The following is a 90903-nucleotide window of genomic DNA, read 5'->3' as shown; positions in this document are numbered from 1 at the left end:
CCTTCCATTGAAGCAATCAAGGAAATCAACGTCCAGACGAACAACTACTCGGCAGAGGTAGGGCGTACCGGTGGTGCGGTCATCAATATCATTACCAAATCGGGCACAAATGATTTTCACGGCTCAGCGTATGAGTTCTTTCAAAATGACGCACTGAATGCAACCCCGTTTGAGTTCGGCGCGACGCAGGCGAATGGTCAGCCCTTAGCGAAGCCTGAACAACGTCAAAACCAGTTCGGCGGTTCATTCGGTGGACCAATCGTAAAGAACAAGCTCTTTTTCTTCGGTGACTACGAAGGTCTGCGCCAGGTTTTGGGTGCGAACCCACAAACATTCCAAACGTTGCTTCCATCGCAGTACGCACTTCTTCATAGCGGAAATATGGCGGCAATCAGTGCGCAACTTGCCGACGGGGGCCCGATCGATAGGGCCGGCTTGAACTACGCTCTGCTCTACCCGCTGGCGAACACGCCTGCGAGTCCGAGCAATCCCAACACGCAAGGTTTTACGGCCTCTCCGGTAACCACGCGCAACTCGGATACGTACGATGGACGTGTAGACTGGCAGATTGATCAAAAGGATCTGGTCTATGGCCGTTACACATATAACAAGGTTCCATCGAACTTCCCAGGTCTTTTTCCAACCGTTAGCCTAGCCGGACTGAACATCGCTCCCGGCGGTTCAATCTTTAACTACTATGGCGCAGCAATCGACACAGCACAAAATGCGCAAATAAACTTTGTGCGCACTATCAATTCGAATGTTCTCCTCCAACTCGGCTTTGGGTTCACGCGCGTCAATAATCAATCCTTGCCTCTCAACTATGGAGTAAATGCTAGCGAAGCGCTGGGTTTGCCCGGAATCAACCTCGATGTCACCACGTCGGGTCTCACGCCAGTGTCAACAGCCGGTTACGGTGACATCGGCGACGGTGCCTTTATTCCTATCAAAGATATCGACAACACCTTCCAGGAGAACGGCTCAGTCACGATCAACCATGGCAAACATAGCATCAAAATCGGTGCAGCTTTAATCCGGCGCCAAGCCGAGAATCTGCAAAACAACTATGGCATCGGCGACTATACGTTCAATGCTCTTAACCAGGATGCCACGGGCCTCGCAGCATTGCTCCAAGGCAACTTCGCCAACGTGCAACGTTCCAACGACCTTGTCCCGCCGCACTATCGGAACTGGGAGCCAGACGTTTTTATTCAAGACGACTTTCATGCTGCATCGAATCTAACGCTTAATATTGGCCTACGTTATGAGGTGCTAACTCCCTTTACTGAAGTAAAAAATGCACTGACCAACTTCGATCCGGTGAACGGTATTCTGCTGGTGGCTGGCCAGAATGGCGTAAATAAATACGCAGGGCTCAACCCTACCTACAGCAACCTTGGCCCTCGGTTCGGTTTCGCTTACACGCCAAAGCCAAACTTAGTACTTCGCGGAGGCTTTGGAATGTCCTACTTCCAAGGCAATTACACATCGAACGGCTCAGAAAAGGCCCAGCCTTTCGTCTCTGACTACCAATGCAATAACGGTAGCTGCCTGGTAAATCCCGCAACCGGCGTTGCACCAACCCGGTTCTCGCAAGGTCTGCCCGCACCCGCAGAATCCAGCGCCACGGATCCCTCGGGAAGTGTCAATGGTGTTCTAAATGCCGGATTCCGTACGTCTTATCTTGAACAATTCAACCTGGGCGTAGAACGTAGTTTTGGCGCCAATGTGCTGGAGATTACGTATGTCGGCGAACTCGGCCGGCATCTGGCGCAGATCACCAATGACCAGAACTCACCAACTCTGATCTCTAATACTGCGCTCGCAGCATTGGCGGCCCAGCAGGGGACAACGCCTGCAGCTGCCTTTAACACTCTGCGTCCGTACCACAGCACTTTGCCCAACGCGACACAGATTGCCCAGTTCACCAGTACAGGCGCTTCCAACTACCAGGCGCTTCAGATCTCGTTGACCCGACGTGCTACGGCGGGCTTGACGGTCGGAGCCAACTATACATGGGCGCACAGCCTTGATAATGTTCTGGGATACAGCAACGAGGTCAATGATGGCTATGGAGCCGTTCCTACTCAACTCAGCACGATCGAGTACGGCAACAGCGATCTTGATCTTCGGAATCGTCTGAACTTTACTGCAAACTACGAACTTCCCTTCGGCAAGAACTTAAAAGGCGCTGCGGCATTGGTTGGCAAAGGTTGGCAGGCCAATACCGTGTTGCGCTGGTCAAGCGGTCTCCCCTTTACAGTGCTCCAGAATAACGGTGTCGTAAGTACAACGAACGGCTCTACAGGCAATTCGCGTCCAAACCAAATTCACAGTGCCAACCGTAGTGGATTTAACCTCAACGAATTCTTTGACACGACCGCATTTCAGCCGCAGCTTTCTGGAACGTTGGGATCAGAGGCCAGAAATTCCCTTTATGGCCCACACTTCCGTCAGGTTGACCTTTCGGTCTTCAAGAGCTTCCCTGTCTATAAAGTTTCCACCCTTGAGTTCCGTGTCGAAGCATTCAACATCGTGAACACAACGAACTTCGCCAATCCAAACAACACCTATAATGCTGTGCCGACCGCCGGGAATCCGGACCAGTACACCTACACAGCAAACAATGTAGGCCAGATCACAAGTGCCTCTGCCAACTATGTTCCTCGGCAGCTCCAGTTTGCGCTCAAGTATCAGTTCTAATTCCTACTCAACCTAAGCCGCTCAGCGAGTGCTCGCTGGGCGGCCTGTTTTTGGATTACTATCTGGATCCAAATTTCTCCTTCACCAGTAGTCATTGGCACCTGACTTCCACTTTCAGAGTTATTTGGCGTGTTTTCAGGGATATTTCCTTCGTGAGAAGAGAGAAACTCTATCTGCCGGTAAATGCATAACTCCGATGCAATAGTGTCGCGACAATAAGACTGCAATGCAATATGGGCTGACAAGATAGAAAAAAATCCAGTGGGAATAAGTTCGGATAGGAGGTGTTTTTAAATACAACATCGTGCTGTCAGCAGCACATTCAAAGGAAATCAGTGAACCAGCCAATCTATATCATTCTCATGTCATTTGTTCTCCTCGGCTCTTCTACTGCAAACGCCGCCCCCAGCAGAATTATCCCGCCTCTAGCGCAAATGTTTAAGAGATCTCGCAATGTTAAGTTCGCCATCATTAATAAGACCGCCAGTCCAATCGAAATAATGGTTGGAGACACACCTAAGACTCTCAAGCCTGGCGAACTCGTCAGTTTCGATCTACCTGTGGGCACGCGTATCATTGCCAAGACCGCGTCGAATCACATCGCTGCAGGCGATCTCATTGAAGAGGTGAATAAGGAGCACGAAGGGGCTACCGTCGCAATCCATTGACCCCGAATGTAGAGGATGCGAATCAATTGAGCTTGCGACAGTCGTATCTGGACAACTTTCCGCTATTGAGGAGATCCCGAGATTGATCTCGTCGGTAAGAATAGCGGTGAGCGACGGGGTCCGGACCGACAACCGACACGAAAATGTATCCCGTATGCGGTGCCGTTACTGCCAGATGCTACAGGCCACGTTTCCCCATATTCGGCTTTGCGCGATCCTGGATGTTTTGCTGTGTCAGCAAGAGGTCTGCTACATGGACGAAGGGACTGCCCGACTGCAATCCTGGCTGCGAATGTCATCACGACACTCCGCACCGCTGCAGGCGCCGCCGTGGCAGCAAAGTATGCGGCTCGCCCCGTTGAGTCTGTTGTCACGATTGTCGGCGCCGGTGAGCAAGCTCATGTACAACTGGAAGCACTTCGGCTCGTGTTAAACATCGGCGCCGTCCACGTGTGGGCGAGAAATCCAGACGCTGCCGTTCGGTTTAGCGCAATCTGGAAGGAAAAGGGGGTCAACGTAACCCCATTTATAGAACTCCAATCCGCCGTGGCTGCCGCGGACGTGATCGTAACAACCACGCCGTCAGTCAAGCCTCTGCTCTTCAAGCCTTGGATTCGTCTCGGAACTCACATCAACGCGATCGGTTCGGACGCTGTGGGAAAGCAGGAACTTGCCGCGGACCTCGTCGCGCATTCGCGCGTGATTGCGGACAAGCGTGTGCAGAGCCTGAGTATCGGCGAAATGCAACAACCAATTGCGGAAGGCTTGGTTGAAGCAAACCGTATCGCCGCGGAGCTAGGAGAAGTTTGTGCGGGCTTTGTCCCTGCGAGACTCAGTGACGATGAAGTGACCGTCTTTGATTCCAGTGGCGTGTCATTCCAAGATCTGATTGTCGCCGAACACTTAATTCGCAAGGCGAGTGAGTCCAACGCCGGTATCTCTTTAACCATGTGACCGCCTTCGTAGTTTTCATCTGCGCCTGACAAACAAAATAACTGGGCACATCTATCGCCGCTTCATCAGTCGTCGGGAATTCGAGAGGTTCAAGGCTAAGCGTGTTGAGATGGATCGCGGGCTTGAGTGCCAGTGGGACAAGGATGGGGAACTTAGGTAGGCGGAATGTACAAAATAAGCTCGACGCATCCCTAGAGAGGATGATCTTTTGGGGGATGCTATGGATCGGGCGACAGAGACTTACCTGCCCACCGCCAACTGGAGGAAAGTCCTTGTCGATGAGCGCAAGACGTCAAAGCCCGAAGGCTACAGGTTCGCCCCTAGGATGCCCGGTAGGACGTCGGCGGCCGTACCCAAAATTACGTCGTCGAAGACGCCGGCATTGAGAGGCTCCTCCAGTCCCACATAGACCGACCGAATCCCCCTCCGGTTGGCTACCTGGACAAACCCCGCGGCAGGGTAAACCGAGCCTGACATCCCGACAACCAGGAGTGCAGTCGCCCAGTCGAGCTCCCGATAGATCTTGTCCATGGCCACCGGCACCTCGCCAAAATCAGACAATTTGAGGCCGAACAACCCCGCCGCAGTTGGAGCATTTCGGCATGCTGTCAGGACGTTCATAGAGCCCGCTATCGGCAAATGTCCGACCGCAGAGAACACAGCGAGATTGAAAGAGCGTGCCGTGCATGTGATGAAGGCGTTGTGATCCTGCACGCTCATGAAGATCGTCGACATTTTGAGTACAGAGATAGAAACGGTCCCCCAACCTCTTTTCGAACGCTGCAAGGGTGCGATGCGCGGCATTTGGCTGGACTGCCATGGTCTCCCGTCGGCGCATTGAATAGAACCGCCAGACCAACTCAGGATCGGCGTCCCAAGCTTCGGGCGTCGCTACATCCTCCAGCCTGTAGCCATTCCATAGACCTTCTGCGCCACGGAAGGTCGCAAGCCCACTCTCGACGGAGATGCCTGATCCTGTGAGCCCAAAAAGGCGATCCTGGAAGCCAAGGAGCATCTTGTAATTATGCGTGTAGGGATAGCTGCGTGGCTAAATGATCTCGCTTTTGTCCGACTCGATGGCGATGGCCGAAGCCGACCTGAGTACAATCGGAGTCGGTGACTATCGAACAACAACCTCTCCGCGTCACACCGGTAACAGAGATCCTGGGCCTCGACGTCGACTATCAGACGCGTTGCGAACACTCCAACTCTCCTCTCGATGTATTTGCGATCCGCCACAAGTGCTGTGGGCGGTACTACGCGTGTCAGCGGTGCCACGATGAGATGGCCGGGCATCCAACTATCCACTGGAACACCGATGAGCAGGATTCAATGGGTGCTTTCTGCGGAATCTGCCGAACAGAGGTCAGTATCAGGGCCTACCTCAGCAGCATTGACCGTTGCCCAAACTGCAGTTCGTTGTTCAATACTGAGTTTGGCTCTCAGAACAGTGCCTTCTTTGGCTTGGCTGACGTATCCGACTGATAGTTCGCTATCCTAGTTGCCTCTCGGCTGAGGGACAATCATGACGATGCAGGACAAGGTGCGCTTTTGCGCTGATCAGGAATGGAAGAGCTTACGAAACTCGATGAACTTCTTCAACGCCTCTCGACCATCAAAGAGCAAGGAAATGATGGCACTTATGAAGCATGAGTCTCTATGCATATCCATTAATTTTCGCAAAAAAATGGCCGGGAACCTGAAGATATACTCTCTCCCTCGACTCTCACATGCATTTTCCTCTTCAACCAACTGATTACACAGATGATAAACGTCAACACCTGGGCCGATACTGCCACGCTTGGGGACCTGCCAGATTCTCTCCCCATTGTCCACCGACCCATCTGTTTTGGTGGCCATCGGGAAGTTGTGGTGGATAGTCGCCTAATCTATTAGATCTAGCCCCTCTGCCGCGGGATGATTACGAAATTCAGAATAAGGTGCGCCTCGGGCGAATCACGAACGGAAGAAAACTCATGAAACGAGACGAACTTCTTAGTCGACTCCAGAACTTCAAGGAGCGAGGAAACCACGCCCTCAATATCTTGGAGGCCTCACCGCAGACGCCGGCGACGGAGGCGGAGGTTAGGACAATTACTGGATGGCTCAAGAACGAATTACAGGCTGAGTTTTTGCGCACCTCACCCGAGCGGGTTCAAAAGCAAATGACGATTTTCGAGATGAGTGTTTATGCACCAACAATCGAAGAGGCTTGGAAGCAGAGCGGAATCAGTCGCCTCAAGATCGAAGGGTCCCCCACCAAGAGGTGGGCTGAGGCGATCGAGGCCGTCGTCTACACTTCTTGCAAATATGTGTCATAGCCATTCTGTGGCACTCAGGAGCCTCGTCGAGGCTGATGACCATTGCGTTGACGATCGTGGCGATCGGAAGCCGATCATGGAGAATTGCCTGCATGAGCCGGCAGTTCTAATTTGAGCACGGGAGTTCGACCGGTATAGAAACGGTGCGATTTCGCCCACTGGAATGCTCGGTCACCTTTGTGCCAGTTGATAAGAGACAAACTGGAACAAGAGGAGCTGGCTATGGCCATAAAGAGTCTCAACTTCCGGGATTGATTCTTATCACGAGCATATTCTTGAGAAGCTTAAGCATCGTTTTGAGGCGGACAGTTATCATCCTCCAGTAATCGCGAAGACGATACCGCTTAGGAAGGCACAACGCGCCTATGAACTCGTGGCCAAAAGGGTGCGAGGCTCGTTGTTCATAAGCCGAGTTTGAAATGACCGTAGAATAATCTCGACACACCCTAGGAGAAGACCATGAATGCCGCCCAAGGGGCTTTCGATCCTACCGACGCATATACACGGCAACTTGAGATTTTTCCACGTTTATCGCCGGAAATGGTGGCTCGTATCTCCACCTACGGATCGAGAGAGACACTTCCTAAGGGTTGTTCCGCCTTCGAGCGCGGCAATCGCAATGTCGATTTCTTCGTCGTGCTCGAAGGGGAACTGGAAATACTAAGCGTCGACAGGAGCGGCAAAAGCATCCGAGTAACGACGGTCTCCGAACGCGAATTCACCGGAGAGCTGGATCTTGTCAACGAGCGCGCAAATCTGGTGGATGGGCGCGCCGTAGTGGACAGCGAGGTCCTCCGGATACGGCGCACCGACTTCCGGCGGCTCATCACATGCGAGTCCGACATCGGAGAAATAGTGATGAAGGCCTTTATTCTGCGCCGCCTTGGTTTGATTCAGCAGGGACAAGGCGGCGTCATTATAATTGGCCCAACCCATTTCGCAGATACAGTCCGGATTCAACGGTTCCTTGTACGAAATGGCTACCCGCATCGCCTGATCGACACGGACCGCGATGAGGCTGTTGACGATCTTCTTGTCTACTTTGATTTGAAGAAAAGCGACCTGCCCGTTATCGTCTTGCCCGATCGGGGTATCTTGCGCACTCCGTCCAATTCGGAGATAGCCGATGTTCTGGGCCTAACCGAAAATTTAGACCCTTTCTATATCTACGATGTCGCCGTGATTGGCGCCGGCCCTGGAGGTCTCGCAACGGCGGTCTACTCAGCCTCAGAGGGTTTATCTACGATCGTGGTCGAAGGCGTAGCTCCAGGCGGGCAGGCAGCGAGCAGTTCCAGAATTGAAAACTATCTCGGGTTTCCGACCGGAATCTCAGGACAGGAGCTCGCCAACCGTGCGCAGCTGCAAGCCCAGAAGTTTGGTGCCCGTCTTGCGGTATCTCGTGCTGCTCAAAACCTCAACTGCGCCGAACATCCTTATGAACTCCGGCTCGAAGACGACCAACGGATCAGAGCGAAAGCCGTCGTAATCGCTACGGGGGCTCGATATCGAAAGCTCGATCTCCCGAACTATGATCGCTTTGAAAATCAAGGCATCTACTATGCTGCGACAGCGATGGAAGCGTCGCTGTGCCTCGGCGAAGAGGTAGTCGTGGTCGGAGGAGGCAACTCGGCCGGCCAGGCGGCCGTATTTCTATCTCGAACTGTCTCTCATCTTCACCTCCTTGTTAGAGGTGCCGGGCTCGCTGCAACGATGTCGGATTATCTGGTTCAGAGAATCCTCGCGGCCGCAAAGATCACGGTCCAAGTCAATACCGAGATTACGGAGCTTGAGGGCGACGAGTCTCTTCGCTTCGTTACATGGACTGACAGGAAGACAGACGTCTCTGAACGGCGATCAATCATGAGTGTATTTGTAATGACCGGAGCTAAGCCAAATACCGAATGGCTGCACGGATGCCTTGATATGGACAGCAGGGGCTTCATTCAGACGGGCATCGGGATTGGTGGTTCCAAACCATTATCAGCCTACTCTACGGCACTGCCGGGAATCTTCGCGGTAGGCGACGTACGTTCTGGGTCAGTCAAGCGCATGGCCTCCGCAGTAGGTGAGGGATCTGTTGTAGTGGCTGCAATTCACGAATATCTTGCATCCTACAATTTCGACTGAGGCAGATCGTACTCAACGCTACAACGAGATGTGAATGTACTGGATTGACTCCGACAGTTAATTAGGGCGTGTCCACACTAGCGAAGCGCTTCGATGATGAGGGCGAAGTTGAGGAAGCCGAGGAAGAGGACATCGAGTTTCTCGAAGCGGGAGAAGATTCTGCGGAAGCCTTTGAGTCGCCGGAAGAGCCGCTCGATTTCGTTGCGCTTCTTGTAGAGAGCGCGGTCGTATTCCCAGGGCTCGATGCGGTTGGACTTTGGCGGAACGACCGGGATCATGCCCAAGCTGAGCACCAGTTGTCCGGCTTCGTCACCCTCGTAGGCGCGATCCATCAACAACGGCAAGCCTTCCGGCATCGGGGCCGTTCGAGCATTCGCGGCAACCAGATGAACCTTGGTGTTCCATCCGCCGCGCGACTTGCCGATGGCTTGAGGTCCGTTTTTTTTAGAGCGCCCGTCCCGTCCGAATGCACCTTGATCGAGGTCGAGTCGAGCGCGAACGCCTCGATCTTGATCCGCACGATCTGCTCCGACTGCAACTTCTCGAATACCTGATCGAGAACGCCGTTCTTGGACCAGCGATTCATCCGCGTGTAGATCGTGTGCCAGCGGCCGAAACGCTTCGGCAGACCGCGCCATTTGCAGCCTTGCTCAGCAACATACAGAACCGCGTTCGGCACTTGCAGATTGCTCAAACGCACATTCCCACGCTGCACCGGCAACGCATCCTTGATCCGCTCATACTGCTCTTCTGTGATCTCCATCGTCTTGAGATTAACAAAAGATCCTAACAATAGTGTGAACACGCCCTAGTTGGCGAGCACCGAGAGATGCGAGTATCGAGTAGCAAATTTCGACGCGCCGATGAAGCCGTGGACCCTGCACGCGGGTTCAGAGTCAACCACTTTAGATAGCGCATTCATACTTATGTCGGCAATATTCCGACACCGAGGCAATCAGGCGACGGCGGACTGAAACAGCCGATAGTTACTCTTCTGGGAATGGAGATGGGCTGAACAGAATTCACCGACTCAATCTTTGATTGTTAGGGTCATGCAAATGAAGTTGCGGCGGCGTTCCAAAGCCTCACATTTGTGGAACCAAGTGAACTCGAAAGGCATTTATCGACTTATCAATCGTGTGGAGAACTGAGAAAGGAGTGAGCATGGTCATTGATCGGGGTACAGCTGCAGATGAACTCGCCCTTAAAGAGGTGCCAGTAAATTACGCCACAGAGCGCCATATCGCCTGCGATGAGGTCCTTGTTAGACAAGCGAAGGCCGGGGACATGCTCGCTTTTGAGTCGCTTGTCAAGCAGTACAACAGTAGGATCTTCCGGACGGTCTATCGGATCACTGCGCATCGTCAAGATGCAGAAGATGCGATGCAGGACGCATTGTTCCGGGCATACTATGGTCTGCAACAATTTCAAGGAAATTCGAGCTTCTGCACATGGCTAACCCGCATTGCCATCAATCAGGCCCTCATGTGTCTTCGAAAGAGACGAAGCGGCGGCTCGATGTGGTTGGATCCTTCGATAGAGACTGAAGACGGATCCGTCCTTCTGGAAATACCGGAATGGCGTCCCGACCCGGAACAGGAAACTCTAAAGTCCGAAGTGACGCGGATGCTTCATCATGCAGTCGGCAGATTGCCACAGCCCTCTCAGAGGGCTTTCGTCATGCGTTACATCGAAGAGTTCACAACGGAAGAAGTTGCCAAGGAGTTAGGTATCAGTGTGGCCGCAGTCAAGAGCCGAGTATTGAGGGCGCGCCGCCATCTTCGAGAACGCATCGGAATTCGCCTTGATCTTTCATCCGATTACTAATAACGCCAACTTCCACTGGGGCCGAACGCAAGGCAAGGGGCGGCCTAGTACACGGGAAAAAGTAGTTTCGAATAAGCCGTTCAGGGAGCCACTACCATCGTTACGCCATGGGGCCCGTCCTTCGCATCAAGTTCACGAATTGTCTCCGAAAGGTCGTCTTTGCATGCCACCTGTATCTTGTGAACCTACCCTAGACTTAATAGACAAGATAAGCCGACCTACTGGCGGGTTCCGGTTGTCCTCTAGATACGGCTCGACTGATTACCCAGGGGCTGATGACACCAGCTCCGCGATACATCCGAAACGAGCTTATGCCCTTCCAGGCAGAGAACTCCCGTCACCAGCAACGGGGGTCATGATATCGAAGATCAACCTCTCGACTCCGTTGGAGTTCACAATTCCTCCGGGATCCGACTATCTACTCGTGGCTCGCATGAGCAATCGGAGCGAAGTTCGCTTCGACATTGGCAGCGGCTCCAAGTCGGGCGAGGTGAGGTTTGGACACGTGCTCCTGCACTCCACTTTGGACCGAAGCTGCTGGTGGCTGGGTCGTCCGGAGCAGACGATCATCCTGAGTGTGCCCGTGCAGATGCTCCAGCATGCATGGGAAAACGACACGGGCGAGCCGTGGCCTGGCATGATGCGCATGCACTCCTTTAGGCAAGACCCGCTCGTGATACAACTCCTAGCGGCTCTGGCGGGTGAACTGGACCGGACCGGACCGGTGAACCGCCCCTACACCAACACTCTTGTGTTTCAGCTGAGCACTCATTTGGTAAGACGCTATTCGGACTCGGTCGACCTATCCATCAGACAGAGCGGCATGCAGCCGAGCCGGCTGAAGAAGGTTGTTGAATTCGTCATGGAAAATCTGGAACAAGAGCTTGGGCTCGCGGAGATGGCTCAGGTGGCGGAAATCAGCCCGTATTATTTCTGCCGTGAGTTCAAAAAGACAATGAGTATCACTCCCCATCAGTATGTCGTCAAGCAACGAATCGACAGAGCAAAGGCACTCTTGCAGAACAGCTCTATGTCCATCACCGAAATTGGAGCGCAGTTGCAATTTCCGACCCCCAGCCACTTTACTGCAACCTTTAGAAAAATGGTTGGCGTGACTCCGAGCGCATTTAGGCCACACTGTTAGTCCGGAATCGGTTCGGGTGGTCTTGCCGCCGAAGTTTGCGTAGGACCTGCGGGGGTAGCAGGTGCTTCGCTCTTCTCCTCGTCGCCCACTTCAAAGACCGTCGCATTCTTGGGCAAGCTCATTCGGCCTTCGGCCAGGTAATCTACAACCATGCCCCCGGCAACCTCTGGACTTAACACAGCCAGAGGGACTAGATACTTCTTGCTCTTCACCAGTGATTCTGCCACTCCGTCTACAGGATGACTGTGCGGCAAAGTTCCTGGTACCTGCGCAATGGTAAAGGCAGACATGCGCAATTCAGGGTGCTTCTTTCCATACTTCACCAACGATCGAGCGACCTGCTTCGGAGTGGTCATCCCAAAGTCGGCGATGAGATTTCGGTGGACCGCATGAGGGAAGTAGATATCCAGAACCACGCGTGAGAAATCGGCACAGTTGTGGAAGAACAAATTGAAATGTCCGACGTTGCGCCGGTCGTTGAAGTGGGCGATAAGTCGTTCATCCTGCTCACCTGTAGTTTCCACCTGAAAACCATGAATCTTGCGGTCGTACGACGAACCGACGAGCTGTACCCACTCTCCTTTAGGGGGACTGTCACTGTCGACGGCAGGAGCCAGGGACACGAGGTGCGCCCTCCAGTAGGCATCACGGAGGTGAGTCACTTGCTCGCGGTCCACACCACGGGGCACCTCGTTGATGTCTTCCACCGCATAGAGATAAGGAACCAGCGGCATTGCAATCCAATCGCTTCCATCGATCTTGTGATAACGGCTGATGACCACACCGAATTCGCCGCTGTGGCACGCCCTCAAACGTGTCGGCGTTTCCGCACAGACATGGTTGAGATATATGGCGGCATGACCGGTAGGGTTGAAGGCCCCGAACTCGCCATATGGTTCCTCCATCAGAAGTGCAACGGATCCGCGGCTTTGCCGGGCCGTAGCGATTACTAATATTGTGAGGGTCACGATAAGTCTTTGAAACTCATATTTCCGCATGTTTGGAAGTCGTCTCATCAGTCCTCTAAGTAGCATGTCTTGTACAACTCATCGAAATTTGGTTCTTGATCTTCGGAAGCGGGTTCGCGTCCGGTTATATCAACATCACCAGTAAATTACGAAGATGCTGTTGGCACGCAGAACAGCGTCGATGTGCACGGGCACCCTAAATGCAAAATTGGAATTCAGCTCTGGCTGCACCATTGTCACTAAACGAGTGATGAGCTCTCATCGGAATTCGGTAATGCCAGATGAGCTCATAGAGAATCAAACCTCCAATGTATTACCAACGCGTATACCCTGCTCCAGGGCCCCCGGTTCCCCGCTCAGGATCTCGCTCCCCCGATCGAAACTGGAACAGGTATCCTGTCATACCAATCGCCGCTGCTGGTCACCGAACGAAACCTTGGCTTGACAACCAGCGATGAAAGAGCTCAGGCCACGCTTCCTCTTCGGGAATGCCAGCAGACAGACCGGAGCCATGTACGCCATGCGAGAAAAGATGGACGTCTGCGGAAATGTTCGCTGCGCGGAGAGCCTGCGCAAACATGACGCTGTTTTGTGGGCTGATTCTCTGATCGTCCATGCTCTCGAACAGAAATACAGGCGGAGTATTTCGTGTAATGTTGTCCTGCCCCGACAGGTAGTGTTGCAAATGATCAAGTTCGTGGCCGCGATAGCCGTATAGAAGGTGGGTGAGCGAGCTTGGCGAGGCGAACTGTGCAGGATCCATCGAGATCACTGGATAGCCCAGGCCGAGAAGATCGGGGTGGCCGTTCATCACGTCCACGACATCATGAACCGGAAGCTCGAAGTCGGTTGCGGCGTGGAGCGCAAGAGTGCTAGCGAGATGCCCCCCAGCAGAGAAGCCGAAGACACCGATGCATTTGGGATCGAGACCGTATCGTTCGGCTAGATACCGGATGAGCTTGAGAGCCCGTTGCCCGTCCCACATCGGCACGGGATAACGGTACGTCCCATCGTTCTGCACCAGACGGTAATACAAAACGAAAGTAGTGATGTGGAAATTGCGCGAGAAGTATTCGGCTACGGGAGTCTGCTCTTTCTCATCCGAAAGACGATCGTAGCCTCCCCCGGGGATCACCAGGAGCGCAGACGTGTTTTCTCGTTCCGTTCCGGCAGCGCGAAAGACCTGAACGAATGGGATGTCGCGGCACGGATCATCCCCTACGGCGCCTGGAGCTCTACCGCTCCATAATCTTATTTCGTCAGCGTCAGATGAGTCGTAGCAATGGGCTTCCCTGGGCGCAGAATGGCCCTCCAACTCGTGATGGCTTCTTTGTGCCGTCGCCCGCGGGGGGTGGAAGCAAACAATGACAAGAGCAGTAACGATGGCGGTGGCAATACGCATATCTGAATCTCTCCAAAGCTTCTTGAGTGGCATATCGGCGCAGGTCCTATCTGGCTGCCGCCAGAATGGAACGCGGACTATTTGAGCTCTACACCTGCGAGGAGGATCGATGGATGATGGCAGCGTGCTCTTCTTCCTCGCTTTTCGATCGCCGTCCGATTTCGGCACAGCTTTCCTCTTATATCAGCGGGCAATTTTTCGATACCTGAAGCAACAGCATGACAGCAACCGAAGATTGATTTACCTCGGTCGATGAGAGCTGCACGGGTTCACCACTTCTCTCAGTCAGACGGGAAATTCCGTACTGTATCTTCTCGCAATCCGATCACAATCTCTATGGAGTCCTCGAGCAAGGAGGTACGGACGCCGATCTCGCGGCCTTTATCGAGGCAACAATCCAGAAGAAAGAAGCCAGTCACCATATCAGCGAACCAGGCTTCCTTAAGAGGCCAGTGCGCCGCAGGGTCCACTTTGGCAGCTAAATTTAGAGCCAAGTAAGTCGCAATATTTGGACAGATAAGCAATGTTGCGACGGCGGCGGAGCCTTACGAAAAGTAAGATTCACCAAATATAACCTTCCGTTCGACACCGGCGGACAGATGGCTCGGAACTATTGTTCGGTATTTCTAAGACCCGGATTGCACAAACGAGAACGATGATGGGGTTAAGGAAACAGGCCATGGACTATACCGCCTATAGCGACGTTGAGGAAGGGCGAGCTGTCGTCAGCACCTCGGTGGTGCGTTTTACTGGAGTCCAAGCACGTCCGAAAACGGACCTGCTTGCCGTCGAAGAACCACTCGAGATCCAGCTAGGATACAGCTCATCGGGGCAACGATTGACAAAATCCATCTCGGTCACAATGCGGACTCCGGGGCATGATTGCGAGCTTGCATCAGGATTCTTGCTAACCGAAGGAGTCGTCAATGACGTCATCGACATTGCAGACATGCACTACGTCGGAGATTCCGCACCTCGCGACCGCAATCAGTCAGCCATACTCGAGATCGAATCCGGAGAGGAGAGGAACACCATCCTTCCCTATCAGCCGGGGCGTAATACTCTCCGCGTTGAGCTAAATCCTGAGGTGCGAATCAGCATGGCGAACCTCGAGCGCAATTTCTACACTACATCCAGTTGCGGGATTTGCGGTAAGGCGTCGCTCCTCGCTCTCCGGACCGTCTGCCCTCCGCGGACCGCAAACCGCTTTTCGATTGAAGCAGCACTACTCTACAAATTCCCGGAACTCCTTCGCTCCACTCAAGATGTGTTTCTTCGAACTGGAGGCCTTCATGCAGCCGGTCTATTCGATGCGAAGGGGGCCTTGTATTCTGTGCGGGAAGATGTTGGACGCCACAATGCAGTAGACAAGCTCCTTGGCGCTGCGCTCCTGGCGGACCAAACACCTCTGCGTGATCGTCTTCTTATGTTGTCTGGACGCGCCAGCTTCGAACTGTTGCAAAAAGCAGTGATGAGTGGCGTTGCGATGGTCGTCTCTGTGGGCGCACCCTCCAGCCTCGCCGTCCGGGTTGCCAAAGACTTTGACATCATTTTGGTGGGATTCCTGCGCGAAGATCACTTCAATGTCTATCACGGGATCGAGCACCTTACCGGGTATATAGAACAAGGCGGCGAGATACATCATGAAATTACGAATTAAGGACAACTCGCTCAGGCTTCGCGTCTCTCGTTCTGATCTGGAGAGGCTGCTTCGATCGGGACGGATTGATGCAACAATTCATTTCGCTCCGGCTCAAGAAGCCAAGTGGACCTACGCTCTCGAACATCGATCCGAAGCTGTTGCGGCGTCGCTCGAATACAAGACAACGGAGATCATCATCGTGCTTCCTTCAGTGCAGACACAAGCCTGGGCAGAGAGCGATCAGGTAGGTATCTACGAAACCTGTGCCTTGGGTCAAAGCGATATTTTGAATCTACTTGTCGAGAAGGATTTCGCCTGTCTTGACTTCAGTGATGCGGACAATGAGGACACATTTCCAAATCCAGCCATGGGCAGAGCTTGTTAGCTGCCTGAAAGGTGACATAGGACTTTATGAAAGAATTGAAGGTCAGAAGCTCATCGACCAGTTCCATAAGCAAGCAGGTGGAGATCTCAATTGACGGCACCAGTATCCTCGCCGAAGACGGGGAGATGCTACTTGACGCCGTTCTTCGGAAAGCCCAGATTCCCCATGTCTGCTATCACTCTCCTCTGATGGGAGCGATACAGACGTGCGATACATGCCTGGTTGAAGTGGATGGCAAGCTGGTGCGCTCGTGTGGCACAAAAGTAGCCGCTGGCCAAACTGTCGGTGCGGAGTCGCAACGAGCAAAGGACGCGCGCACGGCCGCTTTTGACGTCATTCTCGGCAATCACATGCTGTACTGCACAGTCTGCGATAACAATAACGAAAATTGCACGGTTCACAATACTGCTCTCGCGCTCGATGTTCAGCACCAAAAGCACCCATACAAGCCGAAGCCCTACGAAGTCGATATGTCGAATCCCTTCTATCGATACGACCCCAGTCAATGCATCTTGTGCGGTCGTTGCGTACAGGCCTGCCAAACCGTTCAGGTGAATGAAACACTTTCGATTGGATGGGAATTGGAGCACCCGAGGGTGCTTTGGGATGGCGGCCACGAGATTGGCGGTTCAAGCTGCGTTTCCTGCGGACACTGCGTCTCGGTGTGCCCGTGCAATGCCCTCATGGAAAAGTCGATGCTCGGCGAGGCAGGTTTTATGAGCGGCCTGCCGCACGAGGCTCTTAACAAGATGATCGATGTCGTCAAAGAGATCGAGCCTGAGATGGGATATGGGCCTATTATGCAGGTCTCGCAAACTGAAGCCAAGATGCGGGAAGAGCGAATCAAACAGACAAAGACGGTATGCACTTACTGTGGAGTCGGCTGCAGTTATGACGTGTGGACCAAAGGCAGGAAAATTCTCAAGATTGAACCTCTGCACGGCGCGACGAACCAAATCTCTACTTGCGTGAAAGGAAAGTTTGGCTGGGATTATGTCAACCATAAGGACCGGCTACAAAAGCCGTTGATTCGCGAGGGAATGAACTTCCGGGAGGCTACCTGGGAAGAGGCGTTGGAGCTTGTTACGCGGAGACTAAGCGAAGTCAAGCAGCAATATGGCCCGGATGCCATCGGTGTTGTGATTTCCTCGAAGACCACGAATGAAGATGGGTACCTGATGCAAAAATTCGCCCGATCCGTGATCGGCACGAACAACGTTGATAACTGCTCGCGATATTGTCAGTCACCTGCCACTATGGGTCTGTTCCGGACGGTAGGGTACGGAGGCGATGCAGGATCACTTGAGGATGTTGGCAAGTCTGCGTTGGTGCTTATTGTCGGCAGCAATACGGCAGAGAGCCATCCAGTGGCGGCTACGCGCATCAAGCGCGCTCATAAGTTGCACGGCCAAAGGCTCATCGTGGCGGATATCCGCGAGCACGAGATGGCACGACGCGCAGATATCTTCTTTCGGCCGAAGCCCGGAAGCGACCTGACATGGCTGTGTGCCATGAGCCGGTACATGCTGGAGCACGGCTACGCAAGGCAAAGCTTTTTGGATAAATGGGTGAACGGGCTGGACGAGTACCGAAAGAGCCTGGAACCCTTCACGATGGAGTTCGCCGCAGAACAATGCGAGGTACCGCTCGATACCCTGATCAGCGTCGCCGAAGAGATCGGCAAAGCTGAGACCATGTGCGTTCTATGGGCAATGGGCATCACCCAGCACGTGATGGGATCGGACTCGTCGACAGCCATCTCGAATCTGTTATTGATCACTGGCAATTATGGAAGACCCGGCTGCGGCGCATATCCCCTGCGCGGCCACAACAATGTTCAGGGGGCCGGTGACATCGGAGCGATGCCAAATAATTTCCCTGGATACCAGAGCGTCGAGGACCCTTCCATCCGCGAACGTTTCGAGAAGGTATGGGGTGGATCTCTTCCTCCTAAGCGCGGGCTGGATAATCACCAGATGATTGACGCGGCCCACGAGGGGAAATTACGGGCCATATACCTGGCAGGAGAAGATATGATCTCGGCCGATGCTAACGCCAATCATGTGGCGGGCGGCTTCGAAAAGCTGGATTTCTTCGTGGTACAGGATATTTTCTTCTCTGAAACCTGTCGCTACGCAGACGTAGTGCTGCCTGGAGCTCCCGCACTTGAAAAAGACGGAACGTTCACCAACACCGAGCGGCGCATACAGCGGCTTTATCAGGCTTTACCTGAACTCGGCGATAGCAAAGCCGATTGGAAGATTACACAAGAAATCGCAAATAAGATGGGAGCAAACTGGGGTTACAGCCATCCTGCAGAGATTATGGCGGAAATGGCATCCCTGACTCCTCTTTATGGCGGTGTCCGTTACGAGCGCCTGGAAGGCTATAAGACTTTGCAATGGCCCGTACACGAGGATGGTACGGACGAGCCGGTCCTATATCTGAATGGCTTTGCATTTCCCGACAAAAAGGCGCGGCTGTACCCACTTACTTTTCGTGAACCAGCTGAAGCTCCTGACACAGAGTTCGATCTCGATTTGAACAATGGCCGGGTGCTCGAGCACTTCCATGAAGGAAATATGACACATCGTGTCGCAGGGATTCATCAAGAGAATCCAGAGCGATACGTGGAAATTTCCGAAGAACTCGCCACGGATCGAAACATCACATCGGGGCGCTGGGTCCGCATTGTCAGCCGCCAAGGTGCGGTTAAGGTGAAGGTTCTCGTCACGAGCCGAGTGTTCGGCAAGCAGATCTTTTTGCCTCTCACCTCACAGGATGGTCCTGTTAACGTGCTGACGGGATCGCATACTGACTCGGCCACGAATACGCCTGCTTACAAGGAAACTTCGGTACGTTTGGAAGTCCTGCCGGATCAAGGAGAGAACCCGCTCCAGGCATTGAACTTCCGTTTCGCCGGCCATCCGACACCGCAAACCGGGGTCGAAGTCGAACGCAAATGGCGGCGGAGCGACTATAAGATGCCCGGCACCGAAACATTGGTTCAAATCCAGACGCACTCATCGTAAGGAGACAGAGTCATGGCACAGCCAGTAGAGTTTCGGAAGTTTACCCCTCAGGACTCCCGCGAGGATCTATTGCGCAGGCTCCAGGATGCGCCTGAGGACCATGCTGAAGCGTTGCTCTCTCTCTACGATCTGTTAGAGAAATTGCATGAAAAGGGCCTGATTGATACCGCCAACGGACTCTTGAGCGCAAGTACTACGGTCGTAAACCGGCTGGTCGACGTGGTCAGTTCGAAGCAGGCGGTGTCAGCGCTTCGCATGGGACTCATGCTGGCTAATCTCCTTGAAACCATCGACACCAATCGGGTTCACTCGTTATTGACCGCCGCAGCAGGAAAGCCGCCCTCCCTACTACGGCTGGGAAGAGATGCTTTGTCGGAGGATGCCCGCCGTGGACTTTCGGCCGGAGTTGGGCTAGTTAGCGTTTTTGGGGCAGCGCTGCGTCCGAAAGGCGTCCAACCGACGACCGAGGTGGAATCCTCTAAACAGCCGGGACCTCAACTCAAAAAAGGTAAGTTCAATGCACTCAAAAAGCTTCCGTTGCTGTCCATTGAGAAGCCCGCGCTGATTGTTGCTCGCACGTTGGTCGCAGTGATTTTCATCATGAATGGGCTTAATGTCATTAGCCAGGCACTTGCCACCCACGAACTGATCGCTCACGGACTTCCGGAAAACATTGTTTCGATATCGATTTGGGGCGCAAGAGCTCTTCAGCTTGTAGCCGGGACCGCATTGATTTTCGGTGTTTTTCCGCGTCTCGCGTCGCTTGCACTTATAGCCTTTCTGATCCCGGCTACCATCATGGCACACCCATTCTGGCAAGCTTTCAGTACGCCGCTCTATCCAGTACAGTTGATCAATTTCTTAAAGAATGTCTGCATGTGCGGTGGGCTGTTATTCATTGCAGCTACGAAAGATCAGCCGACCCTGTTTCCGCGTTCCATCCCATTTTCAAAAGACGCGGTCCGATAAGCATTATGCCTTAGCGGTGTACCTCGTCCGTTCGCTGGTCTGAGCTGGAAATATTCAGACCATTGAACGAACCCCGAGAACGAAAACTTATTCGAATTATCGGCGGACCGCTTGCAGGCGAGCGGAATGGGTATGCTTCGCCAGCCAAACGGTAACTTGTTTTTGGGGAACACAGGACTCACTACACAGAGGTGTCAGAGATTATGCAGATCTTAACGAAGGAAGGAATAGCGTTAGCCTACAAAGACTCTGGCACAAACTATCCAGCGATCGTACTCGTGCACGGGTGGGGTTGTGACCATACTGTGTTCGCAGCGCAGGAGAAATTCTTCGGCAATACTCATCGGGTCATTACCGTCGATCTGCGTGGGCATGGAGAAAGTGATGCACCCGAAGGCTCTTATACCATGGCAGAGTTTGCGGACGACCTTGCATGGCTTTGCCACAAGCTCTCGTTGGTAAAACCTGTTCTAGTCGGCCACAGTATGGGAGGAAACGTGTTGCTGGAGTTGGCGGCCCGCTACCCTGACACTCCCGACGCCTTGATCCTTATCGACTCTGTCCTCTTCCCTTCTCAGACCTTGCTTAATACCTTACGGCCGCTTGCCGAAGCATTGACGGGTCCCGGCTACCTCGAGGCGTATCGGATGGCTATGTCATCCCTCTTCCTCTCCGCGGATGACGAAGAGAAAAAGACGAGTCTGATCTCGTATATACCAAGGGCGCCTCAGCACGTTCTCTTGTCGTCGTTCATCCATCATCTTATGGATTACGATCCGGCATCGGCGGCTTCCGGGTGCCACGTGCCAATCGCGTATCTCGGTGCCACGGTGCCTCTTGCAGACTTGTTCTATTTCAAGGGACTCACCCCTCAGCTTATGGTCGGCCAGACACTGGGCTCCGGGCACTTTTCTCCGGTCTTTGTGCCGGATCAAATCCATGCAATGATCGTCGATTTCATGAAAGTGTATGTGCAGTAATAACTGTAATCACTCCTGTGTATTACCCTCCCGAACGGTACGGCGCTGTGCTTTGGCATCCCAGCGCCGTGAGCTTGAGAGACCCAGGGTAGAAAGCCTACCTGGCGCTGATCTCAACACTCCAGTTGGAGGCTCGGAAATCGTTACAACTTTGCCGGAATCGCAAAGATGGTATTCACTTTATACGTCTTCTCAGCCTGCATCCTGCCTCTTATTCTCAAAATAAGCAAAGATGGACGGTTATCGATGAGAACAATCGCACATAGGGCTAATCCAGCCCGTGGACGCGCTCGTCTCAACGAGGACTTCTTTGGCACTAAAGGCGATCACTCGCGAGTGGGCCGAACTGAATCCAGTGACTTCATTCTTCCAATGCGATGACAAGACAGACCAGCACATAGCAGGTGATGAACACGATCGTGTGCAATCTGCGGGTGCTGGCGGCGTGAGCTCTCAGGCTGCAGCCGAACTGCTCGGAGAGGAACTGCCGCCGCCTGCAACCGGAGTTCGCGTATCGAAGCTGTCTCAGGCGACGCCGCTGGCCTTCACAATTCCAGCGGGCAACGATTATCTGCTCATTGCACGAACGAGCAACCGCTGCGAGGTAACCTTCGATTTTGGCAGCGGTGCCCACCGCGGCGAGATCAGATACGGGCATATGTTGCTCCATGCAGCTTCCACGCACAGTCTCTGGTGGCTCAGTCGCCCAGATCAAACCTTGATCATACGCATCCCTGAGGAGATGTTCCGTCATGCGTGGGACAACGATGCGGTGGATCCCTGGCCCGGCATCATGAGAATGGAGAACTTCAGGCAAGACTCATTGGTAACTCAAATCCTGGCGCGGCTCGCAGCCGAACTCACTCGATCGAGATCCGTCAATCTGGCCTTTACGAGATGCCTTTTGTATCAGCTTTGCACACATCTGGTAAGACGCTATTCGGAGGCGGTCGATGTATCGATTAAGCAAAACGGCATGCCGCCCAGCAGGCTGAAGAAGGTCGTCGAATTCATTACGGATCACATTGAGGACGACCTGAGCCTTGCAAGGATTGCGAAGGTGGCGGGAATAAGCCGCTACTATTTCTGTAGGGAATTCAAGAAGAGCATGGGAGTTACACCGCAGCGATACGTGTTGCAGCAGAGAATCGAAAAAGCAAAGACACTTCTCCAGGGCACCTCGATGACCATCACGGAAATAAGCGCGCGGTTGAGATTTCCCACGCCGAGTCACTTTACGTCCACGTTTCGAAGGATTGTCGGAGTCACACCGACTTCGTTCCGTATGTAGCCTTAGCCGAACAATGCGCGTCTCGGGCCCTCCGTGATGGCTACCAGCCGCGCTTTGCTGATCCCTCTGAATAGTCCGTCTCGCTAAAATAGCCATCCGAGATAAGCCAAGATATATGCGCTACCGAGAGATCTGGATTCTCGGATCGAGGGCAAAGTCGAAAGTGTAACTCGAAGCGAACGTCGTCGCACATCCGACGGAAACTAATCGCGGTTGTCTGTAGCGCTGTCACTGCATTGCTGTTGATATCTGAATACTGCCCAGTGCTATAAGGGAGAAATGGAAGAGGTGTCGCTCCTCGCAACTGCTCTGCCCTTGATGATCAGGACTGACCAAGTATGGAGACATTTGGATGAGACCTAAACTGGCTAAACTTTTTGAGGAACCATCCGGTCCCTTAGAGGCAGGGAAAGTGCTCCTGCCCTGGCTGGTCGGCGTCGCACTCTTCATGGAATCGTTGGATACTACGATTCTAAATACGGCGGTTCCCGCGATCGCAGTCGCCCTCAAAGTGAGCCCACTCAGCATGAAGGCTGTGCTGGCCAGCTACACCTTGAGCCTTGCCATCTTCATACCGATCAGCGGCTGGATGGCCGACCGGTATGGAACGCGAAAGGTATTTGCCTCTGCGATCGGTCTATTTACTCTTGGGTCGTGCCTATGCGGCATATCCAGGAATATCCATCTGCTTGTCGCTTGTCGTGTTTTACAAGGCTGCGGAGGTGCAATGATGGTGCCTGTGGGCAGGCTCACGCTTGTCAGGACCTTTGCCAAATCCGAGCTTATTCGCGCGATGAGCTTCGTCTCCATACCCGCTCTCGTTGCGCCGATGTTAGGACCCATCGCGGGCGGATTGATTGTGGGCTACCTGCACTGGCGCTTCATCTTCTTCCTGAATGTTCCGGTCGGACTATTGGGCTTGTTCCTTGTCTACTTGCATATGCCCAACTACCGCGAGGAGCGAACGAATCCACTCGACTTTGTTGGTCTTATCTTGTTCGGATCGGGAATCGCCCTTCTGTCCTATGTCCTTGAGATATTCGGGGAGCACACCCTTAGCCCAGGTGAAATCTTAGGGCTCCTGATTCTCTCATTGGCACTGCTTTCGGGCTGCGGCCTCAACGCGAAGGAGACTCGGTTTCCATTATTACAACTAAGTCTGCTCAAGATTCGCACGTTCCGAGTGGCCGTGAGCGGGAGTTTTTTTACCCGTATAGGTATAGGAGGGGTGCCATTTCTTCTCCCGCTCCTGTACCAACTCGGTCTCGGTTTCACTCCAATCCAATCCGGACTGCTTATCATGCCTCAGGCAGTTGGCGCCTTGGGCGTCAAGACGGTGATGCGAACTGTACTCAGGGTTTTTGGCTATCGCGGCGTTCTGATTTATAACACAGTAATCATCGGTGGATTATTGCTGGCATTTGCACAGATCGGGGCGCACACGCCGATCTGGTTTATTGTTCTGTTAGCGTTCGGTTATGGGTGGTTCACATCGCTCCAATACACAAGCATGAACACGCTCGTTTATGCAGACACTGCTGAAGAGCAAGCGAGCAGTGCAAGTTCGATTGCGAGCACAATGCAGCAAATGTCCATCAGCTTTGGCGTAGCGGGTGCAGGTCTGACAACTTCGCTCTTCATTTCAAACACTCACGCCCCAAATCAAGTTGAAGCGATTCATGGCCTCCATGGAGCGTTTCTTGTTCTGGGCGCTCTAACAATAGTTTCGGCGCTAGTATTTAACACCCTGCATGCTGATGATGGGAACGATGTGAGTCTACAGAAAGTTGTTCATCATGGTGGGTAGCTTGCTCTTGCGCAACGGGTCAGGGTCATGGCAGCACCGACCCTGAAGTGGGTTAGACGAGGACTTCCCTTTTCGATTGCATCGACGACCTCGATGCCGAACAATACGTTTGTGCGTCCCATCGTCATCGCGCAACGTGGTCAGTAAGCCCCGTATGCTCGCTGCAGCCCCTGTTGGCGTACACTTCGGCAACTCCCACAAACCGGAGATCCGCCAACGCGGTAAAAACGAGTACGTGCAATAACTTCATACGACTCTATGCGAACGGGTGATGCGCCACTAGTCGAGTAGCTGCGCCCCGCCATCGCCGAAAGACCAGTCAGCCGGCCCATTCTCATGTAATACGATCAGGACATCTTCGCGACGGATCTTCGGACTATTGCCTAGTTCAGTCACGATTGTCTGATACAGCGATTTCTTCAGCTCGTTCGAACGCCCGGCCTTTAGCGTGATGACGATCATCACCAGATCCTGTGACCGGGAAATGTTTTTATAACTGGGATCGAAGATGAAGTTATCTTTACCGAATTCCGTAATAAGTTGGAATCGCTCTTCGGCGGGCACACCTAAGGCATCAGTCAGCGCCTTCTGAAGACTCTCGGCGATCGCCAGGCGGTAGCCGGTCGGCTTACCGCCGCGGAGAAATATCTGCGTCAAGGGCATATCGTGACCTTTCGGGGTTGTGCTGGATGTGTCTACTTGAAGAAGAGGCCCATCCAGATTCTGTCCAATGAATATTGCCCCGGTCCCAGCAACAACACAGCTGAGGCCGCCGCTGCGTAGTTGACACAGTTCTCTGCTGTGTTTGTACCCGGTGGCCCGATGAACGGATGCCCTTGGGGAAGATGAACCTTGACCACGGCTCCGATCATCGTCCCCAGCATTCCCAGGCAAGCCAGAGGTGTAAAGAGTCCGAGAAGGAATCCCAGTCCAGAACTGAATTCCGTAAATGCGGCCATCATCTGCACTGCCGGAATACTGGGAGGTGTACCTTCTGCTTCCATCCAGCGGGTGGGATGCTTGAGCTTTGGCCAGCTATGAAGCACAAAGCCGATACCCAGGACAAGCCGAAATAGCAGTAGGCCGATTGCCCCCTGGCCCTGCACAAACTGGGGCAGGAGGATATTAAACATGGGAGGCCTTGGCTGTGACGGGTTTCTCTTCCGTCTCTTCGAGGATCTCCCGAACATATTGAGCCCAGACCTCGGCTACCCTGAGCGTCTGATGCCCGCGCGTTTTTGGACCCATCGGAACGAGAACCGCACGTCCATGAGGCACTCTCTTGATGGATTTCTCGATGATGCCTAATTCGGCTGCGTTGAGTCCATCGTCGGCGAAGTTGACGACAAAAAGGGGAGCCTTGATTGTCTCGAGGTCGACGGAGGGATTGTAATCATGCGAAGCGTCGAACTCATAGATGACGTCGTTCGCATCTTGCCCCTTGAGGCCGGTCTCGAAGGTTTGCATGACGGTCGCGTCAGCAGCGGCGACATCTGCAAACGCCTCCTGCAAGTGCAGAGGGCTATCTACCATCAAGTTGAAGAGGCTCCAGGCGATGCCAAGGTTTGCCGGCTGTTTCCTGTAGTTGCCATCCTGATAACCCGAATCCTCTTCAATGATGTTGATCAGCATCCTTCTCCAGAGGAGATTGCGGCCTTTGACTCTTTCGGGAAAGCACGCGATCGGCATAATGGCTCTCATAAGGTCCGGGTACCGCTCACCCCATACCCAGGTCTGCATGCCACCCATCGATGTACCCAACAAGAGTCGCAGCCTGGTGATCTTCAATCCCTCTGTAACGAGAAGATACTGCGCCTCCACGATATCGTCGTAGGTATATCTCGGAAATTGGGTGCGCAACCCATTGCTCGGCTTGCTCGTTCCCCCGTGGCCAATAGCGTCCGGAAGAATCACAAAAAACTTTGTAGCGTCCAGCGGCTGGCCGGGCTGAAAGAGAAAGTTGGCCGTTTCGGGTTGAGTGAACTGCTCCCCGCTCCCCGTCGTTCCATGCAGCATCAGGACGGCGTTGCTGATCTGCCCGTCCTGATCGTATGCCGGTGAACCGAGAGTACGATAGTGCAGCTTGAGTTCAGGCAGGATCTGGCCCGAGGCAAACTGAAAATCGTGCACGATGAAATCTGCTTGTTGGAATTCCATGTAGGGCACCCGTTACTTGGCTAAGATGAATTCCATGCACTCGACCCCCGTCCCGCATGGGAAGGACTCGACGAATTGCTTAGTTGTCAGATCGATTACAGAGATTGACCCGGAGTCGTGATCGGCGAGATAAACCTGATTGACGTCGAACGGAGGAAAGCCGAATCCCATGGGACCCTTCTTCGTCTGAAGGAGCGTCTGGCTTTCCGGGGCCGCTGCGTCGACAATGACAGCGACGTCCCACTTGTAACCGGAGATGACGACGTATTTGTCATCCAGTGTGGTCCGAACCCGCATCTCGTGGTCTTCCCAAAACGAGATGTCCTTATAGCCACGAAGATCAATAGTCTGCTTAATCTCATCCTTGTGCGTATCGATGACGATGAGTTTTGGATCCTTGTGATCGCTCGTATAGATCCACTTGCCATTACGAGACGAGTCGATTCCTTCGGTCCCGTTCGGTACAGTCACCCGCTTCACCAGCTTGCGGGTGGTCGGATCGATGACGCACAGATTGTCAGTGTCCTTGTTGGAGGTGTAGATTTTCTTTCCACCCTGCGTGGCCACGACCCAATGGCAGCCGTCTGTATCGCAGGCGACGGCATCTTCGATGGTCCGGGTCTCGGGATCGACACACAGCACGTGCCGGCTTTTGTCGACGGTGATCCAGAGTTTGCCATTCGCGTCCCAGGTCAGGCCGTGGGGCGCCTGATAGGGGCTGATGTCGATGAATCCTGTGACTTCCCGCTTCTTGAGATCAATGATCGCGATCTGGTGCCCGCGGTGAACATTGTTGCCGTAGATGCCATCGCCGTAGATAGTCACATAAGCTGTTGCCTCGTCGGGAGCAATCACGATCTCGTGTGGCCGCGAGGGCATGTTGAGGCGCTTTAGTGACTTGCGCGTTTGAACATCCACGAACTCGATCCCGCAGCCCACTTTGTCGACCGCCACAAGAATATAGTCACCTGCTGAAAGCTTGGTCATTGGTCATTCCTCTCTTTCGAATAAAGTTGGATTAACTGAAAATTCCAAAGCGCGGTCCCAAGGAGCGAAAGCGCTCAAGATCGGCTTCCATATCTACCGAAGAACCGTGACGGGTTACGCGGCATGCGGCTCTGTAAAAGTCCTCGATGCCACCAGGGGTAGTCAGTTGCAAGAGCCGCACGGGCTCTGCACCCAGATTCCTGAATTCGTGAGGCAGGCCCCACGGAATATTGAGAAATCCTCCGTCAGAAACTTCTAATTGCTGGCCGGAAATCGTCGCGGTTAGAGTACCGCTTAGAACGTAGATACCTTTCTCATAGGCTGCGTGCCGTAGCAAGGGGATCGTTCCGCCGCTCTCCAGTTCAATCTGAACTAGGGTGTAAGCATTGGCAGTGACTGGGCCGTACGCCTTGATGCTATAGACGACGTGAGCGGAGTATCGTTCGTCCCCCTCATCGGGCATGACAACGGTGGGGCTACGGCCAGCACCCAGCACAAGCGCACCATCGAGTGGATTTGGCGTGCTTTCCAGATAGGTGACTCCAAAGCGCGGCGTCAGAAGATTTATCTCGTCGACGGGCATGGTCTTTCTTGGGCCGGGAGCGCCAGCCCCCGGCTCGCCAAGTGCTAGGAAAAAACCCTCGTTGCCTGCAGGCGCGGTGAATGTGATCAGCTTTGCGTTCTCCTTGGACGTGTTTGCCCAGGTGTGCGGGATGCCAGCCGGTAGCGCAATGAATGCTCCTGGCCCTAACACCGCCGCAACATGTCCCGCCTTGAAGGTGGCTTCACCACTAATGACATAGAAGCCCTCTTCTTCACGGCTATGGACATGTTTTGGTGGACCCACTTGGGGAGGGGGCTCATCGATCCAGAACGAATACGCTCCATCCGTATCCTCACATAGCGTTTGGAATGTGATCTTGTCATCTCCCATCCACCAGATGGAGTACCCTTGCTCCGCCGGAACAAGCTTGGCCGATCGAATGACGGGAGGATCTTGCTGCAGTTGTTCCGTGTGTATATGGTTCATCGAATAGGGCCGCCTTTGCCAGCCAAGAAGACCTCAGAGCGCGGTAACTTCTTGATGACCTCGCTATTCCAGCCGAAGTTATCGGAAAGGACATACTCTGGATTGCCGGCCAACCAATTAGAGAGGTTTACCGTTGCGTATTTCCCAGTGTTGAAACCAATCAGAACACGCGCTGGCTCTGTATCGCTCAAGTTCTCGATAGAGTGCCCGTAACCCATAGGGATGTACCCGACGTCTCCCTTTTTCAGATTCTCGATGCGGTAGCGGCCGTGAGATCCAAACAATGTGTCTTGGACATTGCCGCTCAAAACGTATTGCCATTCATCCGCGGTCGGGTGCCAATGAAGCTCCCGTAACGCTCCAGGTTCTAGTTCGAGCACTACCGCAGTAATCGTGGTCTGGATTGGAAAGAAACTTGAATCAACGAGATATTCGCGCCCTGCGGGTGTCGATAGATGAGGTTCTTGGGCGAGCATTCGGAACTTGTGAGTCTGTGGGCAGTCGAGCAATCCTCCTCGGATCGGCGGAGCTTGGACAGCCGGCGGTACCGGACCTTGCGCGAAATAAACCTCATGGTCTGGGATGTTCTCCAAATCACCTTCCGTGCAACCGAGATTCTTCGCAAGTATGCTTTTGGGAGTGTGGCCGAGCCAGTCTGTGATGCTGAACGTCCCAAATTCGGAAAAGTAACCATTATCGAAGATAAGGATGAAATGGCAGATCCCTGGACCCAACCCCTGGATCGAATGCGGATGTCCCTTTGGGAAGTACCAGACATCGCCCGGTCCAAAGTCGTTAGTCTCCGATCGTCCTTGCGGATCTACCAGTGTTGTACGGCAGTTTCCTTCAACCACGAAGCCCCACTCTGCAGCTGTTGCATGCCAGTGCAGTTCCCGCATGCCTCCCGGCTCTAAGCGCATGGAGACTCCAGCAAGACCTACTGAAATTGGCAGTTCAACGACGGTGGCTTCTCGAGCGGTATTTTTTCCAATCGTTTTAGCTTCCGCCGCTTCGAGGGCATATGTGTAAGCGGGCAACTCGCCCTCATGATTATTTTGACCGGAACTCGCATGTGACGCGGATTCGTTTGACTTTGTTTCAGCGCTCATATCAACAAATCTCCTGTATCGAATCGGCGAAATCGTTTTTCTTGTTACTTCGTGGAAGCGCTCGGATGTCCAGAGCGACGTTCAAGTGCAGATTCGCGCTGAATATCAAACGAAGCCTGAGGTTCTTGCTTCGCGTTGGTGGATGGTCCAGCATCGGGAAATAATTCGGGCACACCGGATTCAAGGCTCTCGGAGAGTACCTTGAAGTCCTTAGGGTTCAGCTCGTGCAGGTTGCGAGACATATTCAACGCAATACGCCGTTCGGCCGGTTGGCCAGAGCGCAGTCCTATCCGCAACGCCTTCGCATAATGCTCAGCCTGGGCGGGACGAATATGTCCGGGCATGACAGGCTCGAATGGGTCTACCACACCCTCGACCACGACCGGCCCTGCCGCATCGAGCGCCTCTTTCACGACGGCGTCGACCTGGTTGGGATCCTCGACGCGAACCCCCACCGCACCACACGCCTCCGCAACCTTTGCAAAGTTGATGTCCTGAAGCTCAATGCCATACTCCGCATGTCCGAGAAACATCATCTGCTCCCACCGGATCAGCCCCAGGGCATTGTTCTTGGAAACGAAGAGTTTTATGGGAAGGTTGTACTTGACACAGGTTGCGATCTCACCCATCAGCATGGTGGTCGCGCCGTCACCTGCATAGGCGATAACTTGCCGATCGGGAAAAGCGACCTGTGCGCCAATCGCATAGGGAAGAGCGTTGGCCATGGAGGCGAGCGTGCCGGAACATGAGAACTTCTGGTCTCCGCGAATATTGATGTGGCGCGAGGACCAATGTGTCACCTGGCCAACGTCAGCACAGATGATCGCGTCATCCTTCAGGTGTTTGCTGATCGAGCCTATGAAAACCTGTGGGCGCATCGGAACGTCCTTGCTCTGCTCCTGCGACTCCATCAGGTCGCGCCACTTTTCCATGGCTTCCTGAGCTCCCTGGAGGTAACTGCGATCTACGTTGCGCTTCAGCAAAGGCAGGAGCGCAAGCAAAGTCTCCCGCGTGTTGCCGGTCAACCCAACCTCGACGGGATATCGCAAGCCGATGCGTGCTGGATCGATGTCAATCTGCACGCCGCGTGCGCTTCCGACCTTCGGGTAGTAGGCGGTATATGGCATCGACGTGCCGATCAGCAGGAGCGTATCGCAAGTCCTCATCATCTGCTGCGATGGGGCTGTGCCAATGATGGCGACACCACCCGTGGTGTACGGGCTGTCATCGGGAAGAACTTCCTTACCAAGAAGCGCCTTTCCCACGGGGGCGCCGAGCGTCTCCGCGAGTTGCTCGATCTCAGCGCGGGCTCCGCGAGCGCCTGCGCCCACCATGATGAAGGTCTTGCTGCCAGCGTTGAGAACTGCCGCCGCCCGTTCCAGATCGATTTGCTGTGGGCTCACGAGAGGTATGGTGTAATCCGCCGAGGTGTGGCGAGGCTGATCTTCCTCAGCGAAGTGGCCGGACGCCGCCGCCGCCTCCTGAACGTCGATAGGGATACCTAGATGCGAAACACCGCGATATGAAAGCGCGGAACGAACGGCGAGGTTCACCATGTTCTCCACGTGCGCCGGTTGCATGATGCGTTCCGAAAAGGGCGCTACTTCACCTATAAGCCGGACGGTGTCGAAGTCCTGCTGAAAGTGGGTCGCAGTCACATCGGAATACTGCAAGCCGGTGATGGCGAGTACGGGAGCCTGGTCCGCTTTCGCATCATAGAGGCCGTTAATCAAATGAATTGCGCCCGGACCGGAGGTGGCTAAACAGACACCAAGTTTGCCGCTGAACTTCGCGTATCCGCATGCGGCAAAGGCGGCGGCTTCTTCATGGCGCACTTGAATGAATTGAATCTCGTCGCGGCGCCGGCGCAACGCTTCAATGACGCCGTTGATGCCATCTCCTGGATAGCCGAAGATGTGACGGACGCCCCAGCGCGAAATGAGTAGGTCTACTAGAAAGTCGGCTGCGGTCAATCCCGGAGCTGCTTCGGACGAAGAGCTGAATGCATTTGGTTCTAGATCGGTATTAGCCGTCATAAGATAGTCACCGCTCCTGATCCGAATAGTAGGAGCATCCTCTCATTGCCCGCAGTCGTAATCTTGCACGGGCTATCGGCTGCTTGCGACCGTAGCAAGCCAATGAAATGCTCCTCGGTTATTCGGAGACTTCGCATCGAGACGCCCACGATGACCCTGCCAAAACCGGGACGAAAAGAATTCAGCCCAGTGCCGCTATCTCTGGGAATCCGCTTCGCGCCTCGAGGCTCGCCGGTAGAGGTCCGCGTGCGAGTTGGCGACCATCAAAGGAGGAATTTTCCCAATGTGAAAAGATGGAGTACGCCCTCTTGTTGTCGATCGGTCACGACAGACAGTCTGCCGAAGTCTTAGCTGACGACACGGTTCGTTGCGGCTGTAACATCCGCCGGGCTGCTTGCCCCGGTGCCAATCCGCTCAGCGCTTTCGATTTGGGATGGTATTCCGCGGAATTGGAGCGCATGGCGAACGCCTCAAGAGCGACGACATGTTACGGACTTTACGTTAAGCGCAGAGCGACAAAGCCACTCGCTGGGCCTAACGCTGCCAGCTATTCCTCATTCAGGCGTAAGAGAAGTTGTCCACGGCGCAGGCAGGCACAGCTCTTCGCCGAGTCAGACGACGTTCCAAAATGAAGCCAGCCTATAGCTTGAGTGATCCGACCCTGCGTGGTTTCCTTGCCTTGGCCGATGGGGACGCTGGCGACGGCAATGATTCCTGAGAGGAACTCCGGCCTTCTCTTCGAACCATCTCCGGAAGTTGGACCGCAATGAAATCAAGAAATACCCGGATGCGCGGGGGCAGGTATCGACGGTTGGCACAGACCGCAAAGAGATCGATCCCATCGCACCAGAAGTCCTTGAGGCATTCAACAATCGTACCGTCGTCGAGATCAGGTTGGACATCCCAGACCGCCTTCAACCCAACTCCTCTTCCAGACCGCACCCAGTTGTGCAAGACTTCACCGCTGGTGGTTGTCAACGTTCCGTTGATGCTCACCTCAAACCGATTACCTGCCTCTTGAAACACCCATCTGTCCATGATTCTTCCGCCCCGAACGAGCCGAATACAATTGTGCTCGTGCAGATCTTCGGGGCGCCGCGGAATCCCGTGGCGCTTCAGGTAGGCGCGGGAAGCACAGACAATACGCCTCGTTGATAAAATTTTCTTAGCGATGACGCTGGTGTCCGCTGGCAGGCCCACGCGTAGTGCGATGTCAAGCCCGTCATCGATGACATCCAGCCCTGAATCCGAAAGATTCAAATGGACCTGAACTCCAGGGTATCTCTCAACAAATCGAGCGATGAGTGGAGCGATCAGTCTTCGACCAATACCCATGACCGCTCCGATGCGAAGCTTCCCCTCGACAATCTTGCCATGTGAGGTAGCCTCCGCCTCGGCCTCGGCTATATCCACAACAATGCGTTCGCATCGCTCGTGGAATAGATGACCTTCTTCGGTTAATTCAAATGTTCGAGACGTGCGGGTGACCAGTCTAACGCCAAGCCGTGACTCGAGCGCACTCAGACTCCTGCTCATCGCTGCCGGTGACGAATTGAGGGCCCTCGCGGCAGCGGAGAGGTTACCGGCCTTCACAATCTTCACAAATAGTTGAATCTCTGCTACCTCGTCTGTCACAATTCGCCCCTCTTCCCTGCCATATACGTAAAGCTGCTGTCCATTCTAACTATCTCTTAAGCCTTAGGGGATACCGTAGCTTGACTACTTCAAGACGGGACTGCAATGGATGGAGGTACGTCGAATCAAATCGGCCAGAAGTAACGAAGACGCTTTGCTATATTTCTGTCCCCGGAGTAGTGCTACATCTGGGGCAATCCTATGAAACCCAGCCCCGCGCAACGAAAGCGAGAAGAGCTGTAGACACTTACATCAGCGTTCAGGATCAGGACATGCGCATAACCCGGAAAAATCGATCTAAAGCGGCTGCGACAGGGATCGTTGCGTGTCCCAACTACAACTTGTCAGGGAATATTCAGATCGATATCGTCGAACGAAAGATGCCGGCGGTACCAACCTTCGATTCATCGCCGACTCGCGGCCTGCCATAGCGCCGCGCTTCATGACGACGTTGATTCCGAGTGCCGATCGAATCGGTTGGTGGGGGTTCAGAAAGCAAACTGCAGCGAAGTCGAAATGGTCCTCGGCGATCCGAGGTGGGCAGTATTGCTGCTTGCATTGGCTCCCGTGATATCGCCAGCTGCGATCGTCGAGTAGTAGTGTGTATCGGTGATGTTGTTGCAGGTGAACCGAAGTATCGCCAATTTTGTGAAGAGCGTTCGGGAATAGCGAAATCCGAAGTCGAAGGTTTTGTATGCCGTCGTCGTATGCAGGTTCTGATCGTCCTGGGGACGCTGCCCGACAAATTGCCAATCGCCCGTGATATTGAGGTTGGCGACGCCGGGCACGCGGTATTCGCTGAGAATATTGGATTTGTAGGCAGGGATACCGACGAAGCGCTTGCCCTCCGTGGACGGAACGTTTGTATCATTGAGTCGAGCATTCAATGCGGTGAAACCTCCATCCACGACGAGGCGATGAAACAAAGTGCCCTGCCCCGAGATCTCTGCTCCGTAGTTCACCTGCTGGCCGACAATCGCGTAGATATTCTCGGTGGCGCTCCCGTTGTACGAGATCGTGTCGGCAAAGGGCCGTTCCAATCGAAATAGCGCAGTTGTGATCGCAAGCAAGTGCGCATCTGTCTTGAATCCCAACTCCCACTCCTTGCTGCGGTATGGGGCGAGCGCCTCGTTGGCATTCACAAGGTTTGAGCCCCCAGGGGCGATATCTCCCTGCTGCAGACTGCTGGCGTAGGTAGCGTAGGCGGTGGTCCAACTCGTCGGCTTGTACATGACGCTGGCAGAGGGACTGATGCCCTGTTTGTTCGAGCCGCTGGTCCGCGCAGTAGCCGAATTGTTATCGACTCCAATCCAGTCCTGGCTGGCCGCGAGCCTCACAAGAAAGTGGTCACCGAAGGACAATAGATCCCCGAGGTTGAAGCCTTGCTGATGCACAACGGCAGACTGATAGAGTCCCTGGTTTTGCGGAAGACCCTCCGCGGGAGGCGCAAAGATCTTCGGATCGGTGACATTAGCTGTTCCAAGCAAAACTGTGTTGGCGGGGGGAGCAGTGTAGGCGTACTGGTTGAAGCGATAACCTTCGCTGGCCAGCACGACGTCCTGCTTGATACGCCACTTATTGATGACGCCTGTGATGTAGCCGAGATCGCTTTCCACGCCGAAACGTGGCGCGAAGCCGGTAGCCAGAGAGCTACTATAGTCACCACTATTATTGGTGATGGTATTGACGGGGGTATCGATGAAGCGATCAAGCCGTTGCGCAAGGCCGCCAGCCATCGCGTGCCAATTCGGAGAAAAATCGTGGAGAAAGCGAACGCTGGTGCTCTGTGTGGTGAGGTTCACACCCGCATAGGCCTGGCCAAGACCTACCCGAGTCGGGTCGGGTGCGGTTGGCAGGAGAAGGGTGTGTTGCAGCACTCCATTGACTGGTTTGGGCGGCCCATACGAGAACCATCCCGGATAGCCCCGCTGAACGATGTCATAAACACTATAGTGAGCATCGATCAAGGTCCTGTCCGTCGGCCTAACGTTAAAGGCGAACTCGGCGAGGCGACGGCGCAACCGGCTGGCTTCGACAAATTGGGTCCCATCCCCGAAGAGCAAATTGGTCCGGTAACCGAAGATCTTGTGTGGTCCCACTCGGCCTCCTGCATCCCCATAGATGGTACCAACGGTACTGCTATCCTGCTCCAAATACAGATTCTCTGTCCGGTCTTCGGTTGGCCGTTTGAGAACAAAATCGAACATCCCAGAAGGATTTGCCGGTCCATACATTGCGGCACCTAGACCATTTTCGACCTGCATCTCCTGATACTGCTCCATCGGATTACCACCGGTAATCGCCATTGCCATTCCATCCATGCGCGTGTTCTGGGCGATGCTGCCTTGTATGCCCCGCGTCGACGGGCGAAGAATCTCCGGACCTTGTTGTTCGGTGAAGGAAACCAGCGGGAGATACTTGATGGCGTCCCGCAGATTCTTTACCTGAGTATTTGAGATTTCGTCGGACGACATAATCGAAATTGTGTACGGCTGGTTTACAAGCGGTGCGCTCCCCATAACACCGCGGTCGACATTGCTGACGTAGTATCCGTCTGCCGGGGTTCCCGCAGAGCCACTGTTGACTGTGACGGATGTACTCGCTCCGGCAACGACGAACAAGATATCTTGAGTGATATTTTGTCCAGCCGCTACGGGCAAAGAAGGCTTAATGACTGGTCCGAAGCCGGCTTTGTGCGCCTCCAGGCGATAGTTTCCCGGATCCACTGACAGAAACGTGTATTCCCCGGACAGGTTCGTTGTTGTCTGTAGGGTGAGTCCACTCTGGACATTGATCAACGTCACGGAGGCATTGCTCACCACGGACCGATCCGAATCTCGGACCGTGCCACTTATCAGCGCCGATTGGGCGTAGGAGTGTATGGATCCAAAGAGCAAGAGCACCACGAAGAACGACAGATAAATGCAAACGCCTGGAAAGGGAAAATGAACTTTCGAGTGGCGAGACATCGGGCTCCTTGAGTTGGGACATCGTTTCTACGAAATGCGTTGCAGCCAAAATAGCGCTATGAGCAGCGGAAGATACAGGACGGAAACCAGTAGCACCTTCCTCGCAACTCGATAGGTTGCCAAGCGCACGAAAGCAAGTATGCTGGCGAGGTAAATACCGTCGAGGACTAAAACCGGAACGAGCCCGGAGTGGTTCACGAGGTGAGCTGCGATCGGCACGAGAGTGGCGACGGCAAGCATAGAAAATGTCCCAAGCATCGCTCTACCTACGGCGAGCTTAGACTGGCCGTTTTTCGGGAGCATTTTTAGGCCTGCGCGGGCGTAGTCTTCCTGATACATCCAGGCGATGGCGTAAAGATGAGGGAACTGCCAATAGAACAAGATCAGGAACAATGCCCAAGCAGAAGGCGATGTGGTTCCGGATAACCCGGCATAGCCGATGACCGGGGGCAACGCGCCAGCTATGGCGCCGGGAACGACAGCGAGGGTCGATAGCGGTTTTACCCGGGTATATGCGATCAAGTAGATGACAGAAGTAAATAGTCCCAGGACGGCAGCAGCCGCGCTTGGAAGGCAGAAGAGCACAGCCAGGCCTGACAGGCTAAAGGCAGCACCGAGGAGTACCGCCTGATACATCTGCACTCTACCGGCAGGCAGGGGACGCGAAGCCGTCCTCTTCATGAGACCATCGGTTCCGACCTCAAGGCACTGATTCAAAGTCGCAGCTCCAGCGGACAACAGGGCTGTACCGGAGAGCGTCAACCAGAGTTTGTGATCCAACCAAAATATCGATCCGCGCTCTGCACTGGCGAAACGAGCACCAAGCAGCGTCGTGATCATGATCATCGAGGTCACGCGAGGTTTCGCCAGAATGAGGGCATCTCGCACGTTCATTCTTGGTGCTGTCGTTCCCCTCTCGCCCGGCAGGACCTCATTACATACGGCTTGTATTGCCATTGATACACTCCTCGGGTTTTCCTCTTCAGCCTCTATTTCAGTGGTAAGCGAGCCATATAGTTAATGGTGGGTGGCCGTGACACATTGAATCGCTGCTCGCATCGAGACACACCGGCCTTCGTTCTGCGCATTACGTGCTCACTCTTCTGGCTTCAACGGGTTTGATTTGTGTCCGGAAGCGGATTGGTAATAGGGCGCTCCCGGACAATCCCTGGATTGTGATCATGACAGCCGGGACCAGATAGACGAACGTCACCCAAACCCACATCGTCACACCCGCACATTCCTGGTCACGAAGAGCTGAGTTATTTGTTAGTTCAGCGCCGGATGCATATGACGAGTAGACAACGCGGCCACAAAAGGTAAGAAATGCCGAAAGCGTGTCGCACGGCAGTGTGGCGAGAAATAGGTACACCGGGACAAACCACCGAGGCCGTTTGCACTCGGACCACTGTTCTATAACTGGCAGACAGAAGAGAAGCCCACATACGAGAAAAGTAACCTGCTCGAAATCATGCCACCATTTCGACCGCATCCCTAATTCGAATAGTGCCGGTACATGCCATAGGATGACGCATCCAGTACCAGCAGACCAACAAAGGACTGGGTGAGCGAAAGGCCCCGTAAACCGATGACTCGGCGCATACCGAATAAGCTGGTCGGAAACTCGAGGACTAAAGCTGCGGAGAAGACTGTATCGCAGTACCACCCCAGGGCGTCCCAGCAGTATCAAGGGAGCGGCGACTGTCATTAACACAAGGTGCTGCACCATATGCCAGATGAGGGATCGATGATCCAGGTACGCGAGTGGAGTGGCCCAAACACCCGCGGTCAGAGTAAGTCCGATGAGGAAAGACGCGAGGCGCCACTCGCTATTGTTGAGAACTTTCCCGATCCGATACCAACCTAGTGAATAGACGAGGGTCAGCAGAATCAGAGCGATTATCAATGGCAGAACAATCGATGATGATTCACAATGCATTTCTTACCTCGCTTGATTCAATGCGCTGCGGTCAGGGTCAGCGTCCGATGACATAGACGACAGTGAATACGATGATCCATATAACGTCCACGAAGTGCCAATAGAGTGACAACACATCAAGACGCTCGCAGTGAGCAGGCTTGATAGCGCCAAACAGCGCGAAAATCATAACTGTCGACAGTAAGATCAACCCCACAATCACATGAAACCCATGCAGCCCAACCAAGGAATAGTAAGTCGTACCGAATACGTTAGTGCTGATGGTCAGACCGTGCACATAGATCAATCGATACCATTCTCTGGCGGTGCCATAGAGAAAGGCTCCGCCGAGCGCTATCGTTGCCAGCCACCAAATCACAAAAGCTTTGGAATTCCCACGACGCAGTTGTTTGATCGCCGCGTGGATCGTGAGACTGCTAGAAAGCAGACAAATTGAAAAGAGGATAGGCGGCTCTAGAACGTCCTTCGGAGTAGGTCCCGTGAGGCTCTTGCCCAGATAAAACAGGTAGGCCACAACAAAAATTGTGAAGATGGTAGACTCGGCTGCGATCAGCCCCAACATCGCCACCCGACCCCGGACGAAAAAATTTACCCTGCCTTCCGGAATCTCTATTGCCACCGCCGCGGTACTCGTCATATTTCCTCCACCTGTTACGGATTCGAAGTCCAAGATCTCTTTACTGGCTTGAGCGTACGTAAAAAGCGCACAAGGTCTGCAGCATCTTGATCGGACATGTCACGATAGACCAGCAAGTACGGCATCATGTGACTCAGTTGGCGGCCATCGGGTGTGACTCCGTTCCGAACCGCTCGAATGATCTGCGCGTCCGACCAGGCGCCGAGCCCGGTTTCAGTGTCGGGGGTGAGATTCTGAGCGATCAGCAGGTGGCCATCCGGCAACGGTACTTGCATTCCGCCCCCTTCAAACAAATGCTCCGGCTCATACGCACCAGAAGGATCTCGCGGCGAGTGGCAATCCGCGCAGGTGAATACCCGCGCCAGATAAGCACCACGTTCGACGGTTCCAACAGCTGGCTCGTGCTCAGGAACGGGTATAGGTGGCGTCGGCGGTGGAAGGGCCAAGCCTGGAGGAATAGAGCTATTTGGCAACGGCCGAAGTATGGGGTGAAGGGTCTTGAGGTACGCGATCAGGTCGCGCATATTATCCGCGGCCATGCCGTTGTATAGTTCTGTGGGCATCTCGAACTTGGACGCGAGGTGTCCGCGGATGTCGCTGTCGAGAAGCTGTTCCGGGTACTGACTGGCAATCGTAACGTTGGCGCTGTAAAGCAGATACCCGTTCGGTCCAGGAAACGGCTTACCACCCGCCAGGAGCAGCTTGTCGTCCAAATGAATACCGTCAACCTGGCGAACAGTGTGGCATTCCACGCACCCGTATACTTTTGCAAGATATTCACCATGCTTGGAGTCGCCTCGTTGAAACCCAACTGCATGGTTATGCTGAGACCGTTCTGTGCACCCTACGAGCGTGGAAATGAATAGAACTAACACAGAGGTCATCAAACCTCGATAGCGGATGGAGGCTGAATTATCGAGCATCGGTGCCTCCGTTTTCATCGAAATCTTCTTCGAGACCAGCTCGCTCTAGGAAAGGAAGGTGCTGCCAAGTGCTGAGGCGCTCGTTTCGAGAGACGATAATTCCTGCGGTGATGCCAAAAGCAATCTGAGAGACGATAAACCATGGCCAATCGATCCTCTCGTTGAAGATAGGATTGACTATTCCGAAGAGTGTGTGCGCAACGGCTGACGCAAAAACGGGCATAATGGCGCCAGTCAGGAGAACAGGATGACGCGGAAGCATGGGCAGAATGGCGCCATATAGAAGCCCGACCAATGTCGTTGCGAGAAAAAAGATCGCCGCGCCAATGATCAGAGCGTCCCAATGAAAGGCGCTGAGCTGAGCTGCTGTCGCCCTCTCTGGGAAAAAACCTGCTGCGAGAAGATTCAGTGGATACCACACGCCGTGGCGAGCTAGAGTAGCCCAGAGTACCGCAATGATAGCCATCACGGAGCCACCAGCGAGTCCACCTTTAATACCTGCGGACATTGGATAGATCTCAATCGGTAGTCTTGCCCGATGCCGCTGGCCTGTTATGTGATGAACCTCAGCTACTTCTGGACGGTTCGTAGAGATAGGATCCGTCGCAGCTACAGTGAGCAATTCGTGCTTCTCCTGAGGCAGGACATCACAAAACCAGCCGACGCAGCCGCAGAGCGCCACGATCGCTCCCAGAATGCTGATAAGCGCTGTCGTAACCAATCCCGCGAAGATCAGTGCGACACCGAACGCGAAAATAAGGGGGAATGGCGTGCTTGCCGGAATCGACAAGCTTCCACTTTCGTTAGCCTGTGGATCTGAGAATGGCTCCGACGGTTCGAAGCCCCAGTCAGGGTCATCTGGATGCTTTAGATCCCAAAGCGGGCGGCGGCTTCTGACAACGGGAAGTGAAGCAAAATTATATACGGGCGCGGGAGAACTGGTAGACCATTCGAGCGTCCAGGCATCCCAAGGATCATTCCCAGCTATTTTGCCTTTGAAATAAGACCAGAACAGATTACCTGCGAAGACCACAATCGCGGCCGCCTGAAACACGACGCCGATGGTCACGATGAGATTCCACACCTCCCAGCCGCGTCCCGGCTCATAGGTGTAGATTCTGCGAGGCATTCCCAGAATACCTGGGACGTGCATGAAATCGAACGTGAGGTGAAATCCGATTAGAAAGAGCCAGAAGTGCAGTTTGCCAAGCGTCTCGTCCAGCATCCGGCCTGACATTTTAGGAAACCAGTAATAGAAGCCACCAAAGATACAAAAAAGAATGCCTCCGACGATCACGTAATGGAAGTGCGCGACAACAAAGTAGGAACCTGTAAGCTGCCAATCGAATGGCGCCGAGGCAAGCATGACGCCGGTCAGCCCGGCGACCAGGAACTGGAACAAGAATGCAACACAGAAGAGCATGGGCGTTTTGAACTGCAGCTTTCCTCCCCACATCGTCGCGAGCCAGTTAAAAATCTTGATTCCTGTAGGCACCGCAATCGCCATCGTTGTGAACACAAAAGCGTTGTTAGCGTTTGCATCCATACCTACGGCGAACATGTGGTGAGCCCATACGCTCATGGCGACAAATCCGATGGCGATGGTTGCACCAACCATCACCGGATAGCCAAATATCACCTTGCGGGAAAAGACAGGAATGATTTCCGATGCTATCGCAAATGCAGGTAGGACGAGCACATAGACTTCCGGATGACCGAAGATCCAGAAGAAGTGCATCCAGAGAAACGCAGAGCCGCCAGCTGTAGTGTCAAAGAATCGGCCGCCCAGGTATCGATCGATGAGCAACATAAACTGTGCTGCCGTGAGCGGACCGAGCGCTAAGATCACCAGGCCTGCCATGACCAGGTTGAGCCAAGCAAACAGCGGCATCTTTCCGAGCGTCATCCCCGCGCATCGCGAGCACAGAATGGTTGCCAGGATATTGATTGCTGTCCCGACGCTGCCGAATCCGGAGATCAGAATTCCAATTGTCCAGAAATCGGTGCTGTGTCCCGGCGAAAACGTCCGGGAAGTCAAGGGTGCATACGCGAACCATCCAACGTCGGGTGCGCTTCCCGCCTCGTGAAATGGTCCCCCAGCAAAGAAACTGGCGTAAAGAATTAAGGCGCCAAACAGCATAATCCAAAAACTAAACGCGTTCAGGCGAGGAAAGGCCATGTCGCGGGCACCGATCATCAGCGGAGTCAAGTAATTTGCGAAGCCGAAAACCAGTGGCATTGCCACAAAGAAGATCATCGTGGTTCCGTGCATCGTAAACATCCGGTTGAACAGCTCCGGCGAGACAAGATCATTATTTGGCCGGATGAGCTGCAACCGCATGATTGACGCTTCGATTCCGGCGATGATCAGAAAGACCAGCGCAACCAGAATGTAGAGAACACCCAGTCGTTTGTGATCGACGGTTGTCAGCCATTCGCGAATATTGACTGAGAGAAAGCTCCACACCCTCTCCGTCCGGGACAATGTCGTTGTTTTGCTTTCCATGCAGTGCTCCCTAGCGAAGAGATTCCAGATACGCGGTTACATCATCGAGTTGTTTGTCGCTTAGCTGCAACGCCGGCATTGTTGCTCCAGATTTGATGGAACTTGGATCTTTGACCCACTTACGGAGATTTTCTGGAGTGTTGGGCGCAACCCCGGAAGCGATTGTCTCTCGACTCATCAAGTGCGTCAGGTCGGGCCCGAAGGTTCCATTTCCGGCAATCCCCTTAATGCTGTGGCAGCTCAAGCATTCGCTAGACTCAAATACGGCGCGCCCTCGTGATGCTGCATCTGTCATCGCCGCCGATTGACTTTGTTCTTTGATCCAGCGATCGAAATCAGCTTGCGTTTGAACGTAAACGCGTAGAAGCATTTTTGCGTGCTGGATTCCGCAATATTGCGCGCATTGTCCCAGGTAAACCCCGGTTTGTTGTGGATCGATCCACATATTATTGGGATGATTGGGTATGAGGTCCGTCTTGCCTGCAAGGCGAGGTACCCAGAAGCTGTGGTCTGTATCGACCGACAGCAACGTGAGGAAAGTTGGCGTTGGATGCGCCGGATCGCTGACCGGCACGTGCAATTCATTCGCGGTGACCACGTTATATTGCGGGTAGCGATACTCCCACCAATATTGATGGCCTACAACGATGACATCAATCGCGTTATGAGGTTCCTTCGCGTTCTGAATGTCGACAACGACTCGAGCTGATGCGAGAAATAAAACCAAGACGATGAGAATCGGGATAATGGTCCAAGCTAGCTCTATTTGAGTACTTCCATAGACCTGAGGGGGCTCACGGTCGTCATCCAGTTCTTTTTGCCTGAATTTGACAACGGCGTAGACAAGTAGACCGAAAACCGCGACAAATACGATCGCAGTAACTGAGAGCACAACAACCGACAATCCAAAAATTGAGCGAGCCGGTGTCGAGTCAGGAGCAAAAATGCTCGTTGGGCTGTTAGACGCATGGGCAGGAACTGCGAGACCCGCAAGCAGGAGTGAACAGCATGCCCATGTCGACAACTTGATTTTCGTGAACAGCATTTGACCTGCTTTCCCTGGTCCAAGGAGATGGACTTGCTTAAAACCAGCACTAACAATTGCCTATATAGTCCGCAAAAAAGAAACGCTCGAATCTATTCCTGTGCTCCTCGCCTACCTAGGAAGTATGTAGCGAAGCTGCACCGCTCGTCCGTCAGGATATTGCCATGCTTATGGAATATTGCTGATCTTGTTAGAACCGGTAGGTGAAACCGGTATTGATATACGTGATGTCATTGGATTTCGCCGTACTGTTCAGGAATGCACCGTTGATGGTTCCCGCGAAATTGAAGGCGATGATGACATGCGCTGCCGGCGACCACCGCACCTCCATATCTCCGAGCTGACCTATGTAGCTATACTTCGTCAGGTTGCCGTGAATGAGCGGATAGCCACCATAGAGACCGTTTCGGATAGGGAAACCGGGAAACGCGTAGAGTCCATCGTTGGTGCTATACCGCCAAAACCAATCCCAGCCCAGTGAGGTCTCAACATGCTTGAAAGGTTGAAACCATGTCATCGGATGTACGTCGATTACGTTGTCCAACGCAAATGGGGGAGCCATTTTAGGGGTGATGTAGGCGCCTCGGGGAAATAGAGAGTTGAACGTACCAAGAGTGTGCCCATTCGGGTCGTTGCTACTATTTCCGCTGGAAACGTCGAAGCGTAGAAAGGGCCGAATGTGTCCGGGAGATTGCTCAAACGTATATCCTGTTTCGGTCTGCACTGTATAGGCGTGAATTGATTTGTCGGTAAACGCACCCCATTGAAATGCACTCTCCCAGTCGAAGTCCAGCCCCTTACCTACTGGCTGTGCAAATCGGCCCCCAAAGGTGTGACGTATCTCTCGCCCCGCGCCCACATCATACGAAGCATTCTTGTTGTCGAATCCTATGTAGTAGATGTCGGCCCTGGGCTTGTTCAAGCCCACAAAGATATTGCTACCGTAGACGCCCCAAAGGCTTTGACCATGGACAGGCGCGTCGTCGAAGAAACCCGGAGAAGGGTTGACCGGCTTTACCGCGAAGAAGTCTACGTTTCCGCCTCGCGTGTCGACGCTGACTTTGAATCCGTCGAAACTCAGTTTGACGTTTGGACCTTCGTTATTGTCCAGAAGCCGCCCACGACCATAAACCAGTTCCTGGCGCCCGGCACGAAGTTGAACTCCGTTGCCGGTGCGCACATCGCTCCCGACATCGAAGAAGAGTTGATGGATGTCTCCCCGATCCTCGTCGAGGCCAGGGCGAGGGCCCCCGTTGCGGAAGTCTGTGTAGTCGAACTGAAATTCGTTGTAGATACGGAAATGGTTCGACAAATGAAGATCGAAGTGAGGCAGCACACGCTGCATCAGGTAGCCGTTCTGATCCTGGGGCCCCACTCCGAAGTTGTTGGCCGTATATCTCTCGTATTCAATCCGATATTCGCTGCCAAGACTTAGATACGAGTTGCCGTCGCCGATCTGAACGTACTTGATAGGGTCAAAGAAGTCGACACGTTTGCTGGGATCCTTGAGAAAGCTCCAGTTTTCGAGTTGCGGCAGGGGAATAAGCGGCGGCCGAGCGGGGTCGGATGGCGGCCCTGGAGGCTTCGGGTCCGGCGTTTGTGCTTTAGCAACGAAAGACGAAGAAATGAGGCATAGGAGAAACGCAAGCATGAACTTACCGCGATTCCTCTCATGCATCTGTCTACCCATTGATCGTGCCGCTATTGTGCTTCTGTCAAGCTCCATGCAGTCCATTCCATCGCCTCGCGCCGATCGAGAGATGCAATTACTGATCAGCTTGCCCGTATGATTTAGTTAGCTTATGGAGTCTGGAAGCAGGCGACATTCGTTTGCTTGCGGTGTCCGTCACTTTCTTGCTAAAAGGTTGTAGGATTTCTGAATTTGTTCAGAGAATTGATCTTAATCTCCCACGAAAATGACTACTTTCTCGCAACATATCGACAGCCTTACGAAACCTTTCTAACGATAATGACCATTCTTAATGGAGGTCTTCACGGAGTTAAGAGAAGTCTGCCTCCTTTCGTTCAGCTTTTCGTCAACCTTTCCGCGAGAAGTCGAACGCACTAAGTAACTTCGGCATGAAAAAGGAGAGCACGGCGATCTTAATCTGCAGCAAGGAATTGAGCGGGTATTGCACGTGCCCTCTTACACACCAGCACAAACAACAACGTTGTCGCCATCAGATTTGACGATGGTGAGAAACCGACAGAGATCAAAAAGCAGGAGATGCGAAGGCCATCGCCGAGATCAACTCTGGATACCAATTGAACACTTTCCCGGGTTGCGGGGCAGCCTGCAGCTGCTGGCAGCGCCACCGAACTTCTCGAAGGACGGAGCATTCAGGCAAATCGTCTTGAACGGTTTTGTGGCCTATGCGGCCTATGCGAGGTTAAGCTCAGCGATCGGCACAATCATGATCTCTCGCTCGGAAGGGCGTGTGGCTGTTTCGGGGCAGGAATAAAGGGCGACATGATGGGTATCAAACACATCGCGACACAACCGGCCGCAGCCATGAAAAGAAAACAGTCCGCATAGCTAAGCACATCCACTTGGTGGACACCGGTACGCGCCAGAAGTCCGATAGAGATCGTATGGGATGCAGCGCTGTCGACACCTGCGTTTGACCTAAGGTACGCGCTGGTCGAATCGAGTAAACCGCCAGTCGTGTTGTTCGCTCTATCAAGATGTTCATAGAGCCGTGAGGAATGAAGTGTCTCTCGCCTCTCGATCATGATCGTCAGAAAGGCAACTCCGAGTGAGGCCCCAAGCTGACGGAACGTCATGTAGAGCGATACGCCGTCAAGGAGTCTTGCCTGATCGAGCTTTGCTACCGTCCCGGAGCCTACCGAAGGCAAGAGCGCGGCAAGGCAGCAAGCGTAGAGAGCAAGGGGTAAAAGGAAATAGCCGTCCGGAGTGGACGTTGTAAGCCACCTGTACAGCAGAAGCATTGCGCAGATCATCAAAGTGAGGGCTGTTGCCATCATCTTTCTCGGCCCAAAGCGGGCGACCAATCCTGTGATCGTCGGACGGACGGAAGCAGCGACCAACGCGTAAAACGAGAGAAGCCGGCCGGTTTGGGTGGCACTATGGGTCTGCGAGTCGACCATCCGCATAAATTCCGGAAGAACAAAGAGACTCCCCGAGAGGATCATGCCCGTGAAGATGCCGAGCAACATGGCTGCCAGAACGTTGCGTTCCTTCAAAAGACTCATGTCGAAAAGCGGATAGAGATTGTCGGAACTCAACTGCCAGCGTACGAATGCTAAGAGAGACACCCCGCTGAGGAGAGCAAGAATACGGATATGTGGCGCGCCGAACCAATCGTCGATGTGGCCCCGGCTCAGCACAATCTGCAGAGAAATAATGCTGATCGCCAGAAGTAGCAAGCCCCAACGATCGGTATGTTGCAGGCGAACCGAATGGGGTGGTGGTAACTCCGGAAAGTTTCTGCTGATCAGCAAGACTGCTCCCGTTGCCAAAAATAGATTGGGCACGCAGATCAACCGCCAATTCAAACGATCGGTGAGGAATCCGCTGAGAAGCAGCCCCGCAGCACTTGCCAAATAGAGTCCTACTGACACACGCATCAAGGAAGGACTCCGCCGCGCCTTCGGCATCAGCACATAGATCGAGGCGCGCCACCAGACAGTGAGCCCCGCACCAGTTAGCCCCTCAAGCGCTCGCCAAAACAACATAATGCCCAGGGTAGGCGAAAGCGCTGATCCCACCGACGTGGCCGCAAAGAGGACTGAGCTCCAAAGCAGAAAACGCTTGTAGCCAAAGTGCCCTGCGAGCCAGATACAGATAGGTACACCCAGAAACAAGAAGCAGCTGTAAATCGTGAGTATCCAGCTGGCTTCATCAAACGACACACCAAGCGTCCCGGTAATGTCGGGCAGCACTAGATTCATGCTCTCGAACGTGTAGAACTCCATGCCGGTCGCCAATGCCAGGCCGAGAAGCAATCGTCGGCTCTGTGCTGGAGATGGACCCACGGATGGGTCATATATCGAGGCTGCTGCCGTGGCCATGAATTCCTCCGACTTGGCTTCCACTTTAAAACACTGGGCGGAATGTTTAGAATATCCACGCTGACGTTCTGATCTTGGCTTCGACATTCATTCCGGGTCGGAGGACCGCAGCGCTATCGGAGTTCCGGTCGACCAGAATCTTCACTGGAATTCGTTGAACGACTTTGACAAAATTGCCGGTCGCATTCTCCGGAGGCAGCAACGCCTCTCTCGACCCAGTCGAACTCGCGATCGAATCGACGATACCGTCGAAGCTCTTCCCGTCATAGGCATCCACCCGAACCGTTACGTGTTGCCCCGCCCGAACATGCGCCATCTGCGTCTCTTTGAAGTTCGCCGTGATCCAAATTTTGTCCAACGGCACCAAGACGAACATGGCCTGGCCGGCTGCAAACTGCTGGCCAGGCTCGACTGTGCGCTTGGTCACCATGGAATTCATCGGAGCTCTCAGTTGGGTATAGCTGAGATTAAGGAGAGTCTGATCGAGTGTCGCCTGTGCTTGCTGAACGTCCGCGAGTGCCGATTGATAGTCCGCCTTGCGGACGCCAGATTGGAGTTCCTGCGCCTTACTCTCGCGCACCTCGGCTCGTGCGCGTACTACGCTCGCTCGAGCAGTATCTTCCGCCGCCTTTGCCGCATCAGCTTCCCTCTTGGTCGCTTCCAGCCGCTGTTGAGCGGCAATCCAGTCGTTCCGGGTAACCTGCGAGACCGCCACATATGCATCGTACTGCTGGTGAGAGATCTCGGATTGTTCCGCCAATGATTGCGTACGTTTTACATCCATGTCCGCCTTGTCCATCTCCGCCTTCCGGGCAGCGATATTCGCTTCCGCAAACTTCAGCTCTGAGACGGAGAGCCGGTCGTAGGTGGTGGTGGCACGACTTAGGTCCGCTTCATCTGCCGCGACCTGAGCTTCTGCCGCGGAGGTTGCGCTAGTGGTTGTGCCGACGGTAAAGGGTACGGTGATCTTGAGAGAGGCAGCTCGTGCCTGTGCAACTGCCAAAGCAGCACGTGCCTGATCGACGCGTGCCTGGTAGTCCGCGGGATCGAGCTGAATCATCAGGTCTCCCGTCTTCACGACGGTGTTGTCATCGATGTTCATTTTCTCGACATAGCCTGGCACACGGGGAGAGATCACGATCGAATGACCATCCACCTCTGCGTCATCGGTACCTGGATTGACGTCCTGGGTGAAGACCCAGAAAACGGAAAGGATGACGGCTATAACTGCAACGACAATATAAATTTTGTGGTTCCGGGCCCACTCTCCAATCGCACGCACCCGGTCGGTAAAGCTCGGCGGTGCGCCAATCCCAGACGACGGTGCGAGGGTTGGTGAAGCTGCATTCGGCTCGGTCATTGGAATCGCTCCTTAGTTGCCATAGTCTGCGGCGATCTGCCCGCGTGCTCGAGATAGGTCTGCTTTTGCCTGCTGTAGACGATACATCGCGCCAATCTGGCTATCTGTGGACTGTGCAAGTGAGTTTTGCGCAGTGATGACTTCAATATTGTTGGTTATCCCTGCCGCAAAGCGATCGCGGGATTCGGTCAATTCACGCGTCGAAAGCCTGACAGCTTCAGTCGACAGTTGAAGCTCTTGCCGCGCCGCCTGGAGAAGAGTGAGCGCGGTGCGGATCTCTTGTGTGATCACGTTACGGCGGTCTTCAACCAGTTGGTTTACACGCGCCTCCCCAAGTTGTGCTCGATGGATCTCCGCGGTAATTCTGCCCCCAGTGAAAAGAGGTAGGCGCATTTCTCCCTGGTAGGTATAGATGGGAAGAACATCACTCGGTGAGCGTCCGCTTTGCGCCCAGAAGCCATCGAAATGGAACTCCGGTAGCCGCTCGGCTGTGGAAGCCTTGCGGTCATCAATCGCCGCCTTGTGGAGAGCTTCCAAGGACATCAAATCGGGCCGGCCGTTGAACGCCTGCGCGAGAGCCTGCTTTTCATTGGGCGACTCCTGACCCTCGGCACTTAGCTCCTCTGTGGCGACGACCCGCTGGTTCTGAGCAAGCCCAAGCACCTGGGCAAGCCCATACCCATATGCTTCCGTTTGAGCTTGCGCTTCGACAAGGTTCTGTTTCTCGACCTGCAACTCTACATTGGCGCGCAGAGCGTCGGTGCTTGTGCCGGTACCCTCCGTCAGGGCGTCATTCGCCAGATGGAAAAGACTCTGTGCCAGGTCGATTCGACTTTGCACTGCACGCTCGGTCGCCTTGGAACGCTGGACCGAAAGATACTGCGCCACAATGATGCTGGCAATCGTCTCCTCGGTATATGCGGCGTCCGATTGAGACGCTGCTTCCCGTTGCTTTTGTGCCTGGTAGCTCCGCCAGGCCGAGACAGCGATCACCGGGACATCGAAGGCCGCTCCCACCTGAAGATTGGAATAGGGGCCGACGGAATAAGGCCCCGGCTCCTGTCCAATCAGGGTAGCGAGGTTGAGCCGATTGGCCTGCTCCTCAACCGTCAGTGAGCCTTTGGGAAGAAAAACGGATCGCGCCACCCTTGTCGTCTGTTTGCTCTGAAGCGCTTCAAGCCGGGAGGCCAATAATCGCGGATTCTGTTTGAGTCCAAGTTGGACAGCCTGATGCATGGACAGCGGAAGAGCATCGCTTCCGGCGCTATCGGTTGCGATCGTGGTCGAAATTACGGGGCTGTTGTCGACGACAGGATGGTCCTGCTGTGCTTGAACTTGATGGCACGGCAGGGTCACCGCTAGAACCAAACAGCTCCAAACAGGCGCCGCCATCCCAACATGTTTGTGATCACGGTCGAAGCGCCATTGCTGAAGCCCGACTGCGAAATGTGGCATTGAGCCCTCCTTAGCGTATATCCAAATCTTCGACAGGGATGCGCCCTGTCACGATTCGTCGTGTTTCGAGAACGCTCGGGCGCTGATTTCCCAGCTGCCTTGACCTAGGTCTATTGCTGACGCACTCTCCCTCATTTGTAGCAGCGTGCAATATATCGACAGCCGGAGCAAGGCTATGACAGTGAACGCAGAATCAAGCAGACCCTCAGTTCATCACGAAGCCCCCAACAACTGACACAGCAGCGTTCAGCAGCTAAACAATTGAAAACATTATCTTAAATCTGTATAGACATACATAAATTTCCGGTTGGCGAGGTGTCTCCTAGCAGGACGAGACGCATTGAACTACCAACAGCATCTGCGCGGCGAACTGATCTCCAACGTGACTACTGGCAACCAGTCCTACGTAAAGCGAATTGCCGCACTGAAATTTGAACTACTCTCACCCGATTCACTGGCGTCGTCCAATGCGCTCGAGGCCGCAAAGTACTACGACAATCCTGACTCCACAAGATTCGTTATGGAAGATTTGCATCCCGAATGCTCTGTCGTCTAAAGCCCTGGCTCGAGCTCATCAGCCCTGCCTTCCGCCTCCGCAGCGAGAAGATTTACGACCAAATAAAAGGCCACAGTGAGTCCGAGGTAAAAGGCAATTTAGAGGACTGGCAGCGGTAGGATCGCCTTCACGAGATCAAAGTGAAAGACAATCACAATCGGTTCGAATCAAGGCGAAACGGATCTCGACGACATTCGCAAGATGGTCGTAACGATGCAAAAATGCCGAGGCCGCTATCTGTCCGAACGGCAGTCATCCGGCCCCGTGGGATGATCAGGCCGTCTACTTCCCTGCTTGCCTTTCTAAAAACGATATGAGACTAGACACTCGATTGGGGACTTTGCCGCTGCCGACCATAATCGCTATAGCGTTGCAAGCCCGACACTAAGATGCCGCGACTTGGCGATATCCATCTCCCCACTCGAGCACCTCATTCGATTTGCCGGTCAATTTTTCGCTCAGAAAGAGTGATCCATCTTCATTAAGATATTCAGCGTAGGCGTCCGGACCGTCCAGTGTAGGATGGCAAATCCGTTTATGGCGAGTGACAGTCCTTGGATCCCCAGCAGATCCTTTTCCAGTATCCGATCATTGATCGGATACACTGGCGTGCAACTGGTCTCCGTCTCATCTTTGGCTGCCTGCACCAGCGTCTGGTGGCTATGCGGGATTGCTCCGTTGCCTATGAGCCGAGCGCGAAACTCCGTTTTGTCGTCGTCATAGATAGTGCATTTGTGTTCGTGGCCGAAGAACCAGGCCAGAACAGAATGCATTCCATTGGGAATTGTCTGCCGAAGCTTCCAGAACTCTTCGTAGAGAAATGCGTCGGCTTGAAATTCGGGCAGATAAGCGGAAACGGGTTGCTTATGGCTTAGAAGAATGTTCCTCTTTGTAGGGTTCCCGACGATCTTGCACTGCAGCCAATTCCACTGCACCTGCAAACCACTATCCGGGTACGTTTGAAGTTTTCATGGCTAAGAAATGGAATGGCCGCGGTGATGCTACCGACGACTCGCTTCCACAAATTAGGCAATGGAACAACCCGTCGATGCTGAAGGGCACATAGGCCGTATAGCGTCGCATGCAGCGGTCAGAAGATCCCTCTTGTTGGCGATGTGCCGCTAGATAGCGCCGGGGGACCCGGGATGAGCCGTTCGGACAGGGTGCGGAACGTAAGGCCGCCTTCTCCTCTGCCAATACAAAAGCTCGATCGACGCTTCAATGATTTGCTCCCGTGAATACGATTCTGCTCGTCGCTGGCTGCTACTTGTCTTCTTGCTATGTGTTTTTTGAACCGTACTAATCTTGACGTGGATGGAACTCCATTCCATCATTACGGACTAGAGTTCCATGTTGCCGGAGAAATGCGGCGGCCTCGAACCATGAAGGAATCACTATGAACACTCCAATCACAATCATCGGTGGCGGGCTAGGTGGACTGACACTTGCGCGTGTCCTCCACGTTCACGGCATTGCCGCGACGGTCTACGAAGCGGAAGCTTCGGCGGAAGCGCGCGGACAAGGTGGTTTGCTCGATATCCACGAATACAACGGGCAGCTCGCACTCAAGGCAGCGGGACTCTTTGAAGAATTCCGCAAGCTTATCCAGGCTGAGGCCGAGTCACAGTGCGTCCTCGACAAGGATGCCAATGTCCTGCTGTACCAGCCAGATAAGGGCAACGGCGGTCGACCTGAGGTACCCCGCGGAGACCTTCGTCGCATTCTGCTGGAATCCCTTCCTGCCGGCACGGTTCGCTGGGGGCACAAGACTACAGCAGTATCTTCCCTTGGCCATGGGAGACACGAGGTGACCTTCGCAAATGGCTCGACAGTGACAACCGACGCCCTGGTAGGAGCGGACGGAGCCTGGTCCAGAGTGCGTCCGCTCCTCTTCGACGCGAAACCGGCGTATGTCGGCACCGCTTTCATCGAGACCTTCCTTTTCGACTGCGAAACGCGCCACAAGGCAAGCGCAGTAGCGGTTGGCAGTGGCACGATGATGGCGCTTGCGCCAGGCAAAGGCATCATGGCACACCGCGAAGCCGAGGCCACGCTGCACGCATACGTGGTGCTCAACAAGCCGGAGGACTGGATCGCGAGTATCGACTTCTCCGACCCGATATCTACCCTGGCCCGCGTCACCGCGGAATTTGACGGATGGGCCCCCGCGCTGACAGCACTTCTCACCGCCACGGAAACCGACCCCGTGCTTCGCCCTATCTATGCGCTTCCGATCGAGCAGAGATGGAAACGAGTACCCGGTGTGACACTGATCGGCGATGCAGCGCACCTGATGTCGCCGTTCGCTGGCGAAGGAGCTAATCTCGCGATGTACGACGGCGCGGAACTCGGGAAGGCCATAGCCGCCCACCCCGGTGACGTTGAAGCCGCACTCCTCACGTATGAACAAGATCTCTTTCCTCGCAGCGCGTCCGCCGCCTCGGAGGCGGACCGAAACATCAAGCTGTTCTTCGACGAAAACTCTCCCAAAAGCGTGGTTGATTTGTTTACCAATTACCAACCCGTCAAGTAACAGCCCTGCACACCTGCAAATCGTGCCCGTCGCGAAGTAATGTGAGTCCTGATAATGTATGGTCCGGCACGTCACTGCAAGGATTAGTCTGGTCGAGAAGACAAGTCTGCGTCGATCTATTCGGCCTTTGATGAAGCCGCGTGCTCCCGGCCAGGATGAGTTCCGCTGCGTGCCTCTCCTTACAAGTCGGTCAGTCGTTGCGGACCATTATCAAGATCAGGTTGCAATTCACTCCTTGAGGTATTTCACCAAACGTCAATAAGGAGATTCACGCCTCTGAATTGGCTTCGCACAAGATTCGATATTGGCGCAATCCTGCTCTACGGATTCACTACCAGCAGCTCGGAGCGCAACTATCAAATGAGTTTCGCAGCCACTTCTGAGCGTGTTTGCGCGAAGAATCGCGGCAACTCGTTCTGCCCGTGCCTAGTGCACAACATCGTCGTCTTTCAGTGTGCGAAGAAATGCAATTACGTCATCGATGTTCCGATGATTCCAGACTGGCATCTGCCCCGGATGTAACGTAAGCGGAGAATCGATGACATCCATGTTGTCGCGGTAAATGGACGGAAGGTCGTCAAATTTGCGCACTTTGCCTTGCCTGGTTACCGCGTACCAGCGCTCAGGGTTGGTATCCCTCTGCACGTAGAAGCGCAAAGCTTCACGCAAGGAGTGAAAGCGGCCATTGTGGAAGAACACCTTTCTGCTAGTGACATTTCGTAATGTCGGTGTCTTGAAGAGCCCGCAATACGCTTTATTCTCACTGGCGGTGTCGGTCCGCAGGGGACCACACAGCCCCATGTCAAAAAAAGCCGGATTTGCGTTGGCGGGTATTTCCGGATTTCTGGGCACCCCCAGACCCTCAAACTGAAAATCAGTAAAGATCGGGTGAGAGCCATCCGTCCCGCGATTATCCAGATGACACGAGGCACAGTTACCGCGATTCGGATCGTCGAACAGACGTTTTCCCCGCATTTCCTGATGCGTCAACATCGCCTTGCCATCCATCCATGCGTCGAACCTGCTGGAGAATGGATGGAAACTCCTATCTTCTAATTCGAACTGTTCTAGGGCTTCGGTTGCTTTGGCAACAGCCTGCGACGGGTTGCTAAAAATTGCTTTCCCAAAAAGAACAACAAAGGCCCGCGAATAGGGCACATGTGCTAGTTTCGCGGCAAGCTCCACGGCATTCCGATTTGCCATTTCATTAGCGGCGAAAAGCGGAAACGTCGCCTGATCACGCAGAGTGTTGAACCTGCCGTCCGAGGTAAATCCCCCTGTCGGGACGCTATCGGTTTCTGTGAGTTGTTCGATTTCGCTGTAAGCGCGGACGTGCATCCATCGCGGCGTACGGTCCAACGTGTATCGGAGCGACGGAACTGCGCGATTGCCCTGACTCTTGAGGCTGGGCCCACCGAGTTGCACAGCGCGACTGTTCGAAGGGCCGTACGCAAAACGCGGATCATGACAGCTTGCACAGGCAAGCTTACCCGAGGCCGAAAGCCCGGGATCGAAGAACAATTGCCGGCCGAGCGCCGCAACCGGGCTAAGGGGTGAGGCTTGGCGGCCCTGCCCGCTACCCTTGTGATCTGACCGTCCGCAGCAAACGCAGCAATACGCAATCGCTAAGCAAAGACAGATGCGCAGACGAAGTACTGTTGCCTGGATCATGCAAGTCAAGCTCTTCATAAACCTTAAAAAATATCGGATCCGAATGCCACCAGTCCCGTCTGGCCAGCGTAGCCAAGATGTTCTCTCAAACCGAAGATATCCTCGATGGATTTGAGGAGCGAGTAGTGATTATAGGGAACGTCTGAAATTGTGCCCGGCTTGATAAACGGAGAAAGCAATACAGCGCCGGTTCTCTCTCCGCCAAACTTAAGGGTGCGCCTGGTCCTCTTTTGGTCGCCAACTCCGCTTATTTTGACTCGTGGATAAGTCCCAAGATTTGGTCCCGCCCGTTGGTTGCAGCATGACTCTCCGAACACAGTTATTACTGCTCCGTCCTTACTGCGTTCAATTGCACCTGAGCCCCCTTCGTCAAAGTTAATGATCAGCAGCCCGTCCTTCTTGTACGCAGGGGACGCAAGGATCAGCAGTACCCATCTCCGAAGAAAGGCGTCAATGGATGCAAGGCCCCCCGGACGGCCATCCACACAAGGAGCATCGTGGCCATCGTCGCAGACGTTTGGCGTGATGAAATTGAAGTTCGCCGTCGTAGCGATAGCTTTGAGGTCGTTCGGAAGGCGATTGAGATTCACCACATCCTTCTGGCAAAGTGGCGAATCGATGATGGAATGGAAATAAGCAAATGGATTATGGCGAGTGGCATACATGTCGCCCTCGGGCACCCGGGCACTCTCGCCTTCCTGTTCATTGGTTAGATCTGGCATGCCTAGAACTGGGTGGCCGCAAGTAGCCGATTCCCTGGCAGGATCGTTACCCATATCGCCCATGTAGCCTTTCCAAGTGAAGCCCGCTGTATTTAACTGGTCTACGACGGTCTTGACTGAAGAGGGATAGACACAACCCCGGCCGACAACCTGACCGTCATCTGCCACTCCGGTCTGCTTGAAATCCTCAAAAGTGCCGCAATCGTCGGACGTATCCGGGTTGTTCGACTGCCCGCTGATCATTGCGATGTAGTTATCGAGGCTGCCGTGCCCGGTCCCATAATATTGCCGCAACATAGCGCCCTGAGCTACCAGCGTGCGAGACAGATATGGCGCAGGCGAGTCCTGGCTAAATATGCTGGAGTAATTTTTGTTTTCAAGCGTGAGGACAAAAACATGGCGGATGGGAGGGTGAACATCTCCGTGCCCTGCTTGTTGAGCCGCGCCTAAAGCTGCAAAGAGAACGGAGATAGAGAGTACAAGCCCAACGAACAGAGATCGAACGGCCCTTAAAGGCATGATCCAGAATCCTTTCAACATCTATTTGCCATAGATTTTGATTGCACCGAGGTGTCACGTGGGCCTGAAGTGAATCATCTCCAAGCACCACGTTCAGTAGTTGCAGCCGACTTCAACTATTGAATGATCTGAAGTCCGTCACCGGCCAAGAAATGTTTCTGTATTCCCTTATCTTTTATCCATTCGCGCGTTTCTTTGAGGTCATTCCAGTTAGGCGCCGGCCAAAGACAGGCTTCGAACTTGATGGATTGATAAAATTTCTTGCTGACGCCTAGCTCGCCGTGATGCGCCATCTGGAGGAAATCGCAATCCAGGTCGCGACGGAACGGCCCGTTCAGCACCTTCTCGCCTTCCTGCTCGCCAGCGTCCCCCAGGAACACAACCGAACGGGACTTATCCCAAACTTTGAAGATCATGCAGGAGTTATTGAAGTCAACCGGAGTTATTTCTTCGTTCTTCACCTCGAGTATCTTGAAGTCCAGGCCATCGATTTCTCCTGTCGACCCCAATTGGACATCAACCACCTTCAGTGGCAAGCTGTTCGAATTGCTATCCATGTCCTCGGGCATTGGATCCCGCCGAGGTTTCGCTGGCGATGGGGACCTATACGTCTCCAAATTCTTGTACAACTCCACGACTACTGGATTGTTATTGACGTAGCTGGGCGAAAACCGAGAGTAATAGATTGTCTTGATGACAATGCCCTCTGGTTTCTTGAGGATTTCGTTAAGCGCACCGACGTGGTCGTTGTGGGGATGGGACAGAAACCATGCCTCTACCTCGTTGCCTAGTGCACCCAAAAACCCGCGCAAGTATCCAGCTTCGCGCGGCAGCCCGCCATCCACGACGACGACCTTTCCATGCTGTGTTCGAAACACGTACGAGTTACCATGGTTCGTCTCTATAAATGGCAATTGCCACAGTGTAAATCCGGAGCCACCACTCGCTGTCTTACTTGCAAACACGGACTTGGGGAACAAAGCCGCGCTGGAAGCCATTGCTGAATTCTTGAGGAAAATACGTCGGTCGGTGGTCATTTGTGCCTCTCCTCTTCCATAGAGCTGTAAGTTCAGTGCAAACTTCCATGATTCGTGTTTTCGGAGGCCCGGGCCGCGGGCCTCCGGCTGGCACGTACACCGGCAAGCTTTTAAAACGTCAGCCTGCCGGTCAGCATTAGAGATCTCGGGCCCGCATTCCCCAGCGTTTGCACGCTGGAGATCTGGCCGTAGTTGGCTGTACCCAGAACCAGGGAGGATGGGATACTAAGGTTCTGGTGATTGAACAGGTTCTGCCCCTGCACGCCAGCCTGGAAGACAAACCGTTCCGTAAACTTCATGTTCTTGAACAGTGAGGCGGAGAAAGTTTCCATTCCTGGCCCAACAACGCTACCTACGGCGGCGGTTCCCTGCCGCGCCACATTGTTCGGTGGCTCCGCGAAGGCCGCGGGGTTCAGATAATTCCTGGCGCCCAGCCCGTGCGTGTAGGGAGACACTCCCGGAACTCTATCCGGCCTTGCGTATCCAGCCGTGTTTGCGATTCCCGTGCCCGTCGGATCGTAGGCAGAATTGGCCAGAGGCGTCATGAACGGGCCGCTCTGTAGAAGCAGAAATCCCGCAACCTGCCAGCCCCCAATCAGATCATTGACTAACCTATTCGACGGGGAAGCTAGCATCTGCCCATCGCCGAAAGGCAATTGATAGAGGAAGGATCCTAGGAAGCGGTTGCGGCTGTTGAACTCGACGTTGCCGTAGTCGAGGGCCGGATGAAAGCGGTCGCTTACGAAAGAACCGGCTTCACGGGCAAACCAGGCTGGTGGTACTGCACCACCCTCATCGGAAAGATCCCTGGCCAGCGTATACGATGCCGAGAACTGCAATCCGCGCGCCATGCGGCGATTGACTTCGACAGTGAATGAGTTGTAATTGTCGATCCCAAGGTTGTAGTTCATCTCGATCTGGCTTAGTTCCGGGAAAGGCCGGCTCGCATAGAGCGTGTTGAAGCCGACCGTATTGTAAGGAAGCTGGTTGAGGTCGACACGTTCCGTGAGATTGCTGGCGTGGCTGCCGATGTAGGACAGCCGAAGGCTGGTACTGAATCCTAGATCTTGCTCGACCGTGAGGTTCCATTGCTGGACCGCAGGATCGTGGTAGGGGCTCTCAGCCCCGGCAGAAAACTCCAGTGTGCCGCTTCCTGCATTCACGAACTGAAACGGAGAGGGAAAGCTAAGTAACGGAGTTTTCGTGTTCCCGACGTAACTGTTTTGAGAGACATACACGGCACTGGAGCTGACGCCCCACCCCGACAGAACAGTTGCGCCTAGCGAGGCCTCGATGAAGCGCCCCCAGCCTCCGCGAACTACGGTCTTGTTGTTATGAAAGGCCTGCCAGGCAAACCCGATGCGCGGCGCAAAGTCATCATGGGCGACGGCTACGAGCGAAGTCGGAAGACCTGCCTGCTGGGCAGAAATGATGGGCATTGGAGAAATCCCAGCCGCGAAGGAGGGAATCACAACCGTCGAGATAGCGGCCTTAGTCGGTACAACAACCGCTCCCTGGATGACTTGTCCGTTCTGCACAGACTGGTAGTCTGGATCGAAGTTCGCGTTGTTGAGGTGGTGATCCCGCATGGTTGGGTGAAACTCATAGCGGAGCCCGTAGTTGATGGTGAAGTACGGGTTCACCTTCCAGGAATCCTGGACATAGAAAGCATAGGCATCTCCGTAGCCGTTCATGTCGGGGAGGAGAACGTCAGCGACTTGAGTTTGGTCGGGAATGCCCAGCAAAAACTGTGCGTACGGATTGCCGATCACCTGGCCGGGAGCGCTCGATCCGTTGAAAGTGTACTTTCCCAGGCGGCTGCTGCCGAAGACGTTGCTGGAAAAGGCGTTCATGTACCGGTAGTCGACGCCCGTCTTTACCAAATGACTTCCTTTGTTCCAGGTGAAGTTATCGAGCATCTGAATAATGCGGCTACCGTTCGTCACCGATCCCGCGCCTGTTGCATTAAAGCCAGTGATTGAAAAGTTTGGCACCGCCGGAACCGACGCAGGTAGGAGATCGGGAATTCCTGTGATGCCGATCTCGCTGACGAGATTTGAGCTTGCGGCAAATGAGGTTGAGTTCTGGAATCTACTAAAACCAACGCGCAGTTCGTTAAACATGGTCGACGAGATCGCATAGCTATGCGCCGCCGTGAGACTCATGTCGATCTCCGGCTCATTGAAAGAACCGATAAGCGCGGACCCCGATGGCGCGACCTCTACAGATCGCTTTTTATAGCTGAACCGCACGAATGCGGATTGCTTAGCGGTGAAGTTCTGATCAAAGCGTGCGTCCCCTTGGTTCGAGCTGATAGGCGTGGGAAAGTTCTGGACATAGTTGTTCGCTATAGCGCCCGAAGCGCCAAAGTTTGGCAGCGGAAACAGGAGTTTCAATGTGTTCGCGGCATAGGAGGACACAGGAACCTGATTGCTAACGAAAGGGGTTCCATCGACGTTATAGATCTGGTTGGAGTAGACCGAAAGGTCTCCACTTCGGAGAGCAACCGAAGGGACGCTTTGCACCACCGGCGTCTGCTGCGGCAGACGCAGGCCTTCATAGTCCAGAAAGAAGAATGTATTGTCCTTGCCATTGTAGAGTTTGGGAATCGAGATTGGGGCGCCGTAGAAGACTCCAAAGTCGTTCATCACAATCTTCGGCTTGGTGTTTGAAAACGGGTTCTTCGCATTGAAACCGGCAGTCTCGTAGTTTTCGTAAGCACCGCCATGCGCGTTATTGGTGCCGCCCTTGGATACGGTGGTAATATCGGCAACGCCGCCGTACTCTGCCGCGTTGTTGTTCTCATTGACCTGAATTTCTTCAATCGACGCGAACGAGGGAAAGAGCTCTTGGGCCGGCGCGCTGGACTCGACATTCATCGTGCTGATGCCGTCGACCGTCACAGATAGCGAAGCGGGCTTCGCGCCCGAGACGGATAAAGTCCCTTGCGAGTCCGATTGCACACCCGCCTGAGAAGTCAGCGTCTGGTAGGGACTGGTGGATCCGGATGCGCGTGAGCTGATAGCCAAAGGCAATTGTTCGAGCTCTATACCGGTTCTCGTCTCACCTAGGTTGGAGGTTTCTGTGTTGACCACCGCAGCGCCAGCTTGAACGGTGACCGTCTGCGCGGCCGCGCCGACCCGGAGAATTGCGTCAACACGCTGGGCATCGCGAGCCTGCAAGGTAAGGCCGGTAAAGTTGCCGTTGGCGAATCCCGATGCACTCACCTCGATCGAATAAGTGCCGGCATCCACGTTGGGAAAAATATACTCGCCTTCCGAATTTGTCATGGTTGGACGCACGACTTCGTTGTCGGTATTGGTCAGCTTGACCTGCGCACCCCTGATCACTTTGCCGGAGGGGTCCTTTACTACTCCAGTAAAGGAGCCGAACGTCGATTGGCCCCAACTATGGCCTGGAAGTAAAAATAGCAGAAGAAGGGTCACCCCAAAGACAGCAAGGGATTGTTGTAGATGGAAATGGGCTAGGCCGCGTTTGCGGCCTGGAATGCTAAATCTCATTTTTGCGACACACCTCTCAGGATAAGATCCATTGCTGGTATGGGATTCTTAGGACGACTCAGGCTTTCAAACTTTTATGGAATTATGGTTGGGCACCTGCCTTGACTCGACCAAACCTTGATGCTTTTCACAGCGTAGATCTTTACTGTGGATCGTTGATTAGACGGACATGAATTACGTGGCACCTCACAGTGTTGCGTAAAATGCAAATATGGCAAATGGCTATACTACAAACACTCTTGAGGCATTCGTCGCAACCGTTCGGTTCGGTAGCTTCTCCGCTGTGGCACGAAATCGAGGAATGACAACATCCTCCATTGCCCGCCAGGTCACGGCACTCGAACACGAGATTGGCGTGTCGCTTTTTATCCGCACGACACGCTCACTCGAACTGACCGAAGCCGGACGTGTACTTTTCTTGCGATCGGAGACGATCCTAAGAGACTTGGCAGATGCAAAGAGTGAAGCAGCATCGCTGCACCAAGACGTACGCGGTTTGGTGCGTGTCAGTTGCTTGCCAGCATTTGGGAAGAAACACATCGTTCCGCACCTTCCGGATTTGTTTCAGCGCTATCCGAAGCTTCGAATTAGCGTAGATGTGACAGAACGGCTCAACAATCCGCAGCGACAAAATACGGACCTGACGTTGCGAGTTGGAGAACTCACACACAGTACCTTGCTTTCAAAGCAATTCGCCACGCAACGTCGTGTTTTTGCAGCGAGTCCTCAGTACCTTGCTCGTTATGGCGTCCCTCATAGTATTGAGGACTGCGCAAAGCACCGCCTCATTGACAGGCGCCACCTTGCGAGCGGTAAGGGATGGCGCGAACTCCTCGGAGAAGGACGCGAGGTATCGCAAAATTATCTTCTCCAGATAGATGATTTCGGGTCGCAGGTTGACGCATGTGTCCTTGGCTTGGGAATCATACGGATACCGGATTGGGCGATCTATGACCGAGTGTTAACTTTGTTACCCATTAGCTCTGAACATTTCAACCGAGTGGAAGGGATTTACTTGCTCAGAAATCGAGGCCCGATGACAGCCGCAATCAAAGCTTTTTGTAATCATTTGGAGCAGAAGATTGGCTCGCCGCCTATCTGGGAGCGTACTCTCGCGCAATTCGCATCAGCGTATGATGCGGGAAGCTCTTAGCATCTTGCCTCTCCATTCATTTCTCTACCGGGAAGCGACGGTGTGCCTTGGCCATAATTAATGATTCCCGGGCAGAGACGATTCGCTAAATGGAGTGTTTGTAAAGGCGTGATCAAGACACGCCACCCACTACCTCCTCGAATTATCGTTTGTTGCTCACAGGTCGTTTGAGGAAGCTGTGCCGAACCCAGTCGGAGACGCGTTCCATCACAGAAATCATTATGACAATCATGATGGTGTAGGCCATCACGTCGTGATAGTGCAGCAGACCGCGGGCAAAAGCGAGGTCGAAGCCGATACCACCGCCACCAAAGACGCCAAGAGGGATCGCCGCACGTAGGTTATGGTCGAAGGCATAAAAGAGATTCGCGACGAAGGATGGCATCACCTGTGGAATAACGCCGTAACGGATGGTCTGAATCCGCGTCCCACCAAGACTCTGTACCGATTCCGAGATTCCTTGATCTACGTGTTCGATCGAATCCGCGAAGAACTTCCCGAACATGCCAATCGAGCCCACGGTAAGAGTGATGACTCCTGAAAAGGGACCGATGCCGACAGCGATCAGAAGGACAAGAATGACGATGAGCGCAGGCATGGAACGCTGGAAGCTAAGCAGCGTGCGGATGATAAGACGGATGATCGGATGTGGTGTGGTGTTTGAAGCCGCTAAGAACGCCAGCGCCATCGCTATTGCGCCGCCGCCTACAGTCGCGAGGAACGCCATGGCGAGCGTATCGAGCAGAGAAATCCAGAGCTTCGGTCTGGTCCAGAACAGAGAGAGATTCGGAGGGAAAAACTGGCGGAAGAGGTCGGTGACGTAGCTGAAGTCAATATCGAAGGTCGCTGGGTTCAGGTCGAGCCACCAGAACAGAAGCACTATGACCATAACTACTAAGAGGAGTGAAATAACCAGGAGACGCAGCTTGCGGGAGGGAAGAAGGTTGGCGGGAACAGCAAGGCTCATCGCACTAAACCTTCGCTTAGAATGTGTCCCCGTATCCGGTCGGAGAGCCGTTCGATCAAGAAGACAAGTACGAGCGTGAGCAGAGTCGCCGCACATGCCCTTTGGTAGTTCAGTGAACGCATTGCCGCGCTCATCTCGAAGCCGATGCCGCCGACGCCGACTGCGCCAAGGATGATGACGGCACGCACGTTGAACTCAAACCGGAAGAGTCCATTTGCGAGAAGCGCAGGTAAAATCTGCGGGATGACCGCGTACCGAATGACCTGTATGTTCGTCGCTCCCGTGGCGGCGACCGCATTGAGTACTTTGGGCTCGATTTCTTCGATAGAATCGGCCAACAGCTTCGCCAGCATGCCGATGCTGCTCAGTGAAAGCGCGATCAACCCAGAAATGATGCCTAGCCCGAAGATAGCGATCAACAATAGAAGCTGTATGACCTCAGGCAGTGCGCGCTCGAGGGCGATGAAGCTGCGAATCAGCATGCGCAGAGGAGCAGGTGCAATGTTAGAGGAAGCCGCTAATGCGCAGGGAAAGGAAAGCGCCATTCCCATAATCGTAGCGATCATGGCCAACACTAAAGTGACAGCCATCGGCTGCAACAAGCTTGGAATAGCGCTCCAATCCGGCGGAAAGAACATGTCCAGAACAGCCAATCCTTTGCGAATTCCCAGGAGGAAGGTGCCGACCCGCACCTGACAACGCCACGAGGCGATTGCCAACAGTACGGTGAGAATGACGAAGGCGAGTACCTGTCGCGAGCGATGCCTTGCAAGGAGAATCTGCCACGCTTGAAACGGTGACTCTTCAGCGGGCGCACTAAGAATAGAAATCATAACTGGAAGCGCGCCTCTTGATGTGCATCAGGCATGGGTTCGCTAAAAACGGGTGGGAGTAAATTAAACTTCTCTGCCCCGACCACTGGATCGCCATCGGTGCCGCTATAGATCGCCTCAAGCTGGTTGTACGAAAGCTGTGCTCCGCCCTCATATACGATCTTACCGCCACGTACACCGATGACGCGTGTGCAATACCTGGCAACTATGGATGGCTGATGAAAGGCGCCGATGACGGGGGTCTCGCGGGAGAGTGACTGGAGAATCGCCACGATGGATTCAGCGTTCTTCGGATCGAGGTTTGCGATAGGCTCATCGGCGAGGTATATCAACGGCCGCTGATGAATGGCACGTGCAATGGAGACGCGCTGCATCTCGCCACCACTGAGAGAGCCTGCGAGCCGTGCTGCGAATGGTGCCATCTTTACGCAATCGAGAGCGATCATAGCGTCGCGCGCTTCCGCATCCTTGAAGCCGATTAGGCAGCTTCGCAGTGGACTGATGAAACCGAGGCGACCAAGCATGACATTTTCAAGAACTGTCAATCGCTTGACCAAGCTGTCACCTTGAAAGATGAGGCCAATGTTGCGGCGTGCTAGGCGCAGCCCTTTAGCATCGACATTTGTAGTCTTGTAAATCTTTCCAGACTCGCCGACAATACTAATCAGGCCTTCGCTTGGCTTTGTCAGGCCAACGATACATCGCAAGGTCAGAGACTTGCCGGCGCCGCTTGAGCCAAGAATTGCGACGAACTCGCCTCGCTTAACGGTGAAGCTGACGTCGTTGAGAAGGCGCTTGCCGTTAGGCAACGCGACTACGATATTCGAGACTGAGAGCATAGCGGCTACTTCTCCACCAAGCTGAAGTCTTTGACTTTCATGGCGTATTCCCGCATCTCGTTATATGACGAGTCATTGACGACAATCAACTGCGTTCCCCCCTCGGCTGGGTTCGTGTTTCCTCGCAGCCGCATCATATTTGCCCAAAGCTCCGGGTCCTTCTGCGGGATTGCAACAATGGCTGTCTGAATGTCTTTCTTGAGCTGCTCGGGAAGCTGCTTACGGACCGCATAACATGCATTGGGAATTAGATCAGAGATCCAAAGCACGTGGAGGTCATCCGAAGCGAGCTTTCCACGCGCTTGCAGTCGTGTCGCCGCACTGGACTGAAATGCTCCCGCATCTACGTTGCCTGCTTTGATTGCCATCACCGTCTCAAGATGAGTGCCGGCGAAGAGAACCTTCTTGAAGTCCTGCTCCGGATTTATTCCGAGATTGATCAAGCCAGCACGGGGATATAGATCGCCGGAGGTGGAGGCGGGATCGGAAAAGGCGAATACAATATTCTTCGCGTGCTCCTTCATATTTTGCATGGAGTGGATGGCACTATCCTTGGGCACAGCGATCGCCGAGCGATACCCGCCGATTCTGCCGTTGGGAAATCCCTTGGCTGCAATGGCTTCAGCTATTCCCTTCTGCGATGCGAGAATATAGGCGAGAGCACCGAAGGTTGCCAAGTCGATTTTGTTCGCGCGCATGGCCTCGATCGTCGAAGCATAGCCTTCGACCTCCACGACCTCTACTGGCATGTGTAACTGCTTTTCGAGATAGTTACGCATCAGGTCCTTGCGCAGGCCGCCAGCCTCGAGTTGTTCTGCTTCCGGAGAGTAAGCATAGCGCAAAACCTTAGGGCGTCCGTCTTTAGGAGCAGAGTTGCAGCCTGGCAATACCAAGGGAAAGATGGCGAACGGAAGAAGATGGTGCCAGCGAATCTTAATGGTGCGCTCCATAGCGTAGGCAATTTCGTGAAACAAGCCGCTCTCGAAGCGCAGTGAGCGGTCGGCGGTCTTGAGCAGGGTTTGCTCATCGTGCGTGCTGAAGGTGATCGTTGTGCCGGCACGCTTCAGATCCAGAAATATCTCGATGACCGCGTTCCTCGTCTTAAATTGAGTGAAGCGGTCGGTTCGTTCACCAGCAGGATGCGCGGGCTCGATGTCATGCCTCGCGCGCAATGTTCACAGTATATCTATCGGACTCGTATCGAAGCGCCATCTCTTCGAGACAGTTGTACGGTACCGACAGTGCTCTTCTGCTTTGCCTTTAACTTTGGCGTCAATCTCAGAGAGTCCAGACGTTCTTCGACCTGCATGGTTCTAACCGCAAGCGAGGGTGCATCACTGGACAAAACCGTCTGTGGCCCCATCGCTGCGGCGCACCCTTCTGGAACCAGTTTCAATTGATCTCGCAGCCCCCTAATCTCCAGTTGGAGCAGTTTCCGGTTTGTAGATGTAAAAGCCACCGTGCTCTCTTCCCTACTTTCGCCAACCCCGATCCAACCTCAAATAAGCGCTTCCTTAACTCACTTTCAACAATATAGGGCTTTTTGAAACTACCAATCGCGTCATCTAACTCATTGAAAATACGTAAATTGTTTCACTTAATCCAACGGTTGTTATTCGAATAGCTGCCCGGGCATATGGCGCAGACTCTGTACTGTAGCTCAAAGAACTGTCAATCTCCAGCGGAATTTCCTATGGGCAATGTGTGAACTCCGATTACGCTGCGATTGACAAGCAGTCACAGGCCAAGAACGTCTCTTGCGCCGTCCGCCTCTACAGATGCTGAGTAAAGGACTCGGTAGCCCTCACCTATACCGTTATACGGATACATCTTTCGAACTTTCTACAGGTCAAACGACTGTGGATTCAGTAGTCACACTTGTTTCACGGAGGCCTTTCGCCGGCGTTTCGTTATTGCCCCTAGCTTCTACAGAAAAAAACCCTCTCTGCGCGCTAAGCGTCAGCCTGATCTCTGCGCAGCTTTTCTTGAGACTATTTCTGGAGCATTGGCTCTTAAAGAATCGAACAATTGGTATGTGTTGTAAGAGATGTCCTATGTTGCCTATCAGCCACTAGTGATTTGAACAAAGAGAACACGCTCCGTAGATCAGGAGAAACAATCGAGTTCAACGACAGCATTGTACGATTCAGACTCGACCGTTTGTTTGGTGACCCGTCGCCGCCTTCGTAGACAATGCAGACTCACTTAGGACAGGTAGGGGCAAGTGCATCGAAACCGGGTGACGATATAGATGCCAACTATTTTTGAGGACTTTCCCAGATTGATCAGGGCCTCCTAGGACTTTTCCAAGCTGAACCTGCTCGTCGAGACGTTCAGTGTCGCGGCGATCTGACCTTCGCGAAGTTCCCAGGGTCGCAGGTCAAACGTGCGAAGACCCAGCTTGATTAGAGGCTCATTTTCCATTAGCGCTCGCGCCTCCTCGATCGTTTTGGTCTGAAGAATTGTCAGACCGTCTCCGACAAGGACGCCGGTCTGGATAAAGGGTCCCGAAGCGAACAATAGCCCTTCGGCCTCGAGACCATTCATGTACTCGAGATGCTCAGCGACATGTGCGCTCATCTGCTCTGCAGTAGCGCGTGCGATACTCAGAGCCACAAAAAGTCTTTGTTTCAGCATCGGGGCGAGCAATGCTGCAATCTTATCGTTCGGATTTTCTGGAATGGTAGACATAACGAACCTCTTTCTGGTGTGTGAAGGCAGGAGTACAGGCGGGTTCTCAATCGCCGTTTCGATGCGTGACAGCGTGGCGAGCGTCCTGATGAGAATGAGCCGGGGTGAGGATCCCGGCATTAGCCACTACGGCTGCCGAAGGCGCCACGAGGCGGGAGGTCGTATCTTTGTTTCGGTGAAGATATTGCCCTGCAGTAACGTAGCCGAGACTCATGCTAACTACTAGAAAAGAACCCAGGATCGCGTTTGGAGCGGGTGAAGGAATTCCGGCGAACCGACAGATCGCTCCAATGCCAAATGCGAGCAGAAACCCAAGAATAATCTTCATTACCTAACCCTCCCGTGACAGCCTTTATCCTTTACTTCTTCTACGCTACCGGTTCACGTTGAACGTGAGTAGCCATGAAAAACGAACACCAGCCTTGCAGAATCCGCAAAGCTTTAGGGAGTTTCGCTCGCACTCCACGTAGACTTTGCGAAAGCACTCGATTATCGTATCTGACCAGATACGGATCGGCGCAAAATGACCATCTCTATCAGGCACCCTACGACTCGTTTCGGGGTAAGAGACCTGAAATAAACCGCATCTGTGATCGAATTTATTAACCGATATAGGCTAGCGGAACATGATGGCCCATAACAGCCGGCACAACGTCGACAAAGCGAGTGTTAGGTGCGCTACTACCCGACCTAGGAAAGAATTCTTCCCAAGATTACTTACGACTAAGCTATACCGCCGTCATAATGTTGCACGCCTATCGGTAGCTTGCTTATTTTGCCGAGGCAAAGTTTCGGCTATTGGCCGGCGCGCTAATGCCGATATCCCTCGCTGTTTTGCTAAGGCATTACCGGGATCACCGCCGGGGAGCTTCCAACAGACTGGGCGAGAGGTGCTGAAACTCACCCCACAAATTCGGGAAAGGTTCTTGGTGTGTGGGATGCCTGTGCGACCCCAACATCTTTCTAGACAGATCGTCCCTACTCTCATCTTTTTCGGGGCTGAGAGCGGGCGATGGAGGCGACGTCAGCCTACAACGGCCCACTCATTATCAGGGAATAATCACAACAGACTTGGACGGTTGTGTTACTTCTGTCCAGGTTTCAGGACCACACGTCCACTAGTGCCTTGATGCACGAGATTGAATGCATGATGCGCTTTGTGTAACGGCATCGTGTCGGAGATCGCCGGCGGATGATAAGCGCCCGAGTCGAAGCCCGGCCTCAAACGCTCCAGAATGTTGGCTGCAGCGGTAAGATCTCGCTTTAGGGTATCCACACCGAACAACTGGGATTCATTATGGTAGAAATCGACCAAGTCAAAACATACCCGCCTCTCCGTCGGAGAAGTAATCTCCACCTGACGACCGCGGTGTGCAAGAAGGCCCAAGCCGATTCCAAACATAGGTCCTCCTGCGGCATTGAGCACCACCTCAACTCCCTTCTGATCGGTCAGGGATTTGACCTTCTGCGAAAGCTCGGGGTCAGCCGCATCCAGATGGAAGTCTGCAAGCGCAGCCAGGCGGCTTGATGGATGTGGTTGAGAACGGCTGATTGAGATGATCTTGGCGTCCGCATGCTTTGCAATCTGTGCAGCCGCTCCACCGACACCACCAGTCGAACCCATAATCGCGATGGTCTCGCCCTTCGAGAGCTGGGCATACTCGATCAGAGCACACCAGGCAGTCACGAAGTTGACCCCAATGCATGCAGCCTGATCGTGGGTGAGTTGCTCAGGCTTGTGCGCCAAACTCGATACTGGCACCTCGATGTACTCTGCGTGCGTGCCATCCCGAGTAAAGCCGGCATCGCCACCGGAACCCCATACTTCTCGCCCGATCCACTCAGCAGGCCCGTCGACAACAATGCCTGAGTAGTCCCGCCCCGATACTCGAGGGAGGGTTGTTTGGGACATCCGGCCCGCGACATTCTTGACATCGCTGGGATTCACTGATGCCGCTTCCACTTGAATGATCGCCGTGCCCTCTTGTGCGGTGGGTACGGGCCGCTCTGCTAGATGCAATTTTGAGACGTCACCGAACTCTGTAAATTGGATAACATGCATAACGTGATCTCCTTCCTATGGACCCAAGACTAGAAGCGTTCGGCGAACATGAGTAGTCATAAAAGCCGAATAGGATCCTTGCAGTGGTTGCAAAGATCCATATGGGCAATGCGAACTTCAGAACATACGCGTGCCGAGCTCGGAGCAGAACTGGGCATGTGAACAGGCGATTGGGAAAAGCGAATTACACGGGTTGGGCGTCTCGCCGAATGAGCAAATCACTCGGGAAACGCAATTCAATCTCAACTTATTGTGTTATCTCTTCAGTCACAAACATCCGGTAGCTCTGTCTGCCTCTGCATTCGTGGTTTGGCTGTCCGTCGAGCTCGCTCGTCTCACCTGTTTTCTCCACCGACAGCCTCAGCCATCACAGCGACTTCAAGAACGGTACGAGAGCTCCAAGGTAGTCTGCCTGATCGTCCCACAGATCGAGTGGCTTCCATTCGTACAAATGTGTCTGATTGCGTTGGGCATCATCTTCACCATATCCCCGGGCTCCATCTCATGTATTTATAAGACACCATGATGGGGTTAGAGATGGCGCCAGAGCCGTCTGAGGAAGTCCGGCGCATCTGTACCGCTTAGCTTCAGCTTTTTCGCCAATGACCGACAATTCAGACACAATGTCAATATTCCATCTGGATGAGTAAGTCCCGGGCGGATGGGATAAATCGTTAGGGGAACTTCCGGGCCTTTTCTGTCGCAGCTACGACAACGAAACCGATCCCGACGAAGGACACGCAACCGCATTTGTAACCAGCAACGTTGTATTTTTTTCGGCGTCCACCACGAGCAGATGCGATTCAAAGCTCTAGGAAATATCGATTTAGAAAACATACGCGCAAGAAACGACTGATAAATATGAGCCAACTGTACAAATACATGGAATTCCATAAATAGCAGAGTTCTCCAGACGGGGAGGCAGGAATAATGCCGGGAGGGGCAAGCAGGGTCCAATTGGCCTGCCTGGATCAGGCACCCACTGCCTCAGGAACGCAATCGGGTAGCTCGTTTTCTCTCTCTTTCATAAGGTTAGTTACGTGTGGGAATTGCAGGGTAAACTCCGCGCTGATTGATAGATCATTCCTACAGACCTCCAGCTTTTCCTTACGAAAACCATTCCATGAACCTCGTCTGACACCACCAGTGGATATGCGCTTGAGCCGGACCCCGGCATGTTCGAAAAGCAATGGTTCAATGGAACCCTGAAGCTCTCCGGCGCCGCAGTTGACCCGGGCAAGAACTTCAATTGGTCATTGAAAATCGCACGCAAATCCCGAGTCTCAACATACAAAAACGCAGAGTCGAGCATGTCTGACGCCATGGGGCAAATTCCGATCGATGCCACATGATCAGACCTGAGGCAGTTCAGTCGCTTTGCTTACCTGTAAAGCAATGGGTTGCGACTAAAAGGTTGGTTCTCGCTATCTTGCATAACGTTGTTAGATCTCTCTGATGTACTTCTCAGTTGTCACCTGTATCGGCGCTCAGTCCTTATGTTGAGACGTCGCTAATCGCAAAAACGTCAACAACTCAGTCGGGTCGAATGGCTTCGCAAAGACCGCTAGCGCCCCTGCCTCTTTGCTCATTCTTTGAATCTCAGGCGCGTCAAGCCCAGTAATCAGGATGACGGGGAGGTTTCGGTTTCTGGCCTTTAATTCGGAAACCAATTCAAAGCCATTCATGCCAGGTAGTTGCACGTCCGAAATTAAACATGCGGTTCCGATACCGACCTCGGATTCTAAAAACGCTTCAGCCGTTTCGAATAGACAGGCCTCATGACCGGTTGCTGCAAGCAACTCGTCGAGAGCTTCCAATACACGAACATCATCGTCGACAACGCCTATCAACATTGATCGAATTCCAGAGATACTTCCATCTGCCTTTCCTGATATAGAGAACTACAGCAAATGGTCAACTTCAGGTAAACGGAGGCCTAGCCGGCCGCACATTCTGACCAACTCAGCAAAGGATGGCGCTTCCATCTTGCGCATTATTTGCCCACGATAAACTTGTAGTGTCACATCCGCGATCCCCAGCGCTGCTGCTGCCTGCTTGTTTAGCAAGCCGGCGACGATCAACGGCAACACTTCCCTCTCGCGCGGGGTTAGAAGGTCATATCTCCGCCTCAACTCATTGACTTCCTCGACGCGCTTTCGCTGCTTTCGGTCACGGCTGAAGCCGACGTCAAGTGCTCGACTGAGAATCTCCGATTCAATCGGTTTGACCAGAAATTCAATGGCACCGGCTTTCATCGCTCGTACGCTCGTGGGGATATCAGATTGTCCACTAATGAAGATGATTGACGGTATGTAGGATGACTTCAGCCTTTCCTGTAACTCAAGACCGTTCAAGTCCGGGAGATGGACATCGAGAATAAGACACGCTGCCTCATCGTTGCGAATGTAATCCAGAAAGTCTTCTGCGGTCGCGAAAGCGACCACGTATCGTCCCTGAGCCCTCAGTTGCTCGGCCAATCCCTCGCGAATCGCCGCATCGTCGTCCACGAGGTAAACGACTTCGCCATCTTGAACCATATAGAACCAACCTTTCGGACTGTAGCAAGCATATTTCAGGAATTGCCCTTGCAACTTAATAGAAAGTTGTAATGCTTACCGGGAAGGCGATGTGCGATTGTCTGATGAGACCGAAGCGACTACTCACGATTCCTGCCTCGCTGGCACGACCGTGACTCGCTGGGTTTCCGGAACTCATGACATGATTGAGACACGCGAGCATTACCCACCAGCGTCGATGATCGGGGAGACACTTCTTGCCGACCCGTCATTCCTTTTTCTCCCTTCTACTATTGTCGAGCCGGAGGAACTCCGTCTTCCAGTTGACGGCGTTCGAGTTATGCTCTTCTCGGAAACGAGTCCGAAGTCTTTTGTCGTGGACCCGGACGGAGACTATTTGTTGATTGCACAAATCAGCAGCCGAAGCGAGCTACGTTATGACGTTGGGCACGGCCCGCGAATGTGTGAGATTCGCTGTGGCCACGTACTTGTACGCCCGCCGAAGGTCGAAAGCAGCTGGCGTCTTGAGAGCCCTGAGCAGACAGTCATTCTGCGCATTTCAGAGCCTGCTCTGCGAGACGCATGGGAGAGCGACTCAAATGATCCTTGGCTTGGTTTGGTTTCCATGGATACCTTTCGCCAGGATTCGCTGCTGGCGGAGATGATTGCCCGACTATGTGTGGAGATCCGGGCTGTTCGGCAGGTTAATCGAACTTATATTCGTACTCTCCTTTTTCAACTAACCACCCATCTTGTTCGACGGTATTCAGAAGCAGTTGATACCTCTTCGAAGGGCGTTGGCATGCCTCCGGGTCGGCTCCGCAAGGTTATCTCCTATGTCACGGAACATCTTGAGACCGATCTGCCATTACAAAAGCTTGCCGAGGTGGCAGGACTAAGCCGTTACTACTTCTGTAGAGAGTTCAAAAAAAGCATGGGCTTGACCCCACAACGCTATATCATCCGTCAACGAATCGAGCGGGCTAAGTCTCTTCTTGAGCACGGATCGCTATCGATCACCGAAATCAGCCAACAACTGTGCTTCTCAACCCCCAGCCACTTCACCGCTACGTTTCACAGGTTGATCGGTGTTACGCCGAGGTCATTTCGTATCTAAGCGGAGAGACCCCTTCGAAAATAGCCTTGGTAATAATCGCCAGCGCGTTCTTCGACATAACAGGACTTCGGCAGGTTCGAATCAAACCCGTCGACCTTCATCTTTCATGAGGTTGGATAATCTCGGCCCCTTATCTGGTGGCTTGACGTCTGCCTGACGAGCACATCCAGTCACCTCCAATCTGATGGGGTGCGTTTCATGAATTGGGGACCACCCTGGATGCCTTGTGTGAATCGCAAGGGCGTTCTGCAGCATCGCCGATAGAGACAGGCGCTTGTCAAATATGTCCAAACCTCACTCGCGGCGCGATTCGACTGACTAAGAGTCCTCGAAGAAGTTTCTTTGGACGGTCAACCAAGCATTAACAGCTCCCTGTCTATCGAATTCGATAGACAGGGAGATTACATTTAGCCAAATGCGGGATTATCGCGAAAGCTTGCTGGAATTTCAAAAGGAGCCGTCCTCCACAAGTCAGCGTGAGACCGCGAGCGCGGAAGGTTCAACCGAATCGGCCTTTTTCGCCAAGCAACCGATGATCAGGATGCACCAAAAAGACCCAATACTCCCCAAATTAAAAGAACTTTTAATAAATAATCAAGAATACTGACTTTCATTGACCTCCCCTTGGCAGAGTCATATATATATCTGTGCCGATTATGCATAGACGAGGTAATCTTTTCCCTATCTCCAACCGAACGTTACAAGAAGTGCTCGGCGGTTCGTTGGCTAACTAGCCGGAGGACTGGATAAACTGGCGTTGTCAGAGCGGAAGTAGGTCACTATGATCCTGCAACCGCATGCAACAGATAAGCTGCATCCTGCCGCTCGCTTCTGTCAGCAGGCATTCCAGGTTCCCTCAAGTCGCTTGGAAATGCGTCCTTAAGGCTGCGATGCAACGCCACTGCACTCGTAACGACATCGATGAGATCGGCTGTCCGCGTCGGCTTGCTTAAGAAGGCAAGCGCTCCTCGTTGCAGAGCATTTTGGCGCGCCCGTTCATCGGTGCTTCCGGTCAGGAAGACAACCGGCACAAGAGGGCAGATGATACTCGCGTGCGCCTGGAGTTCGCACCCATTCATACCCGGCATGTCCATATCCGTCACGATGCAATCGAGGCAATGAAGTACGTTCGACTGGAGAAGCGAAGTTGGACATTCAAAATCGTGAACGATGAAGCCGGCGTCTTGTAGTACTGCCGCCAAGCTGTGCAGAACCAGCCTGTTGTCATCGACGAGCGCAATGGCGGACCCTCTTTGCATTGATAACCTCCATATAGATTCGTCTAACATACCAAGCCGCTCGACCGCAATGTATTGGAGGTTTAGATAGGTACAGGATTGTCGTAGCTTGCGCTCCTATGATGAGCAGTAGTGATCGTCTCAACTGTGGAGTTTCTCATAGCAGAAAGTGATAATAGCGACGCATGGTTCGTAGCTTCAGGGTTGTGCCAGCAGATTGAAATCCGTATCTGCATCGGAGACCAAATGAATTGCTGCTATAACGAATCGACAATACTGGACTCATCCCGTGAGAGTTCGGATGCCGAAAACATCCCTCTGTGAGATCTTCAGGACCGGAGGTGCCCGAGCGTTCCCGATCGTTTACCCGCACGTTACACACGTCTTTTACACACTGCAATGTAAATCGTTCAGGATATGGATGACGCTAAGGATGTTCTCCCGAAGGCAATAGTAGAGGCGTTCAACGCCGCCCGTTCACTCCGGCTAATTCATGTATTTCTACCAGGTTCATACGAATCATGATCAACACCATCCTGATGATGGCCAGAGAATAAATGTCCTCACAGAACCATCTCTCTCCCTACAGATTGACGGTTCGATGATCTTAGCCGAGCACATAGAGAGCCCAAAGGCCATAATTCTCCAGAGCCTGATTTTGAATGAACAACGCTGGATCGCTTCCGATGCGATGGAGCGCTTGAGACTCGACTATTGTGAAGCTATGGTGGCATAGAGCCCTGAAAGTTCTCATGCCTCAGATTGCGTGGCAAAAGGACGTGTCCCTCTCAGTACCCAAGTCTCCTCTCGTTCACACGAAGGGAGCTCTCTAGCAAAAGCGTTTAGTCCGAGCCGGGACTGTGCGGGCTCGACGCGACACGCGTACTTTACGCTAAAGCAATACTGCCAAGCGCAAGCCCGCGGCAGATGAACAGCCGATAGCTTTCCTTTCCCTCTCGACGATGCACCTCGTAGAATTATCGAATGTAGCCTCGTTTACGAAATAACGAGGAGAAGGTTGCGGCAAACTGCTAATATCAACGACACTCACGTACTAATTAACAATTCTTCATGCGCTCGGCAGCGCGAAATTGAAGGTTGTACCACGATCGGAATTTTTGCAAACCTTCAGGCTGCCTCCATGTTGCTCCGCAATAGATTTACAGATCACGAGCCCCATTCCCATACCGCTTTCTTTTGTCGTGTAGAACGGTTCGAATATTTTCGTTCCGTCGCTTAGGCCACATCCAGAATCTGACACAGTGATCGAAACGCCATTTTGGCTATCGTACGTCGAACGCACGGCGAGCTTATGATCTTCACCAGATGTCACCGACATTGCATCAAGCGCGTTCTGTACTAAATTCATGATCAGCTGTTGCATTTGAACTTTGTCCGCCATGATGTTTGGCAAGCCGAACAAAAGAGCGGTTTCGATCTTGATGTTCATCCTACGTGCCTGCTCTCGTATCAGTCGCAAGACTTCTTGAATCACTTCATTTAAGTTGAGCGAGGTCTTGTTCAACTCCGCTTTCCTAAATAATGCTCTGAGCCGACGTACTATCTCAGCAGAAGTCTCGGCATCACGAACAATTCTCTGCACAATAACTTCAGCTCGCGAAATATTAGGGGGGCTTGCAGCAAGCCAATACATACAAGCTCGCGCGTTGGCAACCAACGCCGCGAGCGGCTGGTTAATCTCATGTGCCACAGAAGCAGATAACTCTGCGACCGTAGCTACCTGCATAGCGCGCGTGAGTTTGTCTCGGATTTCCGAAAGCGCTTCTTCGTTTCGTCGCGCATCCTCAATATCGACATTGAATCCATACCATCGAAGGATCGTCCCCTTTTCATCCCTAAGAGCCTCGCCCTGAGCATGGAACCAACGGTAAACACCATCATGTCGTCGCATCCGGTGAATTGAGCTGTACGAGCATCCCGTCTTTAGGGCATTCAGCCAGACTTGGAAAGCCGCATCATAATCGTCAGGATGCAGCATGTCCTTCCATCGCGCGATTGAAGTGTCAAACGATAGCGTCGTGGCCTGCTCCATCTCTATAGCTTTTCTGTCGGAAATCCCGAGGTAATCGGCCATTCTCCTATTAATGAATGCGGGACCTCCATCCGGGGTGGCGCACCAGACAAGTGTGGGAATGGTATCAATTACAAGCCGCAGCCGCGTCTCAGCGTCTTTGTGTCTTATCTCGCCGTCTTCCTGCCCTGCCAAATTCCTTTTGTCCAAACCAACGCACATCCAGACGGTTGCGATTCCGGCGCTGTATCCAATCAACGGTTGAATCAAAGATCGGCCGGGCTCTCCGTAGAGCAGAAGAAAAATGATTATGGCTATTCCGTTTAGAAGAAAAGCTGCTCTCGGCCCGAGAAGGCGATAGAGCCACGCAAAAATGAGCACACTATAGAGTGCGAGCAGCGATGGATGTCGGACGAGATACGAAAACCCTTCGACAAAAGCTGCTGCTGCGATATATCTGATCATTCAAACACCTCCGATCAGATGCACTACTTCAAATTGAACCTTCACTTGCTTCGCAGCCTCCATACACATACGATCGGAAAACCACAGCTTACGACGGCGAGGGCACTCCGGATGCTTCTTCGACTGGTCGATGGGAATTTCCGATTGACGCCTGTTGAACAAAATCGAATTGCCACGCGCATGGGCGAGAACGCACTTACTTCGTGAAACACTCACTGCGCACTCTCTCTGTCTTTTACTCTCTGAAACCCGTGTCACCTCAGACTGACTTGCATAAAAACGTTTAGCTTCGAAATATATCGCATCGACGGGAAGTGCTTTCGAGAACTGTTAGCCGACGCTGTCAGCCTTCGGCCCGCTCAATATCGTTCGAGTAGGGAATTTTCAGGGTGAACTCTGCACCCAAACCTGGCTGACTTAAGACGGACAGGCTACCATCGTGCGCCTCCGCGATGGAACGACTCACAGCCAAACCTATTCCCATGCCCTTGGGCTTGGTAGTGTAGAATGTTTCGAAGATTCGATCAGAGTCTGAAACACCGCGTCCGGTATCTCGAACTCGAAGGGCAATGGCGTCAACTTCTGCCTCTGCCTCTAGCCAGATCCGGCGTTCGGCGGAAGGACGTCCGTCCACTGCGTCGATGGCATTGGAAATTAGATTGATCAGGATCTGTTGTAGTTGGACGGGATCCGCAAATAGAGGGATGAGGCCCGCAGGAATATCGACAATGACGTCTACCCCCTGCTTGCGAATATCGGCATCGAGGACCGCAAGCACCTGTTGTACCGCATGAGAAATATCGACAGGGCGCTTCTGCGGTGATTGCTGCCGGAAGAGGCCGCGCATCTTTTGAACTACGTCCGCAGCTACATTGCTATCGCGCAGAATGCGATCAATGATGATCCTCATGCGTGAAATATTCGGTGGTGAAGCGGTTAGCCACGTGGAAGCGGCGTGAGCGTTGGCGACTATGGCGCCTAACGGCTGATTAATCTCGTGGGCGATCGAAGCCGACATTGCTGCCGCGGCGGCAATTTGTGTTGATCTTACCAAGCGCTCTTTCAAGATCCTCAACTCCTCATCAGCTCGAAGTTGATCGTCGATGTCAATATTGATGCCGAGCCACAAGAGAACATTTCCCTCAGAATCGCGTAGAGGTTCGGCTCTGAGTAGAAACCAACGATATGTTTCATCAGCCGCGCGAATTCGCGCCCGTATCTCATGCCGACTGCTCGCGTGTAATGATTCCTCCCAACTACTGAGAGCGGTTGCACGATCATCGGGGTGCAGTAGAGCAAGATGTGACTTCCAGTCATTGCCAATGTCTTCTCCACAGCAAAGCGGATGCATCTCTGGTAGCCCGAGATAGGCGCTGGTTCTCGCGTTTACCCAGATCCAAGCTCCCTTTGCTGATGCGTACCATGAATACGCAGGAATACAGTTGAGCATCGCTTGGATATAAAATATATCGGGTCCTTGGTCGTTTTGATCCGCGAGAGTTACTCCGTTGGGCCAGTATGGGTTTGTTCTGTTTCGCGCGTTCAAGTCATTTTCTCCTCGTTCAAGAAGAATGGCCTCTCCCTGCGCATTTGCTCAAGGCATCTTCGATGTTTCCAATCATCCGCAGAACTCTCTGTAAATGATCACGATCCTTCCGAAAGCTTGTCGATATTGGCCGAGTCTTGCAGGCAACATCCAATCTTTGAGAATCTCACTATTTCTCCATCTCCGACTGGGAGACGCGATCTGACAGAACTATTCGCCGTGCAAACAACCTCGCGTCTATCGAAAATGCGCCTGGCCCTAGGAATGCGAATGAAGACGTACATAGCAGGACAATGATTACCTGCGCGACATTCTCCGTAAGGAGATGCGGCAGATCCAATAACGCAATGAGTGTTGCTGTTACGCAAACGATCGGTGTGAGCAACCCGAAGCAAAGCAGGCTTAGGAGTACAAGAAAAGCCGTATGCTGCCAGCCGACCGGAAAAGCAATGCCGGCCATTGCCACGGCGATGGAGCATCGCAGTATCAACAAAGCGCCTCCAGGTGCGCCCGCCGGGAACATCGAGAAGAGTCTTTGCACGCAATGAGCGTAAATGCGAACCCTCGATGCCAGTAATCTCGTTAGCGCTACGGATGCATGGCTCTTTAGAGCTACGTGCGGTCTAGCCTTCGGATGTATTATTTAATCGTTTCGAAGTTTTGTAGCCAGATCGCTGACTCGGAGCGTCCGAATCACCTTACTCCAGCAGATTCCATCCGACCATCGTCCGTGCACTAGTACTACCCCGATGTTTTTGTTTGCGTGGATCATCATGTGGACTAGTCTACGAATAAGGAAGATCTGGAATATCGCGATTGGACCCAAATCAGAGCAATCACGACCGGCCGGAATCCGTGTGAATGATAGCGCGGACAGTCCAAAGCCGCATCATGCTCTGAACCTCGCGATGCGACATGCGTTCCTAACGACGCGCAACCTTTCGGTTGTCCGGCTGTTGTGGATCCGAATTGTATTCACGCTCTGCTTAGTTCCTTCAGTTGCGTGGCCGATATCGCCGAGCAAGTCTTCGGTTGCGTCGAGCTACTTGAGAACGGATTTCACAATTGACGATGGACTACCCGATAACGTTATCAACGCGATCACCCAAACTCAAGATGGATTGTTATGGGTAGCGTCCGGCGACCATTTGACATCGTTCGATGGGCGAACGTTCACGCCGGTTCAACTTCGAATTCCTGGACTTCGCTCTACGGGTGCTGTGAGCTCGTTGGTCGAAGGACGCGACGGGGACCTTTGGGTCGGCACCTATTCGGGAATCATTCGAATTCCCAAACGGGATCTGAATGATCCCGATCTCACGGAGTCTGTACCTTTTCGTTTAGGGAAACAGGAGCCCGCTGAGGTTTTCGCGCTGTTGAGTGCTCGCGATGGAACTATATGGGCAGGCACCAACGACGGGCTTTATAGATTTGATGGCAGCCACTTTCAACGCGTGTTCTCTTCGAAACTCGTCAGCCGCATTAGCCAGACGCCAAACGGTCAACTGATCCTGATTACTTCCCAGGGGGTTGCCGAATTCGACGGAAAGAACCTCGTTCGATCTCCTGGGCTCGGGGTTCGGCTTGGGGTTCATGACGACGAAATTTTCGATGCTTATCAGGACTCCCACGGCACGATGTGGTATGCAACAGTCAAGGGAATTCGCAGCGTTATGGGCCAACGTGTGGTATCCCTCAACCCCAGCGATCCTGCTCATGCGAAGACATACCGTATCTTTGCAGGCCTGAACGACACCCTATGGGTGAGCACATCAATCGGGATCCATCGGATCTCGGGCGGAAATATGTGGTCACCTGCTCCGGGCTTAGAATCGCGCGGCTTCTACGAGGGACGAGATGGGGATCTCTGGATCGGCACGAATGGAAGTGGCTTGGTACATCTGAAACCGCGCACTGTACAGATGTATACGAAAGAGGAAGGTCTACCAAGCAACATTCCGATGGCTGTGTTGCCGGATCATGACGGCCGACTCTGGGTTGGTATGAATTGCGGGTTCGCAGTCCTAGAGGGGGGACATTTCAGAACGATCAATGAAAAAAATGGGTTAGCAAACACTTGCGTTTGGTCTTTGGCCGAAGATCACAGCCACAACATCTGGCTTGGCACCTACGGTGGCGGCCTTTTCAGATTTAAGGATGGTATTTTCACGCAATACTCAGAAAAAGAGGGGTTGAGTAGTGGCGCCGTCACTAGGATTGTAGTAGCTAAAGACGACTCCCTATGGGTCGCAACAACTCATGGCTTAGCCCATTTTCAAGAAGGAAAGATTCGCAACTACACGATGTCGGACGGACTCTCGAGCAGCAATGTCCTCGATGTGTTTCAGGATCGAAGCGGAAATATCTGGGTGGCCACACAGGGAGGCGTTGATCGTTTTGTTTCCGGTCGCTTCGTGCCCTTGTCAGTCGCGAAGGATGCGAGCGGTGTCTTGGCACGCCGATTCTTCGAGGATTCGGGTAACGGCCTCTACACTTCTGATTTGCCCGAGGGGATCAGCCAAATCAGAAATGGACAGTTGACAATGTTCAACCGCGAGCTCAGCGTGATGGAAATGACGGAAACACCGGATCATAAAATGTGGTTCAGCACCGAAAAGGGTGTGATTGGGTTCGGGAAAGGCGGCTTTGCGCGAGCAGGCAACCCCGGAAGCCCTCTCGATTACGAAGTGTTTACGCGTTCGGATGGACTCAATACGACAGAAGCAAGCAGCGGGAACCCCAATATCGCGATGACATCAGACGGGAAGCTTTGGATCGCGACGGTCAGAGGGCTGGCGATGATCGATACGTTACGCCTCCCTCGCATCGGTGAAAGGACACCAATCTTCATAGCCGCGGTCTCTGTCGACGGCAAGAGCCAACTTGTTGGAAACGGACTGATGTTGCCGCCAGGAGTCCATCACGTGGAGCTGCGCTTGGCCGCCGTTGATCTGGCCAACTCTCAAAGACTTCGACTGCAGTACCGTATGCAAGACGTGGATCCTGGTTGGCTCGATGCTTCCTCTTCGCGTATGGCCATCTATACGAGCTTTCCTGTAGGTACTCACCGGCTGCTGATTCGTGCGACGGACAGTATCGGCCACTGGGATGAACCCGAGATTGTGTACGACGTCACGCAAAGGCCGCATTTTTACGAGAGGCTTCTCTTCCGAACGATCACTATAATCGCGATTGTCCTACTGCTTATCTTGGCGTACTTTTGGCGAGTTCGATACCTCATCAGGCAGTCACGCAGGATTCTCGAGGAGCGCCAGGTAGAACGAGAAGCCTTGGCTGGAGACTTACATGATACGTTCCTGCAGGGCATTCAGGGACTTGTCCTAAGCTTCCACACCGGCACCCAGAAGCTTCCTCAAGATCATCCTGTTCGTAAGTCATTCGAGGAGTCCTTGAAGCATTCAGATCGCGTCATGCTTGAGGGAAGAAGTCTGCTCTCCCGGCTTCACGTACGGAGGATCACACCCGAAAGTCTGACTGCTACCTTTGCCACCGTTGGAAAGGAATTTCGCTATCTTGGACCAGCTCAGTTCGAGGTGATTGTGAATGGGCACAGCAGAGAACTCAACACCCTAGCACAGGAGGAGCTCGCGAAGATTGGTCGCGAAGCACTCTTCAACGCCTTTCGTCACGCGCGGGCCAGCCGGATCGAGGTTGAGATCCACTTTGGCATTTTTGAACTCCGTCTGAGATTCCGCGACGATGGTATCGGTGTCGATCCAGCAATTCTTCGCGACGGTAGCGTCGCCGGTCATTACGGGCTGCCTAGTATGCGTGAACGAGCTTCCAGAATCAGGGCTCGTCTCGAACTCTGGAGTCGACCAGGCGCAGGCACCGAAATTGAAGTTCGAATTCCAGGCACAATTGCATATTCCCACAACAGAGAATCACGGATATACCGCTGGATTCGTCACTTATTAGGGAGCCGAGAACGATGACAACCGATCGACAGATCAAAGTGCTAATAGTTGACGATCATCCACTAATGCGTGCCGGTATTGCCGGAGAAATTAATGCGCAGCGGGACATGAGAGTCGTAGCTGAGGGAGCCGACGGTGAATCGGCGATTGAACTTTTTCGACGACACCTGCCTGACATTACTCTCATGGACCTCAAGCTGCCGCATATGAACGGGATCGACTGTATGACAATCATACGCACCGAGTTTCGCCACGCTCGCATTATTGTTCTCACAAGCATAGCCGGCGATGTTCAGATGACGCGCGCCTTCAAGGCCGGAGCTGTTGGGTTTCTTCTTAAAGACACGCTTAGAGCAGACCTGGTGAATACCATTCGTCTAGTTCATGCAGGCGGCAGGAAGATTCCTGAAGAAATCGCCCAACAGATTGCCGAACACGCCGGGGAGGATATCCTAAGTACCCGTGAGATCGAAGTCTTGAGATGTGTTGCCCGTGGACAGTCAAATAAGATCATTGCCGACAAATTAACAATCACCGAGCATACGGTAAAGAACCATCTCAAAAATATCCTTTCTAAGCTGAATGCGGATGATCGAACTCATGCAGTAACGATCGCGCTAAAGCGGGGTTACATCGATTTATAGAGCGTGATGGGAGGGGCCTTGTTTAACAGAGGTTTCCCTGTTCCTCGATTGTTCTTTGACTCGGCACCGCGATTTAGAAAAGGCGAGCGATGGTTCTCAACCACTGAAGAATTAACCGGTTTTCGCGTAAACAATCAATGATGGAGGATTGCCCAAAGAACTGAATATTACCCACAGCGAAAAGCTTCCGTCATCTCATTCCCCAACGCCGCGCGTCCATTTTCATAAATTCTTCAATAGTTGCCATCGTCTTCTGAGGCTCTTCGACAAATGGAAATTGGCCGCTCCGTTCGGACCAAACCAGCTTTGCTTGAGGAGCGTAACGCGCATAATTCATCGCCCGATATGGAATCGAGATGCGATCGAATCTGCCCGCGATCACGCAGTAGACTTCCAGATTCACTGAACGTTGTAAAAGTACATCAACGACAACGGCATGCCAGCAACACCCTGACGAGGTGCGAGTGGAGTGACCGTCACACCATATTTGTCACGATTCAGCCTTCGTCCAAAGGCTCGCATTGACCTTTCTTATCTCGTCTCGTTTGAGGTCGAGTTGCACGCTACACCCCGCATAGCGGACAACGCACTTAGTGCCTTGCAGGCTAGTGATCGACGCGCTGGTAAGCTGCCCCTCCTTCCACTCGATGGCAATCTCGAATCCCCCGCGCGCGCGTAGACCGCGGACGGATCCTGTTCGCCATGCCAAAGGCAGAGCTGGTAGCAACTCGATCTCGTTCGCGTGCGACTGCAGCAGAAACTCGATCGTCGAGGCCATCGCTCCCAGGTTTGCGTCGATCTGGAAGACATCGCCCCGCCCATTCAGGAGATTCGGATGAAGACCTGTCGCGTATAGACGTTCTAGATAGGCTTGTCCGGTCTCCGCCTGCGCGAGCCGCGCCCAGCAACCGGCCATCCATGCCGAAGGAAAACCGCCTCCAGTTCGTGCGCGCTCCCGCAACAGTGTTGCCTCTGCGGCAGCCAGTTCCGGTGTTCCCCGAAGCGTTATCTGATCGCCGGGATACAGCGGGTAGTATGGTGATGTGTTGTGCCGAGGAGGGACTTCCTTAAACTCCTTAAACCATTCGAGCAGCTGCCCCCGGCCGCCGATACGATAAGGCAACAGCTTCTCGCTTCGGTGTCGCAGCCTTTGCTGGAGGGCATCATCAGTATGCAAATGTTCTGCAGCCCAGAGAACATTACGAAACAACTCGCGAATGATGGCCATGTCCATCGTGCAGCCCATAGCCAGGCCGCCCATCACCTGCTGTCCACTCCCGTCTATGTAGTAGAAGGCGTTCTCCGGGGAGTCGCTGATGGGAGTCAGCAGATGACCGTTCTCATCTTCAACCAGCCAGCTGTCGTAGAACTCAGCCGCACCCCGCATAATCGGATATGCCTGGCGCAGGAAAGCGTCATTACCATTGAACTGATAGTGCTCCCAAAGATGCTGGCACAACCAACCGCCGGCCATAGGCCAGAAGGAGACATGGGCCACCCAGTCCACTGGCTGCGCGTCGCGCCAGATGGTTGTGTTATGGTGCATCACCCAACCAGGACGATGATACATATCGCGGGCCACAGAGCTCCCACTCGCGGACATCTCCTCTACGAAGTCGAGAAACGGTTTGTGACACTCAGAGAGATTTGCCGTCTCAGCTCCCCAATAGTTCATCTGAATATTGATATTTACCGTGTAGGCGCAGGCCCACGGCGGAAGGCGGTCGACATTCCAGATCCCCTGCAGGTTTGCGGGCTGCGAACCGGGTCTCGAGCAGGCTATAAGCAGATAGCGACCGAACTGAAACATCAAAGCGGAGAAGGCGGGATCATCGTTTGCGCTGAGGGAAGCAACGCGCTGATCGGTCGGCAGGAACGCATGTTGTGCAGGTTCGTCGAGTTTCAAGGCTACTCGATTAAAGAGCGAGCTGTGGTCGGCGACGTGCCGTCTTCGAAGGTCTAGGTAGGAGCGATTATGCAGCCGTCCCAGCGTTGCAAGATTCTTTACAGCGGGGTCAGTGCCTTCGCGGCTGGGACTTTTATTGTGACCATTGAAACTGGAAGCGAGCGCCAATGCGAGAACAACCTCGCTTGCTCCACTGACGGCAAGTCCCGCCGACGTCGTACGCACCTCGCCATCCATGTGCAACACACGCAACCGTCCCTCGAACCGCATCCCGCGCCCGTCCACCTCCCCGTCATAGAGGATTTGCTTGGCGAATGGTTTGCGCGAGCCGTCACTGTTCCATATCTCCGGGTACTTCCACGTTTCCCTGTTTTGCTCTACGGACTCCAGAGTGCGTCGCAACGCAATGCCGGGAAGCTGCCCTGCAATCGCGATCTCATGTGGGCCTGTGGCGCGTTGCTGCGCGTTCGGGTGCTGCGAATCAAAGCGGATCCGAAGATTGAGCGCAGGGCTGCTCGCCTCGAAGCGGCAGATCATCACGTCATCTGGAGCGCTAACAAACATCTCACGAACATTGTGGACGCCATTCTGGACGTAATTTGTGCGGTGAACGGCCTCGCCCAGGTCCATGTAGCGGAAGTACTCGCGAGCATCACCTTCCGTCCCTTCGATGTACAAGTTGCCAAACGGCTGAAAACACGGCCAGGACCGGCCCAGCCAATTGCGCGTCGCGATATCGTCCGCCTTGTTGTACTCGCCAGCTCTCAGCAGCGATAATACCTCGTCGAATTTAGGAGCAATGTCCAACGGCAGTGTCCTGCCGCCCGGCTCCTCCGCATACAGCGTATCTTCATTCAACACGATCTGGTCTCGCCCTACTCCCCCAAACGGCATCGCTCCGAGTCGCCCATTCCCCAGGGGCATCGCCTCAAGCCATGAGCGTGCAGGCCCGGTATACCAGAGCGAAGTAGCAGGATTGAAACCGGTCGGTTGTGCTGCACTGGAAGCACCGACGATCCGCTCTTCCGCGCGGGCAAGCTCTGCGGCTGGCCCGAGCCCAAGCCTCCCGACCAGCGCTGCCACTGAGGCGATGAAACCCCGTCGCCCGAGCTTTGCCTGCCAAAGAGAATCCTTGCTTTCACCTGGGGTAAATATCATTATTGGTACTCCTTCGATATATCTTTTGTGCGCGCTAAGCTTTCTTCAACCTTCGTAAAATGTATGGCTGGCCTGGAGCAAGCGTCTTCATACGCCCTGGATTCACCAGGAGTGTCCGGAACTTACTTGGATCGCCGTTAAACGGAGAGAAATTGGGCGCATCGATAGTTCCCCAGTGGGACAGAAGAATCGGTGTCCCGGGATAAGCATTCGCAAGCTTGGCGGCCCCAGCAAGGGTGAAATGCCACTTGTCTTCAGAGAAGTCCATGAAGAGTGCATCGGGGGTCGGTTGATGCAGGTGAATATCCATTAGCCGGGTATCACCAGGTGCCCAGATCGTACCGTCTGCGGTTTCGAAGCGAAACCCACAGGCATCCGAATCATCGAAATGCCTCTGCCCTGGTCGAGGATGCGCATTTTGCCAGGCATGGTCTGCGGGAGTGAGAGTGATCCTTGTTGAGCCGATGGGAAATGTCTCACCGATGTTGTGTCCAGAGGCAGGAAAGCCTTCCTTATTCATCAGCGAAGCCACATATTGTGTTGAGTGATAGCTTTTGCAGGCGCTCAAGAGATCTCGGCAAGTCGAAACGCTATAGTGGTCGCTATCAGAATGGGTAACAAGCAACGCGTCCAGATGCGGCACCTGCTGGGGCAAGATGGGCATCTGGATGATCATTGACATATGGAAGTCCTCAAGCAATGGATCCAACATCATCGTTGTTCCCCGGCTGTTGAGGAAAAGCCCTCCGGCACCCAACCAGCGCGCCGTAGTCACTTTGGATGGCCCAAACGCTTTTCCTCCGAATGCTTGGGTCGCAGGGGCCTTGGCTTGATACTGCGTACCATCATTGGGGGCGATAGATGGATGGTCTTGGACGATTTGAGCCGGTATTCCTGGGACTAGTACGGATGAAAGGTAGGTGGCTGACGCCATAGTCATAAATCTTCGTCTCGACATTTCATTTGGTTGCATAAGGTCGACCTTTTGAATTTCATGCTCGGCCAGATGATTCAGGTGAAAGTCCTCTCTGCGAGCAGAGCTTTGCCTGCCAAAGGCATTTTTGCTTTCACCAGGGACACACCATCGCACTCGCATACCTTGTTCTTTCTTCGACCTGGCATCCAAATACATCGACCGGTCGGCCCATCGCAAGAGTACTCGCGCTGCATCATTAATTGACGGAGCTAACGGATAGGAACCTGTTAAGATCTGCCGCAAATAGGTCCAAGGCTCTACTTTGCTAAATATGAGATTGCTACTAACCCCCTCCATGGCCAGCCGGCTGATTGTGGTGCCTTTCATAGGTTGGTTCTTCCTGTGCGCCCCAGCCCCTGTTGGAGGTCAGCAAACGGATCCTCGCCACGCTGCGAACCTGCGACGCGCCAAAGAGGTGGTTGCCCGAATGACGCTGGACGAGAAAATCGGCCAACTTCACGGCATCCGCACCGCGGACACCTATCGAGTGGTGCCTGGAGATAGCCATCTCGGTATTCCAGCTCTTTACGTCACAAACGGACCTGCTGGTGTTGGCCCGGGCGGAGCCGGCTCACAGAAACGCGCGACGGCTCTGCCCGCCCCGCTAGCCCTGGCAGCAAGTTGGGATCTCTCGCTCGCCTTCGATTACGGCAAATTGGCCGGCGAAGAAGCTTATTCGCTCGGATACAACCTCCTGGAAGCGCCGGATATCAACATTGCCCGCGTTCCTCAGGGTGGTAGGGTCTTCGAGAGCTTCGGCGAAGATCCGTATCTTGTCTCGCGCATAGCCGTTGCGAACATTCAAGGGATTCAAAGCGCAGGCACCATCGCGAACGTGAAGCACTACCTGGCTAATAATCAGGAGACCAACCGCGGCACCATCAATGAACTGATTGATGAGCGCGCGCTGCACGAGATCTATCTGCCCGGCTTTGAGGCGTCCGTGAAGGAGGGTGGCGTTGCGTCGGTGATGTGCGCCTACCCGCGCGTGAATGGAGATTACAACTGCGAGAATCGCCCAATGCTCGATGGCGTGCTGAAGCAGCTGTGGGGCTTTGATGGATTTGTGACCTCGGACTTCGGCGCGGTCCACAGCACGGTGCCGAGTGCTCTCGCGGGGCTCGACCTTGAATTGCCGACCGGCATTTATTTCGGAGATGCATTGAAGAAAGCTGTGCTAAATGGACAAGTGCCTGTTTCTCGCATCGACGATATGCTGCAGCGCCGGTTTTCGAAGATGATGGAGCTCGGTTTGTGGCATCCGCTCACTACTCCAACATCCATTCCTATACTGGAGCACGGCGAGATCGCGCGGCGCATCGCAGTTGAGTCCATGGTACTGCTCAAGAACGAGGGCGGCATCCTCCCGCTCGACCGGACGAAGATCAAACGGGTAGCGCTGATCGGTCCATACGCGGTTCGCCAGATGACCGGTGGTGGCGGCAGCTCGCATGTCATTCCGCTCTACAGCATCTCTCCGGTTGATGGCATCGACGAAGCTCTGCTGCAACAGACACCTATCGCACTACTTGACGGCAACGACATCGAAACCGCAGTCACCGCCGCAAAGAAAGCGGATATTGCAATCGTCATGGTCGGTGACGATGAAGGGGAAGATCACGACCATGCGATCTCGCTCCCTGCTTCGCAGGATAACCTTATCCACGCGATCTCCAGGGCGAATCCGAACACAATCGTTGTGCTCAAAAGCGGTTCCGCGGTCTTGATGCCATGGATCGACGAGGTCCAGGCCGTACTTGAAGCCTGGTATCCCGGAGAGGAGGACGGCAATGCCGTGGCCGATGTCCTTTTCGGGAAGACAAATCCTTCTGGAAAGCTGCCCCTCACCTTTCCGGCCACGCTCGATCAGACCCTGGCGCGATACCCCGACCGGTATCCTGGCGACGGAAGGACAGTGCACTACTCCGAGGGGCTAGCGGTTGGTTACCGCGGTTACGAGAACCATGAAACAAAGCCGCTTTTCCCCTTTGGGTTTGGACTTTCTTACACGACGTTCGCTTACAGCGGCCTCACGGTGCGGACGGGACAGCAGGACCACACTGCCGTCGTCCGCTTTACGCTGACCAACACCGGGTCGTGTGCCGGAGCGGAGGTGACCCAGGTCTACTTACAATTTCCAGTGATCGAGGAAGGCAACGAGCCGCAACGACAGTTAAAAGCATTTCGCAAGGCGACGCTTGCTCCTGGCGAGAGCCGCGTCATTGAGCTTCCGCTGGATAAGCGCGCTTTCTCGTACTGGTCCACGGCGTCACATGACTGGAAAGCGGCCGCAGGGACCTTCAGCGTTCTTGTCGGTGGGTCCTCAGCGGACACACCCCTCACGGGCGCTCTCGACCTGAAGTGATAGCAACTACGATAGTTGATGGCAGGCCAGCACCGAAACTTGTGTGGCCGATCCGGCCATCGTCTGGACCTTCAACAGCACCTGATAGCGAGCAAGTGGTGAGAGATCGCGGATGCCGCACCGCGTCAGTTCAGCAGCAACGTCAGACTGGTCCGTGATAAAGTCGCCGGCTGCCTGAGTGGCCTCCGAGCTATTTCCTGCTAGCAGCAGCACGCGGCCAGTCTGGTTCAGGTTGCGGAGCAGACTCACCGTCGCATAGGACTCGCCCGTTCCGAACCCTTTGGCTGTGGGAACGTATTGAGCCAACTCTCCGGTACGGGGGTTCCGGTTCTCTACGATCTCCTGCTTGGCTTCATTGTTGTAACTAAAGACAAAATCCATCTGATTCGCGAAAAGTTGTACCCAGGGATTAGAACGTGCGCTGCCCAACAGGATATAGTCATCGTTGGTTCGCAATGAGGGCAGACGCACATTGCGGGCTGCCTGCACCTGCAGCACGATGTTGGCCCGTCGTGCAATCTCCTTAATCGGGTCGAGCAGGTTCACATCCACGGCCGCGTATTTATCTCCATGAAAGACGGCGAAGCACGGAACATCGCGCGGCAGCGTCACTTGGTCGCAACCATACTGCTCATTCGCATAATCGGAGACGGATATCTGGCGACTGGTAAGGGCTTCGACCTGCGAGATGTCTGGGTCACTGGCTATGAGTCGTGTGACATGCCCTAGCCGCATAACGGCGCTCCATGGTGAGCGCAGCGCCGGCTTCATCCCCCACGCAATCAATACAACCACTGGCACAGCAACAATCAGCGAAAGTGCAGCGATGAGCTTCCATGGTGAACTGGAAGGAGCAGTTGCGGCCTGAGGCTCTTCGTCCGTTTGGGGATGGGCGAGTTCAGAAATGGGGTGAGACCTTTCCACACCAGCCAGCGGAGAGACTGGGGTCTTGATAATGGCGGGAACCTCCGGCGTAGCGGTGGAATCAGCGAAGATGGGTAACAAGGATGTTCCATGGCGCTCGATCTCGGGGATGTATCCGCCTGCATGCAGACTGATGCGAAACTCTGACGCCTCGCCTATGCGGCCATAGTGTTGTAGTAGACGACGGCGCACATCCGTCGCAGTCACGCGCACAATCGCATCTTCACCGGTGTCGTAAGTGGGCACACGCCCAAAGAGTTCCACACCGATGGTGCGTTCCTTCAGACCATCGGCATGGTTTTCGATGGCCTTTTCAACGATGAAAGAAAGGAATTGAGCGCTTCGTTTGCTTCCGCGAAAGGCTTCCCCATTGATGATGCACTCCAAATGCTCACGCAGCGCTGTGAGGTTTTCATCGGTCTTCACAAACTTCGCAATACCTTCAAACTTTTCAATCGCTAACATCGGAATACCCGGACCTCACGAGTGCACCATAGTACACCAATGGTTCGAGCCGGGCCACGGGGTTTATGTCGGGGACAGTAGATAATGGTGGCCTGCCTTCGAGGCGAAGATGATGCACTCCCCATTGCTGGATTCCACGCGGGATTCCACACGTTCACCGTGGGTCTCCGTCACGCGCACACTTCGTCCTGGCCACGGATTCATCACCCGGCATGGCAAGTCACGACGGGCTTCAATCTCCAGGTGATATACACCCTCGGAGTTCTTGGCCGCCGACACAAGGAAACCGCCACGTGCCTGGAAGTTGCGAAACGCAACCTCGTTTTTCTTTGAGAACTGATCCGCGTAGGGTGGGTCCCAGCGGTTGACGGGGAACAGGTAAATGCGACCGCTTCGGCTATTAAGTAGCATCTCCGGGTCGATCTCCGGGACTCGACGATGTGTTGAGGTTGAAGGCGCTCCCGCGCCT

At 53.7% G+C, this 90903-nt stretch carries 67 protein-coding genes (1 of these 67 only partly in view); 22 read left to right on the top strand and 45 right to left on the bottom strand.

All coding sequences use genetic code 11. The features are described from left to right. From GSQ82_RS14295 to GSQ82_RS14285, 3 genes are all read left to right on the top strand, one after another. On the top strand, positions 1-2703 hold a 2703-nt coding region (locus GSQ82_RS14295), incomplete at its 5' end, for a TonB-dependent receptor (protein WP_158792913.1). Between the two features lie 335 nt (positions 2704-3038). Next, a complete protein-coding gene (locus GSQ82_RS14290; protein WP_158792912.1) occupies positions 3039-3371 on the top strand; it encodes a hypothetical protein in 333 nt (110 codons plus the stop codon). A 159-nt stretch (positions 3372-3530) separates the two neighbouring features. Next, positions 3531-4325, top strand: a complete 795-nt coding sequence (locus tag GSQ82_RS14285) for an ornithine cyclodeaminase family protein (protein WP_371417209.1) — start codon at positions 3531-3533, stop codon at positions 4323-4325. Positions 4326-4631: 306 nt separating this feature from the next. On the opposite strand, the gene GSQ82_RS25130 is transcribed toward GSQ82_RS14285, so the two are convergent. Both GSQ82_RS25130 and GSQ82_RS14280 read right to left on the bottom strand, forming a co-directional pair. Further along, a complete protein-coding gene (locus tag GSQ82_RS25130; protein ID WP_254061650.1) occupies positions 4632-4886 on the bottom strand; it encodes a hypothetical protein in 255 nt (84 codons plus the stop codon). Next, positions 4879-5340 carry a Sir2 family NAD-dependent protein deacetylase gene (locus GSQ82_RS14280; RefSeq protein ID WP_254061649.1) on the bottom strand — a complete coding sequence of 154 codons (462 nt, stop codon included), beginning with the start codon at positions 5338-5340 and terminating at the stop codon, positions 4879-4881. Before GSQ82_RS14280 ends, GSQ82_RS25130 begins: the two co-directional genes overlap by 8 nt. A gap of 101 nt (positions 5341-5441) precedes the next feature. Here GSQ82_RS14280 and GSQ82_RS25750 point away from each other — a divergent pair, with 101 nt between their 5' ends. The 3 genes from GSQ82_RS25750 to GSQ82_RS14265 all read left to right on the top strand — a co-directional run bounded on the left by GSQ82_RS25750 (position 5442) and on the right by GSQ82_RS14265 (position 8773). Continuing rightward, positions 5442-5810: a CHY zinc finger protein gene (locus tag GSQ82_RS25750; RefSeq protein WP_216847089.1), complete on the top strand. Its 369-nt coding sequence runs from the start codon at positions 5442-5444 to the stop codon at positions 5808-5810. A 491-nt stretch (positions 5811-6301) separates the two neighbouring features. Beyond that, positions 6302-6646 carry a hypothetical protein gene (locus GSQ82_RS14270; protein WP_158792910.1) on the top strand — a complete coding sequence of 115 codons (345 nt, stop codon included), beginning with the start codon at positions 6302-6304 and terminating at the stop codon, positions 6644-6646. A 459-nt stretch (positions 6647-7105) separates the two neighbouring features. Further along, positions 7106-8773 (top strand): FAD-dependent oxidoreductase, encoded by a 1668-nt coding sequence (locus tag GSQ82_RS14265; protein WP_158792909.1) that lies wholly within the window; start codon positions 7106-7108, stop codon positions 8771-8773. Positions 8774-8850: 77 nt separating this feature from the next. On the opposite strand, the gene GSQ82_RS14260 is transcribed toward GSQ82_RS14265, so the two are convergent. Further along, positions 8851-9536, bottom strand: a protein-coding gene (locus tag GSQ82_RS14260; RefSeq protein WP_158792908.1) for an IS5 family transposase whose coding sequence is annotated in 2 segments (ribosomal slippage) — positions 8851-9221 and positions 9221-9536 — 687 coding nt in all. Because the reading frame shifts where the segments join, the coding sequence is not laid out codon by codon here. Positions 9537-9937: 401 nt separating this feature from the next. On the opposite strand from GSQ82_RS14260, the gene GSQ82_RS14255 reads away from it, so the two are divergent. Both GSQ82_RS14255 and GSQ82_RS14250 read left to right on the top strand, forming a co-directional pair. Continuing rightward, positions 9938-10600: an RNA polymerase sigma factor gene (locus GSQ82_RS14255; RefSeq protein WP_158792907.1), complete on the top strand. Its 663-nt coding sequence runs from the start codon at positions 9938-9940 to the stop codon at positions 10598-10600. A 433-nt stretch (positions 10601-11033) separates the two neighbouring features. Further along, entirely contained in the window at positions 11034-11744 is a 711-nt protein-coding gene (locus GSQ82_RS14250) for an AraC family transcriptional regulator (protein ID WP_158792906.1), read from the top strand. Here GSQ82_RS14250 and GSQ82_RS14245 read toward each other — a convergent pair. Together GSQ82_RS14245 and GSQ82_RS14240 are read right to left on the bottom strand one after the other, a co-directional pair. Next, positions 11741-12649, bottom strand: coding sequence for a hypothetical protein (locus tag GSQ82_RS14245; protein ID WP_254061648.1), 909 nt, complete (start codon positions 12647-12649; stop codon positions 11741-11743). The two genes, GSQ82_RS14250 and GSQ82_RS14245, sit on opposite strands and share 4 nt — an antisense overlap. A 484-nt stretch (positions 12650-13133) precedes the next feature. Further along, a complete protein-coding gene (locus GSQ82_RS14240; protein ID WP_158792904.1) occupies positions 13134-14114 on the bottom strand; it encodes an alpha/beta hydrolase in 981 nt (326 codons plus the stop codon). 679 nt (positions 14115-14793) lie between these two features. Between GSQ82_RS14240 and fdhD the strand changes: the two genes are divergently transcribed. The 7 genes from fdhD (at position 14794) to GSQ82_RS14205 (ending at position 24220) form a co-directional block, all read left to right on the top strand. Next, the gene (gene fdhD, locus GSQ82_RS14235; RefSeq protein ID WP_158793695.1) at positions 14794-15774 is read left to right on the top strand and encodes a formate dehydrogenase accessory sulfurtransferase FdhD; all 981 of its coding nucleotides are present in this window, start codon (positions 14794-14796) and stop codon (positions 15772-15774) included. Beyond that, entirely contained in the window at positions 15758-16141 is a 384-nt protein-coding gene (locus GSQ82_RS14230; protein WP_158792903.1) for a hypothetical protein, read from the top strand. Before fdhD ends, GSQ82_RS14230 begins: the two co-directional genes overlap by 17 nt. Positions 16142-16167: 26 nt before the next feature. Further along, entirely contained in the window at positions 16168-19173 is a 3006-nt protein-coding gene (gene fdhF, locus GSQ82_RS14225; protein WP_158792902.1) for a formate dehydrogenase subunit alpha, read from the top strand. A 12-nt stretch (positions 19174-19185) separates the two neighbouring features. After that, on the top strand, positions 19186-20142 hold the full coding sequence (locus tag GSQ82_RS14220; protein ID WP_158792901.1) for a DoxX family protein: 957 nt from the start codon (positions 19186-19188) through the stop codon (positions 20140-20142). Positions 20143-20345: 203 nt separating this feature from the next. Next, entirely contained in the window at positions 20346-21122 is a 777-nt protein-coding gene (locus GSQ82_RS14215) for an alpha/beta fold hydrolase (RefSeq protein ID WP_158792900.1), read from the top strand. 280 nt (positions 21123-21402) lie between these two features. Next, a complete protein-coding gene (locus GSQ82_RS14210) occupies positions 21403-22413 on the top strand; it encodes an AraC family transcriptional regulator (RefSeq protein WP_158792899.1) in 1011 nt (336 codons plus the stop codon). Positions 22414-22765: 352 nt separating this feature from the next. Next, positions 22766-24220 (top strand): DHA2 family efflux MFS transporter permease subunit, encoded by a 1455-nt coding sequence (locus GSQ82_RS14205; protein ID WP_158792898.1) that lies wholly within the window; start codon positions 22766-22768, stop codon positions 24218-24220. A gap of 279 nt (positions 24221-24499) precedes the next feature. On the opposite strand, the gene GSQ82_RS14200 is transcribed toward GSQ82_RS14205, so the two are convergent. From GSQ82_RS14200 to GSQ82_RS14110, 19 genes are all read right to left on the bottom strand, one after another. Continuing rightward, the gene (locus GSQ82_RS14200; protein ID WP_216847088.1) at positions 24500-24877 is read right to left on the bottom strand and encodes a tautomerase family protein; all 378 of its coding nucleotides are present in this window, start codon (positions 24875-24877) and stop codon (positions 24500-24502) included. Between the two features lie 38 nt (positions 24878-24915). Then, positions 24916-25353, bottom strand: coding sequence for a DoxX family protein (locus GSQ82_RS14195; protein ID WP_158792896.1), 438 nt, complete (start codon positions 25351-25353; stop codon positions 24916-24918). Then, the gene (locus GSQ82_RS14190) at positions 25346-26377 is read right to left on the bottom strand and encodes an alpha/beta fold hydrolase (RefSeq protein ID WP_256370086.1); all 1032 of its coding nucleotides are present in this window, start codon (positions 26375-26377) and stop codon (positions 25346-25348) included. The genes GSQ82_RS14195 and GSQ82_RS14190 overlap by 8 nt, the downstream gene beginning before the upstream one ends. 12 nt (positions 26378-26389) lie before the next feature. Beyond that, complete coding sequence (locus GSQ82_RS14185) at positions 26390-27364, bottom strand: YncE family protein (protein WP_158792894.1); 975 nt, start codon at positions 27362-27364, stop codon at positions 26390-26392. Positions 27365-27395: 31 nt separating this feature from the next. After that, positions 27396-28211, bottom strand: a complete 816-nt coding sequence (locus GSQ82_RS14180) for a cupin domain-containing protein (RefSeq protein ID WP_158792893.1) — start codon at positions 28209-28211, stop codon at positions 27396-27398. A 179-nt stretch (positions 28212-28390) separates the two neighbouring features. Next, positions 28391-29503 (bottom strand): cupin domain-containing protein, encoded by a 1113-nt coding sequence (locus GSQ82_RS14175; RefSeq protein ID WP_158792892.1) that lies wholly within the window; start codon positions 29501-29503, stop codon positions 28391-28393. Between the two features lie 44 nt (positions 29504-29547). Continuing rightward, a complete protein-coding gene (locus GSQ82_RS14170; RefSeq protein ID WP_158792891.1) occupies positions 29548-31539 on the bottom strand; it encodes a thiamine pyrophosphate-dependent enzyme in 1992 nt (663 codons plus the stop codon). Positions 31540-32178: 639 nt separating this feature from the next. Further along, positions 32179-33174 carry a LysR family transcriptional regulator gene (locus GSQ82_RS14165; protein WP_158792890.1) on the bottom strand — a complete coding sequence of 332 codons (996 nt, stop codon included), beginning with the start codon at positions 33172-33174 and terminating at the stop codon, positions 32179-32181. 488 nt (positions 33175-33662) lie between these two features. Next, positions 33663-36143, bottom strand: coding sequence for a TonB-dependent receptor (locus GSQ82_RS14160; RefSeq protein WP_158792889.1), 2481 nt, complete (start codon positions 36141-36143; stop codon positions 33663-33665). Positions 36144-36170: 27 nt separating this feature from the next. Then, positions 36171-37100, bottom strand: coding sequence for a protoheme IX farnesyltransferase (locus tag GSQ82_RS14155; protein WP_158792888.1), 930 nt, complete (start codon positions 37098-37100; stop codon positions 36171-36173). Positions 37101-37230: 130 nt separating this feature from the next. Next, entirely contained in the window at positions 37231-38082 is an 852-nt protein-coding gene (locus GSQ82_RS25745; protein WP_158792887.1) for a cytochrome c oxidase assembly protein, read from the bottom strand. A 37-nt stretch (positions 38083-38119) separates the two neighbouring features. Beyond that, the gene (locus GSQ82_RS14145; RefSeq protein ID WP_158792886.1) at positions 38120-38719 is read right to left on the bottom strand and encodes a heme-copper oxidase subunit III; all 600 of its coding nucleotides are present in this window, start codon (positions 38717-38719) and stop codon (positions 38120-38122) included. Between the two features lie 14 nt (positions 38720-38733). Next, positions 38734-39660, bottom strand: a complete 927-nt coding sequence (locus GSQ82_RS14140; protein WP_158792885.1) for a cytochrome c — start codon at positions 39658-39660, stop codon at positions 38734-38736. Continuing rightward, complete coding sequence (gene ctaD / locus GSQ82_RS14135; protein ID WP_158792884.1) at positions 39632-42148, bottom strand: cytochrome c oxidase subunit I; 2517 nt, start codon at positions 42146-42148, stop codon at positions 39632-39634. The genes GSQ82_RS14140 and ctaD overlap by 29 nt, the downstream gene beginning before the upstream one ends. A gap of 10 nt (positions 42149-42158) precedes the next feature. Continuing rightward, positions 42159-43193: a cytochrome c oxidase subunit II gene (gene coxB, locus GSQ82_RS14130; RefSeq protein ID WP_158792883.1), complete on the bottom strand. Its 1035-nt coding sequence runs from the start codon at positions 43191-43193 to the stop codon at positions 42159-42161. A gap of 190 nt (positions 43194-43383) precedes the next feature. Beyond that, positions 43384-44844 (bottom strand): alginate export family protein, encoded by a 1461-nt coding sequence (locus tag GSQ82_RS14125; protein WP_158792882.1) that lies wholly within the window; start codon positions 44842-44844, stop codon positions 43384-43386. Between the two features lie 761 nt (positions 44845-45605). Further along, a complete protein-coding gene (locus GSQ82_RS14120; protein ID WP_158792881.1) occupies positions 45606-47249 on the bottom strand; it encodes an MFS transporter in 1644 nt (547 codons plus the stop codon). 22 nt (positions 47250-47271) lie between these two features. Further along, positions 47272-48585 carry an HlyD family secretion protein gene (locus tag GSQ82_RS14115; RefSeq protein ID WP_158792880.1) on the bottom strand — a complete coding sequence of 438 codons (1314 nt, stop codon included), beginning with the start codon at positions 48583-48585 and terminating at the stop codon, positions 47272-47274. 12 nt (positions 48586-48597) lie between these two features. Next, positions 48598-50040, bottom strand: coding sequence for a TolC family protein (locus GSQ82_RS14110; protein WP_158792879.1), 1443 nt, complete (start codon positions 50038-50040; stop codon positions 48598-48600). A 340-nt stretch (positions 50041-50380) separates the two neighbouring features. On the opposite strand from GSQ82_RS14110, the gene GSQ82_RS14105 reads away from it, so the two are divergent. Continuing rightward, positions 50381-50596 (top strand): hypothetical protein, encoded by a 216-nt coding sequence (locus GSQ82_RS14105; RefSeq protein WP_158792878.1) that lies wholly within the window; start codon positions 50381-50383, stop codon positions 50594-50596. A gap of 458 nt (positions 50597-51054) precedes the next feature. Here GSQ82_RS14105 and GSQ82_RS14100 read toward each other — a convergent pair whose 3' ends face one another. Then, complete coding sequence (locus GSQ82_RS14100; RefSeq protein WP_158792877.1) at positions 51055-51369, bottom strand: hypothetical protein; 315 nt, start codon at positions 51367-51369, stop codon at positions 51055-51057. 623 nt (positions 51370-51992) lie between these two features. On the opposite strand from GSQ82_RS14100, the gene GSQ82_RS14095 reads away from it, so the two are divergent. Continuing rightward, positions 51993-53129 (top strand): NAD(P)/FAD-dependent oxidoreductase, encoded by a 1137-nt coding sequence (locus tag GSQ82_RS14095; protein WP_158792876.1) that lies wholly within the window; start codon positions 51993-51995, stop codon positions 53127-53129. A gap of 426 nt (positions 53130-53555) precedes the next feature. Here GSQ82_RS14095 and GSQ82_RS14090 read toward each other — a convergent pair whose 3' ends face one another. The 4 genes from GSQ82_RS14090 to GSQ82_RS14075 all read right to left on the bottom strand — a co-directional run bounded on the left by GSQ82_RS14090 (position 53556) and on the right by GSQ82_RS14075 (position 60599). Next, the gene (locus GSQ82_RS14090; RefSeq protein ID WP_158792875.1) at positions 53556-54800 is read right to left on the bottom strand and encodes a cytochrome-c peroxidase; all 1245 of its coding nucleotides are present in this window, start codon (positions 54798-54800) and stop codon (positions 53556-53558) included. A gap of 23 nt (positions 54801-54823) precedes the next feature. Further along, a complete protein-coding gene (locus GSQ82_RS14085; protein ID WP_158792874.1) occupies positions 54824-56062 on the bottom strand; it encodes an alkaline phosphatase family protein in 1239 nt (412 codons plus the stop codon). A gap of 95 nt (positions 56063-56157) precedes the next feature. Next, positions 56158-57078, bottom strand: coding sequence for a ComEC/Rec2 family competence protein (locus tag GSQ82_RS14080; protein WP_158792873.1), 921 nt, complete (start codon positions 57076-57078; stop codon positions 56158-56160). Between the two features lie 110 nt (positions 57079-57188). Then, complete coding sequence (locus GSQ82_RS14075; protein ID WP_158792872.1) at positions 57189-60599, bottom strand: carboxypeptidase-like regulatory domain-containing protein; 3411 nt, start codon at positions 60597-60599, stop codon at positions 57189-57191. Positions 60600-60810: 211 nt separating this feature from the next. Here GSQ82_RS14075 and GSQ82_RS14070 point away from each other — a divergent pair, with 211 nt between their 5' ends. Next, positions 60811-61752: a LysR family transcriptional regulator gene (locus GSQ82_RS14070; RefSeq protein ID WP_158792871.1), complete on the top strand. Its 942-nt coding sequence runs from the start codon at positions 60811-60813 to the stop codon at positions 61750-61752. A 142-nt stretch (positions 61753-61894) separates the two neighbouring features. Here the strand turns inward: GSQ82_RS14070 and phnE (GSQ82_RS14065) are convergent, their stop codons facing one another. The 9 genes from phnE (GSQ82_RS14065) to GSQ82_RS14025 form a co-directional block, all read right to left on the bottom strand. Further along, entirely contained in the window at positions 61895-62719 is an 825-nt protein-coding gene (phnE, locus tag GSQ82_RS14065) for a phosphonate ABC transporter, permease protein PhnE (protein ID WP_158792870.1), read from the bottom strand. After that, positions 62716-63552, bottom strand: coding sequence for a phosphonate ABC transporter, permease protein PhnE (phnE, locus tag GSQ82_RS14060; RefSeq protein ID WP_158792869.1), 837 nt, complete (start codon positions 63550-63552; stop codon positions 62716-62718). The genes phnE (GSQ82_RS14065) and phnE (GSQ82_RS14060) overlap by 4 nt, the downstream gene beginning before the upstream one ends. Beyond that, positions 63549-64391 (bottom strand): phosphonate ABC transporter ATP-binding protein, encoded by an 843-nt coding sequence (locus GSQ82_RS14055; protein ID WP_158792868.1) that lies wholly within the window; start codon positions 64389-64391, stop codon positions 63549-63551. The genes phnE (GSQ82_RS14060) and GSQ82_RS14055 overlap by 4 nt, the downstream gene beginning before the upstream one ends. A gap of 5 nt (positions 64392-64396) precedes the next feature. Then, positions 64397-65563 (bottom strand): phosphate/phosphite/phosphonate ABC transporter substrate-binding protein, encoded by a 1167-nt coding sequence (phnD, locus tag GSQ82_RS14050; RefSeq protein WP_158792867.1) that lies wholly within the window; start codon positions 65561-65563, stop codon positions 64397-64399. 1123 nt (positions 65564-66686) lie between these two features. Beyond that, entirely contained in the window at positions 66687-67082 is a 396-nt protein-coding gene (locus GSQ82_RS14045; RefSeq protein WP_158792866.1) for a YciI family protein, read from the bottom strand. Positions 67083-67128: 46 nt separating this feature from the next. After that, positions 67129-67410, bottom strand: a complete 282-nt coding sequence (locus tag GSQ82_RS14040) for a DUF1427 family protein (protein ID WP_158792865.1) — start codon at positions 67408-67410, stop codon at positions 67129-67131. A 756-nt stretch (positions 67411-68166) separates the two neighbouring features. Next, positions 68167-69144, bottom strand: a complete 978-nt coding sequence (locus GSQ82_RS14035) for a zinc-binding alcohol dehydrogenase family protein (RefSeq protein ID WP_158792864.1) — start codon at positions 69142-69144, stop codon at positions 68167-68169. 1487 nt (positions 69145-70631) lie between these two features. Beyond that, positions 70632-70997 (bottom strand): response regulator transcription factor, encoded by a 366-nt coding sequence (locus GSQ82_RS14030; RefSeq protein ID WP_158792863.1) that lies wholly within the window; start codon positions 70995-70997, stop codon positions 70632-70634. Positions 70998-71045: 48 nt separating this feature from the next. Continuing rightward, positions 71046-71681, bottom strand: coding sequence for a response regulator transcription factor (locus GSQ82_RS14025; protein WP_158792862.1), 636 nt, complete (start codon positions 71679-71681; stop codon positions 71046-71048). Between the two features lie 181 nt (positions 71682-71862). On the opposite strand from GSQ82_RS14025, the gene GSQ82_RS14020 reads away from it, so the two are divergent. Further along, entirely contained in the window at positions 71863-72777 is a 915-nt protein-coding gene (locus GSQ82_RS14020) for a helix-turn-helix domain-containing protein (RefSeq protein ID WP_158792861.1), read from the top strand. Between the two features lie 779 nt (positions 72778-73556). Here the strand turns inward: GSQ82_RS14020 and GSQ82_RS14015 are convergent. The 3 genes from GSQ82_RS14015 to GSQ82_RS14005 all read right to left on the bottom strand — a co-directional run bounded on the left by GSQ82_RS14015 (position 73557) and on the right by GSQ82_RS14005 (position 77962). Next, positions 73557-74036, bottom strand: coding sequence for a response regulator transcription factor (locus tag GSQ82_RS14015; RefSeq protein ID WP_158792860.1), 480 nt, complete (start codon positions 74034-74036; stop codon positions 73557-73559). Positions 74037-75084: 1048 nt separating this feature from the next. Beyond that, on the bottom strand, positions 75085-76512 hold the full coding sequence (locus tag GSQ82_RS14010; RefSeq protein ID WP_158792859.1) for a sensor histidine kinase: 1428 nt from the start codon (positions 76510-76512) through the stop codon (positions 75085-75087). A 343-nt stretch (positions 76513-76855) separates the two neighbouring features. Next, complete coding sequence (locus GSQ82_RS14005) at positions 76856-77962, bottom strand: sensor histidine kinase (protein WP_256370098.1); 1107 nt, start codon at positions 77960-77962, stop codon at positions 76856-76858. A gap of 1142 nt (positions 77963-79104) precedes the next feature. Between GSQ82_RS14005 and GSQ82_RS14000 the strand changes: the two genes are divergently transcribed. Next, a complete protein-coding gene (locus tag GSQ82_RS14000; RefSeq protein ID WP_158792857.1) occupies positions 79105-82014 on the top strand; it encodes a two-component regulator propeller domain-containing protein in 2910 nt (969 codons plus the stop codon). Then, positions 82011-82640, top strand: coding sequence for a response regulator transcription factor (locus GSQ82_RS13995; protein WP_158792856.1), 630 nt, complete (start codon positions 82011-82013; stop codon positions 82638-82640). Before GSQ82_RS14000 ends, GSQ82_RS13995 begins: the two co-directional genes overlap by 4 nt. Positions 82641-83130: 490 nt before the next feature. Here the strand turns inward: GSQ82_RS13995 and GSQ82_RS13990 are convergent, their stop codons facing one another. Continuing rightward, complete coding sequence (locus tag GSQ82_RS13990) at positions 83131-85704, bottom strand: glycoside hydrolase N-terminal domain-containing protein (protein WP_158792855.1); 2574 nt, start codon at positions 85702-85704, stop codon at positions 83131-83133. A gap of 34 nt (positions 85705-85738) precedes the next feature. After that, positions 85739-87007: an MBL fold metallo-hydrolase gene (locus GSQ82_RS13985; protein WP_216847087.1), complete on the bottom strand. Its 1269-nt coding sequence runs from the start codon at positions 87005-87007 to the stop codon at positions 85739-85741. Positions 87008-87107: 100 nt separating this feature from the next. On the opposite strand from GSQ82_RS13985, the gene GSQ82_RS13980 reads away from it, so the two are divergent. Then, positions 87108-89045, top strand: a complete 1938-nt coding sequence (locus GSQ82_RS13980) for a glycoside hydrolase family 3 C-terminal domain-containing protein (RefSeq protein ID WP_216847086.1) — start codon at positions 87108-87110, stop codon at positions 89043-89045. A gap of 6 nt (positions 89046-89051) precedes the next feature. On the opposite strand, the gene GSQ82_RS13975 is transcribed toward GSQ82_RS13980, so the two are convergent. Then, the gene (locus tag GSQ82_RS13975; protein WP_158792854.1) at positions 89052-90434 is read right to left on the bottom strand and encodes a hypothetical protein; all 1383 of its coding nucleotides are present in this window, start codon (positions 90432-90434) and stop codon (positions 89052-89054) included. 63 nt (positions 90435-90497) lie between these two features. Then, positions 90498-90903: the 3' portion of a hypothetical protein gene (locus GSQ82_RS13970; RefSeq protein WP_158792853.1), read on the bottom strand. Its footprint extends 2234 nt past the window's final position; the window shows 406 of its 2640 coding nt (coding positions 2235-2640); its start codon lies off the right edge, out of view; it ends in the stop codon at positions 90498-90500.

The organism is Granulicella sp. L60, from assembly GCF_009765825.1.
In the GTDB taxonomy this organism is placed as follows: Bacteria; Acidobacteriota; Terriglobia; order Terriglobales; family Acidobacteriaceae; genus Edaphobacter.
The sequence above is the reverse complement of the archived record's forward strand: the minus strand, read 5'-3'. Positions and strand labels throughout refer to the sequence as shown.

Bases quoted from the DNA above. Each gene is read 5' to 3' on its own strand.
- GSQ82_RS14095 (WP_158792876.1), top strand. From the start codon at position 51,993: ATGAACACTCCAATCACAATCATCGGTGGCGGGCTAGGTGGACTGACA.
- GSQ82_RS13980 (WP_216847086.1), top strand. From the start codon at position 87,108: ATGACGCTGGACGAGAAAATCGGCCAACTTCACGGCATCCGCACCGCG.
- GSQ82_RS14040 (WP_158792865.1), bottom strand. From the start codon at position 67,410: ATGAAGATTATTCTTGGGTTTCTGCTCGCATTTGGCATTGGAGCGATC.
- GSQ82_RS14020 (WP_158792861.1), top strand. From the start codon at position 71,863: ATGATTGAGACACGCGAGCATTACCCACCAGCGTCGATGATCGGGGAG.
- GSQ82_RS14125 (WP_158792882.1), bottom strand. From the start codon at position 44,844: ATGCTTGCGTTTCTCCTATGCCTCATTTCTTCGTCTTTCGTTGCTAAA.
- GSQ82_RS14005 (WP_256370098.1), bottom strand. From the start codon at position 77,962: ATGCTCAACTGTATTCCTGCGTATTCATGGTACGCATCAGCAAAGGGA.
- GSQ82_RS14280 (WP_254061649.1), bottom strand. From the start codon at position 5,340: ATGCTCCTTGGCTTCCAGGATCGCCTTTTTGGGCTCACAGGATCAGGC.
- GSQ82_RS14175 (WP_158792892.1), bottom strand. From the start codon at position 29,503: ATGAGCGCTGAAACAAAGTCAAACGAATCCGCGTCACATGCGAGTTCC.
- GSQ82_RS14255 (WP_158792907.1), top strand. From the start codon at position 9,938: ATGGTCATTGATCGGGGTACAGCTGCAGATGAACTCGCCCTTAAAGAG.
- GSQ82_RS14190 (WP_256370086.1), bottom strand. From the start codon at position 26,377: ATGGAATTCCAACAAGCAGATTTCATCGTGCACGATTTTCAGTTTGCC.
- GSQ82_RS14090 (WP_158792875.1), bottom strand. From the start codon at position 54,800: ATGATCCAGGCAACAGTACTTCGTCTGCGCATCTGTCTTTGCTTAGCG.
- GSQ82_RS14155 (WP_158792888.1), bottom strand. From the start codon at position 37,100: ATGGCAATACAAGCCGTATGTAATGAGGTCCTGCCGGGCGAGAGGGGA.
- coxB (WP_158792883.1), bottom strand. From the start codon at position 43,193: ATGCTGTTCACGAAAATCAAGTTGTCGACATGGGCATGCTGTTCACTC.
- GSQ82_RS14110 (WP_158792879.1), bottom strand. From the start codon at position 50,040: ATGCCACATTTCGCAGTCGGGCTTCAGCAATGGCGCTTCGACCGTGAT.
- fdhF (WP_158792902.1), top strand. From the start codon at position 16,168: ATGAAAGAATTGAAGGTCAGAAGCTCATCGACCAGTTCCATAAGCAAG.
- GSQ82_RS14230 (WP_158792903.1), top strand. From the start codon at position 15,758: ATGAAATTACGAATTAAGGACAACTCGCTCAGGCTTCGCGTCTCTCGT.
- phnE (WP_158792869.1), bottom strand. From the start codon at position 63,552: ATGATTTCTATTCTTAGTGCGCCCGCTGAAGAGTCACCGTTTCAAGCG.
- GSQ82_RS14245 (WP_254061648.1), bottom strand. From the start codon at position 12,649: ATGGAGGAACCATATGGCGAGTTCGGGGCCTTCAACCCTACCGGTCAT.
- GSQ82_RS14250 (WP_158792906.1), top strand. From the start codon at position 11,034: ATGAGCAATCGGAGCGAAGTTCGCTTCGACATTGGCAGCGGCTCCAAG.
- GSQ82_RS14145 (WP_158792886.1), bottom strand. From the start codon at position 38,719: ATGACGAGTACCGCGGCGGTGGCAATAGAGATTCCGGAAGGCAGGGTA.
- GSQ82_RS14270 (WP_158792910.1), top strand. From the start codon at position 6,302: ATGAAACGAGACGAACTTCTTAGTCGACTCCAGAACTTCAAGGAGCGA.
- GSQ82_RS14070 (WP_158792871.1), top strand. From the start codon at position 60,811: ATGGCAAATGGCTATACTACAAACACTCTTGAGGCATTCGTCGCAACC.
- GSQ82_RS14195 (WP_158792896.1), bottom strand. From the start codon at position 25,353: ATGTTTAATATCCTCCTGCCCCAGTTTGTGCAGGGCCAGGGGGCAATC.
- GSQ82_RS14055 (WP_158792868.1), bottom strand. From the start codon at position 64,391: ATGCTCTCAGTCTCGAATATCGTAGTCGCGTTGCCTAACGGCAAGCGC.
- GSQ82_RS14160 (WP_158792889.1), bottom strand. From the start codon at position 36,143: ATGTCTCGCCACTCGAAAGTTCATTTTCCCTTTCCAGGCGTTTGCATT.
- phnE (WP_158792870.1), bottom strand. From the start codon at position 62,719: ATGAGCCTTGCTGTTCCCGCCAACCTTCTTCCCTCCCGCAAGCTGCGT.
- GSQ82_RS14170 (WP_158792891.1), bottom strand. From the start codon at position 31,539: ATGACGGCTAATACCGATCTAGAACCAAATGCATTCAGCTCTTCGTCC.
- ctaD (WP_158792884.1), bottom strand. From the start codon at position 42,148: ATGGAAAGCAAAACAACGACATTGTCCCGGACGGAGAGGGTGTGGAGC.
- GSQ82_RS13995 (WP_158792856.1), top strand. From the start codon at position 82,011: ATGACAACCGATCGACAGATCAAAGTGCTAATAGTTGACGATCATCCA.
- GSQ82_RS14220 (WP_158792901.1), top strand. From the start codon at position 19,186: ATGGCACAGCCAGTAGAGTTTCGGAAGTTTACCCCTCAGGACTCCCGC.
- GSQ82_RS14100 (WP_158792877.1), bottom strand. From the start codon at position 51,369: ATGCATTCTGTTCTGGCCTGGTTCTTCGGCCACGAACACAAATGCACT.
- GSQ82_RS13975 (WP_158792854.1), bottom strand. From the start codon at position 90,434: ATGTTAGCGATTGAAAAGTTTGAAGGTATTGCGAAGTTTGTGAAGACC.
- GSQ82_RS14045 (WP_158792866.1), bottom strand. From the start codon at position 67,082: ATGTCTACCATTCCAGAAAATCCGAACGATAAGATTGCAGCATTGCTC.
- GSQ82_RS25745 (WP_158792887.1), bottom strand. From the start codon at position 38,082: ATGCATTGTGAATCATCATCGATTGTTCTGCCATTGATAATCGCTCTG.
- GSQ82_RS14215 (WP_158792900.1), top strand. From the start codon at position 20,346: ATGCAGATCTTAACGAAGGAAGGAATAGCGTTAGCCTACAAAGACTCT.
- GSQ82_RS13985 (WP_216847087.1), bottom strand. From the start codon at position 87,007: ATGAAAGGCACCACAATCAGCCGGCTGGCCATGGAGGGGGTTAGTAGC.
- GSQ82_RS13990 (WP_158792855.1), bottom strand. From the start codon at position 85,704: ATGATATTTACCCCAGGTGAAAGCAAGGATTCTCTTTGGCAGGCAAAG.
- fdhD (WP_158793695.1), top strand. From the start codon at position 14,794: ATGGACTATACCGCCTATAGCGACGTTGAGGAAGGGCGAGCTGTCGTC.
- GSQ82_RS14085 (WP_158792874.1), bottom strand. From the start codon at position 56,062: ATGTTGAAAGGATTCTGGATCATGCCTTTAAGGGCCGTTCGATCTCTG.
- GSQ82_RS14115 (WP_158792880.1), bottom strand. From the start codon at position 48,585: ATGACCGAGCCGAATGCAGCTTCACCAACCCTCGCACCGTCGTCTGGG.
- GSQ82_RS14265 (WP_158792909.1), top strand. From the start codon at position 7,106: ATGAATGCCGCCCAAGGGGCTTTCGATCCTACCGACGCATATACACGG.
- GSQ82_RS14140 (WP_158792885.1), bottom strand. From the start codon at position 39,660: ATGAAAACGGAGGCACCGATGCTCGATAATTCAGCCTCCATCCGCTAT.
- GSQ82_RS14015 (WP_158792860.1), bottom strand. From the start codon at position 74,036: ATGCAAAGAGGGTCCGCCATTGCGCTCGTCGATGACAACAGGCTGGTT.
- GSQ82_RS14205 (WP_158792898.1), top strand. From the start codon at position 22,766: ATGAGACCTAAACTGGCTAAACTTTTTGAGGAACCATCCGGTCCCTTA.
- GSQ82_RS14185 (WP_158792894.1), bottom strand. From the start codon at position 27,364: ATGACCAAGCTTTCAGCAGGTGACTATATTCTTGTGGCGGTCGACAAA.
- GSQ82_RS14035 (WP_158792864.1), bottom strand. From the start codon at position 69,144: ATGCATGTTATCCAATTTACAGAGTTCGGTGACGTCTCAAAATTGCAT.
- GSQ82_RS14025 (WP_158792862.1), bottom strand. From the start codon at position 71,681: ATGGTTCAAGATGGCGAAGTCGTTTACCTCGTGGACGACGATGCGGCG.
- GSQ82_RS14240 (WP_158792904.1), bottom strand. From the start codon at position 14,114: ATGCGTATTGCCACCGCCATCGTTACTGCTCTTGTCATTGTTTGCTTC.
- GSQ82_RS14080 (WP_158792873.1), bottom strand. From the start codon at position 57,078: ATGACCACCGACCGACGTATTTTCCTCAAGAATTCAGCAATGGCTTCC.
- GSQ82_RS14010 (WP_158792859.1), bottom strand. From the start codon at position 76,512: ATGATCAGATATATCGCAGCAGCAGCTTTTGTCGAAGGGTTTTCGTAT.
- GSQ82_RS14075 (WP_158792872.1), bottom strand. From the start codon at position 60,599: ATGAGATTTAGCATTCCAGGCCGCAAACGCGGCCTAGCCCATTTCCAT.
- GSQ82_RS14030 (WP_158792863.1), bottom strand. From the start codon at position 70,997: ATGTTGATAGGCGTTGTCGACGATGATGTTCGTGTATTGGAAGCTCTC.